The organism is Gilliamella sp. B2923, from assembly GCF_026536565.1.
In the GTDB taxonomy this organism is placed as follows: Bacteria; Pseudomonadota; Gammaproteobacteria; order Enterobacterales; family Orbaceae; genus Gilliamella.
On sequence record NZ_JAFNNZ010000004.1, the window covers coordinates 115,343 to 210,004 of the forward strand.

At 37.3% G+C, this 94,662-nt stretch carries 88 protein-coding genes (1 of these 88 running past the window's edge); 41 read left to right on the forward strand and 47 right to left on the reverse strand.

Annotated elements, in window-relative coordinates:
• Positions 1–212: the final stretch of a DNA polymerase beta superfamily protein gene (locus tag J3U42_RS06405; protein ID WP_267335996.1), read on the forward strand. Its footprint begins 850 nt before the window's first position; the window shows 212 of its 1,062 coding nt (coding positions 851–1,062); its start codon lies beyond the left edge, outside the window; its stop codon occupies positions 210–212.
• Between the two features lie 81 nt (positions 213–293).
• On the opposite strand, the gene treC is transcribed toward J3U42_RS06405, so the two are convergent.
• The 3 genes from treC to treR all read right to left on the reverse strand — a co-directional run bounded on the left by treC (position 294) and on the right by treR (position 4,607).
• Positions 294–1,967 carry an alpha,alpha-phosphotrehalase gene (treC, locus tag J3U42_RS06410; RefSeq protein WP_267335997.1) on the reverse strand — a complete coding sequence of 558 codons (1,674 nt, stop codon included), beginning with the start codon at positions 1,965–1,967 and terminating at the stop codon, positions 294–296.
• A 75-nt stretch (positions 1,968–2,042) separates the two neighbouring features.
• Positions 2,043–3,470: a PTS trehalose transporter subunit IIBC gene (gene treB, locus J3U42_RS06415; RefSeq protein ID WP_267335998.1), complete on the reverse strand. Its 1,428-nt coding sequence runs from the start codon at positions 3,468–3,470 to the stop codon at positions 2,043–2,045.
• 165 nt (positions 3,471–3,635) lie between these two features.
• Positions 3,636–4,607 (reverse strand): trehalose operon repressor TreR, encoded by a 972-nt coding sequence (treR, locus tag J3U42_RS06420; protein WP_220218370.1) that lies wholly within the window; start codon positions 4,605–4,607, stop codon positions 3,636–3,638.
• Between the two features lie 206 nt (positions 4,608–4,813).
• Between treR and J3U42_RS06425 the strand changes: the two genes are divergently transcribed.
• A complete protein-coding gene (locus J3U42_RS06425; RefSeq protein WP_267335999.1) occupies positions 4,814–5,362 on the forward strand; it encodes a hypothetical protein in 549 nt (182 codons plus the stop codon).
• Between the two features lie 244 nt (positions 5,363–5,606).
• Here J3U42_RS06425 and J3U42_RS06430 read toward each other — a convergent pair whose 3' ends face one another.
• The 3 genes from J3U42_RS06430 to J3U42_RS06440 all read right to left on the reverse strand — a co-directional run bounded on the left by J3U42_RS06430 (position 5,607) and on the right by J3U42_RS06440 (position 9,608).
• Positions 5,607–6,698, reverse strand: a complete 1,092-nt coding sequence (locus tag J3U42_RS06430; protein WP_267336000.1) for a 5-methylcytosine restriction system specificity protein McrC — start codon at positions 6,696–6,698, stop codon at positions 5,607–5,609.
• Positions 6,691–9,111 carry an McrB family protein gene (locus tag J3U42_RS06435; RefSeq protein WP_267336001.1) on the reverse strand — a complete coding sequence of 807 codons (2,421 nt, stop codon included), beginning with the start codon at positions 9,109–9,111 and terminating at the stop codon, positions 6,691–6,693. The genes J3U42_RS06430 and J3U42_RS06435 overlap by 8 nt, the downstream gene beginning before the upstream one ends.
• A gap of 209 nt (positions 9,112–9,320) precedes the next feature.
• Complete coding sequence (locus J3U42_RS06440) at positions 9,321–9,608, reverse strand: winged helix-turn-helix transcriptional regulator (RefSeq protein WP_416380003.1); 288 nt, start codon at positions 9,606–9,608, stop codon at positions 9,321–9,323.
• Between the two features lie 227 nt (positions 9,609–9,835).
• Between J3U42_RS06440 and J3U42_RS06445 the strand changes: the two genes are divergently transcribed.
• A complete protein-coding gene (locus J3U42_RS06445) occupies positions 9,836–10,471 on the forward strand; it encodes an NAD(P)-dependent oxidoreductase (protein WP_267336003.1) in 636 nt (211 codons plus the stop codon).
• Positions 10,472–10,536: 65 nt separating this feature from the next.
• Here J3U42_RS06445 and flhA read toward each other — a convergent pair whose 3' ends face one another.
• The 5 genes from flhA to flgA form a co-directional block, all read right to left on the reverse strand.
• A complete protein-coding gene (gene flhA, locus J3U42_RS06450) occupies positions 10,537–12,627 on the reverse strand; it encodes a flagellar biosynthesis protein FlhA (RefSeq protein WP_267336004.1) in 2,091 nt (696 codons plus the stop codon).
• Between the two features lie 16 nt (positions 12,628–12,643).
• On the reverse strand, positions 12,644–13,774 hold the full coding sequence (gene flhB, locus J3U42_RS06455; RefSeq protein ID WP_267336005.1) for a flagellar biosynthesis protein FlhB: 1,131 nt from the start codon (positions 13,772–13,774) through the stop codon (positions 12,644–12,646).
• A gap of 143 nt (positions 13,775–13,917) precedes the next feature.
• On the reverse strand, positions 13,918–14,352 hold the full coding sequence (locus J3U42_RS06460) for a flagella synthesis protein FlgN (RefSeq protein ID WP_267336006.1): 435 nt from the start codon (positions 14,350–14,352) through the stop codon (positions 13,918–13,920).
• 23 nt (positions 14,353–14,375) lie between these two features.
• Entirely contained in the window at positions 14,376–14,675 is a 300-nt protein-coding gene (flgM, locus tag J3U42_RS06465) for a flagellar biosynthesis anti-sigma factor FlgM (RefSeq protein WP_220218364.1), read from the reverse strand.
• 79 nt (positions 14,676–14,754) lie between these two features.
• Positions 14,755–15,345, reverse strand: a complete 591-nt coding sequence (gene flgA / locus J3U42_RS06470) for a flagellar basal body P-ring formation chaperone FlgA (RefSeq protein WP_267336007.1) — start codon at positions 15,343–15,345, stop codon at positions 14,755–14,757.
• A gap of 224 nt (positions 15,346–15,569) precedes the next feature.
• Here flgA and flgB point away from each other — a divergent pair, with 224 nt between their 5' ends.
• The 9 genes from flgB to flgJ are packed head-to-tail and all read left to right on the forward strand — an operon-like array spanning position 15,570 to position 22,782.
• A complete protein-coding gene (flgB, locus tag J3U42_RS06475; protein WP_220218362.1) occupies positions 15,570–15,980 on the forward strand; it encodes a flagellar basal body rod protein FlgB in 411 nt (136 codons plus the stop codon).
• A 5-nt stretch (positions 15,981–15,985) separates the two neighbouring features.
• The gene (gene flgC / locus J3U42_RS06480) at positions 15,986–16,390 is read left to right on the forward strand and encodes a flagellar basal body rod protein FlgC (protein ID WP_220218361.1); all 405 of its coding nucleotides are present in this window, start codon (positions 15,986–15,988) and stop codon (positions 16,388–16,390) included.
• A 13-nt stretch (positions 16,391–16,403) separates the two neighbouring features.
• A complete protein-coding gene (gene flgD, locus J3U42_RS06485) occupies positions 16,404–17,123 on the forward strand; it encodes a flagellar hook assembly protein FlgD (protein ID WP_220218360.1) in 720 nt (239 codons plus the stop codon).
• 16 nt (positions 17,124–17,139) lie between these two features.
• On the forward strand, positions 17,140–18,351 hold the full coding sequence (gene flgE, locus J3U42_RS06490) for a flagellar hook protein FlgE (RefSeq protein WP_267336008.1): 1,212 nt from the start codon (positions 17,140–17,142) through the stop codon (positions 18,349–18,351).
• A gap of 14 nt (positions 18,352–18,365) precedes the next feature.
• Positions 18,366–19,121 (forward strand): flagellar basal body rod protein FlgF, encoded by a 756-nt coding sequence (locus J3U42_RS06495; protein WP_267336009.1) that lies wholly within the window; start codon positions 18,366–18,368, stop codon positions 19,119–19,121.
• A 16-nt stretch (positions 19,122–19,137) separates the two neighbouring features.
• Positions 19,138–19,920 carry a flagellar basal-body rod protein FlgG gene (gene flgG, locus J3U42_RS06500; RefSeq protein WP_220218357.1) on the forward strand — a complete coding sequence of 261 codons (783 nt, stop codon included), beginning with the start codon at positions 19,138–19,140 and terminating at the stop codon, positions 19,918–19,920.
• A gap of 22 nt (positions 19,921–19,942) precedes the next feature.
• Complete coding sequence (locus J3U42_RS06505) at positions 19,943–20,620, forward strand: flagellar basal body L-ring protein FlgH (RefSeq protein WP_255556166.1); 678 nt, start codon at positions 19,943–19,945, stop codon at positions 20,618–20,620.
• Between the two features lie 11 nt (positions 20,621–20,631).
• A complete protein-coding gene (locus J3U42_RS06510; protein ID WP_324169861.1) occupies positions 20,632–21,741 on the forward strand; it encodes a flagellar basal body P-ring protein FlgI in 1,110 nt (369 codons plus the stop codon).
• Positions 21,742–21,756: 15 nt separating this feature from the next.
• On the forward strand, positions 21,757–22,782 hold the full coding sequence (gene flgJ / locus J3U42_RS06515) for a flagellar assembly peptidoglycan hydrolase FlgJ (RefSeq protein ID WP_267336010.1): 1,026 nt from the start codon (positions 21,757–21,759) through the stop codon (positions 22,780–22,782).
• An 88-nt stretch (positions 22,783–22,870) separates the two neighbouring features.
• On the opposite strand, the gene flgL is transcribed toward flgJ, so the two are convergent.
• The 8 genes from flgL to J3U42_RS06555 all read right to left on the reverse strand — a co-directional run bounded on the left by flgL (position 22,871) and on the right by J3U42_RS06555 (position 30,312).
• Positions 22,871–23,827 carry a flagellar hook-associated protein FlgL gene (gene flgL, locus J3U42_RS06520; protein ID WP_220218353.1) on the reverse strand — a complete coding sequence of 319 codons (957 nt, stop codon included), beginning with the start codon at positions 23,825–23,827 and terminating at the stop codon, positions 22,871–22,873.
• A gap of 15 nt (positions 23,828–23,842) precedes the next feature.
• Positions 23,843–25,486, reverse strand: coding sequence for a flagellar hook-associated protein FlgK (gene flgK / locus J3U42_RS06525; RefSeq protein ID WP_267336011.1), 1,644 nt, complete (start codon positions 25,484–25,486; stop codon positions 23,843–23,845).
• Between the two features lie 159 nt (positions 25,487–25,645).
• Positions 25,646–26,530 (reverse strand): flagellar motor protein MotB, encoded by an 885-nt coding sequence (gene motB, locus J3U42_RS06530; RefSeq protein ID WP_220218351.1) that lies wholly within the window; start codon positions 26,528–26,530, stop codon positions 25,646–25,648.
• The gene (motA, locus tag J3U42_RS06535; RefSeq protein WP_220218350.1) at positions 26,530–27,417 is read right to left on the reverse strand and encodes a flagellar motor stator protein MotA; all 888 of its coding nucleotides are present in this window, start codon (positions 27,415–27,417) and stop codon (positions 26,530–26,532) included. The genes motB and motA overlap by 1 nt, the downstream gene beginning before the upstream one ends.
• 57 nt (positions 27,418–27,474) lie before the next feature.
• Positions 27,475–28,080 (reverse strand): flagellar transcriptional regulator FlhC, encoded by a 606-nt coding sequence (gene flhC, locus J3U42_RS06540; protein WP_267336012.1) that lies wholly within the window; start codon positions 28,078–28,080, stop codon positions 27,475–27,477.
• A 12-nt stretch (positions 28,081–28,092) separates the two neighbouring features.
• The gene (gene flhD, locus J3U42_RS06545; RefSeq protein ID WP_366915684.1) at positions 28,093–28,413 is read right to left on the reverse strand and encodes a flagellar transcriptional regulator FlhD; all 321 of its coding nucleotides are present in this window, start codon (positions 28,411–28,413) and stop codon (positions 28,093–28,095) included.
• A 190-nt stretch (positions 28,414–28,603) separates the two neighbouring features.
• Positions 28,604–29,320 (reverse strand): RNA polymerase sigma factor FliA, encoded by a 717-nt coding sequence (locus J3U42_RS06550; protein ID WP_267336013.1) that lies wholly within the window; start codon positions 29,318–29,320, stop codon positions 28,604–28,606.
• Positions 29,321–29,499: 179 nt separating this feature from the next.
• On the reverse strand, positions 29,500–30,312 hold the full coding sequence (locus J3U42_RS06555; protein ID WP_220218346.1) for a flagellin: 813 nt from the start codon (positions 30,310–30,312) through the stop codon (positions 29,500–29,502).
• A 325-nt stretch (positions 30,313–30,637) separates the two neighbouring features.
• On the opposite strand from J3U42_RS06555, the gene fliD reads away from it, so the two are divergent.
• From fliD to J3U42_RS06570, 3 genes are read left to right on the forward strand one after another with little or no spacing between them, the layout of a single operon-like run.
• A complete protein-coding gene (fliD, locus tag J3U42_RS06560; protein WP_267336014.1) occupies positions 30,638–32,071 on the forward strand; it encodes a flagellar filament capping protein FliD in 1,434 nt (477 codons plus the stop codon).
• A gap of 14 nt (positions 32,072–32,085) precedes the next feature.
• Positions 32,086–32,466: a flagellar export chaperone FliS gene (gene fliS / locus J3U42_RS06565; RefSeq protein ID WP_220218344.1), complete on the forward strand. Its 381-nt coding sequence runs from the start codon at positions 32,086–32,088 to the stop codon at positions 32,464–32,466.
• A 13-nt stretch (positions 32,467–32,479) separates the two neighbouring features.
• Complete coding sequence (locus J3U42_RS06570; RefSeq protein WP_220218343.1) at positions 32,480–32,827, forward strand: hypothetical protein; 348 nt, start codon at positions 32,480–32,482, stop codon at positions 32,825–32,827.
• 153 nt (positions 32,828–32,980) lie between these two features.
• Here the strand turns inward: J3U42_RS06570 and fliE are convergent, their stop codons facing one another.
• Entirely contained in the window at positions 32,981–33,292 is a 312-nt protein-coding gene (fliE, locus tag J3U42_RS06575; RefSeq protein ID WP_267329346.1) for a flagellar hook-basal body complex protein FliE, read from the reverse strand.
• 178 nt (positions 33,293–33,470) lie between these two features.
• Between fliE and fliF the strand changes: the two genes are divergently transcribed.
• The 13 genes from fliF to fliR all read left to right on the forward strand — a co-directional run bounded on the left by fliF (position 33,471) and on the right by fliR (position 44,269).
• Positions 33,471–35,177, forward strand: coding sequence for a flagellar basal-body MS-ring/collar protein FliF (gene fliF, locus J3U42_RS06580; RefSeq protein WP_267336015.1), 1,707 nt, complete (start codon positions 33,471–33,473; stop codon positions 35,175–35,177).
• A complete protein-coding gene (gene fliG, locus J3U42_RS06585; RefSeq protein WP_366915682.1) occupies positions 35,174–36,175 on the forward strand; it encodes a flagellar motor switch protein FliG in 1,002 nt (333 codons plus the stop codon). Before fliF ends, fliG begins: the two co-directional genes overlap by 4 nt.
• Positions 36,168–36,932, forward strand: coding sequence for a flagellar assembly protein FliH (locus J3U42_RS06590; protein WP_267336016.1), 765 nt, complete (start codon positions 36,168–36,170; stop codon positions 36,930–36,932). The genes fliG and J3U42_RS06590 overlap by 8 nt, the downstream gene beginning before the upstream one ends.
• Before the next feature lie 22 nt (positions 36,933–36,954).
• A complete protein-coding gene (gene fliI, locus J3U42_RS06595; RefSeq protein WP_416380447.1) occupies positions 36,955–38,295 on the forward strand; it encodes a flagellar protein export ATPase FliI in 1,341 nt (446 codons plus the stop codon).
• 21 nt (positions 38,296–38,316) lie between these two features.
• Positions 38,317–38,781, forward strand: coding sequence for a flagellar export protein FliJ (gene fliJ / locus J3U42_RS06600; protein ID WP_267329350.1), 465 nt, complete (start codon positions 38,317–38,319; stop codon positions 38,779–38,781).
• The gene (locus tag J3U42_RS06605; protein ID WP_267336018.1) at positions 38,771–39,955 is read left to right on the forward strand and encodes a flagellar hook-length control protein FliK; all 1,185 of its coding nucleotides are present in this window, start codon (positions 38,771–38,773) and stop codon (positions 39,953–39,955) included. Before fliJ ends, J3U42_RS06605 begins: the two co-directional genes overlap by 11 nt.
• 180 nt (positions 39,956–40,135) lie before the next feature.
• Positions 40,136–40,603, forward strand: a complete 468-nt coding sequence (locus J3U42_RS06610; RefSeq protein WP_220218335.1) for a flagellar basal body-associated FliL family protein — start codon at positions 40,136–40,138, stop codon at positions 40,601–40,603.
• Between the two features lie 77 nt (positions 40,604–40,680).
• Positions 40,681–41,646, forward strand: a complete 966-nt coding sequence (fliM, locus tag J3U42_RS06615; protein ID WP_370634073.1) for a flagellar motor switch protein FliM — start codon at positions 40,681–40,683, stop codon at positions 41,644–41,646.
• Complete coding sequence (gene fliN, locus J3U42_RS06620) at positions 41,639–42,019, forward strand: flagellar motor switch protein FliN (RefSeq protein ID WP_366915680.1); 381 nt, start codon at positions 41,639–41,641, stop codon at positions 42,017–42,019. The genes fliM and fliN overlap by 8 nt, the downstream gene beginning before the upstream one ends.
• The gene (gene fliO / locus J3U42_RS06625; RefSeq protein ID WP_267336019.1) at positions 42,019–42,435 is read left to right on the forward strand and encodes a flagellar biosynthetic protein FliO; all 417 of its coding nucleotides are present in this window, start codon (positions 42,019–42,021) and stop codon (positions 42,433–42,435) included. The genes fliN and fliO overlap by 1 nt, the downstream gene beginning before the upstream one ends.
• A 6-nt stretch (positions 42,436–42,441) precedes the next feature.
• Complete coding sequence (gene fliP / locus J3U42_RS06630; protein WP_324169862.1) at positions 42,442–43,182, forward strand: flagellar type III secretion system pore protein FliP; 741 nt, start codon at positions 42,442–42,444, stop codon at positions 43,180–43,182.
• Between the two features lie 23 nt (positions 43,183–43,205).
• Positions 43,206–43,475: a flagellar biosynthesis protein FliQ gene (gene fliQ, locus J3U42_RS06635; RefSeq protein ID WP_220218331.1), complete on the forward strand. Its 270-nt coding sequence runs from the start codon at positions 43,206–43,208 to the stop codon at positions 43,473–43,475.
• 5 nt (positions 43,476–43,480) lie between these two features.
• Positions 43,481–44,269, forward strand: coding sequence for a flagellar biosynthetic protein FliR (gene fliR, locus J3U42_RS06640; RefSeq protein WP_267336020.1), 789 nt, complete (start codon positions 43,481–43,483; stop codon positions 44,267–44,269).
• Positions 44,270–44,980: 711 nt separating this feature from the next.
• Here the strand turns inward: fliR and J3U42_RS06645 are convergent.
• The 3 genes from J3U42_RS06645 to J3U42_RS06655 all read right to left on the reverse strand — a co-directional run bounded on the left by J3U42_RS06645 (position 44,981) and on the right by J3U42_RS06655 (position 46,662).
• Positions 44,981–45,316: a zinc ribbon domain-containing protein YjdM gene (locus tag J3U42_RS06645; RefSeq protein ID WP_220218329.1), complete on the reverse strand. Its 336-nt coding sequence runs from the start codon at positions 45,314–45,316 to the stop codon at positions 44,981–44,983.
• Positions 45,317–45,541: 225 nt separating this feature from the next.
• Positions 45,542–46,306, reverse strand: a complete 765-nt coding sequence (locus J3U42_RS06650; protein ID WP_220218328.1) for a class I SAM-dependent methyltransferase — start codon at positions 46,304–46,306, stop codon at positions 45,542–45,544.
• Positions 46,307–46,326: 20 nt separating this feature from the next.
• On the reverse strand, positions 46,327–46,662 hold the full coding sequence (locus J3U42_RS06655; RefSeq protein WP_267329357.1) for a cupin domain-containing protein: 336 nt from the start codon (positions 46,660–46,662) through the stop codon (positions 46,327–46,329).
• 161 nt (positions 46,663–46,823) lie between these two features.
• On the opposite strand from J3U42_RS06655, the gene J3U42_RS06660 reads away from it, so the two are divergent.
• Positions 46,824–47,543 (forward strand): Crp/Fnr family transcriptional regulator, encoded by a 720-nt coding sequence (locus J3U42_RS06660; RefSeq protein WP_220218326.1) that lies wholly within the window; start codon positions 46,824–46,826, stop codon positions 47,541–47,543.
• Between the two features lie 63 nt (positions 47,544–47,606).
• Here J3U42_RS06660 and J3U42_RS06665 read toward each other — a convergent pair whose 3' ends face one another.
• From J3U42_RS06665 to rpsL, 5 genes are all read right to left on the reverse strand, one after another.
• Positions 47,607–49,676 carry a TonB-dependent receptor family protein gene (locus J3U42_RS06665; protein ID WP_267336021.1) on the reverse strand — a complete coding sequence of 690 codons (2,070 nt, stop codon included), beginning with the start codon at positions 49,674–49,676 and terminating at the stop codon, positions 47,607–47,609.
• Between the two features lie 518 nt (positions 49,677–50,194).
• Positions 50,195–51,379 carry an elongation factor Tu gene (tuf, locus tag J3U42_RS06670; RefSeq protein ID WP_220218324.1) on the reverse strand — a complete coding sequence of 395 codons (1,185 nt, stop codon included), beginning with the start codon at positions 51,377–51,379 and terminating at the stop codon, positions 50,195–50,197.
• 69 nt (positions 51,380–51,448) lie between these two features.
• Positions 51,449–53,551, reverse strand: a complete 2,103-nt coding sequence (gene fusA / locus J3U42_RS06675) for an elongation factor G (RefSeq protein WP_220218323.1) — start codon at positions 53,549–53,551, stop codon at positions 51,449–51,451.
• A gap of 109 nt (positions 53,552–53,660) precedes the next feature.
• Entirely contained in the window at positions 53,661–54,131 is a 471-nt protein-coding gene (rpsG, locus tag J3U42_RS06680) for a 30S ribosomal protein S7 (protein ID WP_034883788.1), read from the reverse strand.
• 100 nt (positions 54,132–54,231) lie between these two features.
• Positions 54,232–54,606: a 30S ribosomal protein S12 gene (rpsL, locus tag J3U42_RS06685; RefSeq protein WP_034883792.1), complete on the reverse strand. Its 375-nt coding sequence runs from the start codon at positions 54,604–54,606 to the stop codon at positions 54,232–54,234.
• 435 nt (positions 54,607–55,041) lie between these two features.
• Here rpsL and J3U42_RS06690 point away from each other — a divergent pair, with 435 nt between their 5' ends.
• The gene (locus J3U42_RS06690) at positions 55,042–56,235 is read left to right on the forward strand and encodes a XylR family transcriptional regulator (protein WP_267336022.1); all 1,194 of its coding nucleotides are present in this window, start codon (positions 55,042–55,044) and stop codon (positions 56,233–56,235) included.
• Between the two features lie 75 nt (positions 56,236–56,310).
• Here J3U42_RS06690 and J3U42_RS06695 read toward each other — a convergent pair whose 3' ends face one another.
• The 10 genes from J3U42_RS06695 to parE all read right to left on the reverse strand — a co-directional run bounded on the left by J3U42_RS06695 (position 56,311) and on the right by parE (position 73,096).
• On the reverse strand, positions 56,311–57,546 hold the full coding sequence (locus J3U42_RS06695) for an MFS transporter (RefSeq protein WP_267336023.1): 1,236 nt from the start codon (positions 57,544–57,546) through the stop codon (positions 56,311–56,313).
• An 18-nt stretch (positions 57,547–57,564) separates the two neighbouring features.
• Positions 57,565–59,211, reverse strand: a complete 1,647-nt coding sequence (locus J3U42_RS06700; protein WP_267336024.1) for a family 43 glycosylhydrolase — start codon at positions 59,209–59,211, stop codon at positions 57,565–57,567.
• A gap of 386 nt (positions 59,212–59,597) precedes the next feature.
• Positions 59,598–61,055, reverse strand: coding sequence for a xylulokinase (xylB, locus tag J3U42_RS06705; RefSeq protein ID WP_220218320.1), 1,458 nt, complete (start codon positions 61,053–61,055; stop codon positions 59,598–59,600).
• Between the two features lie 76 nt (positions 61,056–61,131).
• Positions 61,132–62,451 carry a xylose isomerase gene (gene xylA / locus J3U42_RS06710; RefSeq protein WP_267336025.1) on the reverse strand — a complete coding sequence of 440 codons (1,320 nt, stop codon included), beginning with the start codon at positions 62,449–62,451 and terminating at the stop codon, positions 61,132–61,134.
• Between the two features lie 331 nt (positions 62,452–62,782).
• A complete protein-coding gene (locus J3U42_RS06715; protein ID WP_220218318.1) occupies positions 62,783–64,093 on the reverse strand; it encodes an NCS2 family permease in 1,311 nt (436 codons plus the stop codon).
• A 506-nt stretch (positions 64,094–64,599) separates the two neighbouring features.
• Positions 64,600–66,168: a TerC family protein gene (locus J3U42_RS06720; RefSeq protein WP_366518726.1), complete on the reverse strand. Its 1,569-nt coding sequence runs from the start codon at positions 66,166–66,168 to the stop codon at positions 64,600–64,602.
• A 487-nt stretch (positions 66,169–66,655) separates the two neighbouring features.
• A complete protein-coding gene (locus tag J3U42_RS06725) occupies positions 66,656–68,098 on the reverse strand; it encodes a TrkH family potassium uptake protein (RefSeq protein WP_220219663.1) in 1,443 nt (480 codons plus the stop codon).
• Positions 68,099–68,112: 14 nt separating this feature from the next.
• Positions 68,113–68,949, reverse strand: a complete 837-nt coding sequence (gene djlA / locus J3U42_RS06730; RefSeq protein WP_220218316.1) for a co-chaperone DjlA — start codon at positions 68,947–68,949, stop codon at positions 68,113–68,115.
• Position 68,950: 1 nt separating this feature from the next.
• On the reverse strand, positions 68,951–71,179 hold the full coding sequence (gene parC / locus J3U42_RS06735; protein ID WP_267336026.1) for a DNA topoisomerase IV subunit A: 2,229 nt from the start codon (positions 71,177–71,179) through the stop codon (positions 68,951–68,953).
• A 27-nt stretch (positions 71,180–71,206) separates the two neighbouring features.
• Complete coding sequence (gene parE / locus J3U42_RS06740; RefSeq protein ID WP_220218314.1) at positions 71,207–73,096, reverse strand: DNA topoisomerase IV subunit B; 1,890 nt, start codon at positions 73,094–73,096, stop codon at positions 71,207–71,209.
• A 235-nt stretch (positions 73,097–73,331) separates the two neighbouring features.
• Between parE and J3U42_RS06745 the strand changes: the two genes are divergently transcribed.
• The 6 genes from J3U42_RS06745 (at position 73,332) to J3U42_RS06770 (ending at position 81,074) form a co-directional block, all read left to right on the forward strand.
• Complete coding sequence (locus J3U42_RS06745; protein ID WP_267336027.1) at positions 73,332–75,779, forward strand: DMSO/selenate family reductase complex A subunit; 2,448 nt, start codon at positions 73,332–73,334, stop codon at positions 75,777–75,779.
• A 21-nt stretch (positions 75,780–75,800) separates the two neighbouring features.
• A complete protein-coding gene (locus J3U42_RS06750; protein WP_267336028.1) occupies positions 75,801–76,415 on the forward strand; it encodes a DMSO/selenate family reductase complex B subunit in 615 nt (204 codons plus the stop codon).
• A 1-nt stretch (position 76,416) separates the two neighbouring features.
• Positions 76,417–77,256, forward strand: coding sequence for a dimethyl sulfoxide reductase anchor subunit family protein (locus tag J3U42_RS06755; RefSeq protein ID WP_267336029.1), 840 nt, complete (start codon positions 76,417–76,419; stop codon positions 77,254–77,256).
• Positions 77,257–77,291: 35 nt separating this feature from the next.
• Positions 77,292–77,867, forward strand: a complete 576-nt coding sequence (locus J3U42_RS06760; protein ID WP_267336030.1) for a TorD/DmsD family molecular chaperone — start codon at positions 77,292–77,294, stop codon at positions 77,865–77,867.
• Positions 77,868–78,051: 184 nt separating this feature from the next.
• Positions 78,052–78,882, forward strand: a complete 831-nt coding sequence (gene ubiA / locus J3U42_RS06765; RefSeq protein ID WP_267336031.1) for a 4-hydroxybenzoate octaprenyltransferase — start codon at positions 78,052–78,054, stop codon at positions 78,880–78,882.
• 701 nt (positions 78,883–79,583) lie between these two features.
• Entirely contained in the window at positions 79,584–81,074 is a 1,491-nt protein-coding gene (locus tag J3U42_RS06770) for a hypothetical protein (RefSeq protein WP_267336032.1), read from the forward strand.
• Between the two features lie 198 nt (positions 81,075–81,272).
• Here the strand turns inward: J3U42_RS06770 and folP are convergent, their stop codons facing one another.
• The 3 genes from folP to rlmE form a co-directional block, all read right to left on the reverse strand.
• Complete coding sequence (gene folP, locus J3U42_RS06775; protein ID WP_267336033.1) at positions 81,273–82,109, reverse strand: dihydropteroate synthase; 837 nt, start codon at positions 82,107–82,109, stop codon at positions 81,273–81,275.
• 176 nt (positions 82,110–82,285) lie between these two features.
• Positions 82,286–84,163, reverse strand: coding sequence for an ATP-dependent zinc metalloprotease FtsH (gene ftsH, locus J3U42_RS06780; protein WP_416379771.1), 1,878 nt, complete (start codon positions 84,161–84,163; stop codon positions 82,286–82,288).
• A gap of 76 nt (positions 84,164–84,239) precedes the next feature.
• Entirely contained in the window at positions 84,240–84,866 is a 627-nt protein-coding gene (rlmE, locus tag J3U42_RS06785) for a 23S rRNA (uridine(2552)-2'-O)-methyltransferase RlmE (protein ID WP_220218305.1), read from the reverse strand.
• Between the two features lie 97 nt (positions 84,867–84,963).
• Between rlmE and yhbY the strand changes: the two genes are divergently transcribed.
• Positions 84,964–85,257 carry a ribosome assembly RNA-binding protein YhbY gene (gene yhbY, locus J3U42_RS06790; RefSeq protein ID WP_220218304.1) on the forward strand — a complete coding sequence of 98 codons (294 nt, stop codon included), beginning with the start codon at positions 84,964–84,966 and terminating at the stop codon, positions 85,255–85,257.
• Positions 85,258–85,322: 65 nt separating this feature from the next.
• On the opposite strand, the gene greA is transcribed toward yhbY, so the two are convergent.
• Positions 85,323–85,799, reverse strand: coding sequence for a transcription elongation factor GreA (greA, locus tag J3U42_RS06795; protein ID WP_220218303.1), 477 nt, complete (start codon positions 85,797–85,799; stop codon positions 85,323–85,325).
• Positions 85,800–86,043: 244 nt separating this feature from the next.
• Here greA and J3U42_RS06800 point away from each other — a divergent pair, with 244 nt between their 5' ends.
• From J3U42_RS06800 to hslO, 3 genes are all read left to right on the forward strand, one after another.
• On the forward strand, positions 86,044–87,651 hold the full coding sequence (locus J3U42_RS06800) for a hypothetical protein (protein ID WP_267336034.1): 1,608 nt from the start codon (positions 86,044–86,046) through the stop codon (positions 87,649–87,651).
• A gap of 101 nt (positions 87,652–87,752) precedes the next feature.
• Positions 87,753–88,151 (forward strand): ribosome-associated heat shock protein Hsp15, encoded by a 399-nt coding sequence (gene hslR / locus J3U42_RS06805; protein ID WP_267336035.1) that lies wholly within the window; start codon positions 87,753–87,755, stop codon positions 88,149–88,151.
• A gap of 1 nt (position 88,152) precedes the next feature.
• Positions 88,153–89,016, forward strand: a complete 864-nt coding sequence (gene hslO / locus J3U42_RS06810; protein ID WP_267336036.1) for an Hsp33 family molecular chaperone HslO — start codon at positions 88,153–88,155, stop codon at positions 89,014–89,016.
• 191 nt (positions 89,017–89,207) lie between these two features.
• On the opposite strand, the gene tsaA is transcribed toward hslO, so the two are convergent.
• The 4 genes from tsaA to metN form a co-directional block, all read right to left on the reverse strand.
• Positions 89,208–89,918: a tRNA (N6-threonylcarbamoyladenosine(37)-N6)-methyltransferase TrmO gene (gene tsaA, locus J3U42_RS06815; RefSeq protein ID WP_416380448.1), complete on the reverse strand. Its 711-nt coding sequence runs from the start codon at positions 89,916–89,918 to the stop codon at positions 89,208–89,210.
• A gap of 127 nt (positions 89,919–90,045) precedes the next feature.
• Positions 90,046–90,942 (reverse strand): methionine ABC transporter substrate-binding lipoprotein MetQ, encoded by an 897-nt coding sequence (gene metQ / locus J3U42_RS06820; RefSeq protein WP_220218298.1) that lies wholly within the window; start codon positions 90,940–90,942, stop codon positions 90,046–90,048.
• 14 nt (positions 90,943–90,956) lie between these two features.
• Complete coding sequence (locus tag J3U42_RS06825) at positions 90,957–91,598, reverse strand: methionine ABC transporter permease (RefSeq protein WP_366518728.1); 642 nt, start codon at positions 91,596–91,598, stop codon at positions 90,957–90,959.
• Between the two features lie 112 nt (positions 91,599–91,710).
• Positions 91,711–92,742 (reverse strand): methionine ABC transporter ATP-binding protein MetN, encoded by a 1,032-nt coding sequence (gene metN / locus J3U42_RS06830; RefSeq protein ID WP_267336038.1) that lies wholly within the window; start codon positions 92,740–92,742, stop codon positions 91,711–91,713.
• A 115-nt stretch (positions 92,743–92,857) separates the two neighbouring features.
• Here metN and gmhB point away from each other — a divergent pair, with 115 nt between their 5' ends.
• Positions 92,858–93,394: a D-glycero-beta-D-manno-heptose 1,7-bisphosphate 7-phosphatase gene (gmhB, locus tag J3U42_RS06835; protein WP_267336039.1), complete on the forward strand. Its 537-nt coding sequence runs from the start codon at positions 92,858–92,860 to the stop codon at positions 93,392–93,394.
• Between the two features lie 104 nt (positions 93,395–93,498).
• Here the strand turns inward: gmhB and J3U42_RS06840 are convergent, their stop codons facing one another.
• The gene (locus tag J3U42_RS06840; protein ID WP_267336040.1) at positions 93,499–94,149 is read right to left on the reverse strand and encodes a DUF4184 family protein; all 651 of its coding nucleotides are present in this window, start codon (positions 94,147–94,149) and stop codon (positions 93,499–93,501) included.
• Positions 94,150–94,662 lie beyond the last annotated feature (513 nt).

The window sequence follows — 94,662 nt, forward strand, 5'->3', positions numbered from 1 at the left end:
AAGGCACTATTACCAATAAATGCGCTAATCGTGATGAACTGCTCGCCATTAAAAATGGTCAATTAAGCTATGATGAGATTATAAATATGGCCGAATCATTACTGGCTGACATTGAAACTGCATCACTAACATCATCATTACCTGAACAACCTGATTCAGCTAAGGTATTACAGATTTTGGTTAACATGCGAGAGTCATTGTATCAATATTAGTCGGTATGATGAGATTAAACAGCGTAATCTTTATTGATTACGCTGTTACAGGCTTTTATTAAAAGCCAATAGTTAAAATCATTAATCTTCGTTCAATAGAAAATACATCGCTTCGTAAGGTTGCAATGTTAATTCCGATTTTAACGTTGTTTCAGTTTGGTAATTACTCAATAACTTTTGCCAAGAACTATTTTCTAATGCTTTAGGTAATTCCCATTTAACCCTATTTTCGGTCAGATTGGCTATCACAAGTAACGTTTGATTATTCCAATGTCTGACATAGCACCAACAATCAGCATTATCAGGCGTTAGATCTTGATAGTCACCGAAAATAAAGATCGGGTATGTTTTGCGTAATTTGATTAAAGTTTGATAGCAATAAAAAATGGAATTAGGATCGTCAAGTGCTGCCTTCACATTGATTTTCGGGTAATTGTTTGCCACCTCAATCCAAGGTTTACCTTGACTAAATCCGGCGTTGGCGGTGTTGTCCCATTGCATTGGTGTTCGGCTATTGTCCCGTGATTTACTGGCAAGAATCGCTAACATATCAGACTCTGACATACCTTCGGCAATTTTTTCTTGATAGATGTTAAGACTTTCCACATCTTTATATTGCGAAATATGGGTAAAATGGGGATTGGTCATCCCAATCTCTTCACCTTGATAAAGATACGGCGTGCCTTGTAGTCCATAAAGAATCATTGCCAGCATTTTGGCCGATTCGCTGTGGTATTGATCTTCATTACCTAAACGTGACACAATGCGAGGTTGATCGTGATTACACCAGAAAATCGCATTCCACGCCTTACCGTGCATACCCACTTGCCAATAGCCAAGTATCTTTTTGAGTTCAAGTAAATCGGGTTTAGCCAGCGTCCATTTTTCCCCATTCGGATAATCAATTTTTAAATGATGAAAATTAAACGTCATGGTCAACTCTTTGCCATCCAATGCTGCATATTTTTGACAGTTTTCAAGCGTAGTGGACGACATTTCACCCACGGTTTTTAAACCATTAGGTTGAAAAACATCTCGACTTAACTCTTGCAAAAATTCGTGTATTTTCGGGCCGTCCGTATAATATCTTCGTCCGTCACCATTCACGTCATCGGGAAAGTCTTGCTGTTTAGAGACCAAATTAATCACATCAAGCCTTAATGCATCAACCCCTTTATCCGCCCAAAATTGACAGACATGTTTAATCTCTTGGCGAACGGTTGGATTTTCCCAATTGAGATCGGCTTGCTGTTTTGCAAACAGGTGTAAATAGTATTGTTTGGATTGCTCATGCCACTGCCAGGCTTTTCCGCCAAATTTTGACCGCCAATTGTTCGGTTCTGAGCCGTCAGCTTTGGCGTCTTTCCAAATATAAAACGATCGAAATGGACTGTTTTTATCTAAGGCGGATTTAAACCAAGGATGCTGTGTTGAAGTATGGTTAAATACCATATCCATCATAATCCGGATATCACGTTCATGCGCCTGCTTCACCAATAATTCAAAGTCATGCATCGTGCCATAAGCCGGATCGATATCATAATAATCTGATACATCATAACCATTATCAACTTGCGGAGAAGGATAAATTGGCGTTAACCAAATCGCACTAATTCCCAGATTTTTGAGATAATCTAATCGACTTATAATGCCTAATAAATCCCCCGTTGAACTCGCACCACTGGCTTGAAAGCTTTTGGGATAGATTTGATAGATAGTACCATTTTGCCACCAAGGGATTTCGTTCGTATTCATTGTTTGCTCTTTATTTTTAATCTGACATGAATTAACCATTCAGTAATCGAATGGTTAACGGTTATTAAATCGTGTTTAGCGAATCTCTAATGTGCCTTTTTTCAATTTCAATTTATAAACAGCTGCTGTTAAAACAATTGGCACAACTATTGCCACCAACATAGCTAAGGCATAAATTCCCCAATAAACGGGTTGAATCGATAAGATGCCTGGTAATCCGCCGACACCAATACCATTTGATAACACACCATATAAACCACAGATTAATCCAGCACTAGCCGCTCCAATCATGGCGCAGAACATTGGGAATTTATAGCGTAAATTGATGCCGTACATAGCTGGTTCAGTTACACCTAGGTAACCTGATATTGCCGCAGGTATGGAAACTTCGCGCTCATTATGTTTTTTACTGATTAGAATGATGCCAACAACGGCTGAGGCTTGAGCAATATTAGATAAGGCAATGATTGGCCAAATCGGTGTACCGCCCATACTTTCTGTCATCTGCATATCGATAGCTAATGTAGTATGGTGAATTCCAGTAATAACCAACGGAGCATAAAAGAATCCAAAAATTGCCGAGCCAATGAAGGCATAATCACCAGTCATTAAATATTTAACCACATAAGCAATACCATTGCCTAACATTCGTCCGATTGGCCCTAAAAGAAAATGTGCAAGGACGACGGCTAATAGTAGTGATACGATTGGGACAATCACTAAAGTAAGGTAATTAGGGACAATTCTACGTAATCGAGTTTCAATCCATCCTAACGCTAGACCGGCAAAAATTGACGGTATAACTTGTGCCTGATAACCAACTTTAGCAATAGTAAACCAACCAAAATCCCACACTTCGGGAACGATTTTCCCTAGATTATAAGCGGTCATCAGTTGTGGGGAAACCAATGTTATCCCTAAAACGATCCCTAACACAGGGGAACCGCCCATTTTTTTGACTGTAGACCAACATATGGCTACCGGTAGAAAATTGAAAATCGCTTCACACGGTAACCAAAGAAAACTATGAATAGGTACCAACCAAGTATAAGTGTCAGTAAGCGGTTTATCGTTGATAGTTGGCATGTCACCAATCACATTACGCAAGCCAAGTAATAAGCCACCAGCAATCAGTGCGGGTAATAATGGGACAAAAATTTCAGCTAAATTTGAGATTAACCGTTCAAACCATGACATATTTTGCTTAGCTGCAGCCTTTGTTTGCTCTTTGTTGGCTTCATCTAAATTTAATTGCTCAATAAGCACTTTGTAATAGCTATCAACATTTGTGCCGATAATGACTTGAAATTGTCCGGCATTACTAAAACAGCCTTTCACAAAAGGCAGCTCTTCAATTGCTTCGATATTGGCTAATTTAGGATCTGCTAAAGCAAATCTGAGCCGAGTTAAACAATGGCTAACACTGGCAACATTATGTTTCCCACCAACAAATTCAATTAACTGCATAATTGATTCTGTTGTGATATTGGAATCTTTAGCCATAGCCGGTCTCCTTTTCTTTTGTACTTGTACATTTTTAATGTGATCAATAATGTGGCTATTTTATGATAGGGTTTTAGCATAAAATGAATTTGAAAACTAATAAATGGGAACGTTCCCTTTTTGTGATTCAATTCACATTTTTATTAAAATTTGGGGGAGATAAGTCTATTTTGACGTGTTAAATAAACAAGATGTCACAGTAATGGTTTTATATTCAACTTTACCTTTTAACATAGCCAGTAATTCTTGCGCAGCATAAGTGCCTGCTTTATCAAACCCTAGCTCTACCACTAAAGTATTAGCAAATAAGAATTGAAGTAGTTCACTATTACCAACACTCGCAACGACAATATGTTTTAACTGATTTTCGGCTAAATATTTGTTTAAACCTAAAGCAATACTGTCTGTCGCACAAATAATAGCGCACGGTGATTTTTTTAACACGGATGCGGCAAGATCATAACCGGAGCGGTAACTCAATTTGCTTAAAGCGGCATTAGGTAAAAGTTGCTGTTTATGGCAAAAATCAAGATAAGCTTGGTAACGTAATGCGCCTGTAGTTTGATCTTGTTGCTCGACACCAATAAAAGCAATGTCTTTAAATTTTTTTTCAAAATATAAATGGTTAAGTAGCTTAATTACTGCACCCGTATCATCATAACAAATACAATTATAGTTAGAAAAAGATCTTGCTATGATGACACATTTGCGTTGCCAAAATGATAATAATGAGTGTTCAAGCCCGTTGAAAGCAAAAATGATTACTCCGTCAGCTTGCTTCTCTTTTAACATGGAAAGATGTTCTGATACCTTTGTAACACAAAATTGGCTTTCAATGATTATCGGGTCATAGCCAGATTGGTAAAAAATAGGTAGCATACTTCGAACAGCTTGATTTTCAGACATTGAATCAAGCCGAGTGACAATAATACCAATCACTTTATTACCATAACCTCGCATTGCTCTAGCTGATTTGGAAGGCGTAAATTGATACTGTTCAATAATGGCATTGACTTTATTACGTGTTGCCTCTTTCACCATAGGATCATGGTTAATTACTCTTGAAACCGTTGATTTGCTTACACCACTAAGTTTAGCAATATCTTTAATGGTTAAATGGCTCAATGACTTGCTCATAATAAATTTACTGAATAAAGATCAATTAAATTATAGTAATATAGTTTTAACAAAATTGCGATATGGTGGCAGGTTGGTTGATATTTAAATATATGCAATATTGCTTATATTTTATTTAAATTCAGTGGTAGAATTAGATTAAAGTTTGACAAGTTCTTGGTAATACAATTTAACTCAATCTGTAACTTTACTAAAAGCCATTAGACATGAAAAAATTACATTTACTTTTGACTTATACTTCCGCTCTGTTTTTGTTGAGTTTATCTGGATATGCCTCTAGTGATGACACGAAGAATACAACCATAACAGAACAATTTAGATTGGCTTTATTATGTCAGTCAAAGCCTTTTGCCATAGAAGATAAAAAGATTATTGCTGAACTTGAAAAACAAAAAATTACTATAAAAAACAAAAAACAAGATAGTATAACTGAAATCGAATACCATTTTGAGCAACCTATCAAAGTCAAGAATGTATGGGTGAATATGATTCGTTATGAAAGCGATAATTTCATCACCTCTTTTTATGCTAAAGCCAAAGGTGATATGCACAAGTTCGCTAAATTGATTGAGGTTAACCCTATATTACGCAGCTGTGAAGAACCTATTTCTTTGAATGATAACGACATATTCCGAAAGGAAATTACTCCTATGACTGACAATAATCTTTACCCAGATACAATCGTTATTGGTCAGGATAAAGACTCAAAACCGGATGAATTTTATTTCATTTGTTCTAAATTTGATGCTAATTAGCCATCATTTTTTGCTTAATGAAAATCATGCTATCAATTTGCTAACATTACTTATGCATAGATAGAAAAAACTTTTTATCACTAAAACCTACTTTTTACCCTGTTTTAATTGATAAGCACTTCCCCACGCTAATATAGCGTCATGCACTTGTTTTAAACTTTGCACGACATCGGTCAATGTGTATTCAACCACAGGTGGAATATATCAATTCATTCTAATGGTATCGAATGCTGGTGTATTTTGCTTATGTAATTTGAGCCAATAAAGACAGTAAACAATCCTTAATTTTCAAGTTTTCTTGTCTTAAATCAATAGTAGAAAAATTTAATTGATGTCCTTGAATTAGGGTATGTTCGTTTATTGATTCATCCACTGTTGGATAAAGTAACATACCTGATGCTGAAAACGATAAAGGGTCGTCATTTTTTTCTTGGCTTCTTACATAAGCATAGAGCTGATATAAATGATCTGTTATAAACGAACGGCTTGATTTTTTAAAAATAGATGTACATTTAGTATCAACAATTAAGCGGTAATTAGCTTTACTATTTTCTAGAATTAGATCAGTTATCATTATGGGCATAAACTTATCAATATTGACTGTTGATTGTTGACATTGCCATGTAAATCTTTTACCAGATGTTATTTGCCAATCATTTGGATTAAGATTGACACGACAAAAACCGATTACTGCTCTTTCAAACAATGATCTCAACCAAACATCTGTTTTTTCTAATTTATTGATAGTTTCTAACCCTAGTAATTCAGTTGGAATTGACAAGCTATGAATTAAATGTGAAACAGAAACTAAAAGATTATCTTGTAGATTGGATCTATTGTAATGATCAATTATTGGATTGTAATGTTTGGATTGCCCTATTTTCAACGCTTTAAAACGATTCGTTATTTTTTTACATTTTTCAATTAAACGGTTATTTGTTAGTTGATTTAATAAAACATAGGCTGCACTATGAATATATTGGTTTTTGGGGGTATTAATCGTTAAATTATCATAAAAACATTGAACTCTACCCTTTTCTAATAATAATTTGCGCGAAGTATTTAGATAGTCAATTTTTCCTCTAACTCTGGTTAAAATTTCCTTTTTAGGTTGGTAGCCGTTGGACAATGAATAACGTAATCGTTTATCAACTGCCTTACAATAAAGTTCGGCAGCTAATTCAACAATTTTTTCAGGATTATCTTCAAATTCAATTTTTTGTTGTGTATCAAGCTCTTTATAATAATCAGAGGCATAGAGTAAAAGTAACCATATGTTCTTAATAGGTATTTTCCCTACAGTAGTATTCACTGATAGTCTTGATTTATTATTCATTTAAATTATTATCTGCAATTGTGATTAATCTTATCGCATCGTTAAGTTTACCTTTTTCATCAAACCAATATTCTTCTAATAAAGGTTTGATTTCAGAATCAATAATATCTCTATACCACATTGATGCATCCGATATTACTTGGTGATGAGTTAAATAACTATGACCAATAGCAAAAGCACTGCCCAACATTCTTTCTTCACTAATAAAGTTATTTAAAGCATTAATACAATTTTTTATTCTTTCTAGTATTTCTATCGGCAGTTTCGTTTTTTCATGCATGTAATTTAACCATTTTTCACCGAAATTAGGTGCTAATGTGAAAAATGCAAAGCGTCGACGTAGTGCAAAATCGACTATAGCTAATGATCTATCAGCTATATTCATCGTACCAATGACATATAAATTATCAGGAATAAATATTCCGTTTTCATGTTCACGACGATAGGTTAATTCTAATGCTTCACTTGGCGTTCGTTTATCCGCTTCAAGTAGTGTTAGCATTTCACCAAAAATTTGAGCCGGATTTCCTCGATTAATTTCCTCAATCACCATGACATATTTAGATTGTGTATCATTGCGTGCTTGATTAATAATTTCCAAAAATGGACCATCTATCAGTGCTAGCTTGCCATCACTGGCAGGTCGAAAACCACGAATAAAATCTTCATAAGACATATTTGGATGAAATTGTATTGCTCGAATATTATTTGAATCTTTATATCCAATCACAATATTAGCTAATCTTTTAGCAAGCCAAGTTTTACCTGTACCAGGAGGGCCTTGTAAAATGATATTTTTTCTCATTTTTAAGCTTGTTAACATTTGTTGTAATTGTTGTTCATCAACAAAACAACCTTCTTGAATTAAATCATTTAAGGTGTAAGGTTGCTTAACTAATAATTGCTCAACGATATCATCATCACTTTCAATAAACTCTTCATTTTGTTCATCAATATTATCACTACGTAATCGATATTTTCCATTTCCCAAAAATTGTAAGAAATCTTTATCTCTTAATCTTTGTAATGTATTGCTGACCGATTCTCCTATTACACTATTATTAGGAAATTCTTCTTCAAGTTGTTCTCGATATTTATTAAGAAACTCTTTACGTTGAAAAACATCAGTTCCATTTTTTTGACAAAGTTCTCTAATTAATTGTAATAATTTAATTTGCCATTGATTATTAGATATTGAACCTTCATCATTCGATTTTCGATTTTTATATTTGCGTAATGCCGTTAGATAGAGTTCAGGCAAAGAATGAATAGGAAAGTAATCTTCGGTAAATCTCACCGCCAAATCATCAAGTAACTTAAGATAATCATTACCATTAAAATGATCTTTAGAGAACTGCTTATCTTTTATCAAACCTAAATCGTCGGTAATGTAACTTTTGGAAAATTTATCTAATACAACATAAGCATTTGGACGAATCCAAAATAAACCATTGGTTAATTGCCATGGAAAATAAAATTGTGACATAATCGAGTCAAATTTTTGTTTAAACTCATCTTGAGAGTTTTCATCAGAATTAGAAAAATTCAATGCAACGGCATAAAAATCCCATAAATTATCAATTTCTTGTTGTTGATTTTCGGAGTTAGTGAAAAACCAAGAAATTTGATTATTAAGTAATGGAATACCCTCAAAAGAGTTAGGAATAGATTCTTCAATTTTAAGAAATTCAGCCCACTTCTTAGCGATTTCTTTCCTTGTCACTTCTTTGATATGTCGATTAAATGTTCCTAATGCGGTAAAAGGACAAATATCCTGTAAACCTTTATCGAGTAAATAGGAGAGATTAAACTCTGTTGCTAGCTGATTAATAAACTTCATTAATGATGAACGTTTACTTTTGTCTTGATAAATTAATAGATTATTGGCTACGGCTTCATAAAAAGGGATCCATTTAAACAATTGGGGATGTGTATTGCGTGCATTCTCATCACCGTAGCGTGATTTCCAATACGGCGCATTCCTAAAATAATCAATATCTTGTGGCTTATCATAAAATGTGAAGTTGATTAGTTGCTCTGAAAGCCAATGATCATCCTTTACTCCCCAAACAGTTGCTATATTTGTGAAGAAATACCATTTTTTAGATAAGTTAGTTTTCTGCCAATCAATTTCTAATAACTTCCCATCATCATGATTATGAGTTACCGTGCCGATAGCCTTTATTTCCATTACCGAAACAGCTAGACCTTTATTATCAAAGGGTAAATTTTTTTTTAAGTTATAAGTGGATTTGATTGCAACCCGATCCCCAACATTAATACTCCGTACAGTATTTAAATGTTTATTATCATAACCATTTTCCCAAATACCTAATTTAACAAAACGTTCTGTTTGGTCTTCACTACCATTAAATTTAGCGCCTAAAAACCAATATGTTCTTATTGATTCCAATGTTTTTTCCTTTCAAATATTAGACAATCTATAGTAAAGTTGAAATTAGAAAAAAGTTTAACTTAAATTTAGATAAAGTAGTGAACAAATATATTTAAATATGTGATAAAAGTCTAATTTACAAAAAAAATCAATATAATTATAAACATCCTAAATAAAAACAATCATCATACAAGACATTAACAATTAACTTATTTTTCAAATAAAGCCTATTTTTTAACACTCTGTTTTAATTGATAAGCACTTCCCCACGCCAACATAGCATCATGCACTTGTTTTAAACTTTGCCCGACATCGGTCAATGTGTATTCAACTTTAGGTGGTACTTGGGCATAGACTTTGCGGCTGACTAAGCCGTTTTTTTCCATTGTTCTTAGATGTTGAGTTAATACTTTCTGTGACACGCCATTAAGTGATTTTTTTAATTCACCAAAGCGTTTTGTACCTGTTAATAAATCACGAACAATTAAAACTTTCCATTTATCGCCCATTAGCATTAATGTGGTTTCAACCGGGCAGGGTGGTAAATTTTCATTACTTAACACGCTGATAATTTCCTTAAAATTCAACAATAGTTACTAAATAGATACTATATTACTATATGGTACCTACTTTACAATGGAAACTTTGAATATTAATCTAAATACATTCATTTTTTGATCAACATGTTAAGTCAAAAAGTGTTAACAAAAATTTTATTTTGATAATATTAAAGGAGTAGACCATGAAAATTGCGGTCATTGGTGCGAGTGGTAAATCAGGTAGTTTAATCGTTAAAGAAGCAATTGCGCGTGGGCATGATGTGACGGCGATTGTTCGTAATCCAAATGCGCATGTCGATCCTAATGCAAAAGTTCTCGTTAAAGATCTGTTCGAACTTACTTATGAAGATTTGAAACCTTTTGATGTGATTGTTGATGCATTTGCCACATGGAGTCTTGAATCACTGCCTCAACATCAAACCAGTTTAAAACATGTTACTGATATTTTAAGCGGTAAACCTAATCGTTTATTAGTTGTTGGCGGTGCCGGTAGTTTATATGTTAATCCACAACACACTATTCGTTTAGTTGATACCCCAGAATTTCCCGAAGAATTTAAACCGTTAGCCAATAATATGGCCAAAGCACTGGATGAGCTTAAAAAATGTCAGGATGTAAACTGGACTTACTTAAGCCCTGCGATTGAGTTTATTGCCGACGGAGCAAGAACAGGTCACTATAAAGCCGGTAATGAGCAGGTCTTGTTCAATTCGCAAGGACAAAGCCGAATCAGTTATGCCGATTATGCTATTGCCATGATCGATGAAGCTGAAAATGCCAAACATATTAAGCAACGTTTTACGGTAGTGGCTGAGTAATATATAGGGTAAACCTTACATTCAATATTGTTTCATTTTATGTAAGGTTTTAACATGATAATTTATTAACTATCATCCCCAATTTGCGTTGTCATTTTAATCTCTCTATTATCCGTAATTTCTAAATTTGATAATACCGCTAGCTGTGGAAAGCTTGGTCTTAAAAATTGCGATAGCATTGGTCTTAATGTGTGATTAACTAATAATACCGGCGGAGCACCGATTGCTTCTTGTTGATTAATTGCTTGCTGGACTTGTTGAATAATATGTTCGGCTAATCCCGGTTCAACGTTGTTAGTGTTTTGCATTGCTTGTAATAACAAACGTTCTAAATTGACATTCAGTCCAATGACATTAATTGGATCTGTACCGGGAAACCATTGTTGAGTAATAACTCTTCCTAAAGCGATTCTAACAATGCTCAGTAACTGATAAGCATCATTTTGGTTTGGTGCATGTTCACTTATTGTTTCAATAATTGTTCGCATGTCACGAATTGATACTTTTTCCGCTATTAGATTTTGTAGAACTTTGTGAAATGTCGTTAAAGACACCACGCCCGGAATAAAGTCTTCGATAAGTTTGGGCACTTCTTGTTTTATGCGTTCAAGTAATTCTTGAGTTTCTAAACGCCCGAGTAGTTCACTGGCAAATTGTTGTAATAAATGATTGAAATGAGTTGCAATCATGGTGCTAGTATCCACTACGGTATAACCTAAAATTTGGGCATTTTCTTTATTGTTTTCATCTATCCAAATTGCTGGTAACCCAAAAGCAGGTTCAGTGGTTGCGATACCTTCGATGCTATCTGTAACATTACCGGGATTGATCGCAAGCCATTTATTATTCATTATCTCCCCTTTACCGATTTCTCCGCCTTTGATAAATATTTTATATTGGTAAGGAGCTAAAGAAAGATTGTCACGGATATGGACTTGTGGCGGCAAAAAGCCAAATGTTTGGGCAAACTTTTTGCGTAGGCTACGGATTCGTCCTAATAATTCACCATTTTGTGTTTGATCAACCATTGGAATCAGTCCATAACCGACTTCCATTGCCAATGTATCCTCAATATTGACATCAGACCAACTTGCTTCGTTATTTGCTGGTGTTGTAGCTGGTGCATCAGTGTTTAAGGTGGTGCTTTTCGGTTTTGCCTTTTGCTGTTTAGTTAACCACCACGCAATAAGTGATAAAAATGCAGTGAAGATTAAAAAAACCATATTTGGCATGCCGGGAATTAATCCAAGTAAACCAATCACAACCGCTGTTAAGATTAAAACTTGTGGATTATTAAATAGCTGATTGAGCATCTGTTCACTGATATTTTCTTGTGATGAAACACGTGTAACAATCACACCCGCTGCGGTTGAAATAATCAGCGACGGTATTTGGGCAACCAGACCATCACCAATGGTTAATAATACATAAGTTTTACTGGCGTCAGATAGCGTCATATCGTGTTGCATAACACCAACGAGTAGGCCACCAATAATGGTGATTGCCATGATGAGTAGGCCTGCAATCGCATCACCACGGACAAATTTACTTGCCCCATCCATTGAGCCATAAAAATCGGCTTCTTGAGTTACCTCTGCTCGTCGGGATTTGGCTTCGTCTTCGTTAATTAAGCCGGCATTGAGATCGGCATCTATCGCCATTTGTTTACCCGGCATACCGTCTAAGGCAAAACGAGCCCCAACCTCTGCTATACGACCAGCGCCTTTGGTAATAACCATAAAGTTAATTATGACTAAAATAATAAAGACAACAATACCGATTGCAAAATTACCGCCCACTAAAAAATGCCCGAATGCCTCAATGACCCGCCCAGCAGCTGCACTCCCGGTATGTCCTTTTAATAATACAACACGAGTTGAGGCAACGTTTAAAGATAAACGTAATAAGGTGGCAAATAATAAAACAGTGGGGAACGCCGCAAAATCAAGAACACGCTTAGTAAATAGCGCCACAATTAAAATAATAATGGATAAAGCGATATTAAAGGTAAAAAATAGATCCAAAATAAAGGCTGGTAAAGGCAGTACCATCATCGACAGGATCAATAAAATAAGCATCGGCCCGGCTAATATTTGGTAGTGACCATTTTTTAGAGTATTAATTGATAATAAATTCTGTAGTTTTGATTTCAACATAACAAAAGTGATTGCCTTATTTATTCACGGTGAATGATTCAGGTATTGGTAGATTATTCGGTGCTATAGGTTTATTACCACCATATTTATACCAATGTTTTAATTGATAGACCCATGCCAAAATTTGAGCAACGGCGGTATATAACTCAGCAGGTATGGTTTCACCAATTTCGCCGTGTCGGTATAGCGCACGTGCCAGTGGTGGCGCTTCTAATTGTGGGATGTTATGCTCGTTTGCAATTTCTTTAATCCGCAAAGCAATTTTATTCGTGCCTTTAGCCAATAATTTAGGTGCAGCCATGGTTTTTTCGTCGTATTGTAATGCGACAGCATAATGGGTTGGGTTAGTCACAATGACATTTGCTTTCGCCACATCTTTCATCATTCGTCGCCTTGCTACTGCCTGTTGCATTTGACGAATACGCCCCTTGATTTGTGGGTTGCCCTCTTGCTCTTTAAATTCGTCTTTGATCTCTTGTTTAGACATTTTCAATTTTTTCAGATTGCTCCAGATCTGATAAAAAATGTCAAAACTAACCATTGGAATTAAAGATAAAACCGCCAATATCCCACAAATTATTAAAAGTTGTACTACCTTTGCTAAGGCATTATTTAGATACATATTGGGCAGTGCCAACATGTCAGGAAAGTGGTGTAATAAAAACAGCGCAGAAGTGGTAGAAATTAAAATAACTTTTAAGACACTTTTGAGTAATTCAGAGAAAATTCTGCCACTAAATAATCGTTTAAATCCGGCAATGGGATTCAATTTTTTAAAATTAGGTTTAATAGATTGCAGACTAAACAGTAAACCACCAACTCCAGTTGGAGCAATGATTGCAACGATAACTAAAGCACAAAAAATAGGTAAAATAGCCCAAAAACCGGCGGTCAATAGATTGACTAAATTAAATATCATTAGCTTATCGTCGTCGACACGATAAGATACCTTCATTGCCGTTTGGATAATGGTTATTAAGTTTCTGACTAAATTTGTCCCCATACTCCAAAATAACATAATGCCAACGAGTAGTATAATTAACGATGTTAATTCACGAGAACGAGGAATTTGTCCCTTTTCTTTAGCTTTTTTTATTTTGCTATCGGTGGGTTGTTCACTTTTATCTAAGTCACTATCGTCAGCCATTTTGGAATTAAATACCGATTTATGGTCTATTTAGGGTTTTTGGTCGTAATAGTATGAACGCAACTTGGAAAAGTTGTTGGCTTGAAAAGACCATAATTTACAGGGTATTTATCTCGTTTACAGATTAACTATTCAAAGGTGAACTAAACTTTAGCTCGTTTTGATGAAATCGTTTCGTTTTGTTGGTAACCATTATTGGTATAAACAACGGGATTATTTAAGCTTCTTAAATGATTTATGGTTTGCTCTGTGATATTTAAGCGATTTTGAATAATCATGCCATTATCACGATTGATTTGAGCAAGCTGTTTGGTTGTCTCAGTGATTTTTTGCCACTTTTTAGCGAGCTCAGGAACTTGGCTATAGGGTGTTTGAATCTCAAATTGTTTGCTTACTTTGATGCGTTGCTCATCGAGTAATTTTAGCTCGATAAGGAGTTTACTTTTTTGATTGATTATTTCATTTAGCTGATTAATTGAACTTTTATTGGTCAATATTTGTTGTTCAGTTTGTAGGATATCTGAAAGTGTGTGTAACATGGCTGTTACTTTAGTTAAGATGTTATCTAATTCTAACATTTTTATTTTCCTTCAAACCTAAATTAGCATTTCATATCTTCAATTGTTTGTTTAATCAGCTCGTCGGCAATTTTGTCGGGGTTTATCACTAAGCTTCCATTTGTTATCGCTTGTTTGATGTTGTTAACTTTTTCCATATCAATGTCACTTTGGGTAGATTGTAAAAGTGTCATTGTATTTTTGCTTAAACTTACGTTAGTACTTTGTGATGCGTTGTCTTTGGTTTGCACCGATGCATTTTTATTTTTATGCTGTTCAACTGATACATCTCGGCTAAGTACCCCAGATATTGTTGTCACTAATTTAGTCGCCTCTATACTCATAAAAATTCCTTTGATTTATGTTGAGGTTTAAATAATCTGTTTAGTTCAATTATCGGCAAAAATCAGAAAATCATTAATTTTATTTGTTAAGAATTGTTATACTTTGCTCGGTAACCAGACCTTCAACAATATTACCTGATTGAAGTTTAATGTTAATAAGATCATCTAAAGCCCCATTACTTAATGCTTTACCATTAGTTGCAATTAAATATCCATCACCATTGATCATCACTTTTACTATCTGTCCAGCTTTAATGCGCCAATTTTTTTGTAGCATTGCCGATTTGAGTGGCTCTTCATTATTGATATTGCGTATGGCAATTTTATTTATAATTTCGGCTTTATCGATAATAACACTAGCCGGTAACTGATCTAACCGACCAGATCGCATTTTAATATGATCTTCCGTAATTTGTGTACCGGCGCTTATTGGTTGATTAGCTACAAAATATTTGCCTATCACAGATACATATATTTGAATGTATTGTGTCGTTTTGTTGCATTTAGCGCTCAAGGTCATATTTCCCCAATATTTACTTTTATTGAGTAATGTGAATACCGGAAAATCGCATTTAAAAATGGGTTTAGTTGAAAGGTACTTAATATCTAAGCTATCAATTTCTTTGATGCTCAATTGCTGTAATACGACATCTTTAATTTGTTTTTTCATTATGTCAGCAAAACAAATATTACTGCTAAGTAGCAATAAAGCGAATAATGTAAATCTCATCATTATCGTCATAGTGATTGGCTTTTAAAAATTCCATGACTGAATTCTACTTCATCAAAACCGGATTGAATGTAGAAATAAGGACAATTTTTATCTTTATTTGTACGATGAGTTTTTTTTTATTCACTTAAAATTCTTTTCATCAAGAAAGATGAGATGATTTTATGTTAAATAAATTAGATACTTTTGTTAATTTTCATCAACAAGCATTAAATATTCGCAACCAGCGTCAAGAGATATTAGCGGCAAATATTGCCAATAGTGATACGCCTAACTATCAGGCTCGAGATATTGATTTTAATCGTGAATTAAAAAAGGCTATTAATCATCAGCATAATATTAATCATGTCACACTCAATATTACTGCCAAAAATCATATTCAAGTCAATTCATCAAATCAGTTTAATTATGATCTTCTTTATCGAGTTCCTTATCAAGTGTCTGCTGACGGTAATACGGTTGAAATGGATCATGAACGAACAGCTTTTATGGATAACGCTATCCATTATCAAAGTAATTTAACCTTTTTAGGTGAGCAGTTTAAAAATGTAATGGCAGTATTGCAGCAAGGATAACGATAATGAGTTTTTCAATTTTTTCGATTTCGGGTTCAGCTTTAATGGCACAGTCGCAACGAATGAATGTGAGTGCCAGTAATTTAGCTAATGCCGATAGTGTCACCAGTACTTCCGGTCAAGCATATCGAGCTAAACAAGTCATTTTTCAGGTTGATAATTATGGGGATCCCAATCGTGTTTCTGGTGTAAAAGTTGCTCAAGTGATTGATGATCCAACACCAATGAACTTAGTTTATCAGCCCAATCATCCATTAGCCGATGAGCAAGGTTATATTCAAAAACCGAATGTCGATCCGGTTGCCGAAATGGTAAACACTATTTCAGCCTCTCGCAGTTATCAAGCTAATGTTGAAGTGATTAATACGGCAAAAAGTTTAATGCTAAAAACACTGACTTTAGGACAATAATAGGGAGTGGCTTATGGGAATTTCTAATGTGTCTGTTTCTGAATCATCTGCGACAAAAAGTCCACAATCACTACAAAAAAGCTCATCAGACGGTAATTCCAGTAAAGAGCTACAAGATAATTTCTTAACTTTGCTCATTGCACAAATGAAGAATCAAGACCCAACCAATCCAATGGATAATAGCCAACTAACATCACAATTGGCGCAAATTAATACGTTAGCCGGTATTGAAAGGCTTAATACGACACTGGGTATGGTTTCCGGTCAGATTGATGACAGCTTGTCGGTTAATGCCAGTAATATGATTGGTAAAGGCGTTATGGTGCCCGGCAATAAAATATTGGTTGCCACTTCTGATATTGAAGGTTCTAAAACTGAAAAAGAAACCATTACAACACCATTTGGGTTTGAGCTTGTTCGTGATGCTGACTCAGTCATTATTACCATTCAAGATGAAAATGGCAATGTGGTACGAGAAGTTGATTTGGGCGCAATCCCTGCTGGGGTAAGCTCATTTACTTGGGATGGTGAATTAAATGACGGCACAACAGCACCCGACGGGAGTTACACATTTACCGTTAAGGCAACCAGCGAAGGGCAAAAAGTGTCATCAACTGCATTATCTTATTCAGTTGTCTATGGCGTTATTAATAGCAAGGTTAACAATAAAGTATTACTTGATTTAGGAATACTCGGTTCAATTAGTATTGACGAAGTTCGTCAAATTCTTTAAAGGAGATAAAGTTCACATGGGATTTTCTCAGGCAATTAGTGGTATGAATGCTGCTTCAAAGCAATTAGATGTAATTGGTAATAATATTGCCAATTCGGCAACAGTCGGTTTTAAAAGCGCCAGTATCTCATTTGCTGATATCTATGCTGGCTCAAAAGTTGGTATGGGCGTAAAAGTTGCAGCTGTTGTGCAAAATTTCAATGACGGCACTACCACAGCGACCAATAACAGTTTAGATGTCGCTATTTCGGGTAATGGATTTTTCCGTTTGGTTGATAGCAGTGGTCAAGTTTACTATACCCGTAATGGGCAATTTCAATTAGATGCTGAAAGAAACATTATCTCTGCTGACGGTTTACAATTAACCGGTTACCTTGCCACCGGTACACCACCTAAAATTCAACAAGGTGCAACCCCAGAACCTTTAAAAGTATCACAAGAGATGTTAAATGCTTCGGCAACGACCAAAGCTTCACTACAAACGAATTTAAATTCGAACAGTAAAGTTCCTGAAAAGCAGCCATTAAATGCACTTGATGCTGATACTTTCAATTACTCAACGACAATAACCACTTATGATTCATTAGGTAATCAACGTAATGTTCAGCTGTTTTATGTTAAAACGGCAGATAATCAATGGGATGTGCATTACCTTGATGGTAGTGATCCAACGGCGAGCTTGCAAAAATTAGGTCAAATGGAGTTTGACTCTACCGGTAAATTAATTAGCGATCCGGATATGACCATTAACCTAAACGGCCTTAATGGCTCTGCTGATAACAGTTTTACTTTGTCATTTACGAACAGCTCTCAGCAAAATATGGGCAAAGAAGTCGGTAGCATTAAAACCCCGGTTGTTGACGGATACGCCGCAGGCGATTTGGTCGGTTACAGTATCGCTAATGATGGTTCGCTCTTTGGTATTTATTCTAACCAACAAACCATGTTATTAGGTCAAATTGCTATGGCTGATTTTGCTAACGTTAATGGACTTGAGCCAGCAGGCAATAACAATTGGCGTGCAACACTTAATTCGGGTGCTGAAGTTTTAGGTATGGCAAACTCAGGTACGTTAGGTTCACTAATGAGTGGTGCTGTTGAATCGTCAAATGTGGATATGAGCCAAGAGCTGGTTAATATGATTGTTGCACAGCGTAATTATCAATCCAACTCACAAACCATAAAAACGCAAGATCAGATTCTCAACACACTAGTTAACTTGCGTTAATTGAAGGATTAATTATGGATCGCGTTATATATACAGCAATGACAGCTGCCAGCCAGACGCTTAATCAGCAGGCGATTACAACCAATAATCTTGCTAATGTGTCAACGGTTGGTTTTCGTGCTCAATTAGCGGCGATGAAGGCGGTGCCGATTGTGGAAAATGCATTGCCGACCAGAACTATGGTTACCACAACCACGCCAACTTTCGATTCGACTATGGGCGCATTTAACTATACCGGACGTAATTTAGATGTTGCACTTTCTCAAGACCATTGGTTGGCGGTGCAGTTGACTGACGGCAGTGAAGCTTATACCCGTAATGGGGCGATCGAAATTGACGAAAATGGCACGCTCAATATCCAAGGCTACCCATTGCTGGGTGATAATGGCGTATTAACTGTGCCTCAACGTTCTCAAGTTAGTGTAAGTTCTGACGGCACATTATCAGCATTAGGAGCAGGCGATAAACGTACCACCATTGCTCAGGTAGGCAAGATAAAAAAAGTTCGCCTTGAACCTAGTGAAATAATCCGTGGTGATGACGGTTTCTTTCATACAACCGAACAAACACGTAATGCGCTTGGCGCTGTTTTGCCGGATAACCCCAATGCAAAACTGATGTCGGGTGTTTTAGAAGGTAGTAATGTCAATCCTGTTACTGCAATGGTGAATTTGATTAGCCATTCACGTCAATTTGAAATGCAAATTAAACAAATTATGACCGCTGATCAAAATGCACAAAGCGCTAATCAAATTTTATCGTTAACTTAATTAAGGAAGGAAAAAAATGATTAAATCATTATGGATAGCTAAAACCGGATTAACCGCTCAGCAAATGAATATGGATATTATTTCTAACAATCTGGCTAACGTTAGCACAGGTGGATTTAAACGGCAAAGAGCGGTCTTTGAAGATTTACTTTATCAAACGCTCCGTCAGCCGGGGGCTCAATCATCTGAGCAAACCACACTACCGTCAGGCTTACAAATTGGTACTGGTGTAAGACCTGTTGCTACCGAACGAATTCACAGCCAAGGTAACTTAGAGTTGACCGATAACAGTAGTGATATTGCAATTAATGGGCAGGGATTTTTTCAAGTTTTAATGCCCGACGGTACGCAAGCCTATACACGTAGCGGTGCGTTTCAAGTTAATCAAAATGGTCAATTAGTCACGGCTGCTGGTTACGAAATTCAACCGACAATCAATATTCCTTCTAATGCTATAAAAATGACCGTTGGGCGAGACGGTGTTGTGAGTGTAACTTTAGCTAATCAATCAACCCAAGTGCAAGTCGGGCAGTTGACTTTACACACTTTTATTAATGACACTGGACTTGAAAGTGTTGGCGAAAATCTTTATCTGGAAACGGAAAGTTCGGGGGCGCCGACTGAAAATACGCCTGGATTAAATGGTGCTGGGTTGTTATACCAAGGTTATATCGAAACATCAAATGTCAATGTGGCCGAAGAGTTGGTGAATATGATTCAAGTGCAACGTGCTTATGAGATTAACAGTAAAGCGATTTCGGCATCAGACCAAATGTTGCAACGTTTAAATCAACTATAAAATGAAGAATATGATCAGCGTAATGAAATATTTTTGTATTGTTGTGACATTTTTTTTATTTAGCTGTGCTCAGTTACCTAAAAAGCCGTTAGTTAAAGGCGAAACAAGTATTGTTCCTAAAATGCCAGAGATTGTGAATTCAACCGGTTCAATTTATCAGTCGGCGCAACCAAGCAGTTATGGTTATCAACCGATGTTTGAAGATCGCCGTCCTCGTCATATCGGTGATGTGTTAACGATCGTATTACAAGAAAATGTCAGTGCCAGCAAAAGTTCATCAATTAATGCCGGGCGCAATAGTTCGGTTGCTTTAGGTGTAAAAGCGATACCGCCATTTTTAGATGGACTAATTGGGCGTGGTAAAGTTGATACCGATCTATCCGGTGCTAATGATTTTAAAGGTTCAGGCGGTGCCAATGCGAAAAACACATTTAGTGGCACCATTACCGTTACGGTGCAAGATGTGATGATCAACGGTAATTTAAAAGTCATTGGTGAAAAACAGATAGCAATCAATCAAGGTACAGAGTTTATTCGCTTTTCCGGCGTAGTTAACCCAAGAACAATAAGTGGAAATAACACCGTAATTTCGACGCAAGTTGCCGATGCTCGTATTGAGTATGTAGGTAATGGTTATATTGACGAAGCCCAAACAATGGGCTGGTTACAGCGTCTGTTTTTTAATCTTTCACCATTTTAAAAGGTATCATTATGTTTAACAATTTGCGTATTTTTATCTCTATTGTTTTGATGATGCTATGTTTTGTACCTAACAGCTATGCTGAGCGCATACGGGATTTGGTTACTATTCAAGGTGTCAGAGAAAATGCCTTAGTCGGTTATGGTATTGTGGTCGGATTAGACGGCACTGGCGACCAAACTTCACAAACCCCTTTTACGATTCAAAGCATTACCAATATGCTCTCCCAGTTGGGCATCACTGTACCGTCTGGCAGTAATATGCAACTAAAAAACGTTGCTGCTGTAATGGTAACAGCGAAATTACCTTCCTACTCTCGAGTAGGGCAGCAAATTGATGTGGTGGTCTCATCACTTGGCAACGCCAAAAGTTTGCGTGGTGGAACATTAATTATGACGCCGCTAAAAGGTGCAGATAATCAGGTATATGCTATTGCGCAAGGCAATCTCTTTGTTGGTGGAATGGGGGCGAGTAGTAAAAGTAGTAGTGTGAGTATCAATCAAATGGTTGGTGCGACAATTCCCAATGGCGCGACAATTGAACGAGAACTTGCAATTCGATTAGACGAGCAAAGTGTTATTCATTTGCACCTTAATCAATTTGATTTCACCCGAGCATTAAAAATCGCTGATGCCATAAACAAAGTTCAAAAAAATAGTGCTGTAGCTTTAGACGGCATTACAGTTAGCCTAACTATGCCAAAAGAGAGCGCAGCCCGAGTGAAATTTTTATCGCGAGTTCAGAATTTAGAAGTTGGATCGACGCCGGTTTCGGCTAAAGTGGTTATCAATACTCGCACCGGTGTTGTTGTCATGAATCAAAAAGTACAGTTAGATAATTGCGCTGTGGCACATGGTAATTTATCTGTTGTGGTCAATAATAAATTAAAAGTAAGCCAACCCGACACACCATTAGCTGGCGGAGAAACGGTGGTAACACCGGATGAGCAGGTCAGTGTTATGCAAGAAGGTGGCGCTTTACATAACGTTGCCTCAGGCACTGATTTAAATCGTGTCATTAATTCACTTAACCTTTTAGGTGCCAATCCGACCGAATTGATGTCGATACTTGAAGCATTAAAAACAGCAGGGTGTTTACATGCATCATTGGAAACTATTTAATCAAGAAACGATACAATGAAACATTTAATTAGTCAGCCTATCAACCGGTTTGCTTATGATTTTTCGGGGCTTAATCAATTAAAACGAAATGCAGCGACCGGAGCAACAGATAGCGTTAAACAAGTTGCGCAGCAATTTGAATCACTATTCATTAATATGATGATGCAATCAATGCGTAAGGCAGTACCGGAAGGTGGTCTTTTTGACCGTTCTACCAGTCAGTTGTTTACTTCAATGTTTGATCAACAAATAGCGCAGCAAGCAGCAGGTAAAGGATTTGGTTTGGCTAATATTATTACTAAGCAATTAACCCAATCCCAACCAACTTCAGGGAACATAAAACCGCAGTTTAATGGCAATAATTCGCAACCTAATTTGCAATTAGCCCAATCATTATTTAGTGACAACAAAGCAGCGGTATCTGCTCAAGCAATTGGGCAGATGCTCTATCATAACCACAAAGCAAATAGTGCTGCGAAAGCAACAACTAATGCGTTAGTTTTCAAAAATGAACAAACTAATAGTGAAAAAGATTACGTCACAGAGTTTATCATTGAGTGGCTAGAGCCAGCAAAACAGGCATCAAAGGCATCGGGTATTCCTTATGAAGTAATTATTGCACAAGCAGCATTAGAAACAGGTTGGGGGCAAAAACAGATCAAAACGACAGATAACAATGTGAGTCATAATTATTTTGGTATCAAAGCGACGGCCTCATGGCAAGGGGAGTCTACCCGATTAACCACACAAGAGTTTGTGAACAATAAGATGATCAAAATTCAAGATGATTTTAAAGTTTACCAAAGTAAGCAACATGCTTTAACTGATTATCTTAATCTTTTAACCAAAAGCCCACGCTATCGTGCTGTAGCTATTGCTCCGGATGCGAGAGCGGCCGCTAAAGCGCTACAAGCGGCACAATATGCAACCGATCCTAATTATAGTGATAAGCTGATTCAAATTATTAGTCGAGTAGAACAAATAGCCAAAGATAACCCGTCTACTAATGTTGCAGGTTTTAGGCAAATTGCCTTTAATTAAACTATTTAATTGGGGATAACCCAAAACATTTGTGCAGTCATAAAAAAAGGAGGTGTAAACCTCCTGAAAGTATTGTTAGATTAATCGATTATTTCATTTGAAATAGTGACATGTTTTGCATGTTCATAAAAGTATATTGCGCTGCTTGTAAATTCGCTTGTAGCATGACATAGTCTGAAATAGCATCATACCAGTCAACATCTTCAATTTCGCTAATTTGCGTTTGAAAATCAATATCGAGGGTTTTGCCGAGTGCTGATAACCTTTCAACTTCAGCTAAAACCGTACCGCCTGCGGCACGAAGGGTTGATATGTTATCAAACGAATTATCGATACCGGCACTTGCTTTTGATAACCCGTCTCTGAATTGTTCAATGGCCTTTTCATCATTACCGTCTAACTCGATATTAAGTGCGGCAATGGCATAATCAAGACTAGCAAAAATATCGCTTTCAGCAGGTGTGCCGTCTGGCTGAGTAATGTTTGCGCCTGTCATAAAGGCTTGTAATCCGGTAAAGCTCAGTGATACTTCACGGGTATCATCAATAAAAATATTAATTGGCGTTGTGCCACCGACATAGTTAACTTTGCCTGATTCATCAACCACAAATGGTGGCGTATCGTTTTTATTTCCGGCAAATAGATAATTGCCATTGGTATCTTTTGCATTCGCTAATGAAAGCAATTGATCTTTGAGTCCTTGTAACTTATTTGCTAAATCTTGTCGGTTTTCATCGTTTAGTGTTTCGTTACCGGCATAAACTAATGTTTCTTGAATTGATTGGATAACCGTGTTGGCTTCTTTCAATATGGTGTCTTGACGACTTAATGATTTATCAGCACTTTCACGAGCAGCTTGAAACTGATCATTTCTTGATTGTGCTTGTTTAAGTATCAATGCTTGCGAAGCGCCCATAGGGTCATCAGAAGGGGATAAAATCTTTTTGCCCGTTGCTAAATGTAAGCCCGATTTTTGCCATTTATTGTTGGTATTTAAAATACTATTTAGATTTTTTTGATACATTGAATTAGTGCTGAGGCGCATTTTTAAATCCTTTCATTATTTGGCTAAACCTAATATCGTGTCGAATATTGTTGTTGCAGCATCAATCACTTTAGCATTAGCTTGGTAATACTGCATATATACCTGCATAGAGATATATTCTTCTTCAATATTAACCCCGGATATTGATTGGTTTTGTTCGTAAATTTGTTGCGTAATATTTTGGCTCGATTGTGCCGAAATTTTTGCTGTATGCGTTTCACTACCAATGTAACTGACTAAAGAAGTATAAGCGCTATTTAACGTTTTTGTACCATTAATTAATTTTTCATTTTGTATTTCTAAAAATTTAGCTACATTACGGTTATCCCCAGAACCATTTTCATCATCAGCAATACCGGTAGCTAATTTATTCACATCTTTAACTAATAACTGTAATGAAGACGCTATGTCGGCAACGGGTTTAAGCATAAATGAGTCGCCGCTAACAGCATTACCGGTTATTTCAATCGATAATCCATCAAAGATTAATTTGCCTTCTTCAAGTTGCGGTGTGATTTGCGTGTTGTCTGATAATCTGGTTACTACCCAATCGGAACCGTTATATTCAATCTTATAATCTGACGCTTTTACATCATTAACCGATTGATAATCGATGTTAACTGAGGCATTGCCTTGATTTTTGGTGTTAGCTATCGAACTTGGTTTCTGGTAGTCCAACAGTTTTTCACCTTGGTCACCATTGATATCGACACCTGACATCTGTACTTGATTAAAACGTTCCGCCAAATTTAATGCAATCAATCCTAATTGATTGCGAGATTCGGAGAGTGGTCCATCACGAAAAGCTAATAATCCATTAATTCTGCCTGATGCGATATTTTGACTGGTCAGTTCTTGAGTCGCACCAGAATTATGCGTGTAAACAATTGCATTCAAAGACGGGTCATCTTTAGACGGTTGCACTGATAAAGTGTTAACCGTTGATCCTTGTACTAAATTTAACCCGTTCGCTAATGAAATGTTATATTGCCCGTTTTGTTCTGTAACATTGATACCAACAATTTCACTTAATTCGTTAACAAGCTGATCACGTTCATCAAGCAAGGCATTGGGTTCGTTCCCGCCACTGACTGCTTGAAGCTTTGATATTTTTTGATTAAGTTCAGCAATTTGTTTGGTATAAGCGTTGATTTGATCAACATTATTACTTAATTCAGTATTAATATTGGCGATCTGATTTTTCAAGCTCATTTCAGTTTTATTAAACTGGCTAACTAATGAAGTCAGATTGCTTATTACAGTTTGTTTGGATGATGCATCACCGGCATTGGTGGTGAGTTTATTTAAACTGGCAAATAAATTATTAAGTTGGGATGAAATACTGTTATCGTTTTCTGCCAATAAATTATCCACTTTCGACAATTCATTGTAATAAGCTTTAATCGATCCATTTTGTGATTGAGATTGCCTAAGCTGACCCACAACAAACTGATTAAAAGCTCGATTAACCGAATTAACCGACACACCATTTCCGACAAAACCAAAATGATATTTAGAGCTATTTGCTTGCTGTAAAATTTGTTGTTGACGATTATAACCAGTGGTATGCGCATTACTTATATTATTGCTAATAACATTAAGCATATTTTGTGCTGCATTTAATCCACTAATACCGGTATTCATCAATGAATTTGACATAAAAGCTCCTAAATAAATTTTCAGTTTATAATCTTATTATTAAACTAAAGTGTTATTTTCTATATCGGCTGAAATTGCTAAAACTTTAATTATTTTTTTATAAAATCTTTCTAGAAATGGTATTTCTATTAATCACCAACTTTCCCCATTTTTGCTAAATTATTCTGATTGAACAGGTTGTTGTGCTTGTTTTAAAAAATCGAAGCCAGTCATATTGTTTTCATCTTCAATATATTGTTGTGCGGCTTTATTTAAAATTAAAATACTAATTCGACGGTTGGCATCTTTGCTGTAGTTCGGCTTATTTAAACCGACGGTATCGGCTAATCCAATAATACGTATAATTTTATTCGAATCTAACCCTCCGGCAATAAGCTCTCTTCTTGATGCATTGGCTCTGTCTGCTGATAACTCCCAGTTGCTATAACCACGATCACCTGTAATATATTGGCGTTCATCGGTATGACCTGACAGCGTAATTTTATTGGGTAGTGAGTTTATAATTGGTGCTAATGCATGTAAGATTTCTTGCATATTGGGGTGGATAACTGCACTGCCTACATCAAACATTGGTTTATCATTTGACGCTAAAATCTGAATCCTTAAGCCCATTTCGGTTATTTCGACAATTAAGTTAGCAGATAAATTTTTTAGCCTTGGATCTAATTCAAAGACTTCGTATATTTTACGAGCAGCCTCGATTAACTGTATTTTTTCGAGTTGTTTTGCACTTAAATCGGCATCAGGCGTCTTTTTTTCTTCGCCTAATGTTTTAGTAATATCATCACCGCCACCAGGAATCGGGCTTTCACTGTCACTGAGATTTTTTCCGCCGTTTTGACCTAAAATAAGTGGTGTTCTGAAATATTCGGCAATACCTTGTAATTCTTGTGGCGTAGATTTAGCAATTAACCACATCACTAAAAATAGCGCCATCATGGCTGTCATAAAGTCAGCATAAGCGATTTTCCATGAACCGCCGTGATGTCCTCCCCCATGCCCCGATTTTTTAGCGATAATTATTCTTACTGACTTATCTTTCATTATTCTTTACTTTCTGTTTGGTTAGTATTTTGATCTTTCACTTCTTGAATATATTTTTCTAACTCAAAGAAAGATGGGCGTTCATGTGAGAAAATGGTTTTGCGACCAAATTCGATACATATTTGCGGGGCATAATCATGCATGCTGGCAATCAGTATCACTTTTGTACACTCTAATATTTTTAGATTATCAGCATTTTTTTGTTTTAAAAGCGCAGCTAATGGTGATACAAACCCATAAGCAAGCAATATTCCTAAAAATGTTCCAACCATTGCATGAGCAATGAGCTCACCTAATTCACTAGCCGGTCTATCCGCTTGGGCTAAAGTATTAATTACCCCCATGACAGCGGCAACAATACCAAAGGCTGGCAATCCATCACCGACGCTTGAAATGGCATCGACCGGTTTTTCCAGCTCATGTTGATAAGTTTCGATCTCTTCATTCATTAATGCTTCGATTTCGTACACTTCCATATTACCGCTAATCATTAAACGTAAATAATCAGTGATAAAATCGCAGATCTGTGGATTGGCTAAAATTAGTGGGTATTTTTTAAATAACTCACTCTCTTTTGGATTATCTATATCGGCTTCAATGGATAAACCGCCATTTTGGCGAATTTTCGTTAAAACGGTGTACATTAAATTAATTAATGTTAAATAAAGCGTTTTATTATATTTGGAGGTTTTAAATAATTGCCCTAACGACTTGAGCGTAGCTTTTATTGCTTTTTTTTCATTACTGACAATAAATGCCCCTACAGCAGTTCCACCAATGATAAGAAATTCTAATGGTTGAAAAAGTACTGCTAAATACCCTCCACTTAGCACATAGCCCGCTAAGGCCGAAGCTATAACCACAATATATCCTATAATTATTAGCATTATTTTTCCTTTTTCTCCATTAGACAGTCGTTAATAAGTTTGATTTTTTTTATTGATTTAAACGGTTATATATTTTGCAATCGCTGAATCAAAACTCTTAGGTATTGATAGCACTTGCAGGCATTTGGCATGGTTATCTTTGTGAGTTTTGTTGTTCTTTTCTGCTCTTGAAGGTGGTTGACATAAACTACAAATAAACGTGTTACTCGGCTGGTAAGCATGAGTAATAAATCGACCTTTGCACTCTTTACAACATGATTGTTGCATAACATTGCTTTCAACAAATTTGACTAAAATCCAAGCTCTGGTCAACCCTAAAACAGGCTCTTCATCATGAGATGAAGGACATTGTTCTAAGTAAAGTTGATAGGCTTTTAAAATTGATTGAATACCCGGCTTGCAACCATGTTTTACTAAAAAGTGATAAGCATTATAAAAAATGCTTGAATGAATATTCGGTTCCCAAGTCATAAACCATGTAGTTGAAAAAGGTAATAATCCCTTAGGCGGGGGGCATCCTTGAATTTCTTTGTATAATTTAATCAGTTTTCCACGGCTTAAATTTGTTTCACTTTCTAACATTTGAATTCTGGCGCCAAGCGAAATTAAACGAATAGCTAACTGAACTTCTTTGTATTTTTGAACAATACTTGTGCTGCTCATCTTAATCCCTACCTATTTATTGATTGAGTCTAAGAGTAAGCTCGATAAAAGAATTCCGGTATGCATCTGTTTAATATCACCAACACGAGACTCTTGTGTTAATGTTTCCATCATTTCAGAATTTTCGAAGCGTAGCTGAAAAGCCAATTGATTTGTTTCTGATAAAACCAGCATTTGTGACGCACTTAAATTACTTAAAATGTCTGCTGTTTTTTCATCTATTCCTAATCGATACATTGCCATTATTTTATCTTTTTCAAGCATTCGCTGACTTAACAACAGTGTTGAAAGATTTAAATGATGTATACATTTAAGAATATCGTCATCTAGTATGTTTCCCAATTTAATCACCAATCCATATCTGCTTGCGTTCGCAGTAAAAAACGCAAAATTAATAAAAAAACGCTTAATTTCTTTTTTTATCGTCAAAATTACATTTTTAAACGCAAAACGTCAATAAAAAAATGATTTCAATTTATTTTCGATTAATTTCGCTTGGTATTACTTTTTTTATGCTTATTTTTTATATACTGACTTTACTTTGTATTCTTTTTATTGCCTGACTATGCAATTGACTCACCCTTGATTCACTAATATCGAGCACTTTACCTATCTCTTTTAAATTTAGTTCTTCTTGGTAATAAAGTGCTAAAACCATTTTTTCCTTTTCGGGTAAGTTTTCAATTTGTTGAATAACAATATGGCGAATTTCATCATCTATAATAGATAAAAAAGGGTTATTATCTTCATTTTGCTCAATAATAAAATCGACGTTATCGCCCAATTTTTTTTGAATTTCATCATACGAGCATATTTGACTATAATTTGAATCTAATAGTATTTTTCGGTATTCGGTTAAAGATAGCTGTAAATATTCGGCAATTTGTTGATCATTAGGTGCAACACCTAGGCGCTGTTCTAATTCATTTATTGCACTTGTCACATCTTTAATTTTTTTTCGAGTTTGTCTTGGTAACCAGTCTCGGTTACGTAACTCATCAAGCATAGCCCCTTTTATTCTTGGGATTGCAAAAGTGGTAAAGGTATTGCCTTGTGAGGCATCATAACGTTTTATCGTGTCTAACAAACCGATATAACCAACTTGTAACAAATCATCAAGCTCTATTGTTGCCGGTAATCGAACCGCTAATTTAAGTGCTTCATTTCGGACTAAATAGATATATTGTTGCCAATCAATTTGATTCACTACACCTTGTGAGTTATACAGGCAATCACTCATATTTTGAACCAATGTTAAAAAATGCAAAATAGTATTATGACGACAATTAGATTATTTAATGGCAAGAATAAGATATTAAAAAATAGGTAATTACCATAATTAGCAATAATGATATTAAGAAATATCATTATTGCTATCGTACAAAATTAGAGTGGGCAATTAATTCCAATGATGTGTGATTATTGTAATAAAGAAAGTACAGATTGTGGTACTTGGTTAGCTTGAGCTAAAACAGATGTACCAGCTTGTTGTAAAATTTGACCACGAGTCATATTTGATACTTCAGTTGCGTAGTCAGCATCTTCAATTCGGCTACGAGCAGAACTTAAGTTATTAACGGTATTGTTGATGTTGTTAACAGTTGATTCAAAACGGTTTTGTACCGCACCTAGCTCACCACGTAATCCGTCAATTTTTGATAAAGCTGCATCAAGTGTTTTTAAAGGATCAGCTGTTGGGCTTGAAGAAACGTTGAATGAAGCCAGACCAAGTTCAGTACTGTCGATTTTTTTCAAATTGATTTCAATAGTTTCGCCGTCATTTGCACCTACTTGAATTTTAAGTGTTTTATCTGCTGATAATACTTTAGAACCATTGAAATCAGTTTGTTTAGATACACGATCAATCTCTTCTAAACGTTGATCGATTTCGTTTTGGATTGACTCTAAATCGCTTTGAGAGTTAGTACCATTTGCTGCTTGAACAGTTAGTTCACGGATACGTTGAACGTTGTTGTTAATTTCGTTTAATGCACCTTCAGTTGTTTGCGCTAAAGAGATACCGTCGTTAGCATTACGAGCCGCTTGAGTTAATCCTTTGATGTTTGAAGAAAAACGGTTAGCAATAGCTTGACCTGCCGCATCATCTTTAGCACTGTTAATACGCATGCCTGAAGAAAGACGCTCAATAGCTGTACCAAGAACGCTTTGAGAATTATTAAGATTATTTTTTGCCATTAAAGACATAGTATTAGTATTAATTACTTGAGCCATTTTTATCTCCTTAAATATGATTAGTAAAATCAACGATATATTGAAATAATCTTCAATATCCTTGCTGATAGTTAATGTATCGGTAGTAAAAAAAGAAACTTTAATTTTTTTAATTATTAAGTTGTCGAAGTGAGCAAGTTAATTAGAATGTTCGATTTATATATTGATATTAATCATGGTGTTATGATTGGTTTTCTAATTTTATTTAATTAAAAATAATAATGTCCTTATGTGCCTATAATAAAGATCATTGTAAATCGTTAAACTTTTTGCTCAATTGGCCGATATACAAAATATTGAATAAAGACAAAAGGTGGGTTTAGTTATGTCAATGAGTATTTTGGGAATAGGTTCAGGCATTGACCTTAATGAAGTTTTAAATCAGTTAGAAGCAGTTGAAAAAGCACGTTTAACCCCTATTGCTGCTCAACAAAAGGCGATTAATGCCAAAATTAGTGGTTTTGGTAAATTAAAAAGTGCATTAACAACTTTTAATACTGCCACTCAAAAGCTTCAAAATAAAGAACTCTTTAATAGCCGAACAGCAACCGGTAATGACAATTTCTTTACCACTAATGTAAATAGCAAAGCTATCTTAGGCAACTATTCAGTTAGTGTTGACCAATTAGCCACCGCTCATAGTGTGTCAACAACGGCAGTTAATGATAAAAATAGTGCTTTAGGTAACGGCAATCAAACACGAACAGTTACCATTGAACAAGCAAATGGCAAAAGCCTGAGTGTTACTTTAAATAATGATGAAACATCGCTTGAGTCTATTGCTAATGCCATTAATCAAGCCAAAGTAACTAATGAGGACGGTAGCCAAAGTGACTCAACCATGAATGCTTCAGTGGTACGTTCGGGAACAGGTAGCTATCAATTGGTTATTACCTCAAAAGAGACAGGTGAACAGCAGACAATTACCTCGATTTCATCTGATGATGAAGTATTAAATAATACTATTGGATTTGACATTAATCAGCCTGAAACGTCAAGCATGACACAAGTTGCAAAGGCGCAAGATGCGAAATTTACCTTTAATGGTGTTGCCATTACCAGTGCTTCAAATACGGTTAAAGAAGTTGTTGCTGGTGTGGATATCACGTTAAAGGCGACCACAACAACCAGTCAAACGTTAGCTATCACCGCCGATAATGAAAAAGCGCAAGAGGCAATTAAACAATGGGTTGAGGCATTTAACCAATTACAATCCACCATTTCAACTTTGACGCAGTTTACGGCTAAAGACGGAAATTCAGGCGAATTAAACAATACAAATGGCCCACTTATTGGTGACTCGACATTGCGTAATATTGATCAAAGTATCCGCTCAATATTTGCAAAAGGACAATCGGGCGAATTTTCTGTTTTAGCTCAAATTGGCATTAATATGGATAATAGTGGCACTTTAACCATTAATCAAAATCAACTACAAAAAGTACTCAATGAAAATAGTGACGCAGTGGCTGCCTTATTTATTGGTGATGGTGAAACAACCGGTATTGCCAATGAAGTTTTCGCTAAAGTAAGTAGTTTTATTGATAGTGATGGGATGATTGATTCTGCCACTAATGGTTTAAATTCAACATTAAAATCATTGGATAAACGCTATGAACAGGTCAATAATTCAATAGAACAAACGGTTGAGCGTTATCGAGTTCAATTTACAAAATTAGATGTATTAATCAGCTCTTTAGATAGCATGAGTAACTATTTGACCACACAATTTGAAATGATGGCAAATTTGAAAAAATAAAGTAAGGAATAAAGATGTATAAAGTTGGCTCTCAAGCATATCAGCAAGTTAATTTAGAAACCTGTGTTAGTCAAGCCTCACCTCATCAACTAATCGTTTTATTATTTGATGGGGCACTTAATGCCATAAAGTTAGCTAACTTATATATCCAAAAAGGCGACATTGCCGGTAAAGGTAAAGCGATATCCAAAGCGATTAATATTGTCGATAATGGTCTTAAAAGCGCTTTAGATCTTGAACAAGGTGGTGAAATTGCCGAAAACTTAGATCGTTTATATCACTATATCAGTCAACAATTAGTTTTAGCCAATCTACATAATAGCCAAGATAAGCTACAAACTTGTTATGATTTGTTAAACAACATTGCTGATGCTTGGCGTGAGATTGCAAAATAAAAAGGAATTTATTGTGAACACTACTGCATTATTAGAAAAATATGAACAGTTTAATTATGTCATTGAACAGATGTTAATTAATGCGCGTAATAATGATTGGGAATTATTATTAAGTTGGCAACCAAAATATGTTCAACTAGCCAAACGTATTATGTTCAACGAAGATTTAACTGAAATTGATAAAATACCGCAACAACATCAAGATATGGTGAAAATGTACGTTAAAAATATATTTAGCTATCAACAACAATTAACCCAACTGGTTATCACTCGCCATACTCAGCTCAAAGAGTTGATTGGCGAACAGGTTGATTATCAAAATAAAATAAGTCGTTATCAAGAAATTGCCAGCTTAATGTAAGTCGGGCAATAGCGTTGATAAAATCCTACTACTAAACTGTTGAAGCTGATTTTTGCTTATTAGCAGCTGCGATTAGCAATAAATTGGCTTTTACATCAAATCAGCGAATACCTAAAAAACAAAAAGTTAATTATTGATAATAAACATCAATAATTAAACATTCATATTCATTATCTCTTGATATGCCGAAACCAGTTTATTACGAACTTGAATACCAAATTGTAACGATACTGAGGATTTTTGGAGATTGACCATAACTTCATTCAATGAAATATTGGGCTCTCCCATTTCAAAAGCTTTGGCTTGATTATTTGCCAAAATTTGTGCATCACTAATTTTGTTTAAAGCTAAATTTAAATGCGCAGCAAAACTTTGATTATCTGACAAAGGTTGTTTCGAGAAGGTATTGGTTGCTGGTGATAATGCTATTAGCTGAGGATGATTAAATGTATTGATTGTATTCATTGATAGGCAAAGTACTTTTGTTGAGCTTGATTGACGTGGTAATGAAATTATCATATTGCTAAAAATTTAAAAGGGATAACTAAGGGGAAAAGGGTCGGCTTTTTTAGCTATTGAATTTTCTAAATAGACTGATAATAGAGCATAGAATTAATCTGATCAGTTTAGAATTAGGATATTTATGGATAGCCAGACTGTTGGTAATAAAGGCAAGTCTTTATTTAATAAGTTACCTTTTATCAATCAATTCAAACAAAATCGTAAAATGCTATTGCTTATCATTGGGGTAGTGATAGTGGCAATAAGTAGTATCGCCTATTTATGGCTTAAAGATGATGATTATGGGGTTTTGTTTAGCAATCTAAATGATAAAGATGGCGGTGAAATCATTAGCCAACTTGATAAAATGAATATCCCTTATCAATTTTCATCATCTGGCTCAACCATATTAATACCTGAAGATAAAATTTATCAGACCCGTTTACGTATTGCACAGCAAGGACTGCCAAAAGGTGGGGCAGTTGGATTTGAATTGCTCGACAAAGAAAGTTTTGGGATGAGCCAATTTAATGAGCAGATTAATTATCAACGAGCGTTAGAAGGTGAGCTATCAAGAACGATTTCAATTATCAGCAGTGTTGATGATGCTAGAGTTCATTTAGCTATGCCTAAACCTTCATTATTTGTCAGAGAACGAAAATTCCCGTCAGCATCGGTTGCTCTCACTTTATTACCCGGACGAAGTTTATCACAAGGTCAAATTGATGCCATTATTCATTTAATTTCAAGTAGTGTACCTGAATTACAAGCGGATAAAGTCACGATTATTGATCAGCGTGGTCATTTATTAACGGGCGAAAAATACCGTGATAGTAATGTTAATGTTGCACAGTTGGAATTTAGTGAACGAATCGAAACCGGTATTCGTGAGCGGGTAGAAAAAATTATTATTCCTATCTTAGGTAAATCAAATGTCATGGTACAGGTTAATGCGGAAGTCGATTTTAGTCGTCAAGAATCCACATCAGAAACCTTTGACCCTAATAGTGATATGGCTAATCAAACTGTTCGCAGTAAGCAACAAGTAGAAAATCGGCAATTAGCTGCTAACAGTGGTATTGGTGGTGTGCCGGGCGCTTTATCTAATCAACCGGTACCTAATTCAAGTGCCCCTATTGATGAACAAAGTGATAAAGAAGATAAAAACAATAAACAACAAAACTACAATTTACAAACCAATAATACATTGAATTTTGAAGTTAATCGTCAAGTTGTTCACAGCAAAATACCGGAAGGACGCATTAAACGTTTATCGGTTGCTGTTTTAGTCAATTATAAGTTTGTCAATACAGAGCAAATTGAAAAAACGGATGACAAGCAAGATGACAGCGCAAAAGAAGCGACAGAGCAGTGGGTAAAGCTAGATAAAGATGAACTTGCCAATATAGAAGCATTAGCTCGTCAAGCTATGGGCTTTTCTGATCTACGAGGCGATAGTCTGACCGTGGCCAATCTGAAATTTACCGATCAGGTTGATGATGATAATCAAACCTTTGCTTTTTTAAATTCGTATGAATTTTATGATTTGCTCAAAATGGGCATTAAATATCTGATTTATATTTTAATTGCATGGTTTGCGTGGAAGAAAATGTTACGTTCATTATGGATAAAATTACAGCGACAGTTATTGCATTCGACTAATCAATCTTCTGATGCTTCATCAAGTGGAGAAGAGAAATTAGATTACAAAGCACACAGTAAACAACAACAGAAAATCTTTGAAGATAACATGCAGCAGCAACAATATATTCGTAAGATTGTCGAGAAAGATCCTCGTGTAATGGCGTTAATTATACGTGGTTGGTTAAATAATGAGGGCTCCGAATAATGACCTTAAGTCAATCCCAAAAAGCAGCGACAGTTTTAATGGTGTTGGGTGAGGATCTTGCCTCTCAGGTTATGCAGTACCTCAGCCCAAAAGAAGTACAACAAATTAGTAGCGCAATGATGTCTTTGCCTCAATTTTCGCAAGATCAATTAAAAGGCATACTTAATGAGTGCCAAGTCACACTTGAAGAGTGTGCGGTATTAAATACCGATACCAACGGCTATTTGCGTTCAATACTCGAAAAATCGATTGGTAGTGAAAAAGCCGGCCGATTACTTGATGAATTGTTGAAAACAGACCGTGAGGAAGCAACAGACGGGCTTGAAATGCTTAATTTTGTTGATGCAGCACGGGCAGTTGATTTGGTGAAAAAAGAGCACCCACAAATTATTGCAACCATATTAGTTCATCTCAATCGTGATTTAGCCGCTGAAATATTAAATCTATTTGATGATGAGTTGCGTAATGATGTGATGTTACGTATCGCAACCTTTGGTGGTGTTGAACCTTCAGCATTACAAGTCCTGTCTACTTCGTTATCAACCTTACTACACGGACAAAATATTAAATTGAACAATCTTGGTGGTATCCGCACTGCGGCTGAAATCATTAACTTGATGAAATCACAGCAAGAAGAACTGGTTATCAACGCATTGCGTGATTATGACGGTGAGCTTGCACAGAAAATTATTGATGAAATGTTCTTATTTGAAAATCTGGTTGAAGTTGATGATAGAAGTATCCAACGTTTACTCAAAGAAGTTGATAACGAGACATTAATTATTGCATTAAAAGGCGCATCACTCTCATTACGTGAAAAATTATTAAGTAATATGTCGCAACGTGCTGCATCTATCTTGCGTGAAGATTTAGAAAATCGACCGCCTGTTAGATTGTCACAAGTTGAAACTGAACAGAAGAAAATTTTGGTTATTGCACGTAGGTTAGCTGAAACCGGTGAAATGATCTTAAGTAGTGGTGATGATGAATATGTCTAATCATTCAAATGCGATAAGTTGGCAACCGCTAAATTTTCAAGATTTATCCGCATCAGAATTATCACAATTAACAAAACCAATACACGAGTTAGACATTGTCGAACTGGACTCGCTTGCAGAGGTTGAAGCTGAGCCGGCGGTTATGCAAGTCGATCCGCTGGAAATTGAACGAGAGTTGGAAAATATTAGACAGCAAACCAAAGAACAAGCTTATCAAGAAGGATTTAATTTAGGCAAACAAGAGGGGATTAACGTTGGTCATCAAGCCGGTTATGAGCAAGGTTATCAACTTGGTCAACAAGAAGGGCGAGCCCAAATTGAGGAGCAGCTTAATGATGAAAAATTAAATGCTGTTAAATCAATTAGTAATTTAGTAACCAATTTTCAGCAAGCTATCGATGATATTGATGCACTAATCGTACCTAAATTATTTGATTTGGCCTTAGTTGCTGCCGAAAAAACAGTTGGCTCTATCACCAAAGTACGGCAAAAACAATTAATGCAGACAATTAAAGCGCTAGTTCAAGAGTGTTCAATGTTATCCAAACCGCTGTCATTGCATCTTAATCCGAGTGATTTGCAATGGCTAGAGCCGCTTCTGAATGAGCAAATTAATCAAAATGAATGGCAAATTGTTCCAGATACCAGCATTGAGCCGGGTGGGTGCAAGGTATTTACTGATACCAATGAAATTGATGCATGTATTGCCGAACAATGGCAAATAATGTCTGAATGTATACATGGGGATAAGCAATAGCGTGGCGTTTGGTTCTCAATGGATGGCTAAGATTGATCGGGCAACAACGCAACTGCAATCTTTATCTTTGATTCGGCAATATGGGCGATTAGTTAAAGCATCCGGATTAGTCTTAGAAGCGGTCGGATTAAAACTACCGTTAGGCTCAAACTGCTTTGTAGAGCGACAAACGCATGGAAAAAATGAAGCGGTTGAGTGTGAGGTTGTTGGTTTCAATGAGCAAACACTATATTTAATGCCATTTGAATCAACTGACGGTATTTTGCTTGGTGCCAGAGTATATACCTCCCAATACGATTTAGCCCATTTTAGTCATAAAGTTTTGCCAATTGGTATGGGCTTATTAGGGCGAGTAGTTGATGCAATGGGTAAACCACTTGACGGAAAACCGTTGCCAGAACATATCGAATATGAAGGATTAGCCAGTAAATCACTCAATCCACTACAGCGCACGCCTATTAGTCAGGTGTTAGATGTTGGCATTAGAGCTATTAATGCTTTACTCACTGTTGGTCAAGGACAACGGATGGGATTATTTGCCGGTTCCGGTGTGGGTAAAAGTGTATTACTGGGCATGATGGCTCGTTATACAAAGGCCGATATTATTGTTGTAGGATTAATTGGCGAACGTGGACGAGAAGTTAAAGATTTTATTGAAAATATCCTTGGTGAAGAAGGACTTGCCCGATCAGTTGTGGTCGCCGCTCCTGCTGATGTTTCGCCTTTACTGCGCTTACAAGGTGCAACCTACGCCACCAAAATTGCCGAAAACTTTCGAGAACAAGGATTCAATGTGTTACTCATCATGGATTCTTTAACCCGTTATGCCATGGCGCAACGAGAAATCGCTTTGGCAATTGGTGAACCGCCTGCTACTAAAGGGTATCCACCGTCCGTCTTTGCCAAACTACCGGCCTTAGTTGAGCGAGCGGGTAATGATGCGCAAGGTAAAGGTGCGATTACCGCTTTTTATACGGTATTAACAGAAGGCGATGATCAGCAAGACCCAATTGCCGATTCGGCAAGAGCAATTTTAGATGGTCATATTGTATTGTCACGCCAGCTTGCTGAATCAGGGCATTACCCTGCTATTGACATAGAAGCGTCGATCAGCCGTGTAATGACCGATTTGACTGCACCGGAAGATGAACGAAAATCACGTTTATTTAAACAACTTTTTTCCAGCTTTCAGCGTAATCGTGATTTGATTAATGTGGGGGCTTATGTATCGGGCACCGATCGATTATTAGATCAAGCGATCAAGTTGTTTCCGGCGATGCAGCATTTTTTACAACAAGGGATTGATGAGCATTGTAGTTATCAAGAAGCTTATCAGCAGTTGTTAAGTATAGTTGGTTCTTAAGTTGTCAGTTAGGAAATAATAATGAATAAGCAAAATCCGGGACAATTTGCATTTTTAACGTTAAAAAAATTAGCCCAAAAATCGGTTGATAACACATTAATAAAATTGAAACATGCTCATGATAATCAACGTAATGCGCAGTCGCAGCTTAATGTATTAAATGATTATTATACCGAATATCAACAACGATTAAATGATGCACTATCAAACGGCATTAAAGGGTGTGAGTTAAGTAATTTTAATGCATTTATTTCAGCAATTGAACATGGTATTGAACAACAAAAAAAGTTGTTATTAACGTTGGATATCAAACAAAAACAGATCACCAATGAACTTAATCAATCGCAAAAAAATTTAAATACTTTTACAACGCTGCTCAATAAACAACATCAAAAATATATGCAACAACAAAGTCGTTTACAGCAAAAAATGACCGATGAATTTGCCCAACAGCAATTAGCAAGGAGAGCATTGAATGAATATTAATCTCACCAGTGATATATCATTAAACACATCTCAACAATTAGAATTTAATCAAACCGATCCGTCGTTTGCTGACGGTGAGTTATTTCAGCAACTTTTAGCGCAAAACCAAAAGCAAATAGATGTCACCGAAAATGGCCTAACGGCTGAATCTGATATTGTCGATAAATATGATGAAAGTGATGTCAATGATATCTTAATCGCAATGGCTAATCCATTCGATACGTTTAACTTACAACAAACGAGCTTAACAATTGATTGCTCATTCAACCAAGGTGAAATAGGTGAAGATAGCATCTCGACAATCAATACTAAATTGACTGATTCGTTGATGTTAGATAGGGTAGTTGAAGATAGTGGCGAGCAATATGCGGCGATTGACATTCGATCAGCTCAACGATTACTTATTTCAATTAATGAAAGCGAGCAATTTTATAGTAAAACTTCGGTGAAAGATCAGGTGACACACTTATCAAATTCAAACAGCGACGAGCAAACTATCGAGCATGCCAACGTTGATAAAGTACAAAGTTATCTCTCACCTTTGCAAACTAGTATCAATACTCAAAATACGACACCGAGTTTTAACTCTATTGTTGAGCAAATGGAACAGCTCAATAATATTGAAAACATAAGCCCAATTAATTTAGAGCAATCATCCTCTTTTTTTAATGTGGTTGACGGGCAAAATTTTCTGACTACTTTATTGCCGTCTACGATGCCTAATTCGGAAGTTTTTGCCATGAAACTTCCGATGCCGATTGATGTCTCAAAATGGCAAACATCATTAACTGAAAAAATCACTATGATCTGTCGTCAAGGTGTACAAAATGCTGAAATTAAACTTCACCCCGAAACATTAGGATCGTTACATATCAAACTAGCTATGATTGATGATAAGCTTAATCTTCAAATGCTGGCTGCACATAATGCCGTTAAAGGCGTATTGGAGTCCGCATTACCCTATCTTAAAACTTCGCTTGAAGAGCAAGGGATGACATTACAGCATACCGATATCAGAGAGTTTTCAATGAAGAATGATTCAGAACCATCATCCAGTGATTCCCAACATAAAGAATTTATGGATGAATTATTACCAGATGATTTTGATGAATCAATCGAGCAATCTCATCAAGAAAAGATATCGACTTATTCCGGGCTCAGTATCTTTGCTTAAATAGTGATGATGTTAATAATCTAATGTCTGTTATCAATAAAAGCTGAAAAGGTCGAATAGGTGGTATTTTTATTGCCTATTCTTCAAATTAATTCTTTTTGCATGATTTATTATTTTTATAATTTTTTGCTATTTATTTAGCTATAAATTTTCTTTATTTTTATTGAGATAATAATAATTATGCCAACTACACAAAAAAAAATAAGTGTTTTTAACTTAATACTTATTCTCATTACTTTGTTAGCCTTAGGTGCTGCTGCTTATTTGTGGTTACAAAATAAATCCAAAAATACCGTCCAGGCTCAAGAAGAGGTGGAAATTGTATCACCGGTTTTTTTAACATTAAAACCTTTCACTATATCACTACCAACCTCAGAAGAGAGTGTTGATATTAATAAAATTCTCTATGTTGGTATGGTATTACGCGTTGCTAATGAAGAGCAAAAAACGGTGTTATTAGAATATCTGCCGGAAGTAAGAAGCGATGTATTACTTTTAACTTCTAAACAGTATGTCAGTGATCTTAAAAAAGAAGCCGGCAAAATCGATTTACAAGAACAAATTAAGACAGCTTTATCACGCCAATATGATGCAAAACATAAGGTAAAAATTGATGAAGTATTATTTACTGATTTTATTATACGGTGATTTCTATGTCCGATAAGTTCAAATCTACTGTCAATAATAGTGAGCCTTCCGATACCGAGTTATTGGATAGTTCATCAATGAAAAAAAATGATAACGGATTTGATACTCAAACCCTACAAGGTAAAAAAACCGAAGTAAAACCTTATGATTTATCGGTTAAACATAGTTTTATTCCTGAGCGTTTAACGGCATTAGAAATTATTAATGAACGTTTTGCCCGGCAATTTAGGATTGGTTTATTCAATTTATTGCGCCGTAATACTGACGTGATTGCTTCGCCAATTGAAACACAAACGTTTAAAGAATTTTCAGAAGTTTCATCTACCTATCATTTAAATTTAGTTCACCTTAATCCTTTACGGGGCACAAGTTTATTTTCATTTTCACCTGAAATTGTTTTTATTGTCGTCGATACGCTATTTGGTGGTGATGGGCATGCCGCCAAAGTGGAAACCGAAGGGCGAGAATTTACCCATACTGAGCAACAGATTATTAAACGGGTATTAGAGCTTGCATTAACGATTTATCAAAATGCTTGGACAGATATTTACACTATTGAAACAGAATATATTCGATCAGAAGTACAAAGCAAATTTACTAATATCACCAGCTCACCTGACGATGTGGTTTTAGCCACAACGTTCAAAGTGGAAATTGGAAACAGTAAAGCTACGTTTTGTATCTGCATTCCTTATGCAATGGTTGAACCTATCAAAGAGTTATTAATTAAACCACCGATTGAGCAACAAACTTATCAAGATGACAATGTTTGGATGAGCTCTTTAACCAGTGGTATTAAACAATCAACCGTTGAATTAGTCGCCAACTTCACTCAAATTCAAACGACTGTCGCAAAACTATTGGCATTAAAAGTCAATGATATTTTAGATATAGAAAAGCCAGATAGCCTTGATGTCACAATTGGCGGTGTGCCAGTATTAAAAGGGCATTATGGTCGAGTGAATAAACAATACGCAATTCAAGTAGAACAGGTAAGTAATCCTGTATTAGAACAATTGAATGAAGGAGTGTTCAATGACTGATATCAAACAAAATAGCGATGATACTCAATCTCAAAATGAAACAAATGATAAGCCAACCACACAAGATGTGATCTTTGAAACATTATCACCACAACAATCCGAAGTGAAAAAACAAGATATAAATCTTATTTTGGATATTCCGGTTAACTTAAGTGTCGAGCTTGGCAGAACTAAAATGGCAATTAAAGATCTATTAAATCTAACACAAGGTTCAGTGATTGCTTTAGACGGATTAGCCGGTGAGCCATTAGATATATTAATTAATGGTTATTTAATTGCTCAAGGTGAAATTGTGGTGGTCGGTGATAATTATGGCGTACGCATAACCGATATTATTACGCCTTCAGAACGTGTACGCCGATTGAGTCGCTAATGAATAACATAACAGCGCCAACTGTGGCAAGTACCAGTTCAACAACAATGCCCGCTGATATGAATTTTTATTCACAAGTCGGCTCATCGTTCGCAATTTCATTAATCGGTGTGATAGCAATGATTGTGTTGTTAGCTTGGTTGGTTAAACGTATTAACTGGAAAAAGCGTGGCGAACAACTTATGGAAGTTAAAGCTACTTTCAACATTAGTCCTAAAGAACGGGTTGTTCTCATCTATGTCGATCATAAACTCCTGGTTGTGGGTATCACGCCACATCAAATGACGCTACTGCATACGATCAATGAGCAGCGCACCGAAATGCTGTTAGCCAAACCACCCGAAACGAATGAAAGTGAAAAAGATAGCTTGTTTCACCAACTATTACAGTCAGCGTTAAAATCTAAAAAGGAGTAACAAATAGTGTGGTCAAAATGGGTTATTTTGCTCAGCTTATTGTTATTTAGTTTCTATAGTTCTGCTGATGTCACGCCGCTGTCGATTATGACTCAGACATCATCTAATGGTGTACAAAGTTGGTCATTACCTGTTGAAACTTTAGTGTTTCTGACTTTACTGACATTCATACCGGCTATTTTGTTATTGATGACGAGTTTTACTCGCATCATCATTGTTTTAGGTTTATTACGTAATGCGCTGGGCACTCAGTCAGCCCCGCCTAATCAGGTTATTTTAGGTATTGCACTGTTTATGACCTTTTTTATCATGTCGCCGGTGACCGATAAAATCTATCACGATGCGTATATTCCTTATTCACAAAATCAAATTACCATGCAAGAGGGGTTAGCCAGCGCCAGCAAACCACTACGTGAATTTATGTTAACCCAGACACGTGAAAACGATTTAGCACTGTTTGTTAATATGTCGCATGCTGGTGATATTCAAACTCGTGACGATATTCCATTAACTGTGCTTGTACCGGCTTTTGTGGTCAGTGAATTAAAAACCGCATTTCAGATCGGATTTACTTTGTTTATTCCGTTTTTAGTCATAGATTTAGTGGTTGCCAGCACCTTAATGGCGCTAGGGATGATGATGGTTCCTCCGGCAACGGTTTCCCTGCCATTTAAAATAATGTTATTTGTGTTAGCAGATGGTTGGCACCTGTTATTAGGCTCTTTAGCACAAAGTTTTTTTAGCTAATGTCGATTTGATTAAGGAACGATATGCCCTCTGAATATATTAGCACGTTAGCCATGCAAGCGATTAAAGTTGCCGCTTCATTGGCTGGTCCAATACTGTTAGCTGCTTTAATTACCGGTTTAATTATCAGTTTATTGCAGGCAGCAACCCAAATTAATGAAATGACATTATCATTCATTCCTAAAATTATAGCGGTTATTGTGGTGTTAATCATTTTAGGCCCAACAATGCTTTCGACAATGATTGACTATATTCGGATTGTTATTACTGATATTCCTAATTTAACCAGTTAAGCGTTATGGATATTCAGACGCTTTTCAATATCGATTTCTTCTCTTGGATTAAAGGTTGCTTCTTTCCCTTTGTGCGTATTTTGGCTTTGATTATGGTTGCGCCCATTACTGGTGAAAAAGAGGTGCCTAACCGTGTAAAAATAGCATTAGCCTTAATCATTGCGATGCTGTTGCCGTCTCCACCGCTTAGTGATGACTTATCGATATATTCTTTAACCGCGATTTGGGTGATCGCTCAGCAAATTATGATTGGTGTGATGATTGGTTTTGCTATGCAGTTAGCGTTTATCTCTATGCGGTTTTCCGGCGAATTGATTTCTATGCAAATGGGGTTAGGCATGGCAACCTTTTTTGATCCCATAGGTGGGCCTTCCACATCTGTGTTATCAAGATTAATTAATTTAATCGCCTTACTGATTTTTTTAAATCTCGACGGCCATTTATGGTTGTTGTATGGCTTATCAAATAGCTTTAATATTATTCCAATAGCCACCGATCCTTTAAATCACAATGGTTATTTAACCGTCATCGAGATGAGTGGTTTGCTCTTTATCAATGGTTTAATGCTAGCATTACCATTACTGACATTACTATTGATAGTCAACTTAGCTTTAGGGCTATTAAACCGAATCACACCGCAACTCTCCATTTTTGTAGTCGGTTATCCGATGACCCTATTATTAGGCTTAGCAATGTTAACCTATTTAATTTCCACACTACCACATTTTTCCGAGCTTATTTTTGAACAGGTGTTTGAGCATATTTCAGCTATGTTATGGTTTTTTGTTAATTAAAAAACAGAAAAATGAAACAGATGTTTAAAGTTTAAAGAGATTTTTGTCAAAAACTTTCAGATTTTATAGGTGTTTAAGTAAAAAATTCAATCACACCGCAACTCTCCATTTTTGTAGTCGGTTATCCGATGACCCTTTTATTAGGCTTAACAATGTTAACCAATTTAATTTCCACGCTACCACATTTTTCAGAGCTTATTTTTGAACAGATGCTTGAGCATATTTCAGCTATGTTATGGTTTTTTATTAATTAAAAAACAGAAAAATGAAAACAGATGTTTAAAGTTTAAAGAGATTTTTGTCAAAAACTTTCAGATTTTATATGTGTTTAAGTAAAAAATTGATTCAATCATACCGCAACTCTCCATTTTTGTAATCGGTTATCCGATAACCCTATTATTAGGCTTAGCAATGTTAACCAATTTAATTTCCACACTACCACATTTGTCAGCGCTTATTTCTGGACAGATGTTTGAACATATTTCAGTTATGTTATGGTTTTTTGTTAATTAAAAAACAGAAAAATGAAACAGATGTTTAAAGTTTAAAGAGATTTTTTGTCAAGAAGTTTCAGATTTTATAGGTGTTTAAGTATAAAATTGGCTTAAGATGTTATTTAAAGAGAAAAACAGAGATGACAGTTAATGAAAACGTATGCATAACAGCAGTGATACTTAATGCTGGTAAAACCAGCATTAAACAGCGGTGGGATTAAGCTTTTTTTACAAAACAAGCTTTTAACATGATTTTCATGCCATCGATTTTACAATCGATTTCATGATCACCGTCAACTAAACGAATACCTTTCGCTTTGGCACCTTTTTTAAGTACAGTAGATGAACCTTTCAATTTAAGATCCTTAATTAAAATAATATCATCACCGTCAGCAAGTAAATTACCATTACTGTCTTTTACTTGTCGTTCGTCTTCAGATGAGGCTGTTTGATTCGGATCCCACTCATGAGCACACTCAGGGCAAACGTAAAAGGTGCCATCGTGATAGGTGTGTTCAGATTGGCAAACTGGGCAATTAGGAATAGTTTCCATGGGTTATGATTAATCCAAGTTAAATAAAATGGCGTTCACTATAGCAAAAAAATGCTATGAAGTCATGATATTCCCAGCCAACTTGCTTGCCTATTGCTGAGTGATTAGGGATTTTATCGTTTTAGGTTTTGGCAGATAAAAAAATAGGGTTATGGCATTAACCATAACCCCAAGTTCCAAAGGACTATTGTTGGAAATAAACATGTATCTCAATTAACTTGTTGATTAAGCTTTAGTGCTACAAACTGCAATATAATTAAGTTGGTCATGATGATGTTTAAACGTTTTAAACATTTTAAAAAATTGTGCGCGATTTTGTTTGCGCAAGGCGTTGCGAATGATTTTTAGTGTGCCAAACAGACCTTCGTCGTATAACATCCCTTTTGGCGACATCAATGTCATTGCATTATGCTCGGATTTAATATCAACAAATCCGGCATCGTTAAATAATTGATACCATGATTCAATGCTGGTTGGTTGAGCATTAACATTGATTGCATGACGAATATGCTTGATAATTTGCTCAGACTGTTTTGGGTTAACCAGCATAATATCATGGGTAAGTAATTTCCCACCTGGCTTTAATACACGATAATACTCTTTTAATAGATGATTTTTGGCTTTATCGGCATACATTGTAAGCATCGCCTCATTAATCACTATATCAAAGCTGTTATCCGCAAACGGCAGTTTTGATGCATCAGCTTGCTGGATGTGGATTAAGTGGTCTAATTTATTTTTTCGAATATTTTCCTCTGCTTTTGCTAAAGCCAACTTATCCATATCAATACCTGTAATATGGCAGCCAAAACGCTTAGCAATCTCCATAGAGGTTGTGCCCATATTGCAAGCAATCTCAAGTACCTGCATTTGTGGCGTAAAGAGTGCTTGCTTAAATAACCACTCGGTGGCTTTTTTACCTCCCGGGCGTAATCGGGTTTTGCCTAATTTAGCAAGGAATTTATGCCCGGCTTCTTTATTGCTGTTCATCTTTATTCCTTAATTGTCGTTTAATTGATTTCTCTTAGCATGACTAAAAGCATTTTCGCCGCTTGTGGCGCTTCAACGGCATGAGGAATATTAGCCGGCATTCTGACAATAGTGCCGGGTTTTGCTGTAACAGGTTGTCCATCAATCGTTAATGTCAATTCGCCTTCGATCACCATAACAATTGCATCGAAAGGGGCGCTATGCTCAGATAACCCTTGTCCTTTATCGAAAGCAAATAACGTTAAATTACCGCCTGTTGTTTTAGCTAAAACACGGCTTGCAATACCTTGTTCAGTTGGCGTAATTAATGAATTGAGTTCAAGTGCTTGAGCGGGGGTAATCGTGTTGTTTGACATTGTATACTCCTATCGAAAGTCGAACCTTGTACTATAAATTTTAGGTAATTTTTTAAATAAACCCTGATATTTCATGTGGTTATTAAAAAAGTTAAGTGTTGAAATAAGAATTGTTATCAACTATATTAAATTTATTTTAAAAGTATCTTTAGGTAAAACCTATGACATTTGTCAAAAATAGACCCACCGAACAACAAATTTTTGATTGGTTAAGCCAAGTTAAATTATTTAATGGATTAACCCATGGCGCTTTGTTGCCAATTATTGAAACTGCACAGTATATGGAACTTGATATCGGTGATATGTTTGGGCATGAAGGGATGCCTTTATCGGGATGTGCTCTGGTGATTAGGGGGCAAGTTGAAGTATATCGAAATACTTATCTCGGTGAGGAAAAAATTTTTGGTATATTCTCAAGTTATCAATTAGTCGCCATTGCCGCAATTTTTATGCCGCATAACCGTTTTCCAATGACGATTCGAGCTAAAACCGACTGTTCTTTACTTTTGATTGATAAGAGCAGTTTACTCAAAGTTTGTCATGATCACCCAATTATTATGCAGCGCTTACTGGTTAATTTTAGTGCTAAATTATATGAACAGATTAATAATATTGATTGGTTAACATCAAGCTCAGCAGAGCAAAGATTAGCGGCTTATTTTTTATCGTTATGTACTAACCCAACAAATACCTATCAATTTGTATTACCAATATCACGCAGTCAGTTGGCAACTAAGTTGGGTATGCGTTATGAGACATTAAGCCGTCTTATCTCTAGTTGGCGAAAAGATCAGATCATCAAAGTTGAGAATCATTCTATTAAAGTATTAAAGCCGGCCTACCTGAAGGGGTTAACGCTACCTTCCAAGCGTTCATTTTAATTGTTATCTCATCTGACAACGACACCATAGTTATGCTGTCAGATGATAATATGTAGGTAGCGATTAAAAGTGATAAACAATCCCACCATTAAGATTAAAGCCCACTGCACTAAATAACGTCATGTCATTTTTTGATGCAACTACGTGATTAGCAACTGATGCACTTGCATAATGTTTATTGGTTAGATTATCGGCAATTATGTAACCTGACCAGCCTTTAGGGTTTTGATAATTTATCTTAAATCCAAAAACAGCATATTGATCACGGTACTGAATATGCATATTGTTAGCGTGATCAACTGGCGTATTAGTCGGTGACCAGTGTAAATTAGGACCAAACGTCCAGTTATCTATTTTATAGAGTAATTCAGCATTGATGATATTTCTTGGAATGCCTGCAATATAATGATGATTATATTGCCCGCCTTGAAAACGAAAATCGCTATAAGTCCAGGCTAAACGATATTCGATATCTCCCCTGTTTAAGACTGAAGGTAACAAGCCTTTTATGCCCGCTTCAATGCCTTGATGACGGGTTTTACTGCCATAATTGGATATGCCTACGGTATTGCCATTGGCATCATAAGCAGAAATATATTCATCTTTAATAATGCTGCGATATAAAGCTACATCCCAATTTACATTCTCAATAATTTTACCGCTACCGCCAATTTCAGCGGTGATACCTTTTTGGCGATCAAGCTTATTTAGTTGTGCTTTTCTTCCATTGCTGGTAATAATTTCACGAAATGATGCCGGCTCATTACTGGTACTTAAGTTACCATAAAAGCGGTTATCACTTGTCGGCGTCCAAATTATCCCGATTTTGGGTGACCAAAATGTCCAAGACTGATTGAGCTTATTATTGCTATGGCGAGTATCGACATTTCGTTTGGCGTGTGTAACTTTGGTATCTAGGTTCAACTGCCAAGCGTCATTAATATTCCAAGATGTGCCGATTGCACCATTCATGTTTTCTGCAACGGCTGTATAGTTACCAAGCAAACGTTTAAACATTGGTGTATTACGTCGATTCATCAATAACTTGCGATCCAAATTTGTTTTATCCCAAGCAAGAGCACTATGAAACGTAATGTCGTTAAATTTGGATTGATAAGCCAGCTCAGTACCGGTGGTGCGACTATGACTTAATGTGTAATCGGCTGGTGTAATAAAATTATCATGAGTTTGCTGGTGCCAGACACCGAGTTCAAGAGATTGATCGCCAAAAGTCCAATTAGTTCGATTAGCTATACGGGCTTGCTCGGTATGGCGATGCGGGTCGGTTAGCGTGATAATGTTTTCAATTGCCCTAGGAGAGTGTTTTGATTTACTTTGCGAAAGTGGTCCGGGTATATCAAAGCGTACATCTGTCCAACTCAGCCATGTGCGGTTTTCAACATTATCAGAAGTAAAGCCAAAATTCGCTCGAGCTGTTTTACGCTGTGAGGTTGAATGATGACGGTAACCGTCGAAATGGTCATAAGATAAACTCAATCGGCCGTCAATACCATATGACTCACTACTATTGCCTATAGCAATTTGAGTGGCTTGTCGACCATATGCTCCATATTCATAGCGAGCAGTACCATTATCATCTTTTCCTGTGAACGAGATAAAATTCAGCTCTCCCCCTAAACTATTACTTTGTGGATGACTACTGTTGGCACCGCGATAAATAGAAATCAATCGGGAATCTCGCATATCGAGCGTACTGATATGGAAATCGCCGTCAGCATCATTAATAGGCAAACCGTCTTGCAATATTAAAACACCCCGTGAAAGAGGCGTACTTTGAACGCCAGAACCGCGAATATTCAATCGTGGTTGATCTATCCCACCAAAAAAATTCTGAATAATAATGCCGGGTTGATAATCCAATGCATCTTGTAGTGTCGATAGCCTATTTTCTTGATCGGGAACAACAAGATTCGTTGCGCCAGCCGTTTGATTTAATTTGTTCTGTTCCTGCTGGTAACTGGGTGACAATGCACTATGTTTAGATAATTCATTATTTGGTGTGACTAATATCACATCAGGCCTATTGTCTGCTAACGAGTATTGACTCAATACCACGGTTGAACAAAGTGAAGTCAGTATTGTTTGTTGAGCGATTTTCTTGAACTTACACATAATATCTTCTTTCCCAAAAAAATAAATGATAATGATTATTATTTGCGAAATATCGGTATTATCCTATGACATTTATCAAAATCTGGTAAAAAATAGCGTTAATTTAAAATTCTATTATTGCCAACCTAAGGTAATAATTAACTAAAAGAAAAACAAATAACGCTTTGATGCTGTTTAGGCGTGGAATGATGATCTTTTTTTTATAAATTTAACTAAATAACTGACGATATCAATTGTGATGAATATTTTTTGTTTAACTGTGGCGTAAAGCTAGCAATTGCTGATTTCTTGGATGTAAAAGTATTGGCAGCGGCGAGTGGAGAAGCTGAGATTGCATTTTGCAATGGTGTTACTTTGAATTTGGCAAATGATAGCCATTTATCTCAGTAAAAAGGTTTAAATTTAAATTACATGCTAAACAGCTGTATTAACGTTATAGAAAATAAAAAAGGCGCAAATATATGCGCCTTTTTTGCTGAGATAAAGCGCATTACGATGCGCTTTATAGTTAGCTATAATTATTTGATAACTTTAGCAACAACACCAGCACCAACAGTACGACCACCTTCACGAATCGCAAAACGTAAACCTTCTGCCATTGCGATTGGGTGAATTAATGATACTGTCATTTTGATGTTATCACCTGGCATTACCATTTCTACGCCTTCTGGTAATTCGATAGTACCCGTTACGTCAGTTGTACGGAAGTAGAACTGTGGACGGTAGCCTTTGAAGAATGGAGTATGACGACCACCTTCATCTTTGCTTAGGATATACACTTCTGATTCAAAATCTGTATGTGGAGTAATTGAACCTGGTTTTGCTAATACTTGACCACGTTCGATTTCTTCACGTTTTGTACCACGAAGTAATACACCTACGTTCTCACCAGCACGACCTTCGTCTAGTAATTTACGGAACATTTCAACGCCAGTACAAGTTGTTTTTGTAGTTGGTTTGATACCAACGATTTCAACTTCTTCACCAACTTTGATTACACCACGCTCTACACGACCTGTTACCACTGTACCACGTCCTGAAATTGAGAACACGTCTTCAATTGGAAGTAGGAATGGTTTATCGATATCACGCTCTGGTTCCGGAATGTAGCTGTCTAAAGCTTCAGCTAATTCAACAATTTTATCTTCCCATGCTGCGTCGCCTTCTAATGCTTTTAACGCTGAACCACGAATTACTGGAGTGTCATCACCCGGGAAGTCGTATTGAGATAGAAGTTCACGTACTTCCATTTCAACTAATTCTAATAACTCTTCATCATCAACCATATCACATTTGTTTAAAAATACGATGATGTAAGGAACACCTACTTGACGTCCTAAAAGGATGTGCTCACGAGTTTGTGGCATAGGACCGTCAGTTGCTGCTACTACTAAGATAGCGCCGTCCATTTGAGCCGCACCAGTGATCATGTTTTTAACATAGTCAGCATGTCCCGGACAGTCAACGTGTGCATAGTGACGAGTTGGTGTGTCGTATTCAACGTGTGAAGTGTTGATGGTGATACCACGTGCTTTTTCTTCAGGTGCGTTATCGATTTGATCGAATGCACGAGCTTGACCGCCGAATTTTTTAGCAAGTACAGAAGTAATTGCAGCAGTTAAAGTTGTTTTACCGTGGTCAACGTGGCCGATTGTACCAACGTTAACGTGGGGTTTTGTACGTTCAAATTTTTCTTTAGACATCTTAATGTTCCTTTATTAAATCACTTCCCTTTATCTTAAAAGGGAAGTGTTACTTTATTTATGTAAAAATTATTTCGCTTTACGAGCTTCAATAATTGCTGTTGCAATATTTGTTGGTGCTTCATTGTACTTCAAGAACTCCATTGAGTAAGAAGCACGACCTTGTGTTTGAGAACGTAGGTCTGTTGCATAACCAAACATTTCAGAAAGTGGAACTTGTGCTTTAACTGTTTTACCAGTTGCAGTATCTTCCATACCTTCGATCATACCGCGACGACGGTTTAAGTCACCGATAACATCACCCATATAATCTTCAGGGGTTTCAACTTCTACTTTCATAATCGGTTCTAAAAGCACAGGTTTAGCTTTCATAAAGCCTTCTTTAAATGCCATTGAACCGGCAATTTTAAATGCCATTTCTGATGAGTCAACATCATGGTAAGAACCATCAAAGATAGTGACTTCAACATCAACAATTGGGTAACCAGCAAGAACACCGTTTTTCATTTGTTCTTGACAGCCTTTATCAACTGCCGGGATGTATTCTTTAGGAACTACACCACCAACAATTTCATTGTTGAATTTGTAACCTTCGCCACCAGCTTCCAATGGTTTGATTTTTAACCATACATGACCATATTGACCACGACCACCAGACTGACGAACAAATTTACCTTCTTGTTCAACTTCGTTGCGAATTGTTTCACGGTATGCTACTTGTGGTTTACCAACATTTGCTTCTACTTTAAATTCACGTTTCATACGGTCAACGATGATTTCTAAGTGAAGCTCACCCATACCAGAAATAATAGTTTGTCCAGATTCTTCATCAGTGTGAACACGGAATGAAGGATCTTCTTGTGCTAAACGACCTAAAGCAAGACCCATTTTTTCTTGGTCAGCTTTAGTTTTAGGTTCAACTGCAACAGAGATAACTGGTTCAGGGAACTCCATTCTTTCAAGAATGATTGGTGCGCTTTCAGCACAAAGTGTATCACCAGTCGTTACATCTTTAAGACCGATTGCAGCAGCGATGTCGCCGGCACGAACTTCTTTAATTTCTTCACGTTTATTAGCATGCATCTGAACGATACGACCAAAACGCTCTTTTTTGTCTTTAACAGAGTTAAGAACAGTATCACCAGAATTAACCACACCCGAGTAAACACGGAAGAAGGTTAAGTTACCAACAAATGGGTCAGTGGCGATTTTAAACGCTAATGATGAGAATGGTTCATCATCACTAGAGTGACGCTCAGCTGGTTCACCGTCTGCTAGTTCACCTTTAATTGCTGGTACATCAGTTGGTGCTGGTAAATATTCAATTACCGCATCAAGCATAAATTGAACACCTTTGTTTTTAAAGGCACTACCACAAGTTACTAAGATGATTTCATTAGCAAGTACACGTTCACGTAATGCTAATTTAACTTCTTCTTCAGTTAACTCTTCACCACCAAGGTATTTTTCCATTAACTCTTCGTTAGCTTCTGCAGCAGCTTCCATTAAGTTTGCACGCCATTCTTCGACTTGCTCAACCATGTCTGCTGGTACATCTTCATAAGTAAATGTTACGCCTTGATCAGCATCATTCCAGTTAATTGCTTTACGTTTAAGTAAATCAACAACACCGGTAAATGCTTCTTCAGCACCGATTGGTAGAACTAAAGGAACTGGCACAGCTGCTAAACGTGTTTTGATTTGATCAACAACACGTAAGAAGTTAGCACCCATACGGTCCATTTTGTTTACAAATGCGATACGTGGAACTTTATATTTGTTTGCTTGACGCCATACTGTTTCTGATTGAGGTTGAACACCACCAACTGCACAGTAAACCATTACTGCACCATCTAAAACACGCATAGAACGTTCAACTTCGATTGTGAAGTCAACGTGTCCCGGGGTGTCGATGATATTGATACGGTGTGGTTCAAATTGTTGTCCCATACCTGACCAGAATGCAGTTGTCGCTGCTGAAGTGATAGTAATACCACGTTCTTGTTCTTGTTCCATCCAGTCCATGGTAGCTGCGCCATCATGAACCTCACCAATTTTGTGACTTACACCAGTATAAAACAAAATACGTTCGGTAGTTGTTGTTTTACCTGCGTCAATATGTGCACTGATACCGATATTACGGTAGCGTGCTATAGGGGTTGTACGAGCCATATTAATCCTCTATTTAGAATCGTTTGCTTAATAAAATATCATTTAGGTTGACTGACAGTAGATATGTGCTGTCAGTCTAATTTCAAGCCACTTAATACCAGTGGAAAGATTACCAACGATAGTGTGCAAACGCTCTATTAGCTTCAGCCATACGATGAACATCTTCGCGTTTTTTCACAGCGGTACCTTTGTTTTCAAAAGCATCCATAAGTTCATTCGCTAGGCGTAAAGCCATTGATTTATCGCCACGTTTACGTGCTGCATCTACAATCCAACGCATTGCAAGTGCATTACGACGAACTGGACGCACTTCAACAGGAACTTGGTATGTAGAACCACCAACGCGACGAGACTTAACTTCTACAGTTGGTCTTACGTTATCTAGTGCAACTTCGAAAGCTGCTAAGTGGTCTTTTCCACTACGCTCAGCTAATTTATCAAGAGCTGAATATACGATTGATTCTGCGATAGATTTTTTACCATCTATCATTAAAATATTTACAAATTTCGCCAGTAAATCTGAACCGAATTTCGGATCAGGTAAAATTTTTCTTTGACCGACAACATGACGACGTGGCATTGGAATACTCCGTTTATATGTTATAAATTTTCAGGTTTACCCAAAACTCAAATGAGTTAAATGGAATTATTATAGTTTGGCCTTACTTAACGGAGTTCCATTAAGCTTTAGGTCGTTTCACACCGTATTTAGAACGGCTTTGTTTGCGATCTTTAACACCTGCGCAGTCTAATGCACCACGAACAGTGTGATAACGAACACCAGGTAAATCTTTAACACGACCACCGCGGATTAAAATCACGCTATGTTCTTGTAAGTTATGACCTTCACCACCGATATAAGAAGTTACTTCAAAACCGTTGGTTAAACGTACACGGCATACTTTACGTAATGCTGAGTTTGGTTTTTTCGGTGTAGTTGTGTAAACACGTGTACAAACACCGCGTTTTTGCGGGCATGCTTCAAGGGCAGGAACGTTACTTTTCGCTTCCTTTAGCGCTCTTGGTTTGCGTACCAGCTGATTAATTGTTGCCATTAATAAGCTCCTGATTAATTAAAATAAATTTAAAAATTGCTTTTTAGATACGTAATTAATAACTGTAGCCCAAAGCCTATGGATATAAGTTTTGGGTCGCAAGATTCTAGACCTCAACAGGCATAATGTCAAGTATTACCACAAGTTCATTATGTTATTTAATTAAACTATTTTTGGTTATCAAGCATCATCTTGTTAAACAAAGTTTATCTTTTATTGATAAGTTATTGCTGAGGTTTTATGCATCACTTTTATCCCAATGATTATCCAATGCCGTAGATTGCCTAAGCAAATATTGAGTATTAATGTAGCTTAAGCATAGGGTAATGGTCATTAAGATAGGAAGAGACAAACGGTAGAAATTTAAGCTAAATTTTTATCAAAAAAAACGGTAATATGATACTGGTTATTGGATAAATGTTGTGCGTAATTGTGATGAATGTAAAAAATGAACCTTATAAAGTTGTATTGTTATTTAATGCTAATAATATTTACGATCGTCAAATCTTAAAAGGTATTGGTGATTTTTTAAAGTCACACCATATTCATTGGAATATTTATATCTCTGAAACGCTGCGTTATGACACGACCACCTCTTTTCGTTTTGACTGCGATGGGATTATTGCTAATTTTGATGATCCGGAAATTGCCGATTTGCTTAAACATGTTCAAATTCCAATAATTGGGGTGGGTAGCTCTTATCATGGTACATCGAGCTATCCTAATGTGCCTTATGTTGCTGCTGATAATTTTGCCATTATTGAAAGTGCATTTAATCACTTGTGCGCTAAGGGGATTAGTCAATTTGCCTTTTACGGTTTGCCTTCTAACCGATATTGTCGTTGGGCTGGGGTGCGAGAAGACATTTTTAAGCAAATTTTAGCCCAAAAGGGGTATGAAGGGTTTATTTATCAAGGCATGTCTACTTCGCTTGATAATTGGCAAGAAGGCTTAGATAAGCTCTCTAAATGGTTGCTCTCTTTGCCGATTAATACCGGTATTATTGCCGTCAATGATGCCAGAGCACACCATATTTTACAGGCGTGTGATAGAGCAGGCATAAAAATACCGGAAGAGTTATGTCTAATTGGTATTGATAATGAGGAAGTCATCAATGATTTATCAATGGTATCGTTATCGACCGTTAAGCAAGGTACGGAAGAGATGGGATTTAATGCGGCAAACTTGCTCCAAAAACGCTTTATGAAAGGTAACGTGCCGGTGAGTCCTTTACTTATAGCTCCTAAAAAAGTGATTGCCAGACGTTCGACAGATTATCGATCGATTCAAGATCCCTATGTTATCCAAGCCATTCACTATATTCGAGATCATGCCTGTAAAGGAATTAAAGTGGAGCAAGTAATTTCACAAATGCAGATATCACGCTCTAATTTGGAAATTCGATTTAAATCGTCATTAGGTAAAACCATTCATGCCGTTATTCATGAAGAAAAATTTAATCAGGCTAAATACCTTCTGCTTGAGTCATCCTTATCCATTCAAACCATTTCTCAGCAATGTGGTTATCCGTCAGTTCAGTATTTCTATTTTCTGTTTAAGAAACGTTATGGTATGACCCCTAAAGATTTTAGACGGCAATTTACCACACTTAAGTCGGCGCCACTTTAACGTCATGAATAATAGGTAACATAAACAAAAAGGAAAAAGCTTAAATAATATTTTTCCTTTTCCTTTTTGATGCGTTTATTTGTCAACTGAACGAATTAAAAGTATGGCCGTGCCGCCAATCATGGCAAACACAAAAGAGACAATAAAAATAGCTGAAAAGTCCCAAAAAAGGATCACATATGCGGTAATAATTGGTGCAATTGCTTGAGTTATTGTGTTACCGAGATTATAGAACCCTAAAAAAAAGGCTACTTGATTCTTATCGGGGATGACTTGTAAATTCAATAAATTGTCGAGTGAATTCCATATTCCCATGCCGATTCCTGCGGAAAATGCATAAATTAACACGCCTATTTGATTTGGGCATAGCAATAAGCTTAATGCACCAATGCCTAATAAGAGGGTAGATAACCCAACCGGTAGTTTGAGCACTTTTAATTTATCGCAGATTGGACCGGCAATAAATCCCATTAAAATGCCAAAAATTAACATAATTAAATTAAGGAGCTGGATGGCATTTTCTGTTTCAGATGGATTGCATTGTATAAAATCGGTCAAAATAAACAGTATGCAACCGATGATAGTAAAGTTACTGATGCCTTGAAAAAGTTTCCCAATTAATGCCAAATAATAGTCTCGCCCGATTTCCCATTTGGGAAAGATATCCAATGTATCTTGGAATTTTTTATCGCTTTTGGATAATTTGTTTTCCCTCGTTTGGTTAAGGTTTGAAGGCTCTTTTACAATCAATACCGACAGTAATACGCCAATGAATGTAATAATACCAAAAACGATAAAGCCAAATCGAAAGTTGCCTAGAAACATCGCAGCAAGTATTGTAAAACCGTTGTTACCTAACGCCATACCTAGTCCGCCATAAGCGCTCGAGGCCGTGCCTTTTCTCTCTTCAGCGGCAAAGTCTATCCAGGCTACCATAGGAGCAACAATAAAGTTTAAAGCAACTTGGCCGAGTAACCAACTACACAACAAAAAAGGAATACTGTTGGCCATTGAAGCTAATATCATGGATAACATAAAGGCGACAGCGCCGGCTACAATCCAAGGTGAGCGATTACCGAATTTGGAGCGTGTTCGATCCGATAAATAGCCTGCAAGCATATTTGACATCGCCGCAGCTATCATACCACTAGAAGAAAATAGCGCTAATAATTGGAACTTACTGTTTTCATCAATTTGTTGAATTAGCGCCGGTAAAAAGAGACTTGATGCGGCAATATAGGGACCTAACCACGATGCCGGGCCGATAATTAGTCCGGGAATAAGTCGAGTTAATGGAATTGTTGTTTTCATAATACTTTACCTAAAATATTAACCATTGTTGATCACGTAGTAATAATCAAAATCGGCATAAGATTGATGTTGGTAGCTATCGACAGCTGCAATAAAATTAAATAAGCCGGTAAATCCACCTATTTCCCCCGGTTCGCCATTGACGCCTTCATCCGATAAATAAAGGACATCTAGCGCTTGCATAATTGGCATCCATGCGTCATCGAGTCGGTAAAGTAGCGCAACCTTGCCATGTTGGTAGGATAATTTTAGTTCCACAACTCCGTTTGGGATAGCAATACGGTGATTGACATATTCGATTCTGGTACCCAGTTTTGCTTGTAGTAGGGTTAAAACCGGGGTCTTGAGATGTTCACTATAAGTTAAATGTAAATAGAGCCAATTATTTGAGTCATAATAAAGACCAACACCGGCGGTTTGTGAGTAGTGTTCCGGGTGGAATTCAACTTTAGTTTGAACGTAATAGTCAAACGAAGTAGCCCGAGTTGCCATAATCGACGGCGCCACTTGAGAAAATAGCGAGTTTCGCCCATATATTCGCAAATGACTATGGCGTTCATGGGTATTCACCCATTGGCTGGATTGATGTTGATAAGGCGTCATAAACGCTAATTGATAGCCATGATCGAACTCGTCAATCACGTCATGACTTATTTCGTCCTCAAGTGGTAGGGCAGAATCAAATTCCATTTTGGCTAAATTAGAGCCGTCTGCCATGACAAGCCAACCGTTATCAGTCCACTGCATTTTTTGGATTGAGGTTTCTCGACCAAGCGGATTGAGTAGTGTGTCTTTTATTGGTCTGGACATCAGATGAGCAATATACCAATCGCCGTTTTGGCTCTCAACAAGTGAGCCGTGTCCCGCTTTTTGCATCAGTGAATTAGGATTGAACATTTCAAAATGGCCGGCATCGGGATCGCCTAATGAAAATAGATGATTAGGTGAGGAGGTGACAATCGGCTCACCGGACGGGTGGGGCTGATAAGGGCCATAAATATCTTTAGCTCGACCGATTTCAATACCGTGCGCATAGCCCGTACCACCGGCAGCTATTATCAAATAATAGTTATCAAGCCTTTTATAAATCTGCGGCGCTTCAGCGCAACCTCGAGTTGTAAAACCTTGCGTTAGCCGATGCCACGGGCTGACGAGCTTTCCTTCAGCAAGATCGACTTGAGCAATAACAATATGCCCTGGTGCTTGATAACCTTGTCGGGTTTCCCACTCTAAAATGGTTAAATAATGTTTACCGTCATCATCATGAAACAGCGCCGGATCGAAACCGATAGAGGTAAGATAAATTGGCGCTGACCAAGGCCCTTTAATATCCTCAGCGCAAATGGCATAAGTGTCAGCATTAAACTCTCGCCCGGCCATGTTTTTCATATGCGAGTATATTAGCCAAAATTTTTTATTTATCGAATCATAAGACAAATGCGGCGCCCAGACACCGGCGGGGGTATTTGTTCCGGATAAATTGACCTCACCATGTTTAAATACATAATCAATGAGTTGCCAATTAGCGAGGTCTTTTGATTGAAAAATTTGAATGATTGGATTCCAATGAAAAGTAGATGAGGCGATATAGTAAGTATCGTTAACACGAATGATTGACGGATCAGGAGACATGCCCGGTATCACCGGATTTTTTATTTTAGGCATTTTTATTTTCTCTTAATGTTAGATTATGGATAAAAATACTTATCAAAAAAATAAGTTTTAAGGTTGTTTAGTCCAATATAATTTATCTATGCCTGTATTGTTATTATCAAATTTGATTTCAAATTTATGAAATCTTATTAATGAGATATGTGTCACACTCTGAGTAATAAAATTTTCCTATTCAATTAACATAATTAGAAAAAGAGGGGTTAGCCTAACAAATCATCTATTGGCTAATGCGTGTTATTTTTAGAAAGCCAAAGATAAATAAAGATAAATAGTGATAAATTGTTTAATATCGTTAAGAAGGCAAAGAAAGCAAAGAAAGCAAAAAGGGCAGGGTAACAGGTGCAGAACACCCTAACAGGGTATTCTGCAAGTCATAATTATGACATCAATGGTTTAAGTTGCTGATAAATATCTCTAAAAGTAGTGCGTTGTTGCTGATAATATTGGTAGAGATTGCGATCGGGCTGATGCGTTTGAACAATTGGCAATGGCGCAAGCAGTTCGCTTATCGCCGTATTGGGATGACAAGCGATTTGCGCCAGTTTTGCTGCCCCTAATGCCGGACCCACTTCGCTACCTTCACAATATTCAATGCGATAACCAGAAACATCGCTCAGCAATTGTCGCCAATAACGGCTGCGGGCTCCGCCACCAATGACCAAAATTTTATCGGGTGTGACGCCAGTTTGATGAACTGCATCGATGCCGTCGGCAAGGGCATAGCTAACCCCCAGTAATACCGCTTTTGCCAGATCGACTTTGTTGTGTTGATAAGTTAAGCCAAAAAATACACCTTTAGCTTCGGGATTATTGTGAGGTGTTCTTTCACCGGATAAATACGGTAAAAAATAGACCGAAGGTTTGTCATCGATCGGTTGCGCCTCAATTAGAGTCAGTAAGGTTGGCACATCTTCAATGTCCAGTAACTGACACGCCCAATCGAGGCAAGAAGCACAGCTCAACATTACCGACATTAGGTGCCAGCGGTTGGGTAAGGCATGGCAAAAACTGTGAATGGCTTGCTCGGGGTTGCTAATAAACTGATCGGTCACGGCAAAATAGACGCCGGAAGTACCCAATGAGAGCATCGCTTGCCCCGATTGATGTAAACCTACCCCAACCGCACCGGCTGCGTTATCACCACCGCCAGCAATCACCGCAATCTGATTAATGCCCCAACGTTTAGCGATTTCATCGGTCACATAACCGGTGATCTGATTGCCTTCAAATAGCGTTGGCATATGGTGTCGTGTTAAGCCACAGGCTTTTAGTAGTTCATCATTCCAATCACGCTTTCTTACATCAAGCCACATGGTGCCGGCTGAATCGGACATATCTGAAGCAAATTGATTGGTTATTTTAAAACGCAAATAATCTTTAGGGAGCAATACTTTATCGATCTGAGCAAAGATGTCCGGTTCATGCTGTTGTACCCATTTAATTTTAGGGGCGGTAAAACCTGCCATCATTAAATTACCGGTAATTTGGCGGGAAGTGGGCACCTGTTGTTCTAGTTGGTGGCACTGAATATCACAGCGCCCGTCATTCCAAAGTATTGCAGGTCTTAATACTTGTGATTGTTGATTGAGTAATACCGCACCATGCATTTGACCACTTAAACCTATGGCTTTTACCGATTGTAAATTATGTTGCTCACTAAGCTCACGCATTGCCGTATCGGTTGCTTGCCACCACTGCTCCGGATCTTGCTCTGACCATAATGGATGTGGGCGGGACACGGTGAGTGGTTTGGTTAATGTTGTGACAATATGTTGTTGTTCATCCATTAAAATCACTTTGACACCCGAAGTGCCTAAATCAATACCAATATACATACTCTTCTCCATTTTACTGCTGACTACCAAGGTTAACGATACCGTTAACCTGATTAGTTTACAACCAACAATTAGCTTAGCCAAAGATTAATCGATTAACTCGATTTTCTAACTTCTCTTGTTCACCACTGCAAGGTTTTGGTTGTAGATTATTGGCCAAACTATACTGCGCAATGTCTTGTAGCGTCATCTTGCCTTGTAGGATTTGTTGTCCTAAGTTTTCGTCCCAAGCGGCATATCGTTGCGTGACTTTTTGCTCAAGAACGTTATCTTCTATTATTTTCGCTGCGCACTTCAATGATAATGCCATGGTATCGATTGCGCCAATATGCCCGTAAAATACATCATATTTATCAACACTTTGACGACGAATTTTGGCATCAAAATTAAGTCCACCGGTTTTAAAACCGCCACTTTTGAGAATTTCGTACATGACAAGGCTATTTTCTTCTACACTATTTGGGAATTGATCGGTATCCCAACCTAGTTGCGGATCGCCTCGGTTAGCATCAAGTGAGCCAAAGATATCAAGTGCGATAGCTGAGGCAACCTCATGTTGGAATGAGTGACCAGCTAGTGTTGCATGGTTAGCTTCGATATTAACTTTAATCTCTTTTTCTAAGCCAAATTGTTTTAAAAAGCCATAAATGGTTGTGACATCATAATCATATTGATGTTTGGTAGGCTCTTGCGGTTTTGGCTCAATCAGTAATGCGCCTTTAAAACCGATTTTATATTTGTTTTCAACCACCAGTTGCATAAACTTGCCAAGCTGTTCACGCTCTTTTCTCAGATCAGTATTTAACAGTGTTTCGTATCCTTCACGTCCGCCCCAAAGGACATAATTTTGCCCACCTAATTGATGTGTTGCATTCATGGCGTGGACAACTTGTGTGGCAGCACAGGCAAATACTTGCGGATCGGGATTAGTGGCGGCGCCGGCAGCATATTTAGGATTGGTAAAGCAGTTGGCGGTGCCCCAAAGTAAGTTAACGCCGGTTTGTTGCTGTTTAGCCAGTAAAATATCAGTCATGATTGCTAAATTATTGATATATTCTTGGATTGAATTGCCTTCGGGTGCGACATCAACATCATGAAAAGCATAAAAAGGCACATTCATTTTATAAAAGAACTCAAAGGCTATATCGGCTTTCGCTTTTGCATTAGCTAATGGATCTGAGCCAGTTTGCCATGGATAGTGAAATGCGCCTGAGCCAAACATATCTGTCCCAGCCCAACAAAAAGTGTGCCAATAACAAATTGATAAGCGTAGATGTTCCGCCATGGTTTTACCCAAAATGATTTGGTTGGGATTATAGTGCCTGAATGCAAAAGGATTGTCTGTTTGTGTGCCTTCGTAGTTGATGCGTTCTATTTTGTCGTAATAATGACTCATAATTTACCTCTAAATTCGGTTAATACATGGTTGATTAATCGTTGTTTTTTTTAAGCCATTTTTAGATAGACTATCAATGGCTTAAGTGCTGTCATCAATATGCATGAATTTTTAACGCAACAACAATTATTAAATTTTGTACTATTTTTATGTTTTTTGGTTTTTGTGATGTAGATCAAACTCTATTGGTGAATTATTGGAATTGGAGATGAGCTGATGAGTGCAGAGCCTTGTTATGGCATGATGAAGATAATTGAAATAGCGGAAAATAAATTGGCAATCAGACAAAACCACCTCTACCGCTGAGCACGGTAGAAGTAGTATTCAGCCATTAATGGTGATCAATAAAAATAAATTTCAGTGCAAATAACACGGCAAAAATAATGACACATAGGTTTAACTCTTTAAATTTACCGGTGAAGGTTTTTAATACCACATAAGAGATAAAACCGAGCGCCACACCTTCGGTGATAGCAAAGGCAAACGGCATCATTAAAGCAGTAATAAAAGCCGGTGTCGCATCGGTTAAATCTGACCAGTTAACTTTAACCAAACTTGATACCATTAAAATACCGACAAATATCAGGGCGCCAGAAGTAGCGTAACTTGGTACTAAGTGAGCTAATGGCGATAGGAATGTCATCATTAAAAATAAAATGCCGACAACCACAGCGGTTAAACCGGTGCGACCACCAACTGAAATACCCGCCGAGCTTTCAATGTAGGTTAAAACTGAAGAGGTACCAAATAGTCCGCCAAGTGACGAGCTGAAACTATCGATTAATAACGCTTGACGCATTTTAGGGAAACGCCCTTTTTCATCACAAATACCTGCTTTATCGGTGAGTGCCAAAATTGTGCCGGATGAATCAAATAAGCTGACAATCATTATTGAAAAGATAACGCCCATAATGCCCACATTTAGAGAACCGGCCAGATCGACATGACCAACAACACTGGTAACACTAGGTGGTACTGAAGCAATGCCTTGATAGGTGATATTAGGGTCAAGCCAAAGTGCCAATAGTGTGACTACAAAGATTGAAATTAGCACGGCAGCATGAAAGTTGCGAGCGGCTAAAATAATAATGATGAAAAAGCCTAATGAACCAAGTAATACTTTTAGCGATAAAATATTACCTAAGGTTAAGAGTGTTGCAGGCGAGCTAACTACAATGCCCATATTTTGAAAGCCCATAAACGCAATAAATAGTCCGATACCTGCACTGATACCGACTCGTAAACATTGCGGAATATGCTCAATTAGCCAATGGCGCACTTTAAATAACGATAATGCAAAAAAGACTAACGATCCCCAAAAGATTGCCCCCATACCAACTTGCCATGAGTAGCCCATTGCGCCACAAATACCATAGGCAAAAAATACATTAAGCCCCATAGCCGGTGCTAGTGCGATAGGTAAGTTTGCAAATAAGCCCATTAAAATGGTTGCAAACGCAGTAACAACACAAGTTAACACAAATACGGCTGAGGTATCCATGCCGGTTGCCGATAAAATGGAAGGATTGACAAAGATAATATAGACCATAGTAAGGAAGGTGGTGCATCCAGCAATAATTTCGGTACCAATGGTGGTTTTCTTTTCTTTCAATTGAAATATTTTTTCGAATATTGAATTCATAAGTTAAGGCCCAATTTTGGTTATTAAGAATGATTGTTTATCTAATATGTTGCTGTTATTTTTACCCGCATCAGTGACAGATAAAAATAGAAAAGATGTCGCGAGACAGCGCGACATCTTACAATAAACAGATATCTCACTGCGTTATTATTGCTAGTTATTCAGTTTGGTCAAGCGTTATTCTAAAGGTTTGCGATTAACGATTCGAAGATTAGTAACTATGGGACTATCATTTTCGACCTGCTTTCAATTATTTGAAGGTGATGTTTTGATTCTATTTGAAATGGTGTTTTTGGCGATATTTTTATCTTATGTTTCAATATTGAGTGGTAGCTAAATCGATTTGCTGATGTTGGCTTTCTCGGTTAAGCGCACCTAGGGTAACTAGTTTGATGAAGTCATCAATAGGGTTTTGCTACTAGCAAACTTTGTATCTTGTTTTGACGAGGCAGGATAAATTTTACTTTTTAGCTCACCTTAGTGAGCTAAAAAGGTGGTGAAAGTGCTTAACCTAAATCGAGTTTGTTTAAGGTAATTTTCACTTTCAAAATCCGGTGACTTTCGATCTGTGCAATTTCAAAAAGATAATCACCAATTTGCATGGTTTCACCCACTTCGAGTAGATGCTGGGCTTTTTCCATTAATAATCCGGCTAAGGTGTGATATTCACGTTTATCATCAATTGGAATGGGTACAAATCGGACTAGTTCCTCGACCGGGATATAGCCATTGGCAATCCATGTATGGTCTTCAAGGCATTGAATGTCATGTTTGGCATCAATTTCCTCTTCTTCCGTCGGAAAATCACCGGCAATGGTTTCAATGATATCGGTGACCGAGACCACCCCTTGCATTGAACCAAATTCATCGACAACAAAAGCAAAATGGGTTTTCGCCTTTTTAAATTGCTCTAACGCAACCAGTAAAGAGACCGTTTCAGGAAAAATGAGCGGCTGTTTGATCAGTGATGCAATATCAATAGGCTCTTTGTTTTGGATGACGTCTTTTAAAAGATCGTTAACTTGTATGATACCCAAAGGCTCATCAATCGAATCGTTATCGGTGACCACCAAACGAGAGTGAGGATTGTCGAAGATCTCTTTTAGTATCACTTCACGGTCATCATTAATATTGACCATATCGACATTTAATCGTGAGGTCATAATACTACTGACTGAACGTTGAGCTAATCCTAACACACGTTCTACCATGCTAAGCTCTTGATCATTAAAAACCGACTCTTTTTTGTTGTTATCAGAATCATCATCTATCGAGCTGTTATCTGAATCTTCTTCAGTATCACCTTTTAATAAGTGTAAAATCGCTTCGGCAGTCCGTTCCCGCAATGGTTTTTTGTTGAGTGCTTTTTTACGGTTAAAGATTGCCAATTGATTGAAGAACTCTATCATTATTGAGAAGCCAATAGCAGCATATAAATAGCCTTTTGGTATGGCAAAGCCAAATCCTTCTGCCACCAGACTAAAACCAATCATTAATAAAAAGCTTAAACAAAGAATAACAATGGTTGGATGGGAATTAACAAAATAAGCCAGCGGTTTACTGGCAACCATCATGATGCAAATTGCAATACACACCGCAATTATCATAACCGGAATATTTTCAACCATGCCAACGGCGGTAATGACTGAATCGAGCGAGAATACCGCATCAAGTACTACAATTTGTGCCACGACTGTCCAAAAGTGCGAGGTCTTTTTTGGCTTACCGTCTTGATGAGAGGCGCCTTCTAACCGCTCATTAAGCTCCATTGTCGCTTTGAACAGTAAAAATATCCCACCGATAAGCATAATCAATTGACGAGCATTAAAACTGATACCGGAGAGTGAAAACAGTGGGGTCGTTAAGGTGACTAACCAACCGGTAAACATTAATAGCACAATTCGCGTAATTAAAGCGAAAGCAAGGCCTGTGACGCGTGCTTTATCTCGTTGGTTGGGAGGAAGTTTCTCGGCAAGGATGGCAATAAAAACAATGTTATCTATACCAAGGACGATTTCAAGTACAACCAGAGTGGATAAACCAATCCAGATTGTAGGATCCATGATCCATTCCATATGTCAGGTGATTACCTCTAATAAACACAGCACATGCTGCCCGATAATTCTGTCTGTAATTGGCTAAATAATCAATAAAATATTTGTAATTTTTAATTATTTTGACAAGAAGTTTCAGAAAATACCCATGTTTTAGTATAAAAACAGCTTATCTATTATTTAAAAAAGACACCAAATCCAAAGCTATTGCTCAGCATCAATTACACTAAATCGTTCGCTATTTGTTAATGATAAAAATCACCATTAAATTAGTTTTCAATAGTATTGATAATCGTTTGACAAGAAGTTTCAGAAAACACCTATGTTTAAGTATAAAAAAGTTTATTTATTATTTAAAAGAAACCAAACCAAATCGATTACCCAACATCAATTACACTAAATCGTTCGCTATTTGTTAATGATAAAAATCACTATTAAATGAGTTTTCAATAGTATTGATTATCGTTTGACAAGAAGTTTCAGAAAACACCTATGTTTTAGTATAAAATTAACTTCGCCAGAAGGTTGGGGTAAATAAAACCAGGAGTGTGAAGATCTCCAGTCGGCCAAATAACATATCCACCACCATTACCCATTTCACAGGATCGCTGACATTGGCAAAATTATCGCTAACGCTACCAAGACCGACGCCTAAATTATTGAGAGATGAAGCGACAATATAAAATGAGTCCGTTGCATCAATACCGGTTGCCATAATAATAAAAAGGCTGACTAAAAATACCAGCGCATAGGCAGAAAAGAATCCCCAAACCGATTCAATAATGCGTTCAGGTACTACCCGATTATTGAGTTTTAAGGTGTAAATGGCATTAGGGTGAATAAGGCGTTTTAGTTCTCGCGATCCTTGCATGAATAACAGCAGCACCCGTACCACTTTTAAACCACCACCGGTTGAACCGGCACAACCGCCAATAAATGAAGCACAAAGTAAAAATAGCGGTAATGAGGAAGGCCAGGTATTGATATCATCAACAGAAAAGCCAGCGGTTGCGGAGATAGACACCACTTGCAAGACAATTTTATCAATGCTCAGTCGATGTGGCTTATAGAAAAAGATAACAAAAGCGCAGATAGCAATGAGTATCAGCAAAATAAAAAGAAACGTTCTGAACTCTTGATCACGCCAGTAAACCTTGAGTGAAAACCCATTAAAGGCGGCAAAGTGGAGAGCGAAGTTACAGCCGGATAAAATAAGGAAAATAGTAACGATATAGTTAATTGTCGCACTATTAAAGTAAGCAAGGTTATCATCGTGGGTGGAAAATCCGCCCATAGAAATGGTTGAAAAGCTATGGGATATAGCGTCAAAAACATTCATGCCTGCAAACCATAAGCTTACGGCACATAATGTGGTCAGTAGGATATAAATAGACCACAGCGTTTTGGCTGTTTCGGCAATACGTGGGCGCATTTTACTGTCTTTTTGTGGTCCGGGAATTTCAGCACGATATAGCTGCATGCCACCGACCCCTAATAATGGTAATATGGCAACAGCTAACACGATAATACCCATACCACCGAGCCACTGGAGTAATTGCCGATAAAACAGTAGTGCTTTAGGTAAGTGATCGAGTTTGACAATGGTTGTTGCGCCAGTTGTGGTTAAACCGGAAAACGATTCAAAAAACGCAGTACTTAAATTGAGATTGATATGATTGTCAAAAATAAAAGGGAAAGCGCCAATCGTCCCTAACACTAACCAAAACAGGACAACAACAAAAAAACCTTCTCGGGTATTGAGCTCATGGCGATGATTACGATTAGGCCACCATAATAGGCAACCGAGTATCAAAGCTGCAAAAAATGAACGAACAAAAATCGCACCAGCGCCGTCACGATAAATTAATGCCACTAGAGCCGGCAGTAACATAAAGACTGACAGTAGTGCAATAAGTAGACCGATAATTCGAATAATTGAGCGCCAATGCATCATTGTTTTAATCTCTATTTAAATCCACGAGATGCTTTTATCAGATCATAAGCAGCTTGAATTTCTTGAGCTCGCTTTTTGGCTGCTTCAAGCATCGCTTTGGGTAAACCTTTTGAGACTAATTTATCCGGGTGATGTTCGTTCATTAATTTACGATACGCTCTTTTAATTACGGCTATTTCGGCATTCGGTTCAATGCCTAACGTTTTATAAGCGTTTTGTAAATCGGACTGCGCCGAACGTCCCTGATAACCACCATAATTATTGCTTTGTTGATATTGATTTTGCTGATCATAATAATTTTCTTGACGAAAATGATAACTGCCCATCATCATTTGAATATACATTGCCATTTGTCGGCGTGGAATGTTGAATTCATCAGCAACAATAAATAAGATTTGTGACTCTTTTTCGTCTAAAGTGCCATCGTTCAAGGCTGCTTGTATCAGTTGTTCACAAAAGATATTAAGTACATTTCGTCGATAACGGTATTGCGTATATAACTCCCGTAAGCGTGATCTAAGTGGGTAATCACTTGCTTTGCCTCGATTGAATGACTCTTGCGCCAGTTGACGGCTGTTATTATCAAGCTGCAATCTGTCCATAAATTGGCGAGCAAGGTTGATGTCATCTTGGGTGACTACACCTTTAGATTTACTTAAATGACCCAATACTTCAAATACAACTGTCAAGTATAGGGTTGGATTGGCTTGGGTTCTTTGTTCAGTCAATTTATTACAGAATGCTTGATATAGCATTGGGCCAACAAAAAAACCGAACACATAGCCCCAACCTGATTTGAGTATACTGCTTAATATAACACCAGTAATAATAGCCCAAATTAAAGACATATTATTCGTTCACCTCTATTTTATCTATCTTTTGCAGTCCGCGAGGAAGAGACGTCCCTTTACGTGCTCGCTCTGCTCTAAATTTTTCTAAATCAGCCGGATAAAGTGTCAGTTTGCGTTTACCAACATATAGGGTTATCGACGTTTCCGGCGTAATTAACTGCAAATAAGCTAGGCTATCGTCAGCCCCGGACAGGGAGATTATTTTATTCCCTTTGCCTTTCGCCAGTTCCGGCAGATCTTTTACTGGGAATATTAGCATCCGACCAGCTTTAGAAATCGATAACAATAAGCTATCTTCATTGGTGATCTCAACTGGATCAAGCACATTTGCGTTATTTGATAGGTTGATAATCGCTTTACCGTTTCGGTTACGGGTTACTAAATCACTAAACTGACAAATAAACCCATAGCCGGCACTTGAGGCCAGTAAGAATTTCTGATTATCATTGGCTGACATAAGTACTTTTTCAACGGTAGCACCTGCCGGCAATGCCAGTTTACCGGTAAGTGGCTCGCCTTGACCACGTGCCGATGGCAAGGTGTTTGGCTCTACAGCGTAACTACGGCCGGTTGAGTCAATAAATACAACCGGTTGATTACTCTTACCTTTGGCTGCTGCCTTAAAGCTGTCGCCGGCTTTATAACTTAACCCGACAGGATCGATATCGTGGCCTTTTGCCGCTCTTACCCAACCCATTTCAGATAAGACAATGGTAACCGGTTCTGACGGTGTTAATTCTTGTTCGGTAATTGCTTTAGCTTCGCTACGTTCAACAATTGGCGAACGGCGATCATCGCCATATTTTTCCGCATCTTGTTGTAACTCTTTTTTGATAAGGTTACTGAGTTTTCTTGGCGAAGATAACAGTGCTTGCAGTTGATCACGCTCTTTTGCCAGCTCACTTTGCTCACCTTTGATACGCATCTCTTCTAATTTGGCTAAATGGCGAAGTTTTAACTCTAAGATCGCTTCAGACTGGATTTCACTTAAATCGAAACGGCGCATCAGTTCGGCTTTGGGATCATCCTGATAGCGAATAATTTCAATCACTTCATCAATATTTAAAAATGCAATAAGTAGACCGTCTAAAATATGAAGGCGCTTTAACACCTTGTCTAAACGATAGTTTAAACGTCTGGTTACGGTATTGCGGCGATAGGCTAACCATTCGGTTAAGATCTCAACTAAACCTTTAACCGACGGGCGATTGTCTAGCCCAATCATGTTCATATTGACCCGGTAGCTTTTTTCCAGATCGGTGGTGGCAAATAGGTGGTTCATTACCTGTTCTAAATCAACACGATTTGAACGGGGCACAATGACCAGTCGAGTTGGGTTTTCATGATCCGATTCATCCCGTAAATCTTCAATTAACGGTAATTTTTTGGCTCGCATTTGCGCAGCAATCTGCTCAAGAATTTTGGCACCGGATACTTGATGCGGTAAATCGGTGATGACGATGTCGCCGTCTTCTTTTTTCCACACCGCTCGCATTCGAATGGAGCCTCGACCTGTTTTATAGATTTTTTCAATATCTTGTGGTGGGGTAATGATTTCCGCTTCAGTAGGGAAGTCCGGCCCTTGTATGTGAGCCATTACTTCAGTTAAAGTCGCATTTGGATTATCTGCTAACATAATAGCAGCGTTTGCCACTTCACGGATATTATGTGGTGGTATGTCCGTTGCCATACCGACGGCAATACCGGTGGTGCCATTTAATAAGATATTGGGTAATCTTGCCGGTAACATTTTCGGCTCTTGTAACGTTCCGTCAAAGTTAGGCGTATAATCAACAGTACCTTGCCCAAGCTCGCCTAATAGTAATTCAGCATATTTCGATAGGCGTGATTCGGTATACCGCATGGCGGCAAAGGATTTTGGATCGTCCGGCGCCCCCCAGTTACCTTGACCGTCTACTAATGGATAACGGTAGGAAAATGGCTGTGCCATAAGTACCATTGCTTCATAACAGGCGCTATCCCCATGTGGGTGATATTTACCTAATACGTCACCGACTGTACGAGCAGATTTTTTAAATTTAGCCTGAGCATTAAGCCCCAATTCAGACATGGCATAAACAATACGGCGTTGCACAGGTTTTAAACCGTCACCGATAAACGGCAGTGCACGATCCATAATGACATACATTGAGTAGTTTAAATATGCGCTCTCTGTAAAAGTACGTAGCGACTGAACCTCTACTCCGTCATGAGTTATCTCACTCATTATTGTTCCTCTAAATCATTCTTTATGTTAGACATCAAGTTGGACTTGATCACCTTTTTCTTGCAACCATTCACGGCGATCTTCTGAACGCTTTTTAGCAAGTAACATATCCATTAACGCCATCGTTTCTTCTGAATTATCCAATGATAATTGTACTAAACGGCGAGTATTGGGATCCATGGTGGTTTCACGTAATTGTAGTGGATTCATTTCACCAAGACCTTTAAAACGTTGGACATTCGGTTTGCCTTTTTTCCGTTTTAGTTGATCTAAAATCCCTTCTTTTTCTTCTTCATCTAAGGCGTAATGCACTTCTTTACCCAGATCGATTCGATATAGTGGTGGCATAGCAACAAAGACATGCCCATGTTCAACCATGGCTTTAAAATGACGCACAAATAGCGCACAAAGAAGTGTAGCGATATGTAAACCGTCAGAATCGGCATCGGCTAATATACAAATTTTACCATATCGTAATTGGCTTAAATCATCACTATCCGGGTCAATGCCTATGGCAACGGAGATATCGTGGATCTCTTGTGAGCCTAATACTTCGTCTGATGAGACTTCCCAAGTATTTAAAATTTTACCTTTTAGCGGCATTATCGCTTGATATTCCCGATCGCGTGCTTGTTTAGCTGAACCGCCCGCAGAATCCCCTTCCACTAAAAACAGTTCTGTTCGGCTCAAATCTTGTGATGAGCAGTCGGCAAGTTTGCCCGGAAGCGCCGGACCACTGGTCAATTTTTTACGGATAACTTTTTTTGAGGCTCTAAGCCGTTTTTGTGCGCTTGAAATCACCATTTCAGCCAGTAATTCAGCGACTTGTACATGTTGATTTAGCCAAAGGCTAAAGGCATCTTTAACAATGGCTGAAACAAAAGCCGCACTTTGTCGTGATGATAAACGTTCTTTGGTTTGCCCGGCAAACTGGGGCTCTTGCATTTTTACTGATAATACATAAGCACAGCGTTCCCAAATATCATCGGCAGTGAGTTTTAAGCCTCGTGGTAACAGGTTGCGAAATTCACAAAATTCTCGCATTGCATCAAGTAGTCCTTGACGTAGACCATTAACATGGGTACCACCTTGCACTGTTGGGATTAAGTTAACATAGCTTTCCGTTAACAGCTCGCCACCTTCCGGCAACCAAAGTAGTGCCCATTCAACCGCTTCGGTGTCGCCAGTATGGCTTCCTGTGAAAGGCTCTTGAGGTAGTAGCGTGTAACCACTAACGGACTCCATGAGATAATCTTTTAAGCCATCTTGATAACACCAGCGTTGTTCGGTGTTGTTGATTTTATCTTTAAAGATAATCTCCAGTCCCGGGCAAAGCACCGCTTTAGCTTTAAGCAGATGAGATAAACGAGGCACCGAAAATCTTGGCGAATCAAAATATTTTTCGTCTGGCCAAAAATGGACTTTAGTACCGGTATTACGGCGACCACAAGTACCAATGACGTGCAAATCTTCCACTTTATCGCCATTTTCAAAAGCGATTTGGTACACTTGTCCGTCACGGTTAACCGTAACTTCAACGCGTTTTGATAAGGCATTAACCACCGAGATACCCACACCGTGAAGTCCACCGGAAAATTGGTAATTTTTATTCGAAAATTTACCACCAGCGTGCAAACGGCAGAGTAATAACTCAATTGCCGGCACACCCTCTTCGGGGTGAATATCAACCGGCATGCCACGTCCATCATCAATCACTTCCAATGAATTATCTTCATAAAGCGTGACTTTAACTTGACGAGCATGGCCTGCTATTGCTTCATCGACACTGTTATCAATAACTTCTTGCCCTAAATGATTTGGGCGAGCTGTGTCAGTATACATACCCGGACGATGACGAACGGGATCGAGTCCTTTAAGGACTTCAATATCAACGGCGTTATAAGTGGATTGTGACATAATTTTTCTAATTATTCGATTAAATGGGCTTATTATACCAATGTTTCATTAAGATGTATGAATTTAAATTTATAATGAATGACAAATCAGCTGTAATGATCATCCATTAATTGATAATAATTCTTATTTCATTAATTTATTTTAAGTTAATGGCAATTTTTATGGTTTTTTAAGTTTAATTATTGTAACGATAGTATTATCATAACCCTATCCCAATAAGAAATAAGGGAACCAAATGAGCAAGTCAGAACATAAGATAACACGTCGTGATTTTTTACAAAAATCAATCGCTATTGGTAGCGTGGCTGCACTAACTAATACGATTCAATCGCCTTTCGCTTATGCCGAACCAAAGTTGGATGATAACAGTAACACGCCTAATCCCACCAATAAAGAAAAAATTTTTTACAGTGCCTGTTTAGTCAATTGTGGTAGTCGCTGCCCACTAAAAGTTCATGTTAAAAACGATATTATTACTAAAATCTCATCCGAAGACGGTATTAATGACCCTATCTTCGGTCAACATCAAATTCGCCCATGTTTGCGGGGGCGAGCGGTACGCTGGCGAACTTACGATCCGGAGCGTTTAAAATACCCTATGGTGCGAATAGGTAAGCGTGGTGAAGGTAAATTTAAACGTATTAGCTGGGATGAAGCAATAAATTTATTGGCGGATAAACTTAAATACACCATTAATCGTTATGGCAATGAAGCTATTTATTGTCAATATGGAACAGGTACCACCGGCGCAAATATCGCCGGACGCAGTGCTTGTAGACGGTTTTTAAGTACTATCGGTGGTTATCTAAATTATCATGGCGATTACTCAAGTGGACAGATAACTGCGATTAAGCCTTATATTTATGGCAATGCTAAAGAGTCACTTATCGATCAAATTAAACATTCAGATTTGGTTGTTATGTTTGGACATAATGTTGCAGAAACGCGAATGTCAGGCGGTGGGCAAGTAACGGAACTGTTTCATGCTTTAGCGCAAAGTAAAGCCAGAGTGATTATTATCGATCCTCGGCGTAGCGAAAGTGTAGTTGGCTATAATGCCGAGTGGATCCCAATTATACCCGGTACCGATGCGGCGTTAGTTGCCGCAATTGGCTATGCTTTACTGGAAGAAGATAAAATTGATGAGGAAATGCTTAATCAATATTGTGTGGGTTGGAATGCTGATTCATTGCCGGATAGCGCACCCCCTTTTAGTGATTATAAATCTTATATTTTAGGTTTAGGTGATGATAGAACACCGAAAACGCCGGAGTGGGCAGCAAAAAAAACCGGTATCCCCGCTAAACAAATTCGTAAACTTGCCTTGGATATTGTTAACGCTAAAGCAGCATGGATTTCGCAAGGCTGGGGAGCACAACGTTGGCAAAATGGTGAGCATACTACAAGAGCAATTATGATATTGCCTATTATCACTGGTCAATTTGGTAAACCGGGCACCAATATTGGTACTTGGGGCGGAAGCGTGACTTATCCGGTTCCGGGTCTGAATTTATTAAATCCGATTAAAACCAGTATTCCATTTTTTTTATGGACTAAAGCGATCGAATCACCGCAGAGCATGACCGCGAAGAATGCTTATATACTCGGTAAAGATAAATTGGATGTCGGTATCAAGTTTATCTGGAGTTATGCCAGTAATGTAATTGGTAACCAGCATGCCGATCTCAATCGAACGCACCAAATTTTACAAGATGAATCTCAATGCGAATTTATCTTAGTGTGGGATACTCATATGACTGCATCAGCACGCTATGCCGATCTGTTATTACCGGATGTGTCATCAGTGGAAAGTAACGATTTAATTAATAATTCTTATGCATCCGGTGCTTACCATTATGTTATTCGTATGCAACGGGCTATTAAGCCGCTTTGGGAAAATCGATCGTCTTATGATGTGTTAACTGAGTTATCAGAAAAAATGGGCGTTAAAGATAAATTTACTGAAGGGCGAACGCAAGATGAGTGGATAGCGTATAGCTATGAAAGAATGCGCAAGCAAAATCCTGATTTACCGCCTTTTGCTGACACTGACGGTAAGGGTATTGTCGATCGTAAATTAGCGGATAGTGATGCACAAATTGCCTTAAAAGCATTCCGGGATGATCCGATTAATCAGCCATTAAATACCCCGTCTGGCAAAATTGAAATTTATTCAGAAGCGCTGGCAAAAATAGCGAGTGAATGGGAGATTGAGCCGGACGATAAACTCTACCCAATTCCTGCTTATTTGCCTGCTATTGAAGGGAGTGAGGATCAACAAAAACGCGATAAATATCCGCTGCAAATGATTGGATTTCATATTAAAGGGCATTGTCACTCCTCTTATAGTAATCTTCCCCAACTACGAGAAGCTGTTGCCAGTAGTGTTTGGATTAATCCAATTGATGCTGAGCAAAGACAAATTAAGCATGGGCAATTAGTTGAAGTATTTAATGATCGTGGTCGGCTTTATATTCCGGCTAAAGTCACGCCTCGTATATTACCGGGCGTGATCGCTATACCTCAAGGGCTATGGGCAAAAACTAATGCTGCTGGTGTGGATATTGGTGGTTGTATTAATCGTTTAACCTCATTGCGCCCGTCAGTGTTAGCGAAGTCAAATTCGCAGCATACTAATTTGGTTGAAATCAAACCATTATCAACTATGCCAGCGGCATCATAATTAAAAAGGGAGATGATTAAAATGCAATATGGATTCTTTATTGATTCTTCCAAATGTACCGGGTGTAAAACCTGTCAGTTGAGCTGTAAAGACGAAAAAGATAATGCGCTGGGCGTGCATTTTCGCCGAGTTTATGAGTACGGTGGTGGATCGTGGCAACAAGTGGACGGGATTTGGCAAAATGATACTTTTACTTACTATTTGTCAATCTCATGTAATCATTGTGAGCAACCAACTTGCGTGCAAGGTTGTCCAACTGGTGCGATGCATAAACGCCAACAAGATGGCTTAGTGGTTGTTAATCAAGATGTGTGTATTGGTTGCCGCTATTGTGAAATGCGTTGTCCATATGGTGCGCCACAGTTTGATCATCAAAAGCGGGTTATGTCAAAATGCGATGGTTGTTATGAGCGTGTAGCCGAAGGCTTAAAGCCTGTGTGCGTCGAATCTTGCCCACAGCGTGCTTTAGACTTTGACGAGATAGAGAAATTACGTGAGCGTCATGGTGATGAACGTAATATTGCCCCTTTGCCTAATGCAGAGTTGACTAAACCGAATATTGTTATCAAACCACATGCTTTGGCTAAAAGCTCAGGCGATACACAAGGAAAAGTGCTCAATCCGGAGGAGGTATAATATGCATGAATTACCATTGGTTTTTTTTACGGTATTTGGGCAATTATCTGCCGGAATGGTGCTGTTAAGCAGCTTATCTTGCTTAATGAATTGTTCACAAGCTAATCCCATTATTCGTCAAAAAATTAATCTGTTAGCACTGGTTTTTATGGCTATTGGTATGCTGCTTGCCTCATTCCATTTAGGGCATCCTTTGCGGGCGTTAAATGTGATCTATGGGATTGGACGTTCGCCGATGAGTAATGAGATTTTCACTTTTGGCGTGGTATTTGGTGTTACATTCGCCTCAGTATTAATCCACTACTTTTCTCTCAATCCGGATAGCCAAAAACTGAAATTGATTAAACCGCTTTGTTTAAAGATTAATCGCTTTCCCTATATCAACCAGCTGATAGCCATCACCTTAATCCTACTGAGTTTAGTTTTTGTGTGGACGATTGTTCTAACTTACATGCTACCCACAGTGAAAACATGGGATACCAACTATACCGCAATTCAAATGTATACAGCGATGCTGGCGTTGGGTGGAATTGCTAGCGCAATGCTTGGGTTATATCGTTTAGGTAACGCAGCTTTTCTCATTGGTAGTGTATTGATTATATTATTAAAAATTCCCTATTATAATTTAATGACGACCATAAGCCCGGAGCTGGCTTGTGCGCAAGCAAGTTGGATGATTGCCGAGTGCATGTTAATCATAGTGGCACTACTATTGGTTGCTTTTAACATTTACCGTTCCAAACATAATACAATAAGTTATCTTACTGCCTTTGCTTGCGTGTTTATTGCTGAAGTTTGCGGCCGTATTGCCTTTTATAATTTATGGATGATACCGCTATAATTAACAATATAACTGACCGACAACAAGTAACGTCAATGAATAAAGAGAAAAGATTCGATAATCTCACTTGTGCGACCCTGGCAAAAGTACTGGGTGCTTTTTTCTATTATCCACCTAATAGCCAAACCGTTGAGTCGCTGCGTGAGGCTTTATTGCATATTGACCAACTGGCGGATTGGCAAAATCCAGAACTTATTAGCCAGCAATGCCAAATATTGGCAACCCAAATCAGCCATGTCGATCTGGATTATCAATTCTCGTTATTGTTTGAAGGGCAAGGCAAAATGCCCGCCCCACCTTGGGGGTCAGTCTATTTGGATCAAGAAAAACTATTAATGGGGGAATCGCAAGAGCGCTATCGTCAATTTTTACAGCAGCATGGTTTAACGCTTAATACCGGTATGAATGAGCCGGAAGATCAGTTTGGTTTAATGCTAATCGCTTATGCGATATTGCTGGAAAAGCAAAAAACGCAAGCAGCGAATCAACTGATAGATGAACACTTAGTGACTTGGTCATCAGCTTATCTGGATCAATTAAAACATAATCAAGTTAGCCAATTTTATCGGGCGTTAGCCGTGGTGGCAGAGCAGTATTTACTTTTGTTGTAACGCTTTATTACCACAATTAATCGCTTTAGTGAGATTAACCGTTTTGGATGTGACACGTATTAGGTAAATTGATTTGATTGCTTACACATCCAGCAGCGCCAAATAGAAACGGTATTTATCCGCATTGCAGCTTTAACAAGATCAGGTATAATCCGCCCATAATAATTGAGGACAGATATACGTTATGTTAGCTTATATACAACTGATGCGATTAGATAAACCTATCGGCATTTTACTGCTACTTTGGCCGACTTTGTCGGCAATATGGCTTGCTGATCCTCATCCTTCGGTTGGGCTTGTCGTTATTTTTGTGCTAGGTGTCATTGTTATGCGATCAGCCGGTTGTGTGATAAATGATTATGCGGATCGCCATTTCGATGCGCATGTCGAGCGAACACAAGATCGTCCATTGGCACGTGGTGCCCTGACAGCCAAAAACGCTTTATATACTCTTTTGATATTGTTGTTAATTGCGGCCGGTCTATTGATCACATTAAATCGGCTGTCATGGCTTATTGCCGGCTTTGCTTTGTTAACCGCCATGATCTATCCATTTATGAAACGTTATACTCACTTTCCGCAAATTATTCTGGCAATTGCATTTAGCTGGAGTATTCCAATGGTTTATGCGGCAACTATTGCTGAGTTTCCGTTAACTTGCTGGCTACTATGTTTAGCAAATATTTGTTGGACTATTGCTTATGATACTGAGTATGCCATGGTCGATCGAAGCGATGATATGAAAATAGGCATTAAATCAACCGCTATTTTATTTGGTCATTATGATACCTTAATCATTGGTTTATTACAGATAGTTGCGGTTTCTTGCATGGTGATACTTGGTTTAACAAACGATTTTAATTCAGTCTATTTTACCATTTTATTGATTGCTTCATTGCTATTTATCTATCAACAATGGTTAATTAAAGACCGTGATAGAGCGAAATGCTTTAAAGCCTTTATGAATAATAATTATGTTGGATTTTTTGTGTATTTGGCAATATTGATAAAGTAAATTTGGAATATGCCTAGTCATCAAAAGCCAGCTAATTTTAAAAATCTTGTTAGTTAAATGATAAACAAATCTACTTGTTACTTTTCTAGCCTAATCTGCTTTAACCGATTGATATAAAATGGCGCTTTGCTGAAAAATCATCGTTTTTATACTCAAACGTATACATTTTCTGAAACTTTTTGACAAAGCTGTGGCGCTTACCCAATTTCTTATTCTCCTATTTGCTTGAGTGATGACTGTACGCTAATCGCCCGTCATGGCTGAGGCAGTTTGCCTAAGGCGATGGCCTTAAGTGATATGTCACAGAGATTCACTATTAGCGATAAGTCACCGGTGTGCGACGAAGAAGTCCGCATTGGTATATATGACAACAACAGGGAAAGCATCAAAACTTCTCCACATCCCAATCTGGTTTGCCTACTGTAACAACTCCAGAATGAGTAATAAGCTAAGCCATGAAACTGTGTAAATAAGCCAGAAAAACAGCGCTTAAAAAGGCCCAAAAAATCAGTAACTATATGGAAATATTCAATGATTTTGCTTTTCTTGTTTACCTTTCTTAACAAATTTTTCAGCTAAAAAGTTCGGTAATTTTTTTAAAACATTATATCATTAAAATTGTAACGGTTTAGCTGTAATAAAAGCAGGCTGTTATATAAAAAGGAATAAAAACAATAAATTACACGAATATAGGGATTGCTATGCAATATCATAATGAAAACTCGAAGACGCCTTTCTTAAGTTCTCTTAATCGTCGCCTTAATCAGAACAATAACTTAAGCTTAAATTCACCGACAAATTTTAACTCAAATAACGCTAATAAGCCGCATTTTTTCAAAAAAACATTAACATGCCTATTAATGTTACCTTTAATGTATGCATTTAATGCACAGGCATTAACATCAAACACCACAGCTCAAGCAATCAATGGTTCAGCACCTTATTTAACTTTTGATAATGGTCAAACTAAGAGTGATAACACCGGAGCGTTATTATGGTTGCGTTTTAATGATGGTAACCAAGAAGTCAAATATGATGCTCCTCCTAAGAATGGTGATAATCCCGTGGTTATAGATATTCCAGCGACAGTGAACACCTTTGAAGATATTCAAACAGTCGTGCCAGCTAATACCCCTAGTATTGATAATGTTCAATCAATTGATTTTAGCACAATACTACAAGATCCGAATAATTATGCCAGAGATGATGACGGTGATGTGGTTGTTTCAGCAACGGGTAAAATAGAGATGACTATTTTAGACTCGACAGAGCAGAAGGTTAAACGGACAGATGCTATTGATACCTGTTTGGCACCTTATACTATCAATCTGAAAATAGATGACAGTGAGATTAAAACACAATATGGTATACCTGATTCGACAACCTATAGTAAGCTTGAAGATAACTATTACTTAGGTGTTGATTCTAATACTATTTATACTTGCTTTGTACAACCACTAACAATTTTCTTTGATAACAAATCGGGAGTGTCTGGGCAGTGGGATGACGATAAAGAAGTATTTTACATGCAAAACTTCAATCAACCTGAGTCAAACTTCCCGACAACGGGGTCGGATGGCCTTTACTTCAAGTTAATTGTTGCCGGACTTAAAAATTATAAACAACTTAGTTATACAAAAGATCCAAGCAATTCAAATGTTGATATATCGTTTGGAGAGACGAAAAAGAAGATTCCGACAGTAATATTAAAGGGACCAACCTCTAATTCTGCACCATCGAAGCTTCGTTTTGTTCCAACAACATTTACCATTTATGCTGACACAGCAAAAACCAAGCCTATTTATAGCTTTAAATTACAACATTGGTTTATTCCTCACACGGATATACATGGCGCTTCGTATATAGAAAATAATTATGATAATGCAGTAAATTATTGTTCCACTTTATCGGGTTATCGAATGCCAAATGTATCTGATCTGACTAATGCTAATGGTTGGGGAATAAATGGTCATCCAAATGCCTCTTCGGCCTCATTAAGGCAAATAAACGGAGGATTGATTTCAGAATGGGGCGGCGGGCTTAGAAAATACACTGAACAATGGGATCTATTTTCCATTTGGACTAGTACTCCGAGCATTTTGCCGGGACAATATTATACTGTAGCTTCGAATAATGGTGCTATTTTTCACACTAAAATGGAATTTACTCAAACCGCCTGTGTAATGCCTTAATCGTCATTAAATATAATCGCATTAAAGTGTGATTGAGGTAAAAACAAAACTATAACTGGGGCTCAATATTGAGCCCTTAATTATATAATTATTAATCTAATATTCTTCTTTAACCTGCTTTAAAAAGCTTTTTCTACAATTATCCAGAGTTGGTTGATATGCAATGGTTAGATGAGCTGCTTTTTTCAGATATTAATTTCAACCTTGTTCAGCTAATGTTGCTTGCACAATCCGTAGGGCATCAAATGTCTGTTTAACATCATGTACCCGTATAATGTGTGCCCCTTTCATCGCCGCAATGACAGCGCAAGATACACTACCAAGCATTCGTTCTTGCGGCGGAACATTTAATACTTGCCCAATCATAGATTTACGAGACATACCAACTAATAGCGGTAAATTGAAATGATGAAATTTTTCCAAAGTTGCCAGTAATCGGTAGTTGTGTGATAGTGTTTTACCAAAGCCAAAACCTGGATCGAGTATGATTTTTTCACGATTTATACCGGCTTTAATGCAGCGATTAATATGTTGGTCAAAAAAAGTGTCTACTTCTTGATAGATATCTTGATTGTAGTGTGGCGCATTTTGCATGGTTTGAGGATCGCCTTGCATATGCATAATACAAACAGGCAGTCCGGTTTTTGCGGCAGCGGACATCGCACCGGGCTCGGTTAGTGCTCGAATATCGTTAATCAAGTGAGCACCGGCTTTCGCCGATTCAGTCATTACCTCAGGTTTAGAGGTATCTACCGAAATCCATACATCAAAATAACGGGCAATTTTTTCAACTAAAGGTATTACCCGTTCTAACTCCTCTTCAACCGATACTTCAGCTGCGCCAGGTCGAGTTGATTCTCCTCCGACATCAATAAATGTGGCACCGGCTTGAATCATACTATCAACTCGACGCATTGCATCATCGAGGTTGTTGTATTTACCGCCGTCGGAAAATGAATCTGGCGTCATGTTCACAATGCCCATAACTTGTGGAAAAGAGAGATCCATAACTTGATTTTGAAAATGAATTTCCATAAGGGTAGTCCTATTTGATAAACAGTTTTTAAATGAATGCATTAGCTATTTAGTTACGGTTAAATTTTAGCTTAGCCGTAAAGGTTATATTTACCACTGAGTCTAATTATGATGAGATTATATCTTCATTTTGTCGATAAAAAACGCGCCGAAGCGCGTTATTTGTTTATATCATTTTAATCGTCTGATTGAGGCGGAATATCTGTTCCCTCATTTGGAATCTCTTGTGCTGCTTTTTCGTCACTCTCTGTCCAGTCATCCGGTGCATTGATAGGTCGACGTGCAATTAAGTCCGCCACTTGATTTGCACCAATGGTTTCATATTTCATTAGCGCATCTTTCATTGCATGAAGCACATCCATATTTTCCGTCAAAATTTTACGTGCTCGTTCAAAATTGCGGTCAATAATCGCTTTAACTTCTTCATCGATAATGCGAGCAGTTTCATCTGAGATATCTTTAGGACGGCCATAAGCTGAATTATCATCCATTTCATAAAATAGTGGTCCTAGACGTTCAGAAAAGCCCCATTGGGTAACCATAGCTCTGGCGTATTGCGTGGCAACCTTAATATCATTCGAGGCGCCGGTTGATACTTTTTCAGCACCATAGATCAGTTCTTCCGCCAGTCTTCCACCATACAGGGTCGCAATATCGCCTTCTAGTTTTTCACGGCTTTCACTCACTCTGTCACCTTCAGGTAAGAAGAAGGTGACGCCTAAAGCACGTCCGCGAGGAATGATTGTGACTTTATGAATTGGATCATGATCAGGCATTAAATAACCAACAATAGCATGACCGGCTTCATGATAAGCAGTTGATATCAATTGTTCTTGGGTCATCGTCAATGAGCGTCGTTCAGTGCCCATGTTGATTTTATCTTTAGCTTCTTCAAACTCGTCCATTGTCACTAATCGTTTGTTACGACGAGCCGCAAATAACGCCGCTTCATTGACTAAGTTTGCTAATTCAGCACCAGAGTAACCCGGTGTGCCACGTGCTAAGACTGACAAATTAACATCAGAGCCCAAAGGTACTTTACGGACATGAACAGCAAGAATCTGCTCACGACCTTTCATATCTGGTAGGCCAATTTGTACTTGGCGGTCAAAACGACCGGGGCGCAGTAATGCCGGATCTAAAATATCAACCCGGTTAGTGGCTGCAATAATGATTATTCCGCTATTCGCTTCAAAACCATCCATTTCAACTAGCATTTGGTTCAAGGTTTGTTCACGTTCGTCATGCCCGCCCATTGAACCAGCGCCTCGTTTACGACCAACGGCATCAATTTCGTCAATAAAGATGATACACGGTGAATGTTTTCGAGCTTGTTCAAATAGATCACGTACACGTGAGGCACCCACACCGACAAACATTTCAACAAAGTCAGAGCCGGAAATACTGAAAAATGGAACGTTAGCTTCACCAGCAATCGCTTTTGCCAGTAGGGTTTTACCTGTACCCGGTGGTCCAACCATTAAAATCCCTTTTGGAATACGTCCACCCAATTTTTGGTATTTACCCGGATCGCGTAAGAAATCAACCACCTCGGTAACTTCTTGTTTCGCCTCTTCGCTACCGGCGACATCGGTAAATTTTGTTTTGACTTGATCAGGGGTTAGCATTCGAGCTTTACTTTTACCGACCGACATTGGTCCGCCTTTACCACCACCTTGCATTTGACGCATAATAAAGATCCAAAAGCCAATGAGTAAAATGATAGGGAACCAAGAAACTAAAATCGCACCTAATAAGCTCGGTTTTTCATCAGCAGTACCATAGACAGGTACTTTATGACTTAATAAATCATCAATGAGTTTTTCATCAAAATAAGGGATATAAGTTACGTAATTGCTATTATCGTTTCTGGTAGCAACTATTTCTCGTCCGTTAATATGCACTTCTTTGAGCTTGCCATCGGCGATATCTGAGTTAAATTTATAATAATCGATTTGAGGGCCGCTAGATACTGAGCTGAATTGATTAAATACCGCAATCAATACTACCGCAATTATTCCCCATATCAGTAGATTCTTTACCATGTCGTTCAAAAGAAAAACCCCTCATAAAAATTAACAGTTACGACTAAAATTAACCAAGTATGGTACTACAAAATTATACAACTGGCTACTTCATACCCATAGCAACAATATAAACTTCTCTTGACCTTGCACGTGAAGCTTCCGGTTTGCGTATTTTGACCGTTTTAAAAAGTGATCTTACTGCTTTAAGATACTCTTCAAATCCTTCGCCTTGAAAGACTTTCACTATAAAATTGCCATTCGGTGCCAGAACATCTCGGCACATATCTAATGCCAGTTCAACTAAGTACATGGCTCTAGGAATGTCAACCGCCGGTTGTCCACTCATATTAGGCGCCATGTCGGACATAACCACTTGAACTTTGTCTTCTCCAACACGCTCGAGGAGCGCATTGAGCACAGCTTCATCTCGAAAGTCACCTTGCAGGAAATCTACCCCAACAATGGGATCCATTGGGAGCAAATCACAAGCGATGATCCGGCCTTTATTGCCGATAAGTGATGCGACATATTGTGACCAACCCCCAGGCGCCGCGCCTAAATCGACAACGGTAATACCGGGTTTAAATAGTTTGTCACTTTTTTGAATTTCTTCTAATTTGAACCAAGCTCGCGATCGTAGACCTTTTTTTTGTGCTTGTTGCACAAAGCGATCTTTAAAATGTTCATTAAGCCAACGCGTCGAGCTAGCTGAGCGTTTTTTGTTACTCACAGCGAATAAATCCTTAACGTAAAGAGTTCACTTCATTGATTAGTCATATATATAAGGGTAGAATAGCAAAATTACAACTTAATGTGATAAAAAATTAATGAATTTATCGAATAAACAAAAACAGTACCTAAAGGGTGAAGCTCATCACTTAAAACCAATCGTGATGATTGGTGCTAATGGGTTTACTGAAGGCGTTTTAGCTGAAATTGAAAATGCCTTGAACTTTCATGAGCTAATTAAAATTAAAGTGTCTGCTGAAGATCGCGAAACAAAAAAACTTATTTGTGATGCGATTATTCGTGAAACTAAAGCGATACCTGTTCAGCAGGTTGGCTCTATTTTTACGGTGTTTAGACCGAGTGAAGAGAAAAAAATCTCTTTACCAAAATAATCAATGAAAAACAGGGCATATTGCCCTGTTTTTTTATTGAGAGTGATTATTGATGCAAATTGACATTAAATATAGTCAACTTTAATGATATCAAACTCAACATCACCACCAGGCGTTTTAATTTGAACAGTATCGCCGTCTTCTTTACCAATTAAACCACGGGCAATTGGTGAGTTAACTGAAATTAAATTTTGTTTGTAATCGGCTTCATCATCACCAACAATACGGTAGGTTGTTTCTTCGTCAGTATCTACATTTACAACGGTGACAGTGGCACCAAAAATAATTCTTCCGGTATTTTTTACTTTGGTAATATCAATGATTTGTGCTTGCGATAATTTACTTTCAATTTCCTGAATGCGACCTTCACAAAATCCTTGTTGTTCTCTTGCGGCATGGTATTCGGCGTTTTCTTTCAAATCTCCGTGCGCTCTTGCTTCAGCTATAGCTGCTGTAATTTGAGGTCTTTTGACATTCTTCAGTTCTTCAAGTTCGGCACGTAACAATTCGGCTCCCTTTACCGTCATTGGGATTTGTTTCATCTCTGTTTTTTCCTATTTATCTATCGTAAATAAAAAAAGAATAACAATCCTTCATCTTAATCAAAAGAGAGGGCGTAATTAATTTAATTTGTTATTCTAACGTCATAATTTTGGCTTGTTATATATTAACTGGAAAATCGGTTTAACAACAGATCATTTATATCAAAATCGAGTGCTATTTTAGTTAAAATCGGTTATCGTAATGTAATATCTAATTATTTATTGTTACTATTTAGTTTTTGTTATGCGAACGATTCGATTATTACTGATTACTTTTTTAACAATTGTCTGGATTTTAATTTTGCTGGCTTACTTTGCTGTACAGACTAATTACGGCGCTAAATTTATCAGCCAACAATTATCAAAATTAAGCTCATATTCTATTTCAATCGGTAAAGTTAATCATTCTTTAGCTAACTTTTATGAAATATCTGTTGAAGATCTGACGATCAAAGATGAAAATCAACATGTTACTAAAATTGCTAAATTGATAATTGGATTTGATAAAAACGATTTGTGGCAGCTAAAGCATTTCAATTATATTGTTGTGGTCAATGGTGAGTTAGACGGTAGCAAAATTGAACAAGCTTCTATTTCAGCTAATGTCCTTAAATTGGTTGATTCGACCGTCAACGTTTCACTTAATGACGGGAAAGATTCGTTAACTTTTCGGCAAATAAATGGTGGCATTAAACCATTTAATGTATCTGATCAACAATCGTATCAATTTGAATTATCATCACAGCAAGTTTCGTTTAATCATTTTCTGGTCGATAAAGTGTTGCTTCAAGGTTTTCAACGTGAAGGTACCATTTATATTACAAATTTAGGTGGTAACATTAATGACGGATTTTTTGTCAGTAAATTAAAAATACTAGCGGATAAGAGTTTGGATGTTGAACAATTGAAACTTAATAACATTCACGTTCAATCTAAAGATAATCAATATTTTGCGCAATATTTGGATAAATTACCTAAAACGACTTTTCGTCAACTTTCCATGCTGAATAGTAGTATCCAATTGCCTGACTATACAATTGAAAAGGGCAATATTGAAACAACCAATATTATTTATGACAAGCAGTGGCAATTTAATCAAAGTGCGTTAGTTTTTAATGCCGATAATATCGTATGGAATGAGAAACCGTTTTCTTCTGTTTTGCTGCAATTAATGCTCAAAAATGAGCATGATGTAGTCATTGAAAAAGCTATCGGTATTTGGAATCAAGGGCGATTAAGTTTAAATGGAGATTGGAAAGATAATAATTTGCATATAGATAAATTATTAGTGACCGAAATTGATTTTAAGCTACCTAAGAAAATTGAACAGATTGTACTGCCTGAATCGTTAAAACAGATTGATATTGATCGATTATCGATTTTGAAAGGTGGAATAATTAATACCAATCCTGACTATCCGTTTAATTTTGTCGATTTTCAAGCCTCCGGTAGCAAATTGCGTTTGGTTGAAAATAGAAAGTTAGGGCTGTTTAATGGCCAATTATTTGTTAAAGCCAATAATGGAACAGTTAATAAAATTGGAATGATTTATCCTGATTTTTCCGTTAAATTCAATGAACAGCATCAAGCCTTATTGGCGTTTACTGCATTAGTTAATGGTGGCATGCTTGAATCGAATGCAATTGTCAATCCTTCGCTAGATAAATTAGAATCATTACATCTTAAGGCCTATGGGGTAAGTAGTATCTTTCTTGAAAAGTGGAAGTTAGTGAAACAACTTCCTAATGCTTCACATTATACTCTTGATTTACATGGCGAGATTGCTCCTTATAGCCTATCCGGTACATTTTTCGCAAATGGCAATCGTTATAACATCGAGCCTCAGCATTGATATTTCTAAAAACAACCTTATATAATTCGCTAAGATGTTCTAAGCTTTATTTTTTAACTGCGATAAAATGAGCTTGATTAGAAAAGTGAAATGAGGAAGTCATGGAAAGTGTAAGATTAGATAAGTGGCTTTGGGCTGCCAGATTTTATAAAACACGTTCACTTGCACGTGAAATGGTCGACGGTGGTAAAGTCCATTATAATGGTCAACGGACTAAGCCTAGTAAAATAGTCGAAATTGGTGCAATGTTGACACTTCGTCAAGGTTCTGACCAAAAAACAATTCAAATCTTAGCTATTAGTGAGCAGCGCAGGCCAGCGGCAGAGGCTCAATTACTCTATCAAGAAACGCAAGAAAGTATCGCAAAACGTGAAATGGTGGCGCAAGCACGTAAGCTTAATGCATTGACAATGCCGCATCCGGATAGAAGACCGGATAAAAAAGAGCGGCGTAATTTGATTCGATTCAAAAATGAAAGACAACAAGGCGACAACTATTAATATGGATACTCTAAATCGATTTTTATTTGATAATCACCCAATTCGGGGTGAAATTACCCGTCTTGAACAGACATATGAAGCTATTTTAGAAAATCATACTTATCCTGTAGCAGTACAAAATTTACTGGGTGAGTTATTGGTTGCAACCAGTTTATTAACTGCGACTTTAAAATTTGAAGGGGATATCGCTGTGCAGTTGCAAGGTGATGGCCCATTATCACTAGCGGTTGTAAATGGTAATCATCAACAGCAATTACGTGGCGTAGCACGGGTTAACGGTGATATTGCTGATAATGCAACGCTTAAAGATATGGTTGGTAATGGTTATATTGTCATTACTATTACGCCTAAAAATGGCGAGCGTTATCAAGGTATTGTTGGGCTTGAAAAAGATACCTTAATTGGTTGTATTGAAAATTATTTTATGCAATCCGAACAGTTACCTACCCGATTGTTTGTCAAAACTGGGGTATGTAATAATAAGCCAATGGCGGCCGGCATTTTATTACAGGTACTTCCGGCAAACGAAGGTACTGACGAATCTTTCGAGCACCTTTGTGCGTTAACGGAAACGATCACACGTGACGAACTATTCCAACTTTCAACTGACGAGATTTTATATCGCCTTTATAATCAAGAAGAAGTTCGACTGTTTGAAGCGCATCCTATTATTTTCAAATGTAGCTGTTCGCGCGAGCGTTGTGAAGATAGTTTAATGACGCTACCCGCTCATGAAGTTGATGAAATTTTAAAAGAAGAGGGCGGTAAAATCGATATTCATTGTGATTATTGTGGCAAACATTATCTGATTGATGCAATTGATATTGCTGAGATGAGAAGAAAACAGAATTTGAATTATCACTAATCTACATATAAAAATACCACTAAGATCGTGAAGAATTTTAGTGGTAAAGTGAAATATAGGGAATTAAACCCATATGTAATTTACCAGAATGACTTAAATTTTCAATTAATTTTATATACAATCGATAACAATTTTGTAAATCCTCTTTACAAAAGTCAGCCATTTAATTAGTTAGCTTTTTATACAACGCTTCAATCTATTATCGTTATTTGGTCAACTATCGCGTGTTGATTAATAATTCTTCCTTTGATATTAAAATGATATAAAGTCAAGCCAAACTCTTGTTCCGTTTTATCTTTGCGCTTATAAGCAGGTCTTGGGTCTTGTGATATTACTTGAGAGATTAACGTTGCCAACTGAGGATAATCTTGTTTTTGTCGCTCTAAAAATTGCTGTACAAACGGTGAAAATGTGACGGTTAATACGGTTTCGGGCACTGTCTGGGCATAGCTAGCTTTGGCTTGTGGATAACTATCACAATAAGGGATATAAGGTTTGATATCGATAATTGGTGTGCCGTCGACTAAATCAAGGCTGCCCAGTTTTAAAATGACTTGTTTTTGAACAACGATAATATCTTTTAATTCTACCGCAGAAAGACCAATATGATTAGGTCTAAATGGCGAACGAGTGGCAAATACGCCTAAAGTTTTATTACCGCCTAAGCGTGGAGGGCGCACCGTTAAGCGCCATTTTTCAGGATCGATGTGGTGGAACAGAAATAACAGCCACAAATGTGAAAACTGCTCTAATCCTTTCACACTATTAGGATCGTTATAAGGTGCTAATAAATGCAGCTCCCCTTGACCTGCGGAAACGAGATTAGGTTGCCTTGGTACAGCAAATTTTTCGCTGTAAGGTGAACGTATTATGCCAATAGGGTTAATTTGCCGATTCATTATCTTTTATGATGTATTGAGCCATTTGAAGGTAATTATTATATCACTCGATAGATAAATTTAATTCAGATGTTTACCGCCGACATAAAGTCGGCGGAATAGTGATCAATAGCTGTTTGTGAGTGGATTATTACCAACCACGAATTGCCCCGCCATTAAAGATTTCATCAGCTTTTTTAGCAACGGCATCAGTTTGATAAGCTTTAACAAAGTTTTTTACGTTTTCATTATCTTTATCAGCTTCACGCGATACGATAATGTTCACATATGGAGACTCTTTATCTTCTACAAAAACACCATCTTTGCTTGGCGTTAAATTTGCTTGTCCGGCAAAAGCATTATTAATGATTGCCAAATCTACCTGAGCATCGTCTAAAGAGCGAGGTAGCATTGGTGCTTCAAGTTCAACAATCTTATAGTCATAAGGATTGCTGGTAATATCAAGTACAGTTGGTAATAACCCTTTTGCTTTATCAACTGTTATTAACCCTTCGTGTTGCAATAATAGTAATGCACGACCTAAGTTTGTTGGATCATTCGGAATAGCAATGGTTGACTTAGCTGGAATAAAAAAGGTTTCACCACGAGGTGATTTAACTTTTACCCCTTCGCCAGTTTCGGCAGAAGCGTCAATTGGTTTAAGTTTATGAGTATAACTTGCAATTGGATATACAAAAGAGTTACCAACAACAGCAAGTTTATATCCACGTTCTTTAATTTGCTCATCTAGATATGGTTTATGTTGGAAAGCATTAACATCAATTAAACCGTCATTTAAAGCTTGATTTGGTGTAACGTAGTCATTAAAAATAACTAACTCAACATCAATATTATAAAGATCTTTAGCCTGCTTCTTAACTACTTCTGCCACCTCCTGTTCTGGCCCTGAAATCACCCCAACTTTAAGTGAGCTTACTTTGGTTGGTTCAGCTGGTTTGTTTTCGGTTGTTGATTGTTTGTTATCACAACCTGTTAAAAAAAATGCACTCACCAAGGTGGTGACTAGTGCTAGCTGTTTAATTGACATAATTTTCTCCAAAATTAATGATGAGTTACACGTTTAACAATACTATTACCAATAAACTGAATAATAAAGACAATAATGATTAAGATAACCAAAACCGTATTCATTATAGCAGGCTTATAACCGTTGTAACCATATTGAATTGCCAGTTGTCCAAGACCGCCAGCACCGACCGCACCAGCCATCGCAATATAGCCAGTCAAGGTGATGAGTGTAATGGTCATACTATTAACAATAACCGGCAGTGATTCGGGTAATAGCACCTTATAAATTATTTGTAATGGTGTGGCGCCCATTGAACGAGCGGCTTCAATAAGTCCTTTGGGTACGTCTAGCAAGGCATTTTCAATCATACGAGCAATTAATGGTGATACGCCAATACTTAATGGCACTACTGCTGCTTGTTTCCCAATAAAAGTTCCCATTAAAAAGGTCGTAAAAGGTATTATCCAAACAATTAATATAATAAAAGGAATAGAGCGAAAAATATTGGTAATAAATGAAATAACACTATTGGCGGCATAACAATCTAAAATTTGCCCTTTACGAGTGGTATAAAGCAATATTCCTATTGGTAAGCCAATCACTGTACCCCAAAAGCCTGATAAAATGACCATATAAAGTGTCTCATCAGTGGCTTGTGCCATTTTAAATAGCATCGCTTCATTAAAGCCATTAAATGATGAGCAAAATGCGACAAAATTTGCCCAAAAGTCGGAGCCGGCTAAAAATCGAAATAATGATTCAAATGGTTTAAATGATGGAATAAAATTAAACATAGCCCAGCACCTCTACTTTGGTGTTATTTTTTTCTAAAAATTGGATTGCTGATAACGTACTATTAGGTTTGCCTTTCATTTCAGCTAGCATCAACCCGAATTTGACACCACCGGCATAATCCATTTGCGCACTGATAATGTTACTATCAATATCAAATTCTTTGGCAATTTGCGAAAGTAAAGGTAAATCAACCGACACGCCACTAAATTCTAAACGTACTAACGGATTGAGTCCTTCTTTATATTCTGGCGTAAGGCGTATTAAATAATCATTCGGTATGGTCAAATGTAATGTCGATTGAATAAATTGTCGGGCAATTTCGGTTTTAGCATGCGAAAACATTTCACCGACTGAAGATTGCTCGACTAATTCACCATTACTGATCACAGCAACTTGATCGCAAATCTGTTTTACCACATCCATTTCATGGGTAATTAATAAAATGGTTAATCCCAATTTTTGATTAATGTCTTTGAGTAATGCCAAAATCGAACGAGTAGTTTCAGGATCGAGCGCACTGGTGGCTTCATCACACAATAATACTTTAGGGTCACTAGCCAATGCTCTTGCAATAGCTACACGTTGTTTTTGTCCGCCGGATAAATTTGCCGGGTAGACATTTGCTTTTTCGGTCAAACCAACTAACGCTATTAGTTCATTGACTTTTTGTTTAATCTTCGCTTTCGGTGTCTTATTTAACTCAAGCGGAAAAGCGATATTATCAAATACCGTCCGAGAAGATAAAAGGTTAAAATGTTGAAAAATCATACTGATTTTGCGACGTACTTCAATTAGCTGTCGGTTAGATAAATCGGTGATATCTTGATTATCAAAGAAAATTCTACCACTTGTTGGTTTTTCTAATAGATTAACGCAGCGAATAAGTGTACTCTTTCCGGCGCCGGATTTACCAATAACACCATAAATCTTGCCTTGCGGAACATGGATTGTTATATTTTTTAAGGCATGAATTACCGTTTTATTCTGTTCAAATACTTTCGAAATATTTTGTAGTTTTATCATAATATATAAAGATAAAGTTTGGATAATTGAATATTAAGACGTCTAGACATCTAAGTCAATCGATAATATGCTATGCAAATTTGAGCGATATGTAAGCAAAGGAATACAAATAAATATGAAACCAGCTATTTTTTTAGATCGAGATGGTACGATTAATATCGATTACAATTATGTACATACTATTGATAAATTTCATTTTATCGATGGCGTAATTGAAGCAATGCAAGAACTCAAAAAAATGGGCTTTTTGTTAGTTATCACCACTAACCAATCAGGTATTGCAAGAAATAAATTTACTGAAGAGCAATTTCATACCTTAACAGAGTGGATGGATTGGTCATTACAAGACCGAGGTGTCGACTTAGACGGTATCTATTATTGCCCGCACGATCCTTTAGTTGATCATTGTGAATGTCGCAAACCGAGTCCGGGTATGCTCCAAACAGCGGCGAAAGAGTTAAAAATTGATATTGCTAACTCTTATATGGTGGGTGACCGAGTATCGGATTTATTGTCGGGTAAAAAGGCAGGCGTTAAAAAAACAGTTTTGGTGAAAACCGGTGATGCCATTACAGAAGAAGCGTTAGCGCAAGCTGATTGGGTAATTGATAGCTTGGCGGATCTACCCAATAAAATAAAAGCTGAATCATAATTTTCTAATAATACTAGCCTAATACGGCATTTAAAATTAATGCCGTATCATTCTCACGATAAGCCCTGATAATATTAGCCCCGAAAATAGAGCATTAATAAAGTTCACCATACTTTGACCAAAGGTATGAATAGTATTGGTGAAAAAAGAGAAAAACAACTTAAAAAAATCAAAAATACTAACCCCCAATATAGAAAGCTCATTTTATTTGTCTTATCAACCAAGATCGGTAATCTGAGAATAAAGAAGCATATTAAACTCAATCCTACCAAAATACTTCCATGTTGGAGTAATTGGTAGGTTGGAATATTTGTATTTTTTAATGATAGTGTCTGTTGTAAAAAAGGCAGGTGTTGTACAAAAAAGCCAGTCAAGTGAGTAAAACTATCCCAACCTAAATGAGACAGTGCGCCAATTAATGCAGAAGTTATGACAATAAACCAATGATGGTAGCAATATTCACTCCAATTAAAATTTAGGTAATGAGCAAATCGTTTATAAAGAAAATGAGGCAAATTGTTGATCAATTCATTACGAATAATAAAGTGAAAGATAAAAGCAATAATTAATGTTATGGGTAGATCAAAATAAAAGATGCCTAATAAAGTGTGGCTCATATCACTTTTTATTTTCATCCTAAGAAAATATTCAAAGTCAGGTGACATACTACCTATAATTAAAGTTGTCATGGAAAAAAATTTAGGCTTTTTGTAAAAAGGAAAAACAATTGCTGGATGTGCAAAAGTAAAAGGCATATAAAAAAACCAGTTAAAAAGTTAGACTGAAATAGAAAACTATAATTATATGATCACTAATAAATAAAGAAAGTTTGTAAAATTTGTATAGGATTAGTTTATTTTCACAGCGTCATGTGTAAAAAAAACACAATCGGAAATAAATTTGCAATAATCACTTGCATGATTTTTCTAAGGCTCTATAATGCGCATCCACTGACACGGCGTCAGCGAAAGCAGACGGGAAAAGTGATTAGTGAGCAAGATCAAATTTTTTAAAAAAAGATCTTGACGAATAAAAAGGTGTAGCGTAGTATACGCAGCCCTTGAGACAGCAAACTGAAGCAAGCAATTGTGAAGTTAAATTGAAGCTGTCAGCTCTTTAAAAATAAGAAACAGACAATCTGTGTGGGCACTTGCGAGACGAAAAATTAAAAGTCTACGGACTCAAAAAATTAAGTCTTGATAAGTGACACTGAAGATTCATTTGAATTATGTCAGAGACAGTTATTGAGCATCAAACTTTAAATTGAA

Bases quoted from the DNA above. Each gene is read 5' to 3' on its own strand.
- J3U42_RS06430 (WP_267336000.1), bottom strand. From the start codon at position 6,698: ATGAATAATAAATCAAGACTATCAGTGAATACTACTGTAGGGAAAATA.
- J3U42_RS06505 (WP_255556166.1), top strand. From the start codon at position 19,943: ATGAAATATTTTTGTATTGTTGTGACATTTTTTTTATTTAGCTGTGCT.
- flgC (WP_220218361.1), top strand. From the start codon at position 15,986: ATGAGTTTTTCAATTTTTTCGATTTCGGGTTCAGCTTTAATGGCACAG.
- rpsL (WP_034883792.1), bottom strand. From the start codon at position 54,606: ATGGCAACAATTAATCAGCTGGTACGCAAACCAAGAGCGCTAAAGGAA.
- J3U42_RS06720 (WP_366518726.1), bottom strand. From the start codon at position 66,168: ATGGAATGGATCATGGATCCTACAATCTGGATTGGTTTATCCACTCTG.
- fliM (WP_370634073.1), top strand. From the start codon at position 40,681: ATGAAAAAAAATGATAACGGATTTGATACTCAAACCCTACAAGGTAAA.
- metN (WP_267336038.1), bottom strand. From the start codon at position 92,742: ATGATAAAACTACAAAATATTTCGAAAGTATTTGAACAGAATAAAACG.
- xylB (WP_220218320.1), bottom strand. From the start codon at position 61,055: ATGTATATTGGTATTGATTTAGGCACTTCGGGTGTCAAAGTGATTTTA.
- flgJ (WP_267336010.1), top strand. From the start codon at position 21,757: ATGAAACATTTAATTAGTCAGCCTATCAACCGGTTTGCTTATGATTTT.
- J3U42_RS06655 (WP_267329357.1), bottom strand. From the start codon at position 46,662: ATGTCAAACAACACGATTACCCCCGCTCAAGCACTTGAACTCAATTCA.
- fliN (WP_366915680.1), top strand. From the start codon at position 41,639: ATGACTGATATCAAACAAAATAGCGATGATACTCAATCTCAAAATGAA.
- J3U42_RS06645 (WP_220218329.1), bottom strand. From the start codon at position 45,316: ATGGAAACTATTCCTAATTGCCCAGTTTGCCAATCTGAACACACCTAT.
- metQ (WP_220218298.1), bottom strand. From the start codon at position 90,942: ATGTCAATTAAACAGCTAGCACTAGTCACCACCTTGGTGAGTGCATTT.
- flhB (WP_267336005.1), bottom strand. From the start codon at position 13,774: ATGGCTGACGATAGTGACTTAGATAAAAGTGAACAACCCACCGATAGC.
- yhbY (WP_220218304.1), top strand. From the start codon at position 84,964: ATGAATTTATCGAATAAACAAAAACAGTACCTAAAGGGTGAAGCTCAT.
- J3U42_RS06460 (WP_267336006.1), bottom strand. From the start codon at position 14,352: ATGTTAGAATTAGATAACATCTTAACTAAAGTAACAGCCATGTTACAC.
- J3U42_RS06510 (WP_324169861.1), top strand. From the start codon at position 20,632: ATGTTTAACAATTTGCGTATTTTTATCTCTATTGTTTTGATGATGCTA.
- J3U42_RS06750 (WP_267336028.1), top strand. From the start codon at position 75,801: ATGCAATATGGATTCTTTATTGATTCTTCCAAATGTACCGGGTGTAAA.
- J3U42_RS06550 (WP_267336013.1), bottom strand. From the start codon at position 29,320: ATGAGTGATTGCCTGTATAACTCACAAGGTGTAGTGAATCAAATTGAT.
- J3U42_RS06715 (WP_220218318.1), bottom strand. From the start codon at position 64,093: ATGAATTCAATATTCGAAAAAATATTTCAATTGAAAGAAAAGAAAACC.
- parE (WP_220218314.1), bottom strand. From the start codon at position 73,096: ATGTCACAATCCACTTATAACGCCGTTGATATTGAAGTCCTTAAAGGA.
- J3U42_RS06605 (WP_267336018.1), top strand. From the start codon at position 38,771: ATGAATATTAATCTCACCAGTGATATATCATTAAACACATCTCAACAA.
- folP (WP_267336033.1), bottom strand. From the start codon at position 82,109: ATGGAAATTCATTTTCAAAATCAAGTTATGGATCTCTCTTTTCCACAA.
- J3U42_RS06755 (WP_267336029.1), top strand. From the start codon at position 76,417: ATGCATGAATTACCATTGGTTTTTTTTACGGTATTTGGGCAATTATCT.
- flgL (WP_220218353.1), bottom strand. From the start codon at position 23,827: ATGCGCCTCAGCACTAATTCAATGTATCAAAAAAATCTAAATAGTATT.
- djlA (WP_220218316.1), bottom strand. From the start codon at position 68,949: ATGTCTTTAATTTGGGCTATTATTACTGGTGTTATATTAAGCAGTATA.
- J3U42_RS06445 (WP_267336003.1), top strand. From the start codon at position 9,836: ATGAAAATTGCGGTCATTGGTGCGAGTGGTAAATCAGGTAGTTTAATC.
- J3U42_RS06770 (WP_267336032.1), top strand. From the start codon at position 79,584: ATGCAATATCATAATGAAAACTCGAAGACGCCTTTCTTAAGTTCTCTT.
- fusA (WP_220218323.1), bottom strand. From the start codon at position 53,551: ATGGCTCGTACAACCCCTATAGCACGCTACCGTAATATCGGTATCAGT.
- flhC (WP_267336012.1), bottom strand. From the start codon at position 28,080: ATGAGCAGCACAAGTATTGTTCAAAAATACAAAGAAGTTCAGTTAGCT.
- flgB (WP_220218362.1), top strand. From the start codon at position 15,570: ATGTTAAATAAATTAGATACTTTTGTTAATTTTCATCAACAAGCATTA.
- parC (WP_267336026.1), bottom strand. From the start codon at position 71,179: ATGAGTGAGATAACTCATGACGGAGTAGAGGTTCAGTCGCTACGTACT.
- J3U42_RS06695 (WP_267336023.1), bottom strand. From the start codon at position 57,546: ATGAAAACAACAATTCCATTAACTCGACTTATTCCCGGACTAATTATC.
- fliD (WP_267336014.1), top strand. From the start codon at position 30,638: ATGTCAATGAGTATTTTGGGAATAGGTTCAGGCATTGACCTTAATGAA.
- fliF (WP_267336015.1), top strand. From the start codon at position 33,471: ATGGATAGCCAGACTGTTGGTAATAAAGGCAAGTCTTTATTTAATAAG.
- flgE (WP_267336008.1), top strand. From the start codon at position 17,140: ATGGGATTTTCTCAGGCAATTAGTGGTATGAATGCTGCTTCAAAGCAA.
- fliR (WP_267336020.1), top strand. From the start codon at position 43,481: ATGGATATTCAGACGCTTTTCAATATCGATTTCTTCTCTTGGATTAAA.
- fliE (WP_267329346.1), bottom strand. From the start codon at position 33,292: ATGAATACAATCAATACATTTAATCATCCTCAGCTAATAGCATTATCA.
- J3U42_RS06440 (WP_416380003.1), bottom strand. From the start codon at position 9,608: ATGCTAATGGGCGATAAATGGAAAGTTTTAATTGTTCGTGATTTATTA.
- J3U42_RS06700 (WP_267336024.1), bottom strand. From the start codon at position 59,211: ATGCCTAAAATAAAAAATCCGGTGATACCGGGCATGTCTCCTGATCCG.
- J3U42_RS06650 (WP_220218328.1), bottom strand. From the start codon at position 46,306: ATGAACAGCAATAAAGAAGCCGGGCATAAATTCCTTGCTAAATTAGGC.
- xylA (WP_267336025.1), bottom strand. From the start codon at position 62,451: ATGAGTCATTATTACGACAAAATAGAACGCATCAACTACGAAGGCACA.
- J3U42_RS06425 (WP_267335999.1), top strand. From the start codon at position 4,814: ATGAAAAAATTACATTTACTTTTGACTTATACTTCCGCTCTGTTTTTG.
- J3U42_RS06745 (WP_267336027.1), top strand. From the start codon at position 73,332: ATGAGCAAGTCAGAACATAAGATAACACGTCGTGATTTTTTACAAAAA.
- J3U42_RS06495 (WP_267336009.1), top strand. From the start codon at position 18,366: ATGGATCGCGTTATATATACAGCAATGACAGCTGCCAGCCAGACGCTT.
- fliI (WP_416380447.1), top strand. From the start codon at position 36,955: ATGGCTAAGATTGATCGGGCAACAACGCAACTGCAATCTTTATCTTTG.
- fliS (WP_220218344.1), top strand. From the start codon at position 32,086: ATGTATAAAGTTGGCTCTCAAGCATATCAGCAAGTTAATTTAGAAACC.
- rpsG (WP_034883788.1), bottom strand. From the start codon at position 54,131: ATGCCACGTCGTCATGTTGTCGGTCAAAGAAAAATTTTACCTGATCCG.
- greA (WP_220218303.1), bottom strand. From the start codon at position 85,799: ATGAAACAAATCCCAATGACGGTAAAGGGAGCCGAATTGTTACGTGCC.
- flgM (WP_220218364.1), bottom strand. From the start codon at position 14,675: ATGAGTATAGAGGCGACTAAATTAGTGACAACAATATCTGGGGTACTT.
- treB (WP_267335998.1), bottom strand. From the start codon at position 3,470: ATGGCTAAAGATTCCAATATCACAACAGAATCAATTATGCAGTTAATT.
- flgK (WP_267336011.1), bottom strand. From the start codon at position 25,486: ATGTCAAATTCATTGATGAATACCGGTATTAGTGGATTAAATGCAGCA.
- fliO (WP_267336019.1), top strand. From the start codon at position 42,019: ATGAATAACATAACAGCGCCAACTGTGGCAAGTACCAGTTCAACAACA.
- tuf (WP_220218324.1), bottom strand. From the start codon at position 51,379: ATGTCTAAAGAAAAATTTGAACGTACAAAACCCCACGTTAACGTTGGT.
- ubiA (WP_267336031.1), top strand. From the start codon at position 78,052: ATGTTAGCTTATATACAACTGATGCGATTAGATAAACCTATCGGCATT.
- J3U42_RS06800 (WP_267336034.1), top strand. From the start codon at position 86,044: ATGCGAACGATTCGATTATTACTGATTACTTTTTTAACAATTGTCTGG.
- J3U42_RS06825 (WP_366518728.1), bottom strand. From the start codon at position 91,598: ATGCTATTTAAAATGGCACAAGCCACTGATGAGACACTTTATATGGTC.
- hslO (WP_267336036.1), top strand. From the start codon at position 88,153: ATGGATACTCTAAATCGATTTTTATTTGATAATCACCCAATTCGGGGT.
- flgG (WP_220218357.1), top strand. From the start codon at position 19,138: ATGATTAAATCATTATGGATAGCTAAAACCGGATTAACCGCTCAGCAA.
- J3U42_RS06760 (WP_267336030.1), top strand. From the start codon at position 77,292: ATGAATAAAGAGAAAAGATTCGATAATCTCACTTGTGCGACCCTGGCA.
- J3U42_RS06610 (WP_220218335.1), top strand. From the start codon at position 40,136: ATGCCAACTACACAAAAAAAAATAAGTGTTTTTAACTTAATACTTATT.
- treC (WP_267335997.1), bottom strand. From the start codon at position 1,967: ATGAATACGAACGAAATCCCTTGGTGGCAAAATGGTACTATCTATCAA.
- J3U42_RS06725 (WP_220219663.1), bottom strand. From the start codon at position 68,098: ATGCATTGGCGCTCAATTATTCGAATTATCGGTCTACTTATTGCACTA.
- hslR (WP_267336035.1), top strand. From the start codon at position 87,753: ATGGAAAGTGTAAGATTAGATAAGTGGCTTTGGGCTGCCAGATTTTAT.
- treR (WP_220218370.1), bottom strand. From the start codon at position 4,607: ATGAGCAAGTCATTGAGCCATTTAACCATTAAAGATATTGCTAAACTT.
- flgD (WP_220218360.1), top strand. From the start codon at position 16,404: ATGGGAATTTCTAATGTGTCTGTTTCTGAATCATCTGCGACAAAAAGT.
- motA (WP_220218350.1), bottom strand. From the start codon at position 27,417: ATGCTAATAATTATAGGATATATTGTGGTTATAGCTTCGGCCTTAGCG.
- J3U42_RS06840 (WP_267336040.1), bottom strand. From the start codon at position 94,149: ATGCCTTTTACTTTTGCACATCCAGCAATTGTTTTTCCTTTTTACAAA.
- J3U42_RS06665 (WP_267336021.1), bottom strand. From the start codon at position 49,676: ATGTGTAAGTTCAAGAAAATCGCTCAACAAACAATACTGACTTCACTT.
- J3U42_RS06555 (WP_220218346.1), bottom strand. From the start codon at position 30,312: ATGGCTCAAGTAATTAATACTAATACTATGTCTTTAATGGCAAAAAAT.
- fliQ (WP_220218331.1), top strand. From the start codon at position 43,206: ATGCCCTCTGAATATATTAGCACGTTAGCCATGCAAGCGATTAAAGTT.
- motB (WP_220218351.1), bottom strand. From the start codon at position 26,530: ATGAAAGATAAGTCAGTAAGAATAATTATCGCTAAAAAATCGGGGCAT.
- gmhB (WP_267336039.1), top strand. From the start codon at position 92,858: ATGAAACCAGCTATTTTTTTAGATCGAGATGGTACGATTAATATCGAT.
- flhA (WP_267336004.1), bottom strand. From the start codon at position 12,627: ATGTTGAAATCAAAACTACAGAATTTATTATCAATTAATACTCTAAAA.
- flgA (WP_267336007.1), bottom strand. From the start codon at position 15,345: ATGAAAAAACAAATTAAAGATGTCGTATTACAGCAATTGAGCATCAAA.
- J3U42_RS06590 (WP_267336016.1), top strand. From the start codon at position 36,168: ATGTCTAATCATTCAAATGCGATAAGTTGGCAACCGCTAAATTTTCAA.
- fliJ (WP_267329350.1), top strand. From the start codon at position 38,317: ATGAATAAGCAAAATCCGGGACAATTTGCATTTTTAACGTTAAAAAAA.
- J3U42_RS06690 (WP_267336022.1), top strand. From the start codon at position 55,042: ATGAATGTAAAAAATGAACCTTATAAAGTTGTATTGTTATTTAATGCT.
- J3U42_RS06660 (WP_220218326.1), top strand. From the start codon at position 46,824: ATGACATTTGTCAAAAATAGACCCACCGAACAACAAATTTTTGATTGG.